The 114,919-nt window shown below is 55.8% G+C and carries 101 protein-coding genes, 3 tRNA genes, 1 CRISPR repeat array and 1 riboswitch (1 of these 106 cut by a window edge); of the genes, 20 read left to right on the top strand and 84 right to left on the bottom strand.

The window, feature by feature from the left end:
* Both ACFSO0_RS12530 and ACFSO0_RS12525 read right to left on the bottom strand, forming a co-directional pair.
* A protein-coding gene (locus tag ACFSO0_RS12530) for an AEC family transporter (protein ID WP_376880692.1) crosses the window boundary here: on the bottom strand, positions 1-779 show its 5' portion. It extends 160 nt beyond the left edge of the window; the window shows 779 of its 939 coding nt (coding positions 1-779); its start codon is at positions 777-779; its stop codon lies off the left edge, out of view.
* Positions 780-791: 12 nt separating this feature from the next.
* A complete protein-coding gene (locus ACFSO0_RS12525; RefSeq protein WP_376880689.1) occupies positions 792-1,193 on the bottom strand; it encodes a hypothetical protein in 402 nt (133 codons plus the stop codon).
* Positions 1,194-1,469: 276 nt separating this feature from the next.
* Between ACFSO0_RS12525 and ACFSO0_RS12520 the strand changes: the two genes are divergently transcribed.
* From ACFSO0_RS12520 to ACFSO0_RS12505, 4 genes are all read left to right on the top strand, one after another.
* Positions 1,470-2,303 carry an amino acid ABC transporter substrate-binding protein gene (locus tag ACFSO0_RS12520; RefSeq protein ID WP_376880686.1) on the top strand — a complete coding sequence of 278 codons (834 nt, stop codon included), beginning with the start codon at positions 1,470-1,472 and terminating at the stop codon, positions 2,301-2,303.
* A 74-nt stretch (positions 2,304-2,377) separates the two neighbouring features.
* Positions 2,378-3,205: an amino acid ABC transporter substrate-binding protein gene (locus ACFSO0_RS12515; RefSeq protein ID WP_376880684.1), complete on the top strand. Its 828-nt coding sequence runs from the start codon at positions 2,378-2,380 to the stop codon at positions 3,203-3,205.
* Positions 3,192-3,887 (top strand): amino acid ABC transporter permease, encoded by a 696-nt coding sequence (locus tag ACFSO0_RS12510; protein ID WP_376880682.1) that lies wholly within the window; start codon positions 3,192-3,194, stop codon positions 3,885-3,887. Before ACFSO0_RS12515 ends, ACFSO0_RS12510 begins: the two co-directional genes overlap by 14 nt.
* Before the next feature lie 18 nt (positions 3,888-3,905).
* The gene (locus ACFSO0_RS12505) at positions 3,906-4,643 is read left to right on the top strand and encodes an amino acid ABC transporter ATP-binding protein (RefSeq protein ID WP_376880680.1); all 738 of its coding nucleotides are present in this window, start codon (positions 3,906-3,908) and stop codon (positions 4,641-4,643) included.
* Between the two features lie 400 nt (positions 4,644-5,043).
* On the opposite strand, the gene ACFSO0_RS12500 is transcribed toward ACFSO0_RS12505, so the two are convergent.
* The 6 genes from ACFSO0_RS12500 to ACFSO0_RS12475 all read right to left on the bottom strand — a co-directional run bounded on the left by ACFSO0_RS12500 (position 5,044) and on the right by ACFSO0_RS12475 (position 11,887).
* Positions 5,044-5,586, bottom strand: coding sequence for a nitroreductase family protein (locus ACFSO0_RS12500; RefSeq protein ID WP_376880678.1), 543 nt, complete (start codon positions 5,584-5,586; stop codon positions 5,044-5,046).
* Between the two features lie 159 nt (positions 5,587-5,745).
* A complete protein-coding gene (locus ACFSO0_RS12495; RefSeq protein WP_376880675.1) occupies positions 5,746-7,128 on the bottom strand; it encodes a peptide MFS transporter in 1,383 nt (460 codons plus the stop codon).
* Between the two features lie 168 nt (positions 7,129-7,296).
* A complete protein-coding gene (locus ACFSO0_RS12490) occupies positions 7,297-8,412 on the bottom strand; it encodes a glycoside hydrolase family 15 protein (protein ID WP_376880673.1) in 1,116 nt (371 codons plus the stop codon).
* A gap of 179 nt (positions 8,413-8,591) precedes the next feature.
* On the bottom strand, positions 8,592-9,434 hold the full coding sequence (locus tag ACFSO0_RS12485; RefSeq protein WP_376880671.1) for an inositol monophosphatase family protein: 843 nt from the start codon (positions 9,432-9,434) through the stop codon (positions 8,592-8,594).
* 153 nt (positions 9,435-9,587) lie between these two features.
* A complete protein-coding gene (locus ACFSO0_RS12480; RefSeq protein ID WP_376880668.1) occupies positions 9,588-9,800 on the bottom strand; it encodes a CstA-like transporter-associated (seleno)protein in 213 nt (70 codons plus the stop codon).
* On the bottom strand, positions 9,797-11,887 hold the full coding sequence (locus ACFSO0_RS12475) for a carbon starvation CstA family protein (protein WP_376880665.1): 2,091 nt from the start codon (positions 11,885-11,887) through the stop codon (positions 9,797-9,799). The genes ACFSO0_RS12480 and ACFSO0_RS12475 overlap by 4 nt, the downstream gene beginning before the upstream one ends.
* A 297-nt stretch (positions 11,888-12,184) precedes the next feature.
* Between ACFSO0_RS12475 and ACFSO0_RS12470 the strand changes: the two genes are divergently transcribed.
* Both ACFSO0_RS12470 and ACFSO0_RS12465 read left to right on the top strand, forming a co-directional pair.
* The gene (locus ACFSO0_RS12470; RefSeq protein WP_376880663.1) at positions 12,185-12,445 is read left to right on the top strand and encodes a DUF2573 family protein; all 261 of its coding nucleotides are present in this window, start codon (positions 12,185-12,187) and stop codon (positions 12,443-12,445) included.
* A gap of 14 nt (positions 12,446-12,459) precedes the next feature.
* A complete protein-coding gene (locus ACFSO0_RS12465) occupies positions 12,460-12,687 on the top strand; it encodes a hypothetical protein (RefSeq protein WP_376880661.1) in 228 nt (75 codons plus the stop codon).
* Here the strand turns inward: ACFSO0_RS12465 and ACFSO0_RS12460 are convergent.
* The 3 genes from ACFSO0_RS12460 to hppD all read right to left on the bottom strand — a co-directional run bounded on the left by ACFSO0_RS12460 (position 12,684) and on the right by hppD (position 16,724).
* Entirely contained in the window at positions 12,684-13,466 is a 783-nt protein-coding gene (locus ACFSO0_RS12460; protein WP_376880659.1) for a LytR/AlgR family response regulator transcription factor, read from the bottom strand. The genes ACFSO0_RS12465 and ACFSO0_RS12460 overlap by 4 nt on opposite strands.
* Positions 13,441-15,168 (bottom strand): LytS/YhcK type 5TM receptor domain-containing protein, encoded by a 1,728-nt coding sequence (locus ACFSO0_RS12455; protein WP_376880657.1) that lies wholly within the window; start codon positions 15,166-15,168, stop codon positions 13,441-13,443. Before ACFSO0_RS12455 ends, ACFSO0_RS12460 begins: the two co-directional genes overlap by 26 nt.
* A 464-nt stretch (positions 15,169-15,632) precedes the next feature.
* Positions 15,633-16,724 (bottom strand): 4-hydroxyphenylpyruvate dioxygenase, encoded by a 1,092-nt coding sequence (gene hppD / locus ACFSO0_RS12450; protein WP_376880655.1) that lies wholly within the window; start codon positions 16,722-16,724, stop codon positions 15,633-15,635.
* Between the two features lie 184 nt (positions 16,725-16,908).
* Here hppD and ACFSO0_RS12445 point away from each other — a divergent pair, with 184 nt between their 5' ends.
* Positions 16,909-17,619 (top strand): class I SAM-dependent methyltransferase, encoded by a 711-nt coding sequence (locus ACFSO0_RS12445; protein ID WP_376880653.1) that lies wholly within the window; start codon positions 16,909-16,911, stop codon positions 17,617-17,619.
* Positions 17,620-17,718: 99 nt separating this feature from the next.
* On the opposite strand, the gene ACFSO0_RS12440 is transcribed toward ACFSO0_RS12445, so the two are convergent.
* The 3 genes from ACFSO0_RS12440 to ACFSO0_RS12430 form a co-directional block, all read right to left on the bottom strand.
* Complete coding sequence (locus ACFSO0_RS12440) at positions 17,719-19,149, bottom strand: hypothetical protein (RefSeq protein WP_376880650.1); 1,431 nt, start codon at positions 19,147-19,149, stop codon at positions 17,719-17,721.
* Between the two features lie 214 nt (positions 19,150-19,363).
* Positions 19,364-20,305, bottom strand: coding sequence for a methyl-accepting chemotaxis protein (locus ACFSO0_RS12435; RefSeq protein ID WP_376880648.1), 942 nt, complete (start codon positions 20,303-20,305; stop codon positions 19,364-19,366).
* A gap of 26 nt (positions 20,306-20,331) precedes the next feature.
* On the bottom strand, positions 20,332-21,084 hold the full coding sequence (locus ACFSO0_RS12430) for a hypothetical protein (RefSeq protein WP_376880646.1): 753 nt from the start codon (positions 21,082-21,084) through the stop codon (positions 20,332-20,334).
* Positions 21,085-21,170: 86 nt separating this feature from the next.
* Between ACFSO0_RS12430 and ACFSO0_RS12425 the strand changes: the two genes are divergently transcribed.
* Positions 21,171-22,583, top strand: a complete 1,413-nt coding sequence (locus tag ACFSO0_RS12425) for an RsmB/NOP family class I SAM-dependent RNA methyltransferase (protein WP_376880643.1) — start codon at positions 21,171-21,173, stop codon at positions 22,581-22,583.
* A 73-nt stretch (positions 22,584-22,656) separates the two neighbouring features.
* Here ACFSO0_RS12425 and ACFSO0_RS12420 read toward each other — a convergent pair whose 3' ends face one another.
* From ACFSO0_RS12420 to ACFSO0_RS12385, 8 genes are all read right to left on the bottom strand, one after another.
* Positions 22,657-22,896, bottom strand: coding sequence for a hypothetical protein (locus tag ACFSO0_RS12420; RefSeq protein WP_376880641.1), 240 nt, complete (start codon positions 22,894-22,896; stop codon positions 22,657-22,659).
* Positions 22,897-22,992: 96 nt separating this feature from the next.
* Positions 22,993-23,688, bottom strand: coding sequence for a LysE family transporter (locus ACFSO0_RS12415; RefSeq protein WP_376880639.1), 696 nt, complete (start codon positions 23,686-23,688; stop codon positions 22,993-22,995).
* 4 nt (positions 23,689-23,692) lie between these two features.
* Complete coding sequence (locus ACFSO0_RS12410; RefSeq protein WP_376880637.1) at positions 23,693-23,854, bottom strand: AsnC family protein; 162 nt, start codon at positions 23,852-23,854, stop codon at positions 23,693-23,695.
* A gap of 260 nt (positions 23,855-24,114) precedes the next feature.
* A complete protein-coding gene (locus tag ACFSO0_RS12405; RefSeq protein WP_376880634.1) occupies positions 24,115-25,605 on the bottom strand; it encodes a DEAD/DEAH box helicase in 1,491 nt (496 codons plus the stop codon).
* Between the two features lie 435 nt (positions 25,606-26,040).
* Complete coding sequence (pepV, locus tag ACFSO0_RS12400; protein WP_376880632.1) at positions 26,041-27,480, bottom strand: dipeptidase PepV; 1,440 nt, start codon at positions 27,478-27,480, stop codon at positions 26,041-26,043.
* On the bottom strand, positions 27,467-28,198 hold the full coding sequence (locus ACFSO0_RS12395; protein WP_376880630.1) for a GTP pyrophosphokinase: 732 nt from the start codon (positions 28,196-28,198) through the stop codon (positions 27,467-27,469). Before ACFSO0_RS12395 ends, pepV begins: the two co-directional genes overlap by 14 nt.
* A gap of 130 nt (positions 28,199-28,328) precedes the next feature.
* Positions 28,329-30,407: a methyl-accepting chemotaxis protein gene (locus ACFSO0_RS12390; protein WP_376880628.1), complete on the bottom strand. Its 2,079-nt coding sequence runs from the start codon at positions 30,405-30,407 to the stop codon at positions 28,329-28,331.
* 108 nt (positions 30,408-30,515) lie between these two features.
* Positions 30,516-30,989 (bottom strand): N-acetyltransferase, encoded by a 474-nt coding sequence (locus ACFSO0_RS12385; RefSeq protein ID WP_376880625.1) that lies wholly within the window; start codon positions 30,987-30,989, stop codon positions 30,516-30,518.
* A gap of 198 nt (positions 30,990-31,187) precedes the next feature.
* On the opposite strand from ACFSO0_RS12385, the gene ACFSO0_RS12380 reads away from it, so the two are divergent.
* The 3 genes from ACFSO0_RS12380 (at position 31,188) to ACFSO0_RS12370 (ending at position 34,829) form a co-directional block, all read left to right on the top strand.
* On the top strand, positions 31,188-31,787 hold the full coding sequence (locus tag ACFSO0_RS12380; protein ID WP_376880623.1) for a TetR/AcrR family transcriptional regulator: 600 nt from the start codon (positions 31,188-31,190) through the stop codon (positions 31,785-31,787).
* A gap of 293 nt (positions 31,788-32,080) precedes the next feature.
* Complete coding sequence (locus ACFSO0_RS12375; protein WP_376880621.1) at positions 32,081-34,573, top strand: U32 family peptidase; 2,493 nt, start codon at positions 32,081-32,083, stop codon at positions 34,571-34,573.
* Positions 34,574-34,598: 25 nt separating this feature from the next.
* Positions 34,599-34,829, top strand: coding sequence for a DUF1128 domain-containing protein (locus ACFSO0_RS12370; RefSeq protein ID WP_376880619.1), 231 nt, complete (start codon positions 34,599-34,601; stop codon positions 34,827-34,829).
* Positions 34,830-35,021: 192 nt separating this feature from the next.
* Here ACFSO0_RS12370 and ACFSO0_RS12365 read toward each other — a convergent pair whose 3' ends face one another.
* The 7 genes from ACFSO0_RS12365 to ACFSO0_RS12335 form a co-directional block, all read right to left on the bottom strand.
* Positions 35,022-36,518, bottom strand: coding sequence for a DHA2 family efflux MFS transporter permease subunit (locus tag ACFSO0_RS12365; protein WP_376880617.1), 1,497 nt, complete (start codon positions 36,516-36,518; stop codon positions 35,022-35,024).
* A 275-nt stretch (positions 36,519-36,793) separates the two neighbouring features.
* Entirely contained in the window at positions 36,794-38,416 is a 1,623-nt protein-coding gene (cimA, locus tag ACFSO0_RS12360; RefSeq protein ID WP_376880614.1) for a citramalate synthase, read from the bottom strand.
* 250 nt (positions 38,417-38,666) lie between these two features.
* Positions 38,667-39,776, bottom strand: coding sequence for a YheC/YheD family endospore coat-associated protein (locus tag ACFSO0_RS12355; RefSeq protein ID WP_376880612.1), 1,110 nt, complete (start codon positions 39,774-39,776; stop codon positions 38,667-38,669).
* A gap of 115 nt (positions 39,777-39,891) precedes the next feature.
* Positions 39,892-41,085: a M20 metallopeptidase family protein gene (locus ACFSO0_RS12350; RefSeq protein ID WP_376880610.1), complete on the bottom strand. Its 1,194-nt coding sequence runs from the start codon at positions 41,083-41,085 to the stop codon at positions 39,892-39,894.
* A gap of 72 nt (positions 41,086-41,157) precedes the next feature.
* Positions 41,158-41,646 carry a dihydrofolate reductase gene (locus ACFSO0_RS12345; RefSeq protein WP_376880607.1) on the bottom strand — a complete coding sequence of 163 codons (489 nt, stop codon included), beginning with the start codon at positions 41,644-41,646 and terminating at the stop codon, positions 41,158-41,160.
* Positions 41,643-42,437 (bottom strand): thymidylate synthase, encoded by a 795-nt coding sequence (locus ACFSO0_RS12340; RefSeq protein ID WP_376880604.1) that lies wholly within the window; start codon positions 42,435-42,437, stop codon positions 41,643-41,645. Before ACFSO0_RS12340 ends, ACFSO0_RS12345 begins: the two co-directional genes overlap by 4 nt.
* A gap of 194 nt (positions 42,438-42,631) precedes the next feature.
* On the bottom strand, positions 42,632-42,838 hold the full coding sequence (locus ACFSO0_RS12335; RefSeq protein WP_376880602.1) for a cold-shock protein: 207 nt from the start codon (positions 42,836-42,838) through the stop codon (positions 42,632-42,634).
* Between the two features lie 129 nt (positions 42,839-42,967).
* On the opposite strand from ACFSO0_RS12335, the gene ACFSO0_RS12330 reads away from it, so the two are divergent.
* On the top strand, positions 42,968-43,426 hold the full coding sequence (locus ACFSO0_RS12330; RefSeq protein ID WP_376880599.1) for a hypothetical protein: 459 nt from the start codon (positions 42,968-42,970) through the stop codon (positions 43,424-43,426).
* 57 nt (positions 43,427-43,483) lie between these two features.
* On the opposite strand, the gene pdxR is transcribed toward ACFSO0_RS12330, so the two are convergent.
* On the bottom strand, positions 43,484-44,911 hold the full coding sequence (gene pdxR / locus ACFSO0_RS12325) for a MocR-like pyridoxine biosynthesis transcription factor PdxR (protein WP_376880597.1): 1,428 nt from the start codon (positions 44,909-44,911) through the stop codon (positions 43,484-43,486).
* Between the two features lie 113 nt (positions 44,912-45,024).
* Here pdxR and ACFSO0_RS12320 point away from each other — a divergent pair, with 113 nt between their 5' ends.
* On the top strand, positions 45,025-45,630 hold the full coding sequence (locus ACFSO0_RS12320; protein WP_376880595.1) for a GNAT family N-acetyltransferase: 606 nt from the start codon (positions 45,025-45,027) through the stop codon (positions 45,628-45,630).
* Positions 45,631-45,803: 173 nt separating this feature from the next.
* On the opposite strand, the gene ACFSO0_RS12315 is transcribed toward ACFSO0_RS12320, so the two are convergent.
* The 7 genes from ACFSO0_RS12315 to ACFSO0_RS12285 all read right to left on the bottom strand — a co-directional run bounded on the left by ACFSO0_RS12315 (position 45,804) and on the right by ACFSO0_RS12285 (position 52,198).
* Positions 45,804-47,204, bottom strand: coding sequence for an S-layer homology domain-containing protein (locus tag ACFSO0_RS12315; RefSeq protein WP_376880593.1), 1,401 nt, complete (start codon positions 47,202-47,204; stop codon positions 45,804-45,806).
* Positions 47,205-47,353: 149 nt separating this feature from the next.
* Positions 47,354-49,321 (bottom strand): dynamin family protein, encoded by a 1,968-nt coding sequence (locus ACFSO0_RS12310; RefSeq protein WP_376880591.1) that lies wholly within the window; start codon positions 49,319-49,321, stop codon positions 47,354-47,356.
* The gene (locus ACFSO0_RS12305; RefSeq protein ID WP_483862239.1) at positions 49,318-50,949 is read right to left on the bottom strand and encodes a dynamin family protein; all 1,632 of its coding nucleotides are present in this window, start codon (positions 50,947-50,949) and stop codon (positions 49,318-49,320) included. The genes ACFSO0_RS12310 and ACFSO0_RS12305 overlap by 4 nt, the downstream gene beginning before the upstream one ends.
* A 256-nt stretch (positions 50,950-51,205) precedes the next feature.
* A tRNA-Leu gene (locus tag ACFSO0_RS12300) sits at positions 51,206-51,285 on the bottom strand.
* Positions 51,286-51,304: 19 nt separating this feature from the next.
* A tRNA-Pro gene (locus tag ACFSO0_RS12295) sits at positions 51,305-51,381 on the bottom strand.
* 61 nt (positions 51,382-51,442) lie between these two features.
* A tRNA-Arg gene (locus ACFSO0_RS12290) sits at positions 51,443-51,519 on the bottom strand.
* A gap of 172 nt (positions 51,520-51,691) precedes the next feature.
* Entirely contained in the window at positions 51,692-52,198 is a 507-nt protein-coding gene (locus tag ACFSO0_RS12285; protein ID WP_376880587.1) for a hypothetical protein, read from the bottom strand.
* A 137-nt stretch (positions 52,199-52,335) separates the two neighbouring features.
* On the opposite strand from ACFSO0_RS12285, the gene ACFSO0_RS12280 reads away from it, so the two are divergent.
* The gene (locus ACFSO0_RS12280) at positions 52,336-52,569 is read left to right on the top strand and encodes a hypothetical protein (RefSeq protein WP_376880584.1); all 234 of its coding nucleotides are present in this window, start codon (positions 52,336-52,338) and stop codon (positions 52,567-52,569) included.
* Between the two features lie 216 nt (positions 52,570-52,785).
* On the opposite strand, the gene ACFSO0_RS12275 is transcribed toward ACFSO0_RS12280, so the two are convergent.
* The 11 genes from ACFSO0_RS12275 to ACFSO0_RS12225 form a co-directional block, all read right to left on the bottom strand.
* Positions 52,786-53,943: a chymotrypsin family serine protease gene (locus ACFSO0_RS12275; RefSeq protein ID WP_376880582.1), complete on the bottom strand. Its 1,158-nt coding sequence runs from the start codon at positions 53,941-53,943 to the stop codon at positions 52,786-52,788.
* A gap of 182 nt (positions 53,944-54,125) precedes the next feature.
* Entirely contained in the window at positions 54,126-55,436 is a 1,311-nt protein-coding gene (locus ACFSO0_RS12270) for a nucleobase:cation symporter-2 family protein (RefSeq protein ID WP_376880579.1), read from the bottom strand.
* A gap of 33 nt (positions 55,437-55,469) precedes the next feature.
* The gene (locus tag ACFSO0_RS12265; RefSeq protein ID WP_376880577.1) at positions 55,470-56,060 is read right to left on the bottom strand and encodes a xanthine phosphoribosyltransferase; all 591 of its coding nucleotides are present in this window, start codon (positions 56,058-56,060) and stop codon (positions 55,470-55,472) included.
* A 205-nt stretch (positions 56,061-56,265) separates the two neighbouring features.
* Positions 56,266-56,367: riboswitch (purine riboswitch) on the bottom strand.
* A gap of 121 nt (positions 56,368-56,488) precedes the next feature.
* Positions 56,489-57,580, bottom strand: a complete 1,092-nt coding sequence (rsgA, locus tag ACFSO0_RS12260; protein WP_376880575.1) for a ribosome small subunit-dependent GTPase A — start codon at positions 57,578-57,580, stop codon at positions 56,489-56,491.
* 250 nt (positions 57,581-57,830) lie between these two features.
* Positions 57,831-58,061 (bottom strand): hypothetical protein, encoded by a 231-nt coding sequence (locus ACFSO0_RS12255; RefSeq protein ID WP_376880573.1) that lies wholly within the window; start codon positions 58,059-58,061, stop codon positions 57,831-57,833.
* A 207-nt stretch (positions 58,062-58,268) separates the two neighbouring features.
* Entirely contained in the window at positions 58,269-58,889 is a 621-nt protein-coding gene (locus ACFSO0_RS12250) for a YcnI family copper-binding membrane protein (protein ID WP_376880571.1), read from the bottom strand.
* Between the two features lie 13 nt (positions 58,890-58,902).
* Positions 58,903-60,174, bottom strand: a complete 1,272-nt coding sequence (locus ACFSO0_RS12245; RefSeq protein ID WP_376880569.1) for a copper resistance CopC/CopD family protein — start codon at positions 60,172-60,174, stop codon at positions 58,903-58,905.
* A 165-nt stretch (positions 60,175-60,339) separates the two neighbouring features.
* Complete coding sequence (locus tag ACFSO0_RS12240) at positions 60,340-61,401, bottom strand: ABC transporter substrate-binding protein (RefSeq protein ID WP_376880566.1); 1,062 nt, start codon at positions 61,399-61,401, stop codon at positions 60,340-60,342.
* Between the two features lie 21 nt (positions 61,402-61,422).
* The gene (locus ACFSO0_RS12235; RefSeq protein WP_376880563.1) at positions 61,423-62,214 is read right to left on the bottom strand and encodes an ABC transporter permease; all 792 of its coding nucleotides are present in this window, start codon (positions 62,212-62,214) and stop codon (positions 61,423-61,425) included.
* Positions 62,211-63,065 (bottom strand): ABC transporter permease, encoded by an 855-nt coding sequence (locus ACFSO0_RS12230; protein WP_376880561.1) that lies wholly within the window; start codon positions 63,063-63,065, stop codon positions 62,211-62,213. Before ACFSO0_RS12230 ends, ACFSO0_RS12235 begins: the two co-directional genes overlap by 4 nt.
* Positions 63,059-64,045: an ABC transporter ATP-binding protein gene (locus ACFSO0_RS12225; RefSeq protein ID WP_376880559.1), complete on the bottom strand. Its 987-nt coding sequence runs from the start codon at positions 64,043-64,045 to the stop codon at positions 63,059-63,061. Before ACFSO0_RS12225 ends, ACFSO0_RS12230 begins: the two co-directional genes overlap by 7 nt.
* Positions 64,046-64,405: 360 nt before the next feature.
* On the opposite strand from ACFSO0_RS12225, the gene ACFSO0_RS12220 reads away from it, so the two are divergent.
* A complete protein-coding gene (locus ACFSO0_RS12220; RefSeq protein ID WP_376880557.1) occupies positions 64,406-64,954 on the top strand; it encodes a PadR family transcriptional regulator in 549 nt (182 codons plus the stop codon).
* Between the two features lie 108 nt (positions 64,955-65,062).
* Here the strand turns inward: ACFSO0_RS12220 and ACFSO0_RS12215 are convergent, their stop codons facing one another.
* The 15 genes from ACFSO0_RS12215 to ACFSO0_RS12145 all read right to left on the bottom strand — a co-directional run bounded on the left by ACFSO0_RS12215 (position 65,063) and on the right by ACFSO0_RS12145 (position 78,463).
* Positions 65,063-65,482: an ArsI/CadI family heavy metal resistance metalloenzyme gene (locus ACFSO0_RS12215; protein WP_376880555.1), complete on the bottom strand. Its 420-nt coding sequence runs from the start codon at positions 65,480-65,482 to the stop codon at positions 65,063-65,065.
* Between the two features lie 73 nt (positions 65,483-65,555).
* Complete coding sequence (locus tag ACFSO0_RS12210) at positions 65,556-65,888, bottom strand: ArsR/SmtB family transcription factor (protein WP_376880553.1); 333 nt, start codon at positions 65,886-65,888, stop codon at positions 65,556-65,558.
* Positions 65,889-66,019: 131 nt separating this feature from the next.
* Positions 66,020-66,445, bottom strand: a complete 426-nt coding sequence (gene arsC / locus ACFSO0_RS12205) for an arsenate reductase (thioredoxin) (RefSeq protein ID WP_376880551.1) — start codon at positions 66,443-66,445, stop codon at positions 66,020-66,022.
* A 274-nt stretch (positions 66,446-66,719) separates the two neighbouring features.
* Entirely contained in the window at positions 66,720-67,676 is a 957-nt protein-coding gene (rbsB, locus tag ACFSO0_RS12200; protein WP_376880548.1) for a ribose ABC transporter substrate-binding protein RbsB, read from the bottom strand.
* A 32-nt stretch (positions 67,677-67,708) separates the two neighbouring features.
* Positions 67,709-68,635: an ABC transporter permease gene (locus ACFSO0_RS12195; protein WP_376880545.1), complete on the bottom strand. Its 927-nt coding sequence runs from the start codon at positions 68,633-68,635 to the stop codon at positions 67,709-67,711.
* Positions 68,625-70,130, bottom strand: a complete 1,506-nt coding sequence (locus ACFSO0_RS12190) for a sugar ABC transporter ATP-binding protein (RefSeq protein ID WP_376880542.1) — start codon at positions 70,128-70,130, stop codon at positions 68,625-68,627. Before ACFSO0_RS12190 ends, ACFSO0_RS12195 begins: the two co-directional genes overlap by 11 nt.
* Positions 70,131-70,162: 32 nt before the next feature.
* Positions 70,163-70,558 carry a D-ribose pyranase gene (gene rbsD / locus ACFSO0_RS12185; protein ID WP_376880539.1) on the bottom strand — a complete coding sequence of 132 codons (396 nt, stop codon included), beginning with the start codon at positions 70,556-70,558 and terminating at the stop codon, positions 70,163-70,165.
* Between the two features lie 10 nt (positions 70,559-70,568).
* Positions 70,569-71,486, bottom strand: coding sequence for a ribokinase (gene rbsK, locus ACFSO0_RS12180; RefSeq protein WP_376880537.1), 918 nt, complete (start codon positions 71,484-71,486; stop codon positions 70,569-70,571).
* Between the two features lie 15 nt (positions 71,487-71,501).
* Entirely contained in the window at positions 71,502-72,494 is a 993-nt protein-coding gene (locus ACFSO0_RS12175; protein ID WP_376880535.1) for a LacI family DNA-binding transcriptional regulator, read from the bottom strand.
* 342 nt (positions 72,495-72,836) lie between these two features.
* Positions 72,837-74,009 carry an N-acetylglucosamine-6-phosphate deacetylase gene (gene nagA, locus ACFSO0_RS12170; protein ID WP_376880533.1) on the bottom strand — a complete coding sequence of 391 codons (1,173 nt, stop codon included), beginning with the start codon at positions 74,007-74,009 and terminating at the stop codon, positions 72,837-72,839.
* Positions 74,006-74,527: a GNAT family N-acetyltransferase gene (locus tag ACFSO0_RS12165; protein WP_376880531.1), complete on the bottom strand. Its 522-nt coding sequence runs from the start codon at positions 74,525-74,527 to the stop codon at positions 74,006-74,008. Before ACFSO0_RS12165 ends, nagA begins: the two co-directional genes overlap by 4 nt.
* A gap of 1 nt (position 74,528) precedes the next feature.
* On the bottom strand, positions 74,529-75,608 hold the full coding sequence (locus ACFSO0_RS12160) for an NAD(P)H-dependent flavin oxidoreductase (protein ID WP_376880528.1): 1,080 nt from the start codon (positions 75,606-75,608) through the stop codon (positions 74,529-74,531).
* 50 nt (positions 75,609-75,658) lie between these two features.
* Entirely contained in the window at positions 75,659-76,690 is a 1,032-nt protein-coding gene (locus ACFSO0_RS12155; protein WP_376880525.1) for a VOC family protein, read from the bottom strand.
* A 208-nt stretch (positions 76,691-76,898) separates the two neighbouring features.
* Complete coding sequence (locus ACFSO0_RS12150; RefSeq protein ID WP_376880523.1) at positions 76,899-77,597, bottom strand: aspartate/glutamate racemase family protein; 699 nt, start codon at positions 77,595-77,597, stop codon at positions 76,899-76,901.
* On the bottom strand, positions 77,594-78,463 hold the full coding sequence (locus tag ACFSO0_RS12145; protein ID WP_376880521.1) for a sugar nucleotide-binding protein: 870 nt from the start codon (positions 78,461-78,463) through the stop codon (positions 77,594-77,596). Before ACFSO0_RS12145 ends, ACFSO0_RS12150 begins: the two co-directional genes overlap by 4 nt.
* A gap of 290 nt (positions 78,464-78,753) precedes the next feature.
* Here ACFSO0_RS12145 and ACFSO0_RS12140 point away from each other — a divergent pair, with 290 nt between their 5' ends.
* The 3 genes from ACFSO0_RS12140 to ACFSO0_RS12130 all read left to right on the top strand — a co-directional run bounded on the left by ACFSO0_RS12140 (position 78,754) and on the right by ACFSO0_RS12130 (position 81,373).
* On the top strand, positions 78,754-78,966 hold the full coding sequence (locus ACFSO0_RS12140; RefSeq protein ID WP_376880519.1) for a DUF1731 domain-containing protein: 213 nt from the start codon (positions 78,754-78,756) through the stop codon (positions 78,964-78,966).
* A 143-nt stretch (positions 78,967-79,109) separates the two neighbouring features.
* Positions 79,110-80,153 (top strand): ArsR/SmtB family transcription factor, encoded by a 1,044-nt coding sequence (locus tag ACFSO0_RS12135; protein ID WP_376880516.1) that lies wholly within the window; start codon positions 79,110-79,112, stop codon positions 80,151-80,153.
* Positions 80,150-81,373: an MFS transporter gene (locus tag ACFSO0_RS12130; protein ID WP_376880514.1), complete on the top strand. Its 1,224-nt coding sequence runs from the start codon at positions 80,150-80,152 to the stop codon at positions 81,371-81,373. The genes ACFSO0_RS12135 and ACFSO0_RS12130 overlap by 4 nt, the downstream gene beginning before the upstream one ends.
* A gap of 83 nt (positions 81,374-81,456) precedes the next feature.
* Here ACFSO0_RS12130 and ACFSO0_RS12125 read toward each other — a convergent pair whose 3' ends face one another.
* The 10 genes from ACFSO0_RS12125 to tynA form a co-directional block, all read right to left on the bottom strand.
* Positions 81,457-82,932, bottom strand: coding sequence for a protein adenylyltransferase SelO (locus tag ACFSO0_RS12125; RefSeq protein ID WP_376880511.1), 1,476 nt, complete (start codon positions 82,930-82,932; stop codon positions 81,457-81,459).
* A gap of 197 nt (positions 82,933-83,129) precedes the next feature.
* Positions 83,130-89,338: direct repeats of the CRISPR family, unit length 32 nt; unit sequence ATTTCAATCCACGCATCCGCGTAGGATGCGAC.
* Positions 89,339-89,527: 189 nt separating this feature from the next.
* Complete coding sequence (cas2, locus tag ACFSO0_RS12120; protein WP_376880509.1) at positions 89,528-89,818, bottom strand: CRISPR-associated endonuclease Cas2; 291 nt, start codon at positions 89,816-89,818, stop codon at positions 89,528-89,530.
* Positions 89,819-89,827: 9 nt separating this feature from the next.
* Positions 89,828-90,859 carry a type I-C CRISPR-associated endonuclease Cas1c gene (gene cas1c / locus ACFSO0_RS12115; protein WP_376880507.1) on the bottom strand — a complete coding sequence of 344 codons (1,032 nt, stop codon included), beginning with the start codon at positions 90,857-90,859 and terminating at the stop codon, positions 89,828-89,830.
* Positions 90,856-91,515, bottom strand: coding sequence for a CRISPR-associated protein Cas4 (gene cas4 / locus ACFSO0_RS12110; protein ID WP_376880505.1), 660 nt, complete (start codon positions 91,513-91,515; stop codon positions 90,856-90,858). The genes cas1c and cas4 overlap by 4 nt, the downstream gene beginning before the upstream one ends.
* Positions 91,505-92,365 (bottom strand): type I-C CRISPR-associated protein Cas7/Csd2, encoded by an 861-nt coding sequence (gene cas7c / locus ACFSO0_RS12105; RefSeq protein ID WP_376880502.1) that lies wholly within the window; start codon positions 92,363-92,365, stop codon positions 91,505-91,507. Before cas7c ends, cas4 begins: the two co-directional genes overlap by 11 nt.
* A gap of 15 nt (positions 92,366-92,380) precedes the next feature.
* A complete protein-coding gene (gene cas8c, locus ACFSO0_RS12100) occupies positions 92,381-94,285 on the bottom strand; it encodes a type I-C CRISPR-associated protein Cas8c/Csd1 (RefSeq protein WP_376880499.1) in 1,905 nt (634 codons plus the stop codon).
* The gene (cas5c, locus tag ACFSO0_RS12095; protein ID WP_376880497.1) at positions 94,282-95,001 is read right to left on the bottom strand and encodes a type I-C CRISPR-associated protein Cas5c; all 720 of its coding nucleotides are present in this window, start codon (positions 94,999-95,001) and stop codon (positions 94,282-94,284) included. Before cas5c ends, cas8c begins: the two co-directional genes overlap by 4 nt.
* 226 nt (positions 95,002-95,227) lie before the next feature.
* Positions 95,228-97,651, bottom strand: coding sequence for a CRISPR-associated helicase Cas3' (gene cas3 / locus ACFSO0_RS12090; RefSeq protein ID WP_376880494.1), 2,424 nt, complete (start codon positions 97,649-97,651; stop codon positions 95,228-95,230).
* Between the two features lie 823 nt (positions 97,652-98,474).
* Positions 98,475-99,947, bottom strand: a complete 1,473-nt coding sequence (gene betB, locus ACFSO0_RS12085; protein WP_376880491.1) for a betaine-aldehyde dehydrogenase — start codon at positions 99,945-99,947, stop codon at positions 98,475-98,477.
* A gap of 72 nt (positions 99,948-100,019) precedes the next feature.
* Entirely contained in the window at positions 100,020-102,326 is a 2,307-nt protein-coding gene (tynA, locus tag ACFSO0_RS12080) for a primary-amine oxidase (protein ID WP_376880489.1), read from the bottom strand.
* A gap of 166 nt (positions 102,327-102,492) precedes the next feature.
* Between tynA and ACFSO0_RS12075 the strand changes: the two genes are divergently transcribed.
* The gene (locus tag ACFSO0_RS12075; protein ID WP_376880486.1) at positions 102,493-103,314 is read left to right on the top strand and encodes a helix-turn-helix domain-containing protein; all 822 of its coding nucleotides are present in this window, start codon (positions 102,493-102,495) and stop codon (positions 103,312-103,314) included.
* 119 nt (positions 103,315-103,433) lie between these two features.
* Here ACFSO0_RS12075 and ACFSO0_RS12070 read toward each other — a convergent pair whose 3' ends face one another.
* The 3 genes from ACFSO0_RS12070 to ACFSO0_RS12060 form a co-directional block, all read right to left on the bottom strand.
* Positions 103,434-104,081 (bottom strand): hypothetical protein, encoded by a 648-nt coding sequence (locus tag ACFSO0_RS12070; RefSeq protein WP_376880483.1) that lies wholly within the window; start codon positions 104,079-104,081, stop codon positions 103,434-103,436.
* A gap of 435 nt (positions 104,082-104,516) precedes the next feature.
* Complete coding sequence (locus ACFSO0_RS12065; RefSeq protein WP_376880481.1) at positions 104,517-105,329, bottom strand: hypothetical protein; 813 nt, start codon at positions 105,327-105,329, stop codon at positions 104,517-104,519.
* Positions 105,330-105,548: 219 nt separating this feature from the next.
* Complete coding sequence (locus tag ACFSO0_RS12060; RefSeq protein ID WP_376880479.1) at positions 105,549-106,163, bottom strand: PH domain-containing protein; 615 nt, start codon at positions 106,161-106,163, stop codon at positions 105,549-105,551.
* Between the two features lie 164 nt (positions 106,164-106,327).
* Between ACFSO0_RS12060 and ACFSO0_RS12055 the strand changes: the two genes are divergently transcribed.
* Complete coding sequence (locus ACFSO0_RS12055; RefSeq protein ID WP_376880476.1) at positions 106,328-107,191, top strand: DNA/RNA non-specific endonuclease; 864 nt, start codon at positions 106,328-106,330, stop codon at positions 107,189-107,191.
* 107 nt (positions 107,192-107,298) lie between these two features.
* Here the strand turns inward: ACFSO0_RS12055 and ACFSO0_RS12050 are convergent, their stop codons facing one another.
* The 8 genes from ACFSO0_RS12050 to ACFSO0_RS12015 all read right to left on the bottom strand — a co-directional run bounded on the left by ACFSO0_RS12050 (position 107,299) and on the right by ACFSO0_RS12015 (position 114,752).
* The gene (locus tag ACFSO0_RS12050; RefSeq protein WP_376880474.1) at positions 107,299-107,982 is read right to left on the bottom strand and encodes a DUF554 domain-containing protein; all 684 of its coding nucleotides are present in this window, start codon (positions 107,980-107,982) and stop codon (positions 107,299-107,301) included.
* An 80-nt stretch (positions 107,983-108,062) separates the two neighbouring features.
* Positions 108,063-108,875, bottom strand: coding sequence for a MerR family transcriptional regulator (locus ACFSO0_RS12045; RefSeq protein ID WP_376880472.1), 813 nt, complete (start codon positions 108,873-108,875; stop codon positions 108,063-108,065).
* 183 nt (positions 108,876-109,058) lie between these two features.
* Positions 109,059-109,415, bottom strand: a complete 357-nt coding sequence (locus ACFSO0_RS12040; protein WP_376880469.1) for a group I truncated hemoglobin — start codon at positions 109,413-109,415, stop codon at positions 109,059-109,061.
* A 144-nt stretch (positions 109,416-109,559) separates the two neighbouring features.
* Positions 109,560-110,087: a GNAT family N-acetyltransferase gene (locus ACFSO0_RS12035; protein WP_376880467.1), complete on the bottom strand. Its 528-nt coding sequence runs from the start codon at positions 110,085-110,087 to the stop codon at positions 109,560-109,562.
* A 46-nt stretch (positions 110,088-110,133) separates the two neighbouring features.
* On the bottom strand, positions 110,134-111,174 hold the full coding sequence (locus tag ACFSO0_RS12030) for an aromatic acid exporter family protein (RefSeq protein ID WP_376880464.1): 1,041 nt from the start codon (positions 111,172-111,174) through the stop codon (positions 110,134-110,136).
* Between the two features lie 118 nt (positions 111,175-111,292).
* On the bottom strand, positions 111,293-111,475 hold the full coding sequence (locus tag ACFSO0_RS12025) for a zinc ribbon domain-containing protein (RefSeq protein ID WP_376880462.1): 183 nt from the start codon (positions 111,473-111,475) through the stop codon (positions 111,293-111,295).
* 161 nt (positions 111,476-111,636) lie between these two features.
* Positions 111,637-112,524 (bottom strand): hypothetical protein, encoded by an 888-nt coding sequence (locus ACFSO0_RS12020; protein WP_376880459.1) that lies wholly within the window; start codon positions 112,522-112,524, stop codon positions 111,637-111,639.
* A complete protein-coding gene (locus ACFSO0_RS12015; protein ID WP_376880457.1) occupies positions 112,521-114,752 on the bottom strand; it encodes an S-layer homology domain-containing protein in 2,232 nt (743 codons plus the stop codon). Before ACFSO0_RS12015 ends, ACFSO0_RS12020 begins: the two co-directional genes overlap by 4 nt.
* Positions 114,753-114,919 lie beyond the last annotated feature (167 nt).

Here is a 114,919-nt window from a genome sequence, read left to right as displayed (position 1 = left end):
AGCGTCACGCTGGAGATGTCCCTGTCGACGGCAAACACGGACAACAGGAAAGCCGTCAAGAGCGGAAAAACAAACAGCTTCATCGCGATCGGCATACTGAGCAGCGGCAAGTTCACCTGCGATTTGCCACGCAAAAACATCGGCAACAGCATCCCGATGTACATCATAGCGAGCGGGGATGCGAGCTTGGACAGCGTCCCGAACAGCTGCTTGACCGGATCGGGAGGCGCGAAGCCGACCAGCGCGGAGCCGAGCCCAAGGATAATGGCGATCATCGGAATGTTGATGATCGTCTTCAAGCTTTTAAGCGAAAACGCCCCTCTGTCCTGCAGCATCATCACCGCGACCGTCCAGAGAACAACGTCCACTCCGGCGTCAAAGATCGCCGCTAGGAGCGCGCCTTTGGGACCAAACAGTGCTGCGCACAGCGGAAGCCCGATGAAGCCGGTGTTGCCCAGGCCAGACAGGATGGCGATCTCCCGGCGCTTTTTGGAAGACAGCGGCAACGTCCGCGCACCTGTCCAGCCAATCAGGATTCCGAAACAGTTCAAAAGAATGGAAATGACGAATATTGAGAAAATTTGCCCCAACGTCCGGCTGTCAATCGGCGTCCGGAAGATCCCGTCCAAAATGATGCACGGCATCGCCACGTTGACGATGATCGTAATGACGAGCTGGCGAGATTCGGCGGTCAGCGGCTGGCGGTACCCGATCAGGCTGCCGATGCCGATGATGGCGGCCATAATCAGGATAGACTGTGTCAACGTCTGAAATTCCATACTGCCCTCCCGCTACATTTGGACTGGCAGCCATTCCAGCCCGGAAGGCTCCCCTTTGTCGCATGTCCGCAATATATCTCCGCACAACGGGACGGCCATCTCCAGCGGTACACACCAGGAGAGGGGGAACGTCACTTCATTGCCTTCTATGACCAACGAAGACATGACGCCGGTATGCTTGTCCGCTGCGAGAACGAAGTGCTGCTCGGCCGGCTCGTGTTCTTTCCACTGAACGAGAACCTTGCCGTTATTTCCGCCAGCTACGACCAGATCGACGTGATCGCCGTATGCGGCGTGAACCAGCGTGCGCGAGGTGCCGTTCAGCTGTGCGATCTCCTTTAATACCTCGTGCCAGGCGACATGCTTTTTCTCAAGGCCGCTTTCATCTGTATAAAGACGCCAGTCATTCAACATATTGTTTTGACTCCTTTTTCATCTGCTCGTACAAGTGGCAAGCTCATGTGATTCGTACTCATTGTACGCTTCTTCGCCGGGAAGCTCAACCCAAAACCTGAAACGCGATCAAACATGACATAGCCTGACGCTGCATGGTGTATCCTAACGAGGAAAGCTGTGCGGAAATCAATTCTTATAATACAAATCGGATTTAATACTTTTGCAATTGACAAACCGTATTTCCGCCACTAATATGAATCAGTGAAATTCAAACACACAAAGGGGAGCATCTACATGAAAAAGCTTCTTTTCTCCGCATTAATCTCAAGCATGTTACTGGGTATTGTAGGCTGCGGCACTTCCGGCTCCGGTTCGGCATCCCAGCCCAATAATGCCACACCTCCAGCTGACCAGACTGCTGCGCAAAGCCTTTTGGACAAAGTCAAGGCAGAGAAAAAGCTGGTGATCGGAACCGAGGGTACATACTCGCCGTTCACGTTCCACGATGCATCCGGCAAGCTGACCGGCTATGACGTCGAAGTCGTGACAGAAGTAGCGAAGCGCCTTGGAGTAGAGCCTGTGTTCCAGGAAACCCAGTGGGACGCGATGTTTGCAGGTCTCGATTCCAAACGCTTTGACGTGATCGCCAACCAGGTGGGCGTTCGTCCGGACCGCCAGGAAAAATACGATTTCTCCAAGCCTTACTCCTTCTCCCACGCGGTTCTGGTGACCAACAAAAGCAATACGACTGTGAAAGACTTCAAAGACATCAAAGGTCTGAAAGCAGCCCAATCGATGACCAGCAACTACGCAGACATGGCGCGGTCGAACGGTGCGGAAATCGTCGGCGTCGAAGGTTTCAACCAGGCAGTCGATTTGATCGCAACGAACCGTGCCGACGTCACGCTGAACGACAATCTCAGCGTCCTCGACTACCTGAAGCAAAAGCCGGACACGCCCATTCAGATCGTAGCCAAAAACGAGGAAGGTCAACCGTCTGCATTCATGTTCCGCAAAGGCAGCACCGATCTGGCAGATGCCATGAGCAAGGCGCTGGATGACATGCGTCAGGACGGAACGCTCAAGAAAATCTCGGAAAAATGGTTTGGCGAAGATATTTCGCAATAACCGATTGACAAAACCACACAACCCGACTACCATTTTCCTTATTTAATTCTCATCGGTTTAGTGGGGGTTGTATGATGAAAAAGCGTCTATTCTCTGTCGTTATTTCTACCCTTGTCTTCGCATTGGCGGGCTGCGGGGTTGCCACGACGAGCCAACCGAACGAAAATCAGGCAGCCGCCGCGCCTGCGCCAAAGGAACAAAACCTGCTGGAAAAGGTCAAAGCAGACGGCAAGCTGCTGATCGGCACGGAAGGCACTTACGCCCCGTTCACCTTTCACGACACAAACGGCAAACTGACCGGCTATGATGTGGAAGTCGTGACCGAGGTCGCCAAGCGGATCGGCGTTGAGCCGGTGTTCCAGGAGACGCAGTGGGATGCCATGTTCGCCGGGCTCGATTCCAAACGCTTTGACGTAATCGCCAATCAGGTGGGAATCCGTCCCGATCGCCAGGAAAAATACGATTTTTCCAAGCCCTACACCGTGTCCACCGCCGTGCTCGTCACGCACAAGGACAACACGACGGTAAAAGGCTTTGAAGACATCAAAGGCCTCAAAGCGGCGCAAACGCTCACGAGCAACCTCACCGACATCGCGAGGAAGCATGGTGCCGAGATCGTCGGGGTGGAAGGCTTCAACCAGGCGATCGACCTGCTCGTCTCCAAGCGTGTCGACATCACGATCAACGACGGTTTGTCGTTTCTCGACTTTCTGAAGCAGAAACCGGAGACGCCGATCAAAATTGTGGCGAAAGATCCAAATGTCGCGGAAAACGGCTTCATGTTCCGCAAAGGCAGCACCGAGCTGGTGGATGCCTTTAACAGCGCGCTGGACGAGATGAGAAAAGACGGCACGCTGAAAAAAATCTCCGAGAAATGGTTTGGTGCAGATGTCTCTCAGTAACTTTTTTGACAACCCGGAACGACTGGACCGTTGGATCACGATCGCGCAAAGCTCCTTTCTCCCTCTGGTGAAAGGAGCCTTGCTCTATTCTTTGACGCTGGCGATCGTCTCCTTTTTCTTCGGTCTGATTATTGCTATTGTAACGGCGCTTGCCCGGATCTCCGGCATCAAGCCGCTGGTCGCCATCGCGCGCGTCTATGTCTCGATCATTCGGGGAACGCCTTTACTCGTGCAGCTGTTCATCATTTTCTTCGGTCTGCCCAGCATCGGCATCATGATCGACCCGATTCCGTCCGCCATCATCGGTTTTTCTCTTAGTGTCGGCGCGTACTCCTCAGAAGTGGTCAGAGCCGCTATCTTGTCCATTCCGAAGGGGCAATGGGAAGCGTCCTACTCGATCGGGATGACGTACCGCCAAGCCTTGCAGCGGGTCATTCTCCCGCAGGCAGCCCGCGTGTCGGTGCCTCCCCTGTCCAACTCGTTCATCAGTCTGGTCAAGGACACATCGCTCGCCGCAGCCATCCTCGTACCCGAGATGTTCCGGAAGGCGCAGGAGATCGTGGCCTCCACCTATGAGCCGCTGCTGCTCTATATCGAGGCCGCGTTCATCTACTGGGTGATCTGCTTGCTCCTCTCGATCATACAGGATCGGCTGGAAAGCAGGCTGGATCGCTATGTATAGTAAAGCAGGTGAATTCAAATGATTGCCATTACGGACTTGCACAAGCAGTTTCACCAGCTGCACGTATTGAAAGGAATATCGCTGACCGTCGCCAAAGGCAAGGTCGTCGTCATCATCGGCCCGTCCGGCTCTGGCAAAACGACGCTTCTCCGCTGCCTGAACGTCCTGGAAACGCCGACGAGCGGCACAATCCGGATCGGAGAGGTCAAGCTGGATTTCTCCAAAAAAGTGGAACGCTCGCAGTTCCCCTTGCTACGCAAACAAACCGGCATGGTGTTTCAAAACTACAATCTGTTCCCGCACATGACGGCACTGGAAAATGTCATGGAGGGACCGGTCACGGTGAAAAAGGAAAGCAAGGAATCTGCCCGGGCAAAGGCTTCGGCACTGCTCGCCAAGGTCGGATTGGGCGACAAGCTGGATCACTACCCCGCCCAGCTCTCGGGCGGCCAGCAGCAACGGGTAGGAATCGCCCGCGCGCTAGCCATGGACCCCAAAGTCATGCTGTTTGACGAGCCGACGTCTGCGCTCGACCCCGAGCTGGTCGGCGAAGTGCTGAAGGTGATGAAGGAACTGGCACAAGAAGGCATGACCATGGTCATCGTCACCCACGAGATGGGCTTTGCCCGGGATGTCGCCGACGAGGTCATCTTCATGGATCAAGGGGTCATTGTAGAGCAAGGCCCTCCGGAGCAGCTGTTTGCCCAGCCTCGGGAAGAGCGCACCCGCCAGTTTTTGCAGCACTTGAAGCAGTAGCTTCCGCTATACAGGCGACAGAAAAAAGACTTTGTGTCGGCGAATCGGCACAAAGTCTTTTTGTCTTTCCCTCTCAGTCATCGCAAAAAGCAGCGATCAGAAGAATAATGAGGATGATCCACAGAAAACCGCCGTGACCAAAGCCGAATCCCACCGTATCTCTCCCCCTCTCCTCCCTATCTGACAGCCGCTGCCTTGCACAGCGAACCTATTTTCACAATATGACAACCCCAGTACTGCCGTATGGTTGCCTGTCTATCGAAAGCCCCATTTCAGAAAATTCGGGTGCTTGCCTGCTGGAAATTCAACACACACTTTATCCAGGCTCTACCGTTCCTTCACATCCGGCGCCTCTATTTGCATAAAAAAACGAGCCCTGCACTTCAGAGCTCGCTTCGGCCTATTCAAACCGGGTAAACTTTTTCTCGGCCGGCGTACGCGGCGCAGCTTTTGGTACGGAGTCCGGCTCAAAATAGCCGAGATGCAAAAAGCCCACGATCTTCTCGCCAGGCTGGACGCCCAGCACCTGATGAGCTTTCGGGTCCCAGTTGTGCGGATTGGTCTTCCAGACGACGCCGAGACCGCGCTCCCATGCCAGCAGCTGAAAGTTTTGGATCAAGGCACAGGTCGAGCTGAAATCTTCTTCCCACTGCTTCTGGCGCGGGTCCTCTTTCATAATGACGATCAGGTAGGCAGCCGGGGCGCTGAACAGCTGCCGGCGGTACTCGTGATGCTCGGGAGGATACACGGTCAGCATCCGTTCGATGAAAGCTCCCTTGTTTTCCGTCGGTACGAACAAAAAGCGCCAAGGCTCCCGCAAGCAGTGGTTCGGCGCGTAGACAGCGTCGTTGAGCAGCTCGAGGACAAGCTCTTCGGAGACAGGGTCCGGCTTGTAATCTTTTTTAATCGAGCGGCGCTCGCGAATGACTTTGGAGATGGACATGGATTCACCTTCTAGCAATCAATGTAACGAGATTTTATGATAATGGTTCTCATTTTCATATGTTATCGTTTCCTTGCGGCAAAATCAAGGGGCAGCGAACAAAAAAGAAGGAAGCCCAGGGCCTGACCAAACCAGGCCGCTGCTTCCTTCCTCTGAACCTTATTCCATCATCCGCACCAGCTTGCCCGACAGCAGCAGGAGGATCAGCCCCATCACGATCGCGAGCAGACCGATCAGGCCAAAAACCTCGAAGTAGCCGAGCGACTGGGTGAACGCCGCCAAATAGCCGCCGACAATATTGGCTACGCCGCTGCTTGCCAGCCATACGCCCATGAGCAGGGATGCGAGCTTGGCCGGCGCCAGTTTACTCACCATGGACAGCCCTACAGGTGACAGGAACAATTCGCCCAAGGTATGCAGAAAGTACGTCACGACGATGAACAGGATGTTCGACTGGACGACCACGTTGTTCTCATCGCTTCCGGTCTGCATCACTGCGATGAGCAGCACCATGTAGCCTATCCCAAGCAAAATCATCCCGAAGGACATCTTCACCGGAATGCTCAAATCTCCCCGCTTCGTCGCGGCGAGCTTGACCCAGAACGAAGAAAGGATCGGGGCCAGAATCACGATGAACAGCGGATTGAGCGACTGGAACCAGGAAGTCGGGACTTCCCAGCCGAACAAGCTCTTGTTCACGAACTTGTCCGCGTACAAAGTCAGCGAACTTCCCGCCTGCTCGAAGCCGGCCCAGAAAAAGATGACGAAGCACGTGATGATGACGATGACTGCCGTCCGCTGCTTTTCTTTCTTCGTCAAGGGAGCACGGGCTGCTTCGCTTCGGCTCGGCGAAGATGTCGGGGAAACCGCACCTGCTGCCGCTTTCCCGATGTCGCCCAGATACCGGTTGCCGAGGCCGTTGTAAATCGCCTGCCCGATCAACATGCCGACCGCCGCAGCCAAAAATCCGTAGCGAAAGCCGAAGTGGTCGACGCCGTCTACGCTCGTCTTGAACAAATCCTCTGCCAAGTAGCCGCACACCAGCGGAGCAAAGAAAGCACCGATGTTGATTCCCATGTAAAAAATGGTAAATGCCGCGTCTTTGCGGCTCGCATTGTTCGGGTACAGTTCCCCTACAAGCGTGGAAATATTCGGTTTGAAAAACCCGTTGCCAATAATGAGCAAGGCGAGTCCAAGGTAAAGCCCCGTCTTATTTGTGATGGCAAACAGCACGAAGTTACCCAAGGCCATCAAGAGACCCCCGATGGTGATTGCGCGTCTTCTGCCAATGAACCGGTCCGACAGATAGCCGCCTGCCAATGGCGTAAAGTAGACCGCTCCCGTGAAAAATCCGTAAATGCTCAACGCCGTGCTTTTCTCAAAGCCGAGACCCCCGCCAATCAGGGCAGTCGTCAGGTACAACGTCAACAGGGCGCGCATTCCGTAATAGCTGAAGCGCTCCCACATCTCCGTAAAAAACAACAGGTACAACCCTGGCGGATGCCGAACTTTGCCGTGCTGTGCTTGTTGAGATGCAGCCACATTTCATCGCTCCCAGCCAACGTGTAGTGAAGGTTGCTCCTGCAACACTCTCCAATACTATTTGTTCCCCCTGTAGTTTTCATTCTTTGCGCTATCGGGTCACGCTGCATGCTCTTGCCTGTTTTTGCGCAAAAAAATGCGTCCCCCCGGCAAATGGGAGACGCGCAGTCAATCCTTGTGCTGTCCTTCGCTTCTGGCTGGTGCAAGCAGGCCCAGTTCTGCTGCCAGCACCACGTACATCGCGTGCGACCAGAGCAGAGGCACTGCCGGAGTCCCTTCCTTTGCAACCCAGTAGCCGTAGGCATCCGGCGCGAGCAAATGCTCCTGGACTTGCTCAGGCAAGCCTGCCGGCAACCACTGTTCCTCGATCCAGCGAAAGATGTCCTCGGCTTCCGCCCTTCGCCCCGTGCGGACGTGGTACCAGCCGAGCCAGGCGGACAGGAGCGGCCACTGTCCACCCCCGTAGTACGTGTCCGTCGCATAGCGGTGAACACCTCGTCCTGCCAGAAGTTCCCGTTCGATCGCTGCCACGGTGCGCGCCATAAGCGGGTCGTCTGCCCCGACCAATCCGAAAGGCACCGCAATCCACAGCAGGCTGGCATCTACAGCGGGATTTCCGAGCGATTTCACAAACTTGCCGTCCGCCGTGCCGCTCTCGATGACGAACCTGCGGATGGAGCTGCCCAAGAACGTCAGCTCCGCAGCCCGCTGCGGCACATGCCCAGCGATCGCCGTCACTCCGCCGAAAATGGCGGCCATCGTAGCCGGATGCTGCCGGTCTCCCACTTCCTCCCAGCAATCATAGTTGGACAATTGCCAGCATGTCCGCAAATAATCGAGGGTCAGATCAATCGACGGACGCAGCTCCTGGACGAGTCCGTAGTCGCTGCTGAGGCGTACATGCTCGGCCAGCCCCCAAAGCCAGGTGCCGTAGCCGTCGAGCTGAAAGCTACCCCACTCACCCGCCACCTCGTCGCCGTCCACCGTATAACGCGTGTGCAAAAACTGCTCGTTCCCGCCCGTACTCCGGCCTGCCTGCACGGCGGCGATGGCCGCGCGCGCCTTGTCGGCATACTTGCGAATGACGCTGTCGCACCAGCGGTAAAAGCGGCGGGCGCTGTCGTGCTGTCCCGCGCGATTCATCGCGTAGGCAGTGAAGGTCCCGTCGCGCAGCCACGCATATTGGTATGGCCGAAAGTGCGGCGAAGCGATATAGGCTCCGCTCGCGGCCTGATGCTTCAGGATGATGCGCAAACTCTCGTCGATCCTGGCAGCCGTTGTCATTCTTGTTCCCCTCCTGCGAGACAAGCCTGCTCCATTCTCCCACGCAAAAGAAACCGTTACCATAGCATATGCAATTTTTCCTCGCTGACCCCAAGTCTTTGCCGTGGTTCTCCCGAATGGCCTGCGCTGTATCACTGGAAAAAAGCACCCCCTGCCGGCGTCGATCCGGCAAGGGGTGGCTAGTTGGTCATCTCGGTGTTGTCGGACAAATTCAGGAAATGCTGCAGCTCTTCGTAAAAAGCGGGGTTGCAGGCCATGACGCTGCTTTTTTGATCGAATGGCAGCGGCGAGCCCATCATGGTAGTGACTTTGCCCCCGGCCTCTTCGACGATGATGCGCCCGGCGCCGAAGTCCCATGGGTTCAGGGACATGCTCACGTAGCCGTCCAGCCGTCCTGCGGCGACGTACGACATTTCCAGGGCAGCGCTGCCGAGCAGGCGCATCCCCCGCACTTTTCCTGCCAGCTTTTTGACGATCTGGTCGATGCCCATCTGCTCGGCGCGCTTGTTCCAAAAGACGCTCGTGCACAGCAGCGCCTCCTCCAGCGTGACCACCTTTTCCAGCCGAAGCCTGCGCTCGTTGAGATACGCGCCCTCGCCTCGCGCGGCGTAAAACAGTTCATCCCGGGAAGGGTCATAAACGGCCCCGACCAGCCCCTCCCCTTTGTGATATACCGCGATGGACACGGAAAAGTTGATCTGCTGGTGGACAAAGTTACTCGTCCCGTCGATCGGATCGATGACCCACAGCGTATCGAAGCTGTGGTAATCCCCTTTGAACGTCCTTTCCTCGCCCAGGATGCCATGATCCGGAAAACGCTCGAGGATCATTTGAATGACGTGCTTTTCCACTTCTTTATCAACAGCCGTGACAAGATCGGAAGCAGACGTCTTGTATTCCACAGTAAACGGCTCTTTCATCCGCTTGAGACTCAGTTCTCCCGCCGAACGGGCGCACTGCAAGGCAAGCTCTTTCAACGCCGCCAGTGATGGTTGTGTCACACGTATCGCCACCCAAAACATGACTTTTCCATTAGTGTACCATACTTTACCTGCGGTTACACCACACCGAAACCATAGGTGCTTTTCATCCGCTTCTTGCGACGAAAGCCGCCACAGGCTCGCCTGTACATGAAAAAGAGGCCCGGCAGATTCGGGGCCTCTTGTTTTGCTTTCCTAGCAGCAGCGGTTCACGCCGCCTTTTTCGTAGCGCTCACGAAGCGCGTACATGTAGTACTCCCGCTCGGTCATGGGGAAAATGCCAGGCGCCGCGTGGGTCGCATACCAATGCTGCACGTAACGATCGTAGTCCGGCATGCCGAAGATCGTCTTGATCGCCGAGCTGGCTTTGCGCAAAGACTTGCGGATCGCCCTCCACTTGCGTCTCATGCCACGTGGTGACCTTTCCCGTCGATGATATTGCCTTTGGATGGCACATACGGCGATTCATACAGCGGGTACTGCTTGCCTCGCAAGATGTTGATCCACAGGCGCGCGCCGTCCAGGATGATGCCGATGGTGATGAGCATGAAGATCGCGCAGACCGCCGCGTCGATCTGGTCGTTCATGATCATCTTTTGCGCGGCCTCGAGCGTTTTTACACCTTTGGGCAGCCCGCCGGCATCGATCGCTTTTTGGAACGCGTCCGCATGCGCCAGGAAGCCGATTTTCGCATCCGGGTGGAACAGCTTTTGCCAGCCAGCCGTCAATGTCGCTGCGCTCAGCCAAGCCATCGGCACGAGCGTGACCCACGAGTAGGCGGCTTTGCCCATTTTGAAGATTATCGTCGTACCGACCGTAAAGGCAATCGCCGCGAGCATCTGGTTGGCGATCCCGAACAGCGGCCACAAGGTGTAAATACCCCCGAGCGGGTCCATAACCCCTTGCAGGAGGAAGTAGCCCCACCCGATGGAGATCAGACCCGAGCCGATCAGGTTGCCGGGCAGCCAGTTGGTCTCTTTCATTTTCGGGAAGACGTTGCCGAGCATGTCTTGCACCATGAACCGGCCTACGCGCGTTCCCGCGTCGATCGTCGTCAAAATGAAAACGGCCTCAAACAAAATCGCAAAGTGGTACCAGAACGCCATGAACGCTTTTCCGCCCAGGATGCCCGAGAAGATCGTCGCCATCCCGATTGCCAGCGACGGAGCGCCGCCTGTGCGGGAGAGCACGGTTTTTTCCTGGATGTCGTTGGCCAGCGCCGTCAACTGGTCCGGCGTGACGGTGAAGCCCCAGCTTGAGATAGTCGTCGCAGCGGCTGCCGCATCCGCGCCGATCACCGCACCCGGCGAGTTGATGGCGAAGTAGACGCCAGGCGTGAGCACACAGGCCGCAATCATCGCCATGATCGCCACAGCGGACTCCATCAGCATACCGCCGTAGCCGATGAGCGGAGCGTGCGATTCCTTGGCGATCATCTTCGGTGTCGTACCCGAGGAGACGAGGGCGTGGAAGCCGGACACTGCTCCGCAGGCGATGGTAATAAACAGGAACGGGAACAGATCCCCCGCAAACACGGGACCGGTGCCGTCGATGAACTTGGTCAAAGCCGGCATGTGCAGCGGCGGCAGCGTCAAAATGATACCGATGGCCAGCACGCCGATCGTCCCTACTTTCAGGAACGAGCTCAGGTAGTCACGCGGCGCCAGCAGGAGCCAGACTGGAAGCACGGAAGCGATGAAGCCGTACACGATAATCATCCAGGCGAGCTGTACTTTGGAGAACGTAAACGCCGGTCCCCATGTCGGCGAATGAGCGACCCCCTGGCCGATCCAGAGCGACAGGAACAGGAGAGCCAGACCGATGATGGAGCCCTCCAGCACCCTGCCCGGACGGATGTAGCGCATGTACAAGCCCATGAAAATCGCAATCGGCAGCGTCATGAAGATCGTGAAGGTCGCCCACGGAGAGTCCGCGAGAGCGTTTACAACAACCATCGCCAAGACCGCAATCAAAATGATCATGATCGCAATAATACCTATGAGAGCGAGGGCCCCGCCAAACGGACCGATTTCTTCCTTGGCGATCTGCCCCAGCGTTTTTCCGTTGCGGCGCATCGAACCGAACAGGATCACAAAGTCCTGCACGGCACCGCCGATGACCACCCCGACGATGATCCAGAGCGTCCCCGGCAAATATCCCATTTGGGCAGCCAGCGTCGGACCGACGAGCGGACCTGCCCCCGCGATCGCAGCGAAGTGATGGCCGAACAGAATCCATTTGTTCGTCGGCACGAAGTCTTTGCCGTCGTTGTTCACTTCCGCCGGAGTCGCGCGGTTGTCGTCCAGGCCCATGATTTTTTTCGCAATGAAGCGGCTGTAAAAACGATAAGCAACGGCATAAGTGCAAAAAGCAGCTGTCAGCAGCCAGAACGAGTTGACGGATTCGCCGCGAGACAGGGCAAGGATGCCGAATCCAACCGCGCCCAGCGCTGCGATCGCGCCCCAAATCAAGACGGAAAGAAGCCATTTCTTCATCTGATTCTCCTCCTTTTTTCATTTTTGAACAGGCTGATCGCCTTCCTAGAACGTATCACAGTGGAAACTTTCCAAAAATGCTTTGTGTCTGAAACGCACAAAATGCAACACGAATCGCACCATTTGCGCATGAATGTAAACGGATACATTTTCTTGAAGGAAACGGCCTGTCTCGCCTTCTTGCAGGCGCCCGGCCCTTCCATTTCCACCTTTCCCATTTCCGCCTTTCCCTGCGCTTTTGTTTTGCGTACAATAGACAGAGCGATCTTCATATGTTCCGGAAAGGATGATACTGGCATGGAAGAAAAAAAGGAAGCGCTCGTCCCTGAACTTGAAGAACTTCTGTACAAGTTTACGGAACTGCTGACAGGCGAGGCAACGCCCGACCGTGTAGAAATGGTGAAGGTATGGGCCCTGTACACCCATATGAGCAAAGTAATGCCCCCGCTCATCCAGCATTGGGCGAGTCAGCCGGAGCATGCAAAAGCACGCGGTCAGATCCGTGAAATCATCGAGACGATCAAGCAGCTGAATCAGGCGAAAAATCAGCAGCATTGAGCGCAGCACCGCGCATGGCACTGCTGCTGGCCGAAAAAGCTGCGGCTTTTGACCGTGAAAAAAGGGGCTGTCTCACAAGTCGATGTTTTGACCTGGAGACGCCCCGTTTTCCGTTCAAAAGCGTTGAAAAAGCAATGGTTTTCAATTTGGTGATCTTCGAGATTTTGGCCTTCCATCATCTTAGCGTGGAGGTGGCGGTGCAAAAAGGGGAAACCATTTCACAGGAAACAGCTGCACGCTAGAACCCGAGCCGCTTTTTCAGCTCCTTCGCGACGTTGCGGCTCACGGGAACCTCCGTCTGGCGGCAGTCCTGCATGACCAGATGGATCGATCCCTTGAACCACGGCACCAGCTCGGCCGTCTTGGTGAGATTGACGATGTAGGCCCGGTGCGTCCGAAAAAACTGCTTCGGGGACAGTCGGCTCTCCAGCTCCTGCAAGGTAAAGGAAGTGGAAAACTGCTCGGTTGCGGTGTAGATGCTGGCGTAGCGTCCTTCCAGCGTCGCATAGACGATTTCGTTCGGGTCGATCAGCATGATTTTGCCATTCTTTTCTACAGGAACCCGGCGCGGCTGCTGGTCAGCCAGGACGTTTTGCAGCAAGGTGTGCAACTGCTCCCCCAGGTTCGGTGCTGCCTGGGCCTGCGTCTCTCTGGTCCGCAGCATTTTCCGCACACGGTTCACCGTCTTTTCCAGCCGCGGCTCGCTGAACGGTTTGACGATGTAGTCGATCGCATCCGTCTCGAAGGCCCGCACTGCGTGAATTTCATAAGCGCTGGCGAAGATGATGACCGGCGGATTGACCATCGATTCGAGCAACTCCTGCCCCACATCCACCCCGTCCCTGTCCTGCAGATGGATGTCCAAAAAGACGGCATCCGGCTCGATCTGCAGGATGGATTCGAGCGCCTCTTCTCCGCTGCTCGCTTCTCCCGCGACCGAGACATCCGGAAACTGCTCCAGCAAATAACGAAGCTCCGCGCGGGCAGGCGCCTCGTCATCCACGATGAACACTTTGAACACTGGCCCTCACCCCCACCGGCATGGTTATGATACAGGTCGTTCCTTCAAAAGGAGCACTCTTGATCTCGATTCCGTACGGGCTGCCGTAGATAGATTGCAGCCTGCTCCTCACGTTGGACAAGCCAATCCCGGACAGACGGCGTCTGCCTTCGCGCTGCTTTTGCGGAGTTGCAAACGGGTCTGCCGGCATGCCGACACCGTCGTCTGCGACCGTCAGTTCCAACGTCCTGCTGTCCGTAAGCCGCGCCTTGATCAGGACCGTGCCCCCTTCTCGCTTGGGCAGCAGGCCGTGCTTGACGGCGTTCTCCACCAAAGGCTGCAAAATCAGCCCGGGAACGATCAAGCCTTCGACACCTTGCTCGATGTCGTACGTGACGTGCAGCTTTTCCCCGAAGCGGGCACGTTCGATCGCCAAATACGCCTCGATGTGCTCCAACTCCTCGGCCAGGCTGACGTATCCCCCGGAATCATGCAAATTGCGGCGGAAGTATTCCCCAAGGTGGATCAGCAGTTCGCGGGCCTGCTCCGGCCGGAAGCGGATGAACGAGACGATCGTGTTGAGCGCATTGAACAAAAAATGCGGGTTGATCTGCGCATGCAAAGCCTTGATTTCCGCATCCGCCAGCAGGCGCGACTGCTTTTCCAGCTCGGCCAGCTCCAACTGGGTGGAAATGAGGTTGCCCAATCCGCGTACCAGCTCCAGATCGACCGCCGACAGCTTGCGGGAGCGGTCCTGGTACAGCTTCAGCACGCCTGCCACCTCGCGCCTGCGCATCAGCGGCACGAGGATGGCGTAGCGCAGGGGACAGTTGGACTCCTTGCACCCGATTTCTTCGCGGTTGCGGGCGATCATCAGTTCCCGGGTGTCCAGGACCGCCTGCGTCGCTTTGGTCGTGATGCCTTCGCCCACTACGTGATGGGACGAACCAGCGCCGACATGTGCCAGCACATTCTTCGTGTCCGTGATCGCCACGGCAGCCACGCGGGTCGTCCGCAAAATTTCTTCTGCTACCATCCGCGCCGACTGAAAGTTCAGCCCTTCCCGCAAATACGACAAGGTCTTGTCTGCGACCTGCATGGTGCGCTGCGCCTGCAGAGCCCCGATCCGGTCCTCTTCTTTTTTCACCAGATCAATAATGATGACGAGAATGGAGATTCCCAGCGAATTGACGACAGACATCGGGATGCTGATCGTCTGGACGAGCGTCAGCGCATCGGCGTACGGCCGGGCGACGAGCAGGATGATCCCCATCTGCATCCACTCCGCAATAAACCCGACGATCAAGGCAGTCGTCCACCCGATCTCCTGATGGCGGTTGCGGCGAAACTGGTAGACTAATCCGGCGATCAAGCCTTCGCTGATGGTGGAAATGGCACAGGCCAGATCGGTAAAGCCCCCGAGCGAGTATCGGTGGATGCCGGCGATCAATCCGGTCAAAAGGCCCACCCACGGCCCGGCCAACAGCCCTGCTACGACCGTTCCGATCACCCGCGAGTTGGCGATGGCATCCTGATACCAGATGCCGTTGTATGTTCCAAAAATAGAGATAGCGGAGAAGATCACGACCATGACCGCCTTTTCCTTCCACGTCGCCTGCTGGTTCAAAATGCTGCGAAAAGCGCGAACACGCGTAAACAGGAGCGCCGTAACGATGAGGACAGCCGTCCGTTCAGCAAGCGGCATCATCAAAGCCATGTTCAAGCAATCATCCCCTCCACTAGAGCGTTACTCTCATTATCCATAGCGCCCGTTCCAATGGTCAAGATCATTGTCTGACAAGACAGAACCGTCTGTCAAAGAAACTATCCAAGATCAATATAAAACTCGACAACTGAAAAACCGAAGCCCGCAGCCATTTCAGGCACCTTGAAGATAAACTCGACACACACCAGGAAGTAATTGGCCTACTGTCAGCAAGGTCTATTGAGAGTGTAGCCCAATTGCGTGAAATGAAGCGTAGACTTGAACAGTAGAAAAGACCTGAAGTAAACCCCCAGGTCTTTTTTGTATGCTAAATATCACCTTTTTGAGGCTTATTTATTCCCTCTTTGACCATTCGCTCCATAGCGCCTTGGCACTTCCCGGCGATTATGGAGCGATCCGATTTAACACTGAACCGGGGGGCAAAAACGGGAAAGACTGCCACTCCCCTCGCTTGCTGCAGGCTACAGATTGCCCCGGCGCGCCTGCTCCCGCTCCAGCGCCTCGAACAGCGCCTTGAAGTTCCCGTTGCCGAAGCCGCGGGCGCCTTTGCGCTGGATGATTTCCACGAACAGCGTCGGGCGGTCGACGATCGGTTTGGAGAACAGTTGCAGCAAATAGCCTTCGTCATCGCGGTCCACCAGGACACCCAGCTTTTTCAGCACCTCGATGTCTTCGTCGATCTCACCGACCCGCTCCTTCAAGTCTTCATAGTACGTGTCCGGCACGGAGAGGAAATCCACGCCGTTGTCCTGCAGCTTGCTGACCGTGTCGATGATGTCGTTCGTCAAGATCGCGATGTGCTGGACGCCCGGCCCATGATAGAAGTCGAGGAATTCCTGGATTTGCGATTTGCGGCGCCCTTCTGCCGGCTCGTTGATCGGGAATTTGATCCGCCCCGTGCCGCTCTGCATCACTTTCGACATGAGGGCGGAATACTCGGTGGAAATGTCGTCATCGCTGAAGTTTTGCACCGCTGTAAAGCCCATCACTTTTTGGTAGTAGGACACCCACTCATCCATCACTTCCACGTTGCCGACGATGTGGTCGATGCCGATCAGCCCCGTTCCCGCGCTTTTCACGGGCGACTCGTAGGCGACAAAGCCAGGCAGGAACGGCCCGTTGTAGTTTTTCCGTTCAATAAAAGAGTGGACGTTATCGCCGTATGTCCCGATGATCGCCTTTTTGACCGTTCCGTGCTCATCGGTATATTCGGTCGGCTCCATGATCGGAATAGCTCCGCGCGACACCGCCTCGCGATACGCCTGCTCACAGTCTTCCACGCGCAGCGCCACGTCCTTGACGCCGTCCCCGTGCTTCTTCACGAAATCTGCGATAGGATGATCCGGCGTAAGTGCGCCGCTGATGACGAACGTCATGTGGTTTTGCTTCAGCACATACGATACCTTGTCGCGGGACCCGGTCTCCAGGCCGGCGTACGCGACAGCCTCGAAACCAAACGCTTTGGTAAAGTAGTGCATCATCTGCTTGGCATTACCCGCATAAAACTCCACATAGTCCCAGTCCTGTACAGGAAAAAAATCGGTGTTGCTCATTGCTACCCCTCCGCTTTGTTTTCGTATTATTCCTTCAATTGGGATTATTTTGCCGTTACTATGAGAGTACATTGGAAGCGCTTACTCGCGCAAGAACACCAAATACCGCGCAAACGCGCAAACGCTTTCATTTATTAAAGTACGCAATAGCGCTCATGCTTGCTACAATAAGGACAGATCAATCATGAAAGGGGTAGTCCTTCCGATGAACCCATGGAACCAAATGGCTGCCGAGCAGTGGGACCAGTTTGCCGCAGACTGGCATGCCAACAGCGACAACATGTGGGAGCGCGGCAGCCGCCGCACGATTCTGCCGCTTTTCCAGCGATACGTCCAGCCGGGCAACGGCCCCGTACTCGACGCAGGCTGCGGCGATGGCTTTGCGAGTTGCAAACTGGCCTCATCCGGTTATGAGGTACAGGGCATCGACATTGCCGGGGAAATGATCCGGCTCGCCCATGACCGGGCCAAAAACGCTGACTTGTCCATTCCGTTCCAGACCGGAGACATCAGCCGTCTCCCTTTTGCCGACGCGACCTTCGCGGGTATTCTCTCCATCAATGTCGTCGAATTCACCCCTTCTCCGCTGAAGGCTCTCCTGGAGCTGCGCCGCGTCCTGATGCCCGGCGGCACCCTCGTGCTCGGCATTTTGGGACCGACAGCAGGTCCGCGCGCGCACAGCTATCGCCGCCTGTACGAGGAAGCGACGATCCAGAACACGATGATGCCGTGGGAAGCGAAAAAGCTGGCTGCTGAAAACGGCTTTCGGCTGCTGGAGGAAGAACCTGTCTACAAGGAAGGGGTCACCCCGGACATCGCTGGCCGTTTGAGCGTAGAGCTGCGCGAGGCCGTCAGCTTTTTGACGCTGTTCGTCCTGCAAAAGGCAGAAGGATAACGGAAAGGCGGCCTCGCCCCGCGCAGATCAGACCGCGTTCGCGCAAGAAAAGGGCAGCTTCGGTGTCTACGCAGCGCAGACAACCGATGCTGCCCTTGTTCATTTGATCGTCAAGTAAGCCACTTTATTTTTCTCCATCCATGCCAGCTTGCTTGCCATCAGCTTCCCGATCGTCGGCTCTTCCATGCCGTGCAGCAGCTTGTAAAGCCGCTGCGTCTCCACCAAATCATTATACGTCAAGTACGGGTAATCCGTACGTCCGAAGGTTCCGTTCGGAAAATAGGCGTAGTGCAGATCGCCGCTGCTCACGATCCACCTGGACCCGAGATTGACGATTCCTCCCAGCATAATATCCGCGAGGTCTTTGTCTGTCGGATCGCCAAACTGCAAGTAACTGCTGTACAAGTAGTTGATCTCCGCCAGTTGGTGGTTGAGCGACACATGGGTGTTGGACTTTTTCCCGACCGTGGCATAATCGGCTACCAGCCAACCAGGGCGGGTACCCTCCACGACGTAATGGTTGCTTACGGCATGCTGCTGGAAAAAGAGCGTGTATCGCTTGGCCGCATCGCAAAACTCCCCTTCCTGGTACAAGGCGCAGCCCTTGAGCATCATGCCCGCCGCCCCTGTATTGAAGCGTGTGTCGTAAAAGCCTTCGGAGATGCCGTAGTCATTCTGCAGCCACTGGGAACGGGGCAGCGATTTCCAGTAGCCTTGCTGCTCCTGCTGCTTTAAGCTCGCCTTCAGCATGACGTACCCCATATCGAGCGCCGCCTTGCTCCCTCCCGTGTACAGGAAGGAGCGCAGCACGTAGTTTTCCGGGATGCGCCAGTAGGACGTCTCGGTGTACGGGACGTAGGTGGAAGGGCTTTTGTAGTAGTAGCCGTCATACAGCCACTTGGCCTGATCTGTCACATCGAGCGTCAGCCAGATCTGTTCCAGCGACTCCTTCCCCCAGATGACGAGCGGCTCAGCAGACTCCAGCGCCCACATTTCGCTGATAAGACCGGCTCGCATCGGCAAGCGCACCTGCAGCACATACCCGCCCGCTGTTTTCTTCACTTCGACGGGAGGCGCCAGTGTCAGCTTTTCGTCGATCGTCCCCTTGCCCAGTGCGGCGTAGACAATCGGCTTGCCCAGCCAGACCGATTTGTTCTCCGTCTCGAGAAATCCGGATGCAGCCGGGAGCACCCGCACGTCACGCAGACTGACCTGTGCCCAGTACGGCTGCTTGTTCGCCGCAACGGCCCGATAGCGAAACGTGGCGCTCTCCCCCTTGACGGGAATCGTTACGACGTACGGCTGCTGATTTTGCCCAGCGGTCACCTGGTGTATCCAGTACAAATCCCCGTCGCCAAACGCGAACTCCTGCTTCTTGTGGGTCCCTCCCTTGATCGCTTGCTTCGTCTCCCGCTCCACCGGCTTTGTCCACGAAATAGCTCCTGCTGCAGCGCTGGTCTGGCTCGACAACAACACGATGGAAGTAAACAGCATAACCAGAAAGAGAACAACCCGTACTTGTTTGATCATGGTATCCCCCTCTTTTTGCAGGCAAACCCCTTTATTGCCTGCAACATCCGATCATTCCACAGGCAAATTGCCCAAAGAAAAACCCCCTTTCCTGTAAGACTTTGGAAAGAGGGTTTTTGTTACATCTTGCCGCGTTTTCAATTAATCGAAAAAATATTTGGATAAAAGTGCCAGTATCAAAACAGCGGCGCTGTCGCCTAACCGATGCCGTTCCTTACTCCGATACGACTTTTTTCAAACCGGCATAGCTCTCCTGCAAAAGACGCTCTACCTGGCCTGCTTCCTTCACATGGCTGGCGAGATACTGATCCCACTCGTCCAGCAAATGAACGGCTTCTTCCACTTGTACCGAGACGGAGTCGGCAAACTGCCTTTGATGCTCGATAATTTGCATCACACCGTTGACTTCTACGCTCACTTCCTTGAAGGCTTGCACGATCCCTTCCATTTTCGCGGAAGCGTCCTTGCTCAAGGTCATTCCGTTCTTGATCGCCACTCCGCTCTTCCCGCTGTTCACCAGGGCTTCTTTCGTTTCTTCCTGGATTTTGCCGATCAGCTCGGCGATCGACTTGGTGGAATTGGCAGTCATTTCGGCCAGCTTGCGCACTTCATCCGCCACTACTGCAAAGCCCCGTCCTTGCTCGCCGGCGCGGGCTGCTTCGATCGCAGCATTGAGTGCCAGCAAGTTAGTCTGATTGGCAATGTCACTGATGACTTTGACGATGCTGGTAATTTGCGACGAGCTCTCTTCCAGGCGGCTCATGGTACGGGACGTATTGACAGATTCTTCTTCCAGAAGGCTCATGACCTGGACTACTTCGGTCATCGCGTCTCTTCCCGCTTCCGCTCGCTCCATAGACTGCTGGCAAATTGCCGTCAAGCGTTCGCCGCGCAAAGCAAGCTGGTTTGCGGACTCCTCATCACTCTCGTTGATGCTGTGGATTTTGCCTACGACTGTCTTCATCCGAGTCGCCAGCTCGGCGATATGCGCGTGCTCGGCGTTGACTTCCCGGTTGTCGGAGAGGATCGCGCCCATTTGCTCGTAGATGGCGCGCAATTCCTCCTTCAGCTCCTTCCGATTGTCCGGCTCCACAGTTGCAATGACCGCTGCTGCTGTCTCTTTTGCTGCTGAATCTTTCCCTTTTTTCCAGAACATGAAAGAGCCCCCTTGACTTGCGTCAGTTAGTCTTGGCGATGGGCAAAGCTGCGGGACTCCATGACTCCCGGATGCTGCTTTGCCAACGTCAGCAGGTTTTCCAAAAAGTAATAATGCCCTTCCAAAAGCTCTACGTCTTTACGCTCGAAGTGCTTCACCTGCAAATATTGCTGCATTTCCAGGGAGTAGCGCTCCAGCCTGTTGTGAAAATCGTTTGCCCGCAGCATTTGTTCTACTTCAGGGTACTCGGCCTTCAATCGGTTGATTTCGCTGTACACCCTGCTGCCTTCCAAAATCGTCTGGTACGCGATCCGCTCCAGGGAAGCGCCAAAAGCAGCTTCCTGCTCGGCACGTTCCTCGCGCAAAGCGGACAAGTACGTGATAAAATGGTAGACAGTCAAGAACAGCGGACCTAAAAAGAAAATGATCCCTGCTTTGTAGACATGCTGATTGGACAAGTTGCTGATGAGCAGGAACAAGTGAAACAATATCGCTCCCAGCCAGACGTAGATAATGACTTGGTGATTGATCTTCCCTGCTTTCTGTCCACGCGAAAAGACGAACGTAAGCCCCAGCAGATAAAAGGCGAGCAAGGTAAAGCTGGCCGAAAACAGCGCCATCTCCATTTCCTGCAGCCATTCTGCATCGGCGGGAATCTCGATCAGGATTTCAAAAGCGAGCACCAGCAGTGAGAAAAGCAACCCCATGATCCAAAACCGGCTGACCTCCGCGTCATTCCTCCGCCGGGAGCGGTATCGCTGTGCACGGGTTCCTTCCATAATGCTCTCACCTCATAATTTTATGATTCGCCACGATTCGCTCTTTTCCTCTCCCAATTGGCCAAATTCTGACAACGGAGGCTATTATGACACCAAAACTGCCAACAGCCTTTTCCGAACGCATGCGTACGCTGCTTGCTGACGAGTACGACGCGTTCACCGCATCTTACAGCCAGCCCGCCCTGTACGGTTTGCGGGTCAATCCGCTCAAAATCGACGTGGAGCGCTTCCTGGCACTCTCGCCCTTTCCCCTGGAGCCGATCGCCTGGTGCAAAAGCGGCTTCCGCTATCCGGATGGCGCCCGTCCAGGGAAGCACCCGTACCATGCGGCCGGCCTGTACTATTTGCAGGAGCCGAGTGCGATGTCGGCTGCGGAATGTCTGGGAGCACAGCCGGGAGAAACGATCCTCGACCTGTGCGCTGCTCCGGGAGGCAAGTCTACGCAGCTGGCCGCCGCCCTGAAGGGAAATGGTCTTCTCGTCGCCAATGAAATTCATCCCGTGCGCGCCCGCGCGCTGTCGGAAAATCTGGAGCGGTGCGGCGTTACCAACGCTATCGTCACCAACGAGACGCCGGAGCGGCTGATGGAGCGCTTCCCGCAATTTTTCGACCGGATTCTCGTAGACGCGCCTTGTTCGGGCGAAGGCATGTTCCGCAAGCTGCCCGAGGCGATCGCAGAATGGACACCGGAAAAAGTGGTCGAGTGCCATCGGATGCAGCTCGACATCCTCGATGCCGCCGCCGCCATGCTGAAGCCGGGCGGGACACTCGTATACTCCACCTGCACGTTCGCGCCGCTGGAAAACGAACAGTCGATGGCAGACTTCCTGGAGCGTCATCCGGAGTTTACCGTCATGGCGCTGCCGCATCCGGAGCATTTTTCTGCCGGACGTCCGGAGTGGGCGTCGTCTGGCGCAGCAGAGCTGGCCCAAACGGCTCGCCTGTGGCCCCACAAGCTGGCAGGCGAAGGACACTACCTTGCAAAGCTGCAAAAGAGCACGGACGAAGCGCCTCTGGCCGCACCGAAAAAGCGCAAGGAAAAGCGCGGGACAAAATCGGCTCCCGCCGGGCGAAAAGAGGCAATCGCGGCCTGGCGTCACTTTGCGAAAGAGGCGATCCCGCATTTGGCTCGGCGCCTGGACGACGACGCTGCCTTCCTCCTGTTTGGCGAGCAGCTCTACTACTCGCCCGCGCCTGAACTGGACATGGACGGGATCAAGGTGCTGCGCGTCGGCCTTCACCTGGGCACCGTCAAGAAGAACCGGCTGGAGCCCGCCCACGCGCTGGCGCTCGCCCTGCAAGCTGATGAGGCGGCCCGCACCGCCCCTTTTTCCGCAGACGCTCCTGACCTGCTGCGGTATTTGAAAGGAGAGGCGCTCAGCCGGGATGGCGAAAACGGCTGGACGCTGGTCACAGTCGACGGTTTTTCCCTTGGCTGGGGCAAGCAGGCTGACGGCCAGCTGAAGAACCACTACCCCAAAGGGTTGCGCTGGCTATAGATATACAGACCAAACCTCGAACAAATGCAAACAAGCCCACTGACCAGGTCGGTGGGCATTCTTTTTTCGCTTGTTATCGGTTGCGGCGCGGTTGGTTGTCGACGATGGTCAGCGAGCCGTTCTTGATATAGCGCAATATTTTCGAGACGGAGATGCCCGTCGCGTTGGCGATCTGCATGGCGTTGGAATTGGGGAAGCTGCGCACATAATTCCGAATCGCCCGGTATTCATCCAGGTCACTTTCCCCGCATACTCTGCACTTGTACTCGCCAGGGCTCATTTCACTGCCGCATTTCAAGCACGTATCGATCATCACTGCTTCTCCTCACACCTTGTCCCAGAGTTTTACGCGCAAAGGGCCTGTCTCTCTCTATTTTACCCATTTTTCTCCAGACGTAAAACTTCGATTTCAAAACCCCCAGCTGTTTTGCGCGAGCAGGCGGATGGCAAAGCCGATGAGGAACAGCCCGACGGCAAAATGGAGCCGCTGCAGCCAGACAGGTCGCAGCAACCGCGCCGCCTGCCTCCCCAGCACTGATACAGCGGTCAAAAACAGCAGCGTAGCCAGTACGCAGCCAGCGGCAAACGACAGCAAAACAGCCTTGTCTGCAAACGAGGGGTTCGACAGCAGCGAGCCGAACACTCCTGCCCAAAAAAGGATGGTCAGCGGGTTGGACATCGTCAGCACGACCCCGTACCCAAAACTGCCCAGCGCCTTGCCCCGCGCGCTATCCGTCACCAGCACCGCCGTATCCTGCGCCGCAGGCTCCTTTTGCAGCTGCATTTCCTGCTGCAGCGCGGGTTCTTTCTGCAACGCCCCCTCGTGCTGCGGCGCTTTTGTGCGCATGCTGCCGATCCCGAACCAGACGAGAGCCGCAGCTCCGCCAATGACAACGATGTTTTTTACTAGCGGAATTTGCAACAGGAGTGCAAGTCCCGTCATAGCCCCTGCCATGTACGCCGCGTCCACCAAGGCAACGCCTGCCGCCATCCACCACGCCTGCCGAAAACCGTGCGTCACGGAGCGCTCCAGGACGGCGAGACAGACCGGACCGACTGACAGCTGCAGCATCATGCCAAAGAGCAAGCCATCCCATAGCGCCATCGGTTCACAACTCCTCTTTCATGGTGGAGAGGACGATCATCGTGTTCGTCTTGACCACCCCTGCTATTTGCTTCACAGACAGATGCACCTGTCGGCTGATCTCGGAGCTGGACATCCTGCCGTTTTCCTTGAGCAGCCGTAATATCGCCTCGTCAATCCGATCCATTCGCACCGCCCCCTTTTTTTCCTTGATTATAGCAATTTATTTATTTGTTAAGAGACTTATCGGTGAAATCATTAAATTTTTAAGTAAATATTGTATTTTTCTAAAAATGTTTTGCAAAGACCGTCTTGTGAGAGGCTCGGTCGAAAAAAAGAAAGGGAGGTTTACGGCGAGCTTTGGCAGGCTGCGCGGGAAAGGGACGTAAAACTATGCGCGAAAAAACTGCCCGGATCTTTCCCAGACCCGGGCAGCTTTTGCACTTACTATCCTCTTGCTTTTCCTTTACCTGCGGTTGGTCGGAACGGCCGGCCTGCCGGACTCTTGCCAGGTTTGCCTGTGCCGCCACGTCCCGGTTTTGCGGCCGCAGCCGATTTGGCGGACTTGCCTGCCTTGCGCGCCGCAATCGCTTCGGCCCGCTTGCGGTTTTTCTCGTATTGCGCCTGGAGCTCTTCCAGTTCGCGCGCCAGCTTTTTCTTGTAGCCTGGCTTGACTTTCGTCTTCTTCTTGATCGCCTCACGGATCGGCGCAAATTCCTTGTCTTTTTCTTTTTGCTGTTCTTTCCTCTGCTGCTCGCGCAGAGCGATGAAGTGCGCCTCCCGCTCTTCTGCCCGCTTGCGGCGGCCCGCATCGAGATGGCGGCCGACCTCCAGAATTCTTTCCTCGATATCCGCCTTGGTCGTCTTGGCGAAACGTCCCATCAGGTTTTTCTGGCGCGGCGAGATGAGCGAGATCGCCTTTCCGGTTTGCCCTGCCCGTCCCGTCCGGCCGACGCGGTGGATGTAGCTCTCCACATCGTTTGGCAGGTCGTAGTTGATGACGTGCGTGACGCCTTCCACGTCCAGACCGCGCGCCGCGATATCGGTGGCGATCAAATACTGAAAGCGCATCTCGCGGAATTGCCGCATCAACTGCTCCCGTTTGTTTTGCGACAGATCACCGTACAGCGCTTGCGCCGCAAAGCCGTTCTCCTGCAGGCGAGCCGTCAGCTGCTGGACGCGCACCTGCGTATTCGCGAAGATGATCGTCAGGAACGGTCGCTCCTGCTCCAGCACATCCACGAGGGCGTCCGTCTTGTCACTCTGGTTGACGACGTAGTAGAACTGCTCGATGCGTTCCACCGTTTTTTGCTTGCCTTCGATCTTGATGTGCGGCGGCTGCTTCATAAAGCGATGCGCCAGCTTTTTCACCAGATCGGGCATCGTCGCCGAGAACAGCAGCACTTGCCGCTGCGACGGCGTATGGACGATGACCTGCTCGACATCTTCGAGGAAGCCCATTTCCATCATTTTGTCTGCTTCATCCAGCACGAGGGTCGAGATGCGTCCGAAGTGCAGAGAGCCGCGCTTCATATGGTCCAACACACGCCCTGGCGTACCGACGACGATGTGAACGGTCTCCTTGAGCTTGCTGAGCTGCCTGTCGATGTCCGTGCCGCCGTGCAGTGACAGAACGTTGACGTTCAAATACTTGCCGAGCTTCTCGGCTTCTTTTGCGATCTGGATGGACAGCTCCCGGGTCGGCGTGAGGATCAGCGCCTGGATGTCGCGCTTTCCTTCCTTCAGACCTTGGAGGATGGGCAGCATGAATGCCGCCGTTTTCCCCGTCCCGGTCTGTGCTTGTCCGATGACGTCCTTGCCCTCCAGAATGAGCGGAATCGCTTCTTCCTGAATGGCGGTTGGTTCTTTATAATACAGGTCTTGAATCCCTTGCATCAGCTCCGGTCGAAACCCAAAAGACGCAAACGATGTTGCCATAATATCCACTTCCTTTCAAAGCGGCCCGATTCGCCACACCAAAGACTGCATGGACAGTGGGGTGCAAAAAAACCGGCTGCCGTCACTCATATTCCTCCGGCGATGTTCCACGACGCCTGAATTCCTATCCTACCTATACTAAATGAGTCGATGCAAAAATACAACCTGGGGTTGGGCGCGAGCTTCGCTGTATAGCAAGAAGCTCTTCCACTACTCCCAGTCCTTTCCTTGCCCGCTTCCCACTCGTTCCTGTTCCTCATACTATGACCCGGCTTCTACATCCTAATCTTTCACCAATGGAATAACCCGCCAGCTCTAAGCCATTAGCAGAGCCTTGGCTGCACGTAAACTGGAAAACATTTCAGTAAACCAATATCTGAAAAAAAGAAGCGGACGCACCTCAAACGTTGGCGCGTTCCCGCTTCGGGGTTCCTTCTATTTTGCCAGTTCGTAAATGGCTTGGGCGTAAATGGCTGTGGCCTTGATGAGGTCCTCGATGTAAATGTACTCGTCCCGCTGGTGGGCGCTGTCGGGGCGGCCCGGGAAGAGGGGGCCAAAAGCGACGCCAACGTCGAGGGAGCGACCGTAGGTAGCTCCGCCGATGGCGATGATGTTCGCTTCTTCCCCGGTCTGTTCCGTATAGACGCGCTGCAAGGTCGTCACCAGCGGATGGTTCGGATCGACGCGGTGCGGGGGCAGGTGCTCGACGACTTCCAGCGCAAACGCTTCTTCGGCGGCGCGGGCTGCCAGGACAGCCGACCATTGTTCAAAAGAGACCGAATGCGGATAGCGAATGTTGAGACGAAAGACCGCTTCCCCTTCTGCCTGATACTCCAGCACACCCGTATTCAGCGTCAGCGGGCCCATTTCCTCGTCGTCGCAGGCGATACCCAGCGACTGGCCGTAATGCTGGCAGTACAGGTACTGATCTGCAAAGCGGACGTAGCTCATCGCGCGGTCATCGAGCGGGAGGGTGCGCAGGAAATGGATCAGCTCCGTGCCCGCATTCACGCCTTTTCCCGGGTCCATGCCGTGTACGGATACGCCTTCCATGCGCAGCACCACCTGTCCCTCCTGCTCTTCCGCACTGCCGATCAGCTGGTTGTCCGCCAAATACTGACGGTAGCTGGCAGCGATCTCCTGCGCACTTGAGCCGTGCAGGGCCAGAACGGCCTCGGCCTTGTCCGGCACCATGTTCATGCGCAGGCCGGACTGCAGCGACCGGAGCTGCAATTGCCCTGCTGCGCCCGCGGACGGCTTCGCCAATGTCCGATACGCCTCCAGTGTCTGGCGCAGCGTCAGATCCGTCAGCCCTTTTTCCGCGTAGATGAGCGGGAAGTCCGCGTCAGGCGTAAAACCCATCGTCGGCATTTCCTCGGAAGCAAAATATGTATTCACGCACTGCCAGCTGGATTCCTCATCGGTGCCAAAGATGAAACGCACGCGCCTGGAGAGAGGCAGTCCCAGCTCCTGTACGATTTTGGCGGCAAAAATGGCGGCCATCGTCGGGCCTTTGTCGTCGATCGCTCCCCGCGCCACGAGCTTGCCGTCGACGATCTCGGCAGCGAACGGCGGCGTGCTCCAGCCGTCTCCCTCCGGCACCACATCGACGTGGCTAAGAATGCCGATCAGCTCCTGCCCCTGTCCAAACTCTGCATGGGCCGCATAGCCGCGCACGTCTTTTACCGTCATGCCTGCCTTGGCGCACACATCGAGCGCGAAGTCCAGAGCGGCGCGAATGCCTTCGCCGAACGGCGCCCCTTCCCTTGCGCTCGCCGGGTCCAGCACGCTTTTGATCCGCAGGAAGGCCTGCGTCGCAGCGATCAGCTCCTCTTGTCGCTTGCGTGCTTCTTCGAGCCAATTAATGGTTGTCATCGTCGCCCTCTTCTCCTTCTTTCGCGCTCGTGTCTTCCATCGCGGCATCGACGTCGAGGTCCAGCTCCACGAGCGACAGCAAGGAATCCATCGGCACTTCTTTTTTCGTAAATTCCGCTTGCGCTTCCTTGATTTCTTCGCGGATGTTGTTCATTTCGCTGTCCAGCTTGTAAGAAGCCTTGGCTGCTTCAAACAGCCGCTGACGGATGTTGGATGGGATGATCCCTTCGTATTTGTAATTCAGTGAATGCTCAATGGTCGCCCAAAAATTCATCCCCAGTGTACGGATTTGAATTTCGACCGGAATCGTCACCTGTCCGCTCGCCATCATAATCGGATACTCCACCGCCAGATGGTAACCGCGGTATCCGCTTTCCTTTGGCGTCGTCACGTAATCCTTTTCCAGATAGACACGCATATCGCCGCGCTTGCGAATCATCTCCACTACGGCAGGAATGTCTTCGATAAACTGGCAAATAATCCGCACGCCGGCAATGTCCCGAATCTCCCAGCAGATGTTCTCGTCAATCGGGAATTGCAGACGGTTCGCCTTATTGTAGATACTCGGAATCGACTTGACCCTTCCCAAGGCAAACTCAATGGGAGAGTACTCCTTGCGCTTGCGCAGCTCGTTGCGGATGTTTTTAATTTTGACTTTGATTTCTTCTACAGCTTGCTCGAACGGCAGCAAATACAGTTCCCAGTCTAGTTTGTGCACGCTACGTCCCTCCGGCCTGAAACTCTCCTTCGTACTTATCATTCAACATTCCAGAGTAGTTATCCTTCCAAAATGGAAAAAGAGACGAGCTTTAGCCAGCCATTCCGCCAGCATTGCCCGTCCCTGCATGTTACTCTTCTGTCAATATAAAACGCGCCAGCGATCCGCGCAATTCCTCTGCCAACACGGCCAGCTGGTTTGCGGAATGAACGATCAGCTCCATAGCTGCGCTCTGTTCCTCGACAGCCGCCGAGATGCTCTGAACGCCTGCCGCAGCCTGCGCCGATGCGGACGAGACTTCCTCCGCGACGGCTACCACCTGTCTGGCATCCGGCGCCATCCGGTTGAACGCCTGCCGGACGCTCTCCATCTCCTGCGTGACGCGGAAAATGTTCTGCTCGATCCGCCGGAACATTTCACCAGACTGCCGGGCTGTCGCAAGTCCGTTGGCGGTCGTCTCGGAGCCTGCAGCCATCCGGGCGACAGCCGCCGCCGTATCCTGCTGCACGTCTCCGATCATCCGGGCAATTTGCAGCGCTGCTTCATTGGTGCCTTCAGACAGCTTGCGGACCTCGCCTGCGACAACCGCGAAGCCTTTGCCATGCTCGCCTGCACGCGCAGCCTCGATCGCGGCGTTGAGAGCGAGCAGGTTTGTCTGCCGGGCGATTTCCGAAATGACAGCGCTGATGCGCGAGATGTCCTGCGATTTTTTCTCCAGCTCATAGATGACTTCCGTAGCAGAAGCGACAGACCTGTTGATCTCCTCCATGCTGTCGATAACGGCCGTCACCGCCATTCTGCCAGCTTCCGTATGCCGCTTCATTTCCTGCGAGGACAGGGAGACTTGCTCCACGTTTTCCGTTACGCCTGCCACATCGTTCGTCAGGTCGACGGCAAGCTGCAATGTATGTCCCATTTTCTCCATCTGACTGTCTGCCGTGGCCGCCACCTGATCGACGACCTGGACGATTTGCTGGCTCGAGGACGCTATCTCGCTCGAGTTGCCGTGAATCTCGCGTACCGACTCCAGGACGGAAGACGACGCTTCCCGCACCTGCAACAAGATCCCCAGAAGCTGATCGCGCATGGACAAAAGCGACCGCGCCAGCTCTCCCAGCTCATCCCGCCGCCTCAGCAGCCACGCCGGAACCGGGGTAGAAAAATCTCCTTCGCCGATGCGTCCCGCCACTTGCAGCATGCCTCGGAACGAACGGCGCAGCCAGTTGGCCGTATACAAGGAAATTCCGACGATGACGACGAGCACCACTCCGTTGAAGATGACGATCGCCTTCATGATCCGGTCAGGTCCTCTGAGGATCTCCGTCATGTCCATTTCGGCGAGAATCGCCCAGGTCATTTTTCCAACCTTGACCTGATCGTATGCGACGAGGACGCGCTCTCCGCGATAGTCCACGCCCTCTTCCGTCCCTTTGAACTGCTGGGTCTGCAGCACCTGATCCACGATCGGCGTGTCCACTTTTTGAGAGAGCAGCGTCTCCTGCTCTTCACCCACCTGGGAGCGCATCAGTTTGTCGGTTCCTACCAGGTAGATCTTTCCGGTCTGACCCAACCCTTCCCGCTGGTTCAGCTGCCGGGAGATGTAATCCATCGACACCTCTACCGCCAGCTGACCGATGATATAGCCGTTCTCGAAGATCGGTGTGGAAATGAACACGTGAGGCACGTTCCCGGACGGTTCATACGGACTTAAATCAGACATCTCCGTGCTCTGGCCTTTGAATGCCTTTTGCACGGTTTGCCCCAACGCGGAATTCGCATACTTGCCGTCCAGCAGGTTCGTGCCAAGGTCTTCCTGCTTCTTCGTCTCATAGATGATTTCGCCCTTGTCATTGATCAGGTAGGAGTTGGAAAAGCCGTAGCGCGCCACCTCCATCATCAGTTCCTTGGTGCGTGAAAATTCAATCTCCTGATAAGCCGAAGAATCCGGCCCCTGCTCCCACACCTGGCGAAATTCGGACAAAGCCGAGATAACCGTACTTGACGCAGCAAGTGTGTCCAGGTTGCGGGAACGCTCGCGAAAGTAATTTTCCACCTGCTCCTTGCGGCTGTTGCGCAATGCCTCCAAAGTCGCCTTGCTGCTGCCGAGCAACTCCTGTTTGGACTCCGTATATGCAAAAACGCCAGCTGAGGTCAACGGCACGATCCCGGCCAACAACAGCAAAATCAGTATGCGTGCCCCAAGCTTCATGTGTAAGCCCCCCAATAACAATCTCTGTCTCTGGTAATACGTCCATTCTATTTATTATAGTTAAGAATATAGTACCAGAAAAGAAAATAGGAAGGCTATACCAAAGTATTATTTTGTCTCAAAAATCATCGCGATTTCGTCGCACATCGGCAACTTGGAACAGTTGATGCAATCCTTCCAGGTCTTTTGCGGCAACGTTTCCTTCGCCACAACCCAAAATCCGCATTTTTCAAAGAACTCTTTCTGGTAGGTCAACGCCAGAACCCGCTTGATCCCCAGGTTGCGGCATTCTTCGACGAGATGGAGGACGAGGTGCTTGCCGACTCCCATTCCTTTTGCCTTTTCGGAGATGGCCAGGGAGCGAATTTCCGCAAGGTCTTCCCACAAAATGTGCAGACCTGCCACCCCGACAACGTTATCCCCGTCATGCGCGACGACAAACGATTGCAGATGCTCCAGAAAAGAAAGTTTCGTTCGCGGCAGCATCAAACCTTGTTGTGCATATTCATTAACGATTTCCAACATGGCATCGACGTCTTTCGTAGTTGCCTGACGTACAGTCAGCGCTTTTGCTACACTCATTTTACACTCCTCCACCCCATGCTCTTCCGGCTTGGTACGGTATAATAAATATTCATTATTGTATATAAATATACAATCGACTTTGGCAGAAGTCTATCCCTTTTTCTCACGTTGCCCCCATGAATTCGCGGATAAATTCTTTTGCCTGTATCGATTGTGCTATAATCAACCTTATTACACGAGGAGGTGTCTTCTTTATTGACGACTCGACGAGAAAGAAAAAAACGGGAAACTCGGGAAAAAATCTTTAACGCTGCCATCAAGCTGTTCAAGCAGCACGGTTTTGAGGGCACCACCATCGACATGATCTCCGAAGAAGCGGACGTTGCCCGCGGAACGATTTTTTTGCATTTCACGTCCAAAGAAGCCATCCTCGCCAACTGGGGCTATGAACGTCTGCACGAAATAGAGGAACGCCGCGAAGAGTGGGATTACGGCGACGACTGCAAGGCGAAAGTTCTGCGGATTTACAAAATCATGAACGAAGTGACAATCACGAACTTCGATTTCATAAAAGTCGTGGTGGAATCCTCGATGAAGCATCGCAGCGTGCTGGAAAATGAAAAAAACGTCTACTTCGAGCTGCGACAGCTGTTTGCCGACCTGATCGAAGAAGCGCAGGAAAAAAAGCAGCTCAAGAGCAAATTCAACCCGCTGGTCGCTGCCAACATGCTCGAAAACATTTATTACAATGCGCTGTATGACTGGGTGCGCAGCGAAGGAGCCTGGGCACTGGAAGAAATCATGGAAGAGAAGGTCTCCATCGTATTTGAAGGGCTGGTCGTGGAATCATCCTAGCGGCCAGCCTTTCTTCACGCATGCTGCATACAATCGCGAACGCGGTCCACGCCTCCAGCCACACCAACACGATACCGCCCCGCAATTTCCATTCCCTCCCGTCCAGACCAGCTCCGTCACTTGCGGCAACTGTCCAATCGCCCCCCGCCGTTCATCGCTTCCCATATCCTGATTGACGCAGAGCTTGCCGGTGCCTATATACTGGCAAAGCCGAGGTTTGCCTTGCGGTGACCTCTGTATTTCCCTATGATGTAGGTAGCTTGTTTGAAGACCTTGGAGGTAATGACATACACATGCGAAATGCTATCTGTCGTGAAGATATTGAGCTCTTGGCTCCTGCAGGCAACTGGGACTGTCTGAAAGCCGCCGTTGCCAACGGAGCCGATGCCATCTATTTCGGAGTCGAAAAGTTCAATGCGCGCGCCCGTGCGGAGAACTTCCATATGGCTGAATTGCCAGAGATCATGGAGTACTTGCACATGTACGGAGTCAAAGGGTTTTTGACCTTTAATATTCTCGTGTTTGAAAACGAGCTGGAGGATGCGCGCGAGCTGATCGACGCCTGTATTCACGCCGGAGTCGATGCCGTCATCGTGCAGGACCTTGGACTCGTGAAGCTGATCCGGGAAATTTCGCCTGACTTCCCGATCCACGGCTCCACCCAGATGACCATTACGTCACCGGAAGCTGTCGAGTTCACCAAGCCGTTTGACCTCGAGCGCGTCGTACTGGGACGGGAAAACTCGCTCAAGGAAATCAGAAAGATCGGAGAAAAAGCGAAGCTCCCGATGGAAGTATTCGTCCACGGCGCACTGTGCGTCTCCTACTCGGGCCAATGCCTGACCTCGGAAATGTGGGGCGGCCGTTCCGCCAACCGCGGCGAATGTGCGCAGGCTTGCCGCTTGCCGTACGACCTGATCGTGGACGGGGTGCAAAAGGAAATGGGCAATATCGCCTACCTGCTCTCTCCGAAAGATTTGGCGGCCATCGACCTGGTGCCGGAGCTGATCGAGGCAGGCGTCACTTCCTTTAAGATCGAAGGCCGTCTCAAATCGCCCGAATACGTAGCCAACGTCGTCAGCAAATACCGCGCCGCGATCGACCGCTACTTCGACGGTGTGGATGCCAAACCGTCAGCAGATGAGATCCGCGAGCTGCAGCAGAGCTTCTCCCGCGGCTTCACGCACGGCTTTTTGGAAGGGACGAACAACAAAAAGCTGGTCGACGGCTCCTTCCCGAAAAGCCGTGGCGTGTTCCTCGGCACCGTCAAGAAAGTGCTGCCTTCTGCCGTGCTCGTCGAGATTTGTTCTCCGGTCAAGCGTGGAGACGGAATCGTGTTTGACGCCGGCGACCCGACGCAAAAGGAAGAGGGCGGGCGCATCTACGATATCCTCTCCCGCAGCAAGAAGGTCGAAGGGGAAGTGTCCAAAGGGCTGTATGAAATCGTCATGGGCCGCAACGACGTGAACTTGAAGCGGCTGAACGCTGGCGACCGCGTCTGGAAGACCAGCGATCCCGAGCTGGACAAACGTCTGCGAAAAACGTTCGAGACCGATAAACCGTACCGTACCTTCCCGCTCTCCGTGCATGTGAGCGGCAAGCTGGGCGAGAAGCTGCAAGTCACCTTCGTCGACAAGCTGGCCTCCCACGCCGTCGCCATCTCTTCGGAAATGAATCTGGAAGCGGCCTTGAAGCGTCCCCTCACGCCCGAGCTGCTCCACGATCAGCTGAGCAGGCTCGGCGGAAGCATTTTCCGCCTCGATGCCGCCGACCTGACCGTCGATCTCGCCGGGGACCTGATCGTACCTGTCAGCGAACTGAACAGAATCCGCCGCGATGCAGTGGAACAGCTCGTGTTCCTGCGCTCCAAGCCGCCTGTATACCGCCACCGGGACGTCAACGTATACGCGGATGTGCCTGTCCGCGAGCAGGTGGAAAAGCCGCTGCTGACAGTCCTTTGCCGCTCCCTGGAGCAACTGGAGGCAGCCGCGCAGACCGATGCAGATTTCCTGTACGCCGACTTTGAATTTGTGAAGCAGTATCCGGAAGGCGTGAAGCTGGCGCACAAATACGGCAAAAAGATCGGGATCGCGACCATGCGCATCCACATGCCTGACGAGAACGGCGTGCTGGCGCTGATCGCCAAAAGCAACCCGGATGCGATCCTCGTCCGCAATACCGGCGCTCTCTACTATTACCTGTCGCGCCGCGATGAAATCAACATTCCGTTGATCGGCGACTTTTCGCTCAACGTGGCGAACCACAAGACCGTGGATTTGTTCCTGGAAGCCGGACTGTCCCGCGTGACGCCGTCCTACGACCTGAACATCCAGCAGATGATCGACTTGCTCAGCCACTCCAACGCCGCCAGCATGGAGCTGGTCATCCATCAGCACATGCCGATGTTCCATACCGAGCACTGCGTCTACTGCACGTTCCTGAGCGAAGGCACGGACCATACGAACTGCGGGACGCCGTGTGAAACGTCGCGCGTCTCCCTGAAGGACCGCGTCGGCTTCTCCCATCCGGTCCGCGTCGATACTGGCTGCCGCAATACGGTGTACAACGCCATCGACCAGTCCGGAGCCGAGTATTTGCAGGAATTCCGCTCGCTGCATGTAGGCAGCTACCGCATCGAATTCCTCGAAGAAGATCCGCAGCGGGTAAAGGAAGTCATCAGCCTGTATCGCCAGGCGCTGCGCGGAGAAGTCAGCGGCACACACGTCTGGCGCACCCTGAAGGCGACCAACCAGCTGGGCGTCACACGCGGCCAGCTGACCAAATAACAACCGACGAGGGGAGAACGATCCAATGGCTGATCTGAACCAACCGACTGCAGAAAATCTGGCTGTCCTGATCGAGGGCATCAAGGCCAGGCTGAATATGGCCAACACCGCGGTCATGCGCCCGGAAGACTTTGACCTTACGCATTACGACGACTTGCTCTACCTGTACAACATGGTCCAGAAGAAAACGGCATTCGGCATCAATGAAATGACGGCCATCGTCGAGGAACTCGGAGCTATGCGCAAGAAAAAATAGCCCGTGGTCCTCTCGCTGCACGTAGGTAACGGAAAACGAAAGCAGGGCTGTCCAAAAAGGGCAAAAATGCGAACAGCACCTTGAACGGCAAAAGGGGCGTCTCCAAGTCGAAAAATCGACTTTTGAGACAGCCCCCTCTTTATTTAGGCTGGCAACGCATGTCTGGACCGTATTGGGCCGTTTGCGGGACGGCTACGAAGGTTGCACCGCTCCTTTTTTCGCCTGCACCTTGTTCTCCCGCTGACGGGGATTGCGCAGGAAAAAGGCGAGCACCAGCGCGATGATCGCAAATACGGTCGCGATCATGAAGGCATCGTTCGTCCCCATCACCATCCCCTGCAAGGATGCCATCCCTACCTGCTCCTGGTCGGCCGGATTGATCTGGTTCTCCCGAATGATAGTGGACGTATGTGCCGCGCTTTTCGTCGTCATGATGGTCACGAACAGGGAAGTTCCGAGCGCGCCGCCAATGGCGTTGATCGTGTTGGACATCGCCGTCCCGTGCGGGTTCAGGCGCAGCGGCAAGGAGTTCAGTCCCGATGTCATCACCGGCATCATGAGCATCGACAGTCCGAACATGCGGACGGTGTAGAGCGAAATCAGATAGCCGTAGCTGGTTTGCAGGCTCAGTTTGGTAAAGCCGAACGTCGTGATGATGGTAATAATCAGCCCGGTGATGGCCAGTCCCCGACCGCCGAACTTGTCGAACAGCCGCCCTGTAATCGGCGACATGATCCCCATGAGGATACTGCCTGGCAGCATCAATAGCCCCGATTGCACCGGCGTAAAGTGCAGAATGTTTTGCACGTAGATCGGCAGCAGGATCATCCCCGAAAAAAGCGTCATGTTGACCATCAGGCTGATCAGGATCGCCAAGGTGTACGTCGGCGTCCGGAAGATGCGGAACTCGAGCATCGCATGATCGATAGTCAACTGCCGCCAGACGAACACAGCCAGGCTGATACAGCCGATCAGCAGCGTCATGATGACTTCGCCGCTCTCCCACCCTTTGGACCCTGCCGTACTGAAGCCATAGAGCAAGCCGCCGAAGCCGACTGTGGAAAATACGACGCCCCACACATCCAGGCGCGGATTCCCGGTTTCCGTCACGTTCTTCAAGACAAAGGAGGAAATGATGAGGACGATGAGCGCAATCGGCAGCACGATGAAAAACAGCACCCGCCATGAATAATGCTCGATGACCCAGCCGGACAAGGTCGGACCGATCGCCGGAGCAAACACCATGGCTATCCCGACCACCCCCATCGCCGATCCCCGCTTTTCCATCGGAAACAGGTTGAAAATAACGTTGGTCATCAGCGGCATGACGATCCCTGCCCCTGCCGCCTGAATGACCCGTCCGATCAGCATTACGGAAAAGACAGGTGCGAGCCCGCAGGTGAGCGTGCCGAGCGAGAACAGCGTCATCGAAGCGATAAACAACTGCCGCGTCGTAAACTTTTCCATCATAAAAGCAGTGGTCGGGATGAGCACGCCGTTGACCAGCATGTAGATGGTAATGAGCCATTGGGCAGTTGATGTATGGATGTGAAATTGGTCCATCAATCTGGGCAGCGCGACATTCAGCAGCGTCTGGTTCAGCAATGCTGCGAAGGCCCCTGCAATGATGACGCCGAGAATCGTCCCTCTGCGCACGTCCTGTTTCACCGGGTGGTTTCCGTTAGCCATTCGACCTAGCTCCTTCGTTCCTTTTGGATGGAATCATGTGTTCCGGATTATTATGTCATCGATCCGTATATGCCATTCCAGCCAAAAGAAAAAGCCCGGAGCGGTCTGGCGCAGCCGGGCGCGTCAGGCTTGTTCGTATTTTTTCACGGCGATGACGGCATTGTGTCCGCCGAAGCCAAACGAATTGGAGATGCCGATGCGTTTGCACAGCACAGCAAAAACAGCCTGACCGCAAATGGCCAGGCTGCTTGCTTTCCATGCTTCTCTTTTTTTCTCTAGTGATTCACGATGCCGACTCGCGCTTCCGCTGTCGCCTGCACACCCGTCTCCTCGCAGCCCTCTTTCCACAAGAGGTAGCGGATACTGTCTGCGAGCGCTTCCCAGCTGGCTTCGATGACGTTGGTGGAGACGCCGACCGTGCTCCATTTTTCTCCGTTGCAGGACGACTCGATCAGCACGCGCACTTTGGCTGCCGTCGCTCCGTTCTCGTCCAGCACGCGCACCTTGTAGTCGGTAAGCTGCATGTTCGCGATACAGGGGTAGTACGTCTCCAGCGCCTTGCGCAGCGCATTGTCCAGCGCATTGACCGGACCGTTGCCATCTGCGGCCGTGTGCACGGTCTCCCCGTTGATCGTCAGCTTGACCATCGCTTCGGAAGTAATGGCCCGCGCTGCTGCCTTTTCCATCCATATTTTGAAGGAATCGAGGGTGAACAGGTTTTTCAGCTTGCCCGCCGCCGACAAGAGCATCAAGGTAAGCGAAGCCTCCGCCCCTTCGTACTGATAGCCCTGAAATTCGCGCTCCTTGATCTGCGCGATAATCTGGCGCGCTTCCTCGCGATCGAGCGACAAATCGATGTCCAGCTCCTCCATCTTCGCCAGCAAATTGCTCTGTCCCGCCAGCTCCGAGACGAGAACGCGGCGAACATTTCCGATGTTCTCCGGCTCGATGTGCTCGTAGGTCTTCGGATCGCGCAAGACGGCACTGACGTGGATGCCGCCTTTGTGCGCAAACGCGCTGTGCCCGACGAACGGCTGGTTATTCGGCAGCGTCATGTTGGCGATCTCCGCGACGAAGCGGGAGAGCTGCGTCAGCTCCTGCAGCTGCTCACTGCTCACACAGCGGTAGCCGAGCTTCAGCTGGAGGTTCGGAATGACAGAGATGAGGTTGACGTTTCCGCAGCGCTCCCCGATCCCGTTGATCGTTCCCTGCACCTGCTTGGCCCCTGCCTGAATCGCGGCAAGCGCATTGGCGACGGCTACACCGCTGTCGTTGTGCGGGTGAATCCCGACTGGCGTCTGCAGGCGCTGCGTGACGCTTTTGACGATGTCGTAAATTTCTGTCGGGAGGCTTCCCCCGTTCGTATCACAGAGGACGATCCAGTCCGCGCCTGCTTCTTCTGCGGCTTCCAGCACGCGCAGCGCATAGCGCGGATTGGCTTTGTAGCCGTCGAAGAAATGCTCGGCCAAAAAGAGGGTCGTCATCCCGTTTTCTTTGAGAAAAGTGACGGAGTCGGCGACCATCCGCAAGTTCTCTTCCAGTGTCGTCTTCAAGGCGTCGGTTACATGCAAGTCCCACGACTTCCCGAAAATGGCCGCTGCCTTCACGCCGCTGGCAACCAGCGCCCGCAGGTTGTCGTCGTCCGAGGCAGCCACATTCGGTCGACAGGTGCTGCCAAAAGCCGTTACTTTCGCATGCTGGAGCGGAATCTCCCGGATTCGCTCAAAAAACGCCATGTCCTTCGGGTTGCTTCCCGGCCACCCGCCTTCGATAAAATCAATACCAAACTGATCCAGCCTCCGCGCGATCTTTATCTTGTCTTCCACCGACAGGCTGATTCCCTCACCCTGCGTACCATCTCGCAGGGTCGTATCGTACAGATACACCTTGCTCTCCATGTCTCCACCCATTTCCTTTATTTATCTGAATAGTCTAACCATTTGAATCTTTCGATGCTAACCAGTATACCATAGCAAAAATGCGATTAGAACTCGGGCTGGTATAGGTTTTTTCTATACACGCATAGGAAGAATGTACGAAACTGTCCGCTCGATCGCTTCCTCCACCTGCGGGGGCCTGCCTATGCCGCTTTCGTCTTGCGTGGGAAAGAAAAGAAGACAGGAGCGGCACACATGGCCTGCTCCTGTCTCATTCCGCCTGCCTGAGCTGACCGCTGTCCTCCTCTTGCTTCAGCAAGTACAAGGCGTACTCCAGCGGCCTGCGCACGGCCAGGCGATAGCGATTGTGCTGCCCCAATTGGCGGAAGATGTCCCGCCCAGGCTTGGGATTGATTTCAATAATCCAGAGCCTTCCTTCCACATCGATGCCGACATCGAAGCCGAACTCCATCATCGGGCCGAAATGCTCCTCGATGCGCTCCACCGTCCGCAGGGCGAGCTCTTTGCATTCGAGAATGATTCGCTCTGCCTCCGCTGCTCCGAACCGCTCCGTCAAAAAACGGGCGGCAGACAGCGCCTTGCCCCCGCCGTGCAAATTGGACGTCGAGGAGTGCAGCGCGCCCATGCGCAGTCCCATCCCGGTCAATCTCCAGTGGCCGCTGCCGTCCTTTTGGGCGAGCAGCCGGGCGTCTACGACTCGTTTCGGCACCAGCTCAAGCGCTAGGCCCTGCTGCAAAAAAAACTGCTCGTTGCCGTGTTTTTCCTGCTCCATCCACTGCTCCAGCCGCCTGCACAACTCTTTCATGGTAGAGAGCTTCTCGCTGCTCTTTGCCTGCAGCTTGGTACGACCGTGCAGCCGGTAACCATTGCGCGTCCGTTCCACCCGCAATATGCTGCGCCCGCCAGATCCGTTGGTCGGCTTCAGATACAAAAGGCGATGGTTCCGCAGCAGGGAGGCCAGATTGTCTCTGGAATACGGCAATGTCTCCGGCAGCCAGCGCGCAAGCAACGGGTCTTGCGACAGCACCTGGTGCACCTGAAATTTATTGGTGAAGCGGCTGTTGGCGTAGCGAAACCAGTTTTGCCTGCGAAAAGGCAGGTACAGGCTGTGCTTCGGCAGCGGATAGTAGCGATACCGGTCGATCACGATGTCGGGCCACCCGTACCACTCGCTCTTCCAGCCCGCCCCGGCAGGTACAAAACCGCGAATCCTGCGCTCCGCAAAGCGGACATCCTGCGGTCCAAACAAAAATACTTCCGCGCCCAGTTCGCGTCCTTCGATGACGAGCCTGCGCAAATAAACAGGCTCGGTAAATCCAGCGTCTCCTCGGTAGGTCAGTATGCCAATCCGTTTTTTCACCGGCGGCAAGCCTCCTTCGTATACGACTGCCTCGTTCCCTCGTCTTAGTTTATGGCCGCAGGCAGCAAAAAGCGCCTTCGTCCCGACTGGGCGAAAGCGCATATCGCGGGCAAGACTAGCCCTGATGAAGCTCCAGGTAGCGCAAGGCCGTTCGCCCCAGCAGCTCGCCGGCGATCAGCATGGCGTCTTCGTCGATATCAAAGCGCGGATGGTGGTGCGGATAGTTGGCGAGCTTGTCCGGATTGCCGGCCCCGACGAACAAATAGGCACCCGGCACCTTTTCCAGGTAGTAGGAAAAGTCTTCTCCGCCCATCAACGGCTTCATCGGCTCCACGCGCTCTGCGCCAAACGCCGCGACCGCCGCCTCGCGGGCAATCGCCGCTTCCTTCTCGCTGTTGATGACGGCCGGATAGCCGCGCTCATAGAGGACGCGCGCGCTGCCTCCGAGCATGGCAGCCGTCCCTTCTGCGATCTCGATGAGCCGCTGCTCCGCGCGATCGCGCACATCCGGCAAAAATGTGCGCACGGTTCCCGTGAGTCGGCAGGTGTCCGCGATGATGTTGTTGTTGTCGCCGCCGTTAAACGTCCCGACGGTCACGACGACGCTCGCCAGCGGACTGATGTTGCGGCTTGCGATCGTCTGCAGGTTTCCGACGATTTGCGAGCCGATCACAATGGAGTCGACCGTCTCTTCCGGAACGGCGCCGTGACCCCCGCGTCCCTTGACCTCGATGACGAAATCATCCGTGTTGGCCATGATCGGTCCGGCACTGATGTACACCTTGCCTACAGGCAGCATCGACCAGAGATGGACGCCGAATACAGCATCGACCCCGTCGACAGCCCCGTCCGCCGCCATCTGGATGGCACCCCCGGGCGACTCCTCCTCCGCATGCTGGAACAAAAAGCGAATTTCCCCGGCAAACTGGTCGCGGCGAGGGGCGAGCACGCTCGCCAGACCCAACAGCTGGGAGGTGTGCGCATCGTGCCCGCAAGCGTGCATCACGCCCGGCACTTTGGACTTGTACGCCACTTCCTTTTGGTCCTGGATAGGCAGGGCGTCGAAGTCGGCGCGCAGGGCGACGGCAGCGCCTGGACGGCTTCCCCGCAGCACGCCCACGACGCCGCGCCCGCCTACTCCCGTACGTACCTCGTCAAAATTCAATCCCCGTAAAATTTCCGCGATGAGCGCAGGCGTCTTTTCTTCCTGAAAGGACAGCTCCGGATACTGGTGCAAATGGCGTCTCCAGCTGATGATCTGCGGCTCCATCTCTTTCAGCAGCTGCTTCAGTTCCTCTTGTAAGCCCATGGTTCTTCTCTCCTTCACGTGCGTTTGCGCCGGACCTTTGTCTTCGCACTTTTTCCTGTCCTGGCTGCTAAGCTAACGCTGGCTTGTCCCAGCGATTCTGTCGTACACGTAAAACGTATGCGGATACCGGTTTTTCTCGTCCACGACGCCTTCCCGCTTGTCCACCAGAGCAAACGCTTCGCGGTCCCACGCCGGGAAGAACGTATCGCCTTCCGTCTCCAGATCGATTTCTGTGACGTACAACCTGTCCGCTACGTCGAGAAACTGCTTGTAAATCTTTGCTCCGCCAAAAATGATGACATCGCCCAGTTCCAGCACCTCTTGCTTCGTGTGGACGACATCGACTCCCTCCGGATGAAAATCGCGGTTGCGCGTCAGCACGACATTGCGCCGGTTCGGCAGCGGTCTGCCCAGCGACTCGAACGTCTTGCGCCCCATCACGATCGTCTTGCCGGTCGTCAAAGCCTTGACATGCGCGAGGTCGGCGGGAAGATGCCACGGCATGGTCCCGTCCTTGCCGATCACCTGATTCCGGGCATAGGCGACGAGCAGGCTGATCATACGGCCACCTCTCCTTTGATGTGAGGATGGGATTCGTAGCCGATGACTTCGATGTCTTCGTACGTGAAGTCAAAGATCGATTTGACTTCCGGATTGAGCCAAAGCTTCGGCAGCAGCTTCGGTTCGCGGCCAAGCTGCAGCTTGACCTGCTCCACGTGGTTCAGATACAGGTGCGCGTCGCCCAGAGTATGCACGAAATCTCCCGGTTCAAGCCCCGTGACGTGCGCGATCATGTGCGTCAGCAAGGCGTAGCTGGCGATGTTAAACGGCACGCCAAGGAACGTATCGCCGCTGCGCTGGTACAGCTGACAGGACAGCTTGCCGTTCGCCACGTAAAACTGGAACAACAGGTGGCACGGGGGCAAGGCCATCTCATCCAGCTCGGCGGGATTCCAGGCACTCACAATCAGGCGGCGGGAATCCGGATTACGCTTGATCTCGTCTATGACCCACTGGATCTGGTCGACCGTTTTCCCGTCCCGTCCGGCAAAGGAACGCCATTGCTTGCCGTACACCGGCCCGAGATCGCCGTTTTCGTCCGCCCACTCGTTCCAGATGCGGACGCCGTTCTCCTGCAGGTAGCGGATATTCGTATCGCCGGACAAAAACCACAGCAGCTCGTGAAAGATCGACTTCGTGTGCAGCTTCTTGGTCGTCACGAGCGGAAAGCCCTCACTTAGGTCAAAGCGCATCTGATGCCCGAACACGCTGATCGTCCCCGTGCCCGTCCGGTCTTCCTTGGTGACGCCTTCCTCGAGAATGCGCCGGCACAAGTCCAAATATTGTTTCATGGTATCATCCTTTCATTCTCATCTATCGTACCTATTCTGGCCGGAATTGAAAAGGTCTGTGCGGAATTGAAAAGGTGGGAAATGCCGCCGCGGGAAGCCGGGGTTCAGCTGCAAGCACAACAAAGACGCCGCCGATTTTTCAAAAGATCGAGCGGCGTCTGGATGATCGCCTGTAAGAACCGTGATGCTTTCGCTTATACTCCTTTGCGCGCTACGTTAGCCGCCTGCAGGCCGCGCTGCCCGTTCACGATTTCAAATGTGACCTGCTCGCCTTCCTCCAGATTGCGATACCCGGTGCCTGTGATCGCGGAATAGTGGACAAAGACGTCTGGTCCCCCGTCCCGCTCGATAAACCCGTAACCTTTTTCTTTACTGAACCATTTTACTTTCCCTTGAATCATTGCATTTCCTCCCTGTAATCAGTGCAGCGCATACGCTTACCCTATCATATGCGGATGCGCAGAAATAGGAGATACGTTACAATAAATAAAGTGTGCAACAAAGGCAAGCAGGAAGGAAGTGAATATCCGATGCGAAAAGCGTGGATTGTGGGGTGCGCGCTGCTGCTCACCGCTTGCTCCGACCTATCCGAAGGCGTACAGACTGCCAAGCAGGCCGTCGAGACGGGCAAGCAGGCAATCGAGGTGGGTAAGCAAGCTGTCGAAACCGGCAAGCAGCTGGCTGAATCGGAGGTCGCCCAGCAATTGAAGGCTTACCTCCAGCAAAAATACGATTCCTCGGAACAACTGCGCAAAGCTATGTTCAGCGGAGATGGACAGCTACTGGCAGAGGAATTGAAAAAGACAGAGTTGGCCAGCTTCAGCTTCTACAAATCTGACCTGTTCGGCGTGGAATACACGGGTCAACTGAGCGCTGACGGTTCGTTGAAGGTACTCAAGCACGACCTGAAAAACTCAGGCACCCAGCCGACTGTTATCAAGGAATTCAGGGTCACGTTGGATAGCAGCGGGCAAATACAGGTTCAATAGAAAATGGCGAAAACAGGCTTGCAGAAATATTCTGCAGGCTTTTTCAAAGGGCATTTTTCATGCCGAAGCAGCCGCGCCGAACCACGCCTCGGCCAAAATTCGCACTCCCTCGTCCAGATCCGCTTCTTCCACGCCGCCGAAGCCGACGATGATGCGCGGCAGCAGATCAACCGGTCGCTCCGCCCAGCTGCGCCCGCTCGCGTATACCCTGACCCCGGCAGCGAGTGCCTGCTCGATCAGCTCGTCCTCGCTCCTTTCCGTCTCTACTTCCAGCAACATGTGCAGGCCAACCGAGTGACTGAGCACGCGGACAGCCTGCGGCATGTGCGTGTGGATCGCTTTCAGCAGCAAGTCGTGCTTGCGATGATACAGCGTCCGCATCTTGCGCACGTGCTTGTCCCAGTGGCCCTTCTGCATGAACAACTGCATCGTCCGCTGCAAATGGCGACAGACAGGCGACGGATACGCCGTATAGGAGGACAAATAGCGCTGCAGCAGCGCGGCGGGCAGCACCGTGTAGTCCATGCGCAAGGCGGGAGAGAAGGCTTTGGAGAAATTGCCGATGTACACGACCGTTCCATCCCGGTCCATTCCTTGCAGCGACGGCGTCGGCTTTACGTTGTAGCGGAATTCACCGTCGTAGTCGTTCTCGATGACGATGCCCCCCACGCGCCTTGCCCATTGCAGGAGCTGATGGCGCTTGGCGACCGGCAAGACCATCCCGTGCGGATATTGATGGGCCGGCGTCGTGTAGACGACCGTCGCCCCGCTTTTCTCCAGGCTTTCGATCGACAGCCCGTCCTCCTGAAGCGGCACCGACACGACCGTAAAGCCGTGGTGCACGAACACTACGCGCGCGTCGGCATATCCCGGCTCTTCCATGGCGACTACGCGATGCCGGTCTGCCAATAGCAGGCACAAAAAGCTAAGTGCCTGCTGCAAACCCGTGCCGATCACAATCTGCTCCGGCGCACATTGAAGCGTGCGCACCCGGCGCAAGTAGCCTGCCAACACTTGCCGCAGCTCCCACTCCCCCTGCCTGTCTCCGTAAAAGGAGAAATCATCCGCGTATTTGTCCATGGCCTCGAGCATGCAGGTACGCCATTCCCGGTACGGAAACGCGCGGGTGTCGATGACAGAGCCGTGAAAGTTGTAGCGTACGTCCTCCCGGTTATCCCTGCCGTCTGGCAGAGCCGGGAGCAGAGATGCTGCCGACAAATCCTCCGGCTCGACCCACACCTCGATCTCTGCGGCGAAAAATCCGCTTCGCTCCCGACTCGTGATGTAGCCCTCGGTGAGCAGCTGCTGATAGGCCGCCTCTACCGTGATCTTGCCCACCCCGCTCAACTTGGCCAGCTGCCGGATCGACGGCAATCGCTGTCCCGCCGCGATCGTCCCTCCCTGGATCGCCAAACTGATCTGCCGGTACAGCTGCTGATAGAGCGGCTCTTTTCCTGAAAAGTCCAGAACTGGAGTAAAATCCATCTGCAATCTCTCCTTCTGTACCTATGCAAACAAATCATTTTGTATCTATGAACAGGAACAGTTTTTTCATAGAGTAATCATAGCAAATGGTTATACAGGAAGGGAGATACAATATGCACATTTATTTGCAAGGCAAGAAAGTCGTGCTGCGCGACCTCCGCCCCGAAGATATCGACGCCATCTACATGTGGAAGTACGAAGCAGAAGACAGGGAGCATCTGAACTGGAACGGGCCTTACAAGCCGCTCGATCCCCTCACCCGCGAAGAGCATCAGGCGCTGCCGCGATATCAGGAAGCGCTGTCCCTCGTGGGCACCGACCTCCCCCGAACTGAGCTGGTCATCGAAATCGACGGCGAGCTTCGCGGAGTCGTCGGACGTTACTGGGTAGACCAGGTGACGAACTGGTTCGAGATCGGCATCGCCATATTCGACTCCCGGTACTGGTCCAACGGCTACGGCAGCGAAGCCTTCCAGATGTGGATCGACTATCTGTTTACCCACATGGACACTGTGCGCCTGGGCATCGCCACGTGGTCCGGAAACGAGCGGATGATCAAACTGGCGGCTCGCTGCGGGATGCAGGTAGAAGCGCGTGTGCGAAAAGCGCGGATCGTGCGCGGAGAATACTACGACTCCATCAAGATGGGAATGCTCAGGGAAGAATGGGAGGCTTTGCGCGAGGGACGTCCGGAGCCTTTGCAGAAGCTGAATTTCTAGCGCTGTGCCTGTCCTCGGCGGAAGGAAGCGGGCAGCCACACAAAAAGGGGCTGCCTCAAAAGTCGGTTTTTGACTTGGAGACGCCCCTTATGCCGTTCACAATCGTTCATAAATCAATGCTTTCAATTTGGTGATTTTCGCAGTTCTGCCCAGCAGCAACTGCTCATGTGCCTTCAGCTTTTGCGAATGGAAATCTTCAGATCCACATCTTCTCCGCTGTCTTTGGCGGTCAGGATCACTGCTTCGTCGTCCACGTCAATGTCGTAGGCGGAGCCGATCTCGTCATTGTCTGCGAGCGCATCCGCCAGCTTGTCGGCGATGTCCTCTGCCGAATCGTCTTCATCGACGCTGATTTTCACCGTTTCGTCGATGTGATCATCTTTCACGGAAACGGTGTACGTCCCGTCGGAGGAGGCGTCTGACGTGACGGCAATTTTCCATGATTCTGCTGCAGCGCTGCCGTCTTTGGAGCCTTTGGCAACGAGCGTATCTATGCCCAGCTCGTTCAGAGCGCTCCCCGTAAATTTGAGAGAAGGAACTTCATCTGTCGGACTGTTGACTGTTTCAAACACAAAGCGTTTGTGGTCGTCGTCATAGGAGACCTCCACGCGATCTTCATCGAGGGCGCTGGCAATTGCATTCTCCAACTCGTCGGCGACTTCCCCGCCATCGTCCTGGGTGCCGTCGATTTCATCGAGCTCGACAGAGACTGCAGCTTCCCCGTTCACCGATACGTACAGCGTCAGACCGGACAGATCCGGCGTGCTGTCGCTGACGCGGCTGCCCGTTTTCACCGCCTCGGCAAACTCATCCCCGTCCTCGCCGTCCGAGAGCTTTTCGATCTTGAAGGAAACGTCCTTGTCATTGTCTACCTGTCCGATCTTGCCGAGCAAGCGGTTGACGAACACGGCCATCTCCGCGCGCGTGACCGGCTTATTCGGCTTGAACGTCTTGTCTTCGTAGCCTGCTACCAGCGATTGCAGCAGCGCATACGACAGATACTCCCGCTCGGCAGAAGACAGGGACGCAATATCGCCGAAGTACAGGTTGTCCTCGTCGACCGCGCCGATTTCGCCGCCCAGCGCGTTCACCAGCAGTTTGACGACGAACAGCCGCGTCGCCGGTTTGTTCGGCTGGAACTCCCTGGAGTCCACGATGTGATTGACCATCGCCAGCTTGACGGTCGTTTGCGCCCAATCAGGGACGTCCTTCCAGTCATAGCGGTCGTTGCTCGTCAGCAGATCGCGATTTTGACTCAGCAGATTGATGACCATCGTCAACGCTTCGAGCTGGGTGACTGGCTTGTTCGGGCGGAAGGTATGGTCGGGATAGCCTTTGATGATCGCTTTGTCCACCATGCGCTTCACGGTCTGTTCCGCCCAGTGCTTCTGCAGATCGGTAAAGCCGAAATAGCGCGGCGCCGTCTTCCATTGCTGGAAGCTGCCCTTCCCGCCCGGTTTATGATCATTTCCATTCCCATTGTTGTACCCTTTGGCGCTTGCTGCTGACCCAAACGACACCGTCAGCGCCCCTGCCAGAACGGTCGGCAAAATCTTCTGTCTCCAGTTGTTCATGCTAGTTCCTCCTCAACCGTAATAGGTGCTCAGAAATAGCAGACGGACGTTGGAGAAAAGAAGTTGCAAATATTCCGAGATTTTTTCAGGCAGCGAAAAAAAGACGCCCGGGATTTTTCCCCGAGCGTCTTGCCATATCCGAATCATGCTTATTGCAGCTCTGTCGCTACGCGATCCAGCTTGCCCTGCAGCTCGTCCAGATCGACTTTCATATCGAGCGCCGCGAACAGACCGGTGAAGTAGGCATTTACCTGCTCCGCCACGCGGGCGCGTTCGGTGCTGACCAGCTCTGCAAACAGGCTGGAGAATTGGCCGGCCAGTTGATCGTTGCCTGCCGCCACGTAGCTTGCGACCGGCTCCTGCATCCGTTTTTCCAGCTCTTCGCGGACTTTCAGCTTGCCGTCCTGCTCAAAAAAGTCTTTGGTGTTTTTAAACAGAGCCAATGCCGGTTGGAATGCCGACGGCACGACTGGCAGCTCCTCTGCAAAGTTCAAAGTCTCCACCTGGCGCTGCTGGTACGGCGCCAGCGTCAAGCCGCTCGCAAAGGCTTGCACGTCGCGCTGCCATTGGGAGACCAGCGTATCTCCCTGCTTGTTGACGAATTTCTCCAGGCGGAGCGTCGTCGCCCGCAGCTCCTGTGCCAGGTCGTAGCTGATCGAGCGCAGCAGATCCGTCAGGCACCCTTGGAGAGCCTGCTTCATGTTGCGGCCGTCGTCCTTGAGCACAGACGAGTTGAAGGCGACGTTGAACAGCTCGTTAAATCGGAAGAACAGGCGCTGCTTGACGTAGTGGAGCAGCTCCTCCCGCTCCTTGGCCAGATCCCGCTCGTAGGAAGCCGTCGCGAGCGATTCTACCGCGGCCAGCGCAGCTGCCTGTGCCTCGCTCGCCGCCTGTCTGCGCGCCAGGCGCTCGCTCTCGCCGGACTGCGCCATGCGCATGAATTCGCCCAGCGTCTGGTGAGCGCGGCGAATTTCGCCAAGGGCGGCATTGACGGCGATCTGCGTCAGCTCCTCGATGGTAAACTTCAGGAACTCTGCCTCGAAGTTCGCCATGCCGGACAGCTTGAACGCTTCTTCTGCCGGCATCAGCTCGGCGCCCTCCGGCGTTTGCGTCCGCTGGCGGTACACCTTTTCAGCCGAAGATGCGAGCTTGCCTTTTTCATGCATGCGCGCCAGCAAGGCGGTCTGGCTGGATACCGGATAAATGCGCGGCAGACGGATGCCGCACGTCAGCAGGTTTTTCTCCACGTGCGCGATGACGCCCTTCAGCTCGTCCTCGGTAGCGGCCAAATCCGCCGCGTTGACAATGAAGAACATTTTGTCCATCTCGAACGTATCCTTCACGCGGCCCATCTGCAGCAAAAACTCGCGGTCAGCCTGGGAGAAGGCGTGGTTGTAATACGTGACGAACAGGACAGCATCCGCATTTTTCATGTATTCAAAGGCGACGCCGGTATGGCGGGCGTTGATGGAGTCCGCTCCGGGGGTGTCTACCAGCACGATGCCCTGATCGGTCAGCGGACAAGCGTAAAACAGCTCGATGTACTCCGCGAAGCAGGCCTTTTCTTCCTTGGCGACAAAGCCTTTGAAAGCCTGCATGTCGACGAGCAGCTCGCCGCCGAGATGCGCCTCCATCTCCCCGAGACCTTTCGTGACCGCTTTCAGGAAGGTGTAGTGCGGTTTGGCGGTCGGCGGAATTTGCGCCACGTCGATTTTGCCAAGCTCGGCCAACGCCGCTTCCAAGCCGGACGCAGACAAGCCGAAAACCGCCAGGGAGCGCAGGACGTCCTGCTCGATTGCCTCTCTCGTCTTGAGCACGACGCGGACCGTTCCGTGCGGGTACTCCTGTGTCGGCGGCATGATTTTGTTGATCGCAGCCGTAGTCGGGTTGGGGGAGACCGGCAGTACCATATCTCCCATCAGCGCGTTCGCAAAGGACGATTTCCCCGCGCTGAACGCCCCGAACAGGGCAACGGTAAAGCGATTGGCCTCGAGGCGGTCGGCCCGCTCGAGCATTGCTTGTGCCTGCGCCTGCATCCCGGGCACGGCGGCGATTTCTTCACTTGTGCGGCGCAGACGCCCTGCAGCCGCAAACAGTTTTTCTTTCAGTTGATTCATGAGGCCTGTTCTCCTTTTTGCATGATCGCCTGCAGCTGTTCCCGTGCAGCCTGTTCACCTGCTGCCAGTTCAGCCAGCTTCGCGTGCACCGCTGCCAATTCGCGCAGGACGGCCAGACGCGCCTGCAGCTCTCCGCTCTCCGCCTGTACCTGCTGCCCCAGGCGCGAGACGATTTGTTCGATAAAGCCGAGCCCTGCGCGGCGATACTCCAGCTTGATGCCGTTGGCGAGGTCGTTGCAGTAGTTCATCACGTATTCCCGCGATTGGGCGCCATCCTTGATGTGCGAAGCCAAAAACTCCGGTGTGATCTTGATCTCTGTCGCATGGACGGCCGCGTGGTACTCCTCGTCGCGGATATTGTACGCCTGCAGCTGCTTGCCCATCAGTTCCTTGAAGTGGAAGTCCAGATTGCCTGCCACTTTTTCGCGCAGGTCGGCCAGCAAGGCTTCTTCCCTGCGCGCGCGCTCTTCCTCCGTCTTTTTGCCGGCGAACAGGAAGCCGAGCTTGAATCCGGGCTTTTTGCTTTCCAGGTAGCTCTGTGCCGCTTCGTTCGTGCTGAAATAGGTCAGCCGCGCGTTGTCCAGCAGCACGCCGAGTTCCTTCTCCATATTCCGGCGCGCTTCTTCCGCCCGGTTCTCCAGAGCGGCAGCCTCCGCTTCCACCTCCTTCAGCGCTTCCTGGACCGCCGCCGCGTCGCGCTGATCCAGATCGGCAACCTCGATCCCGTCGAGCCGGCTTTCCCATTCCTGACGCAATCTCTCATTCGCGCGCTTCAGCACCTGGACGTGCTCGTCGATCAAATGCTCGGCGGCGCTGCGCACGCTCTGTCCGACCAGCTCTTCCCGTCCCTCGATCAGACGAGAAAGCATGGCTTTGAACTCGTCGTACTGGTTTTCCGGATGATCCGGCTCGGCCAGGGACGTGTAGAAAATGCCGTCCGGACGGATGTTCCAGTTCGCGAACGCTTCCTCTACGCTTTCCTTGTAGCTGTCGAAATCCAGTTCAAAGTCGAGGTGCTTGTCGATCATGTTCACGACAAGATAGACCGGCTTTCCACGGTCTTTCAACGTTTTTGTGAAGTTGAAATTTTCTTCTGCCTGGACGTGATTGTAGTCCATCATGTAGATGATGACGTCCGCGAGATGCAAGGCGGATTCCGTCGCGATCTTGTGGGCGGCGTCCGTCGAGTCGATTCCCGGCGTATCGAGCAGGCTGGAGTATTCGTCGAGGAACGTCCCCGGGTAGGAGACCTCTACAGACTCCACCGTATCGCCGTCTACCGCGAACTGCTTGAGCTTTTCCATCTCCGTGTCGGGATCGAAAGTAAGCACGCCGCTGTTCATCGTGTACACGCGCGCCGCTTTCTCGCCGCCGCGAATCTTGACCACATTGGCACTGGTCGGAATCGGATTGGAGGGAAGCAGGTTCACCCCCAGCAGCGTGTTGATCATCGTCGATTTCCCTGCGGAAAAATGGCCGCAGAACGCAATGTTCAATTCTGCGTGTTTGGTTTTGTTCGCCAATTGCAGCAATTTGGACGGGGTCGTCGCATCCCCGTGTTCTTTCATCCGTTCAGCTAGTTCTTCCCATGTATGAGCAAGCCGGGCGAAATCTGTCTCCCGAACCATTACCTGACTCTGAAGCACTTGCCTACCACCCTCTCCATGTTGTTGCTTCTTCTCTCTAGTACCACTCTATTCTACCATGCCGAATGTACCACACCTGCTCTGCCAGTTCAATTCTTTGCGCGAAAGTTTCCCGGTGGAACTTTCATCCGGATGTTTTTTATTCTTGCTGAAATGTAGTTGAAATGAAAAAAGTGAGAAACAGGTTTTTCACGCTGTTTCCCACCTTAAAACAAAAACCATATGTATAGATTGCAGGTGCCGGTAGAGGGACTTGAACCCCCACGGTTTCCCTCACGATTTTGAGTCGCGCGCGTCTGCCAATTCCGCCATACCGGCACGATTGCAAATATGTTTCTGGTCGGGAAGACAGGATTTGAACCTGCGACCTCTTGGTCCCGAACCAAGCGCTCTACCAAGCTGAGCCACTTCCCGATTGTTTACGCTGGACACTTCAAAACCAGTATGCATCGCTGCCATCTCTGTTGGAGCATAATGGCGTGCCCTGAGAGATTCGAACTCCCGACCTTTTGATTCGTAGTCAAACGCTCTATCCAGCTGAGCTAAGGGCACATATTCGACAAAATCTGCGGCACTTACCAACACAAAGATAATATACACGGAATTGCCGGCAAAATCAAGAGCAAATTTTAATTTTCCAGGTCACTCTCTGAATCGTGCGCACACCTCCGGGAAGATACGTTTCCCCCGGCGCGCGCTTTTCATTCAAAAAAATGATCGATGCTTATTTCCTTTTCAAAAACGTTTTGCGAATACTCCCCTTACACGGCGCACAGCAACCAGCCAGAGGGGTTCTCTCCTGTCCCGGCAGGCTGAACGGGTAGTCCAGCGGGTGACGGCCGACCACAATCCAGCTTCCGTTTGGTCTTTGGCGCAGCTGGTAGACGCGGAAAAACTGGTCGCTCGTATCAAATCCAAACCAGACGGCCAGTGTGACATTCGGGCCGCAGCGGTAGAGCACTTGTGATTTGACGACGGGGGCCGCCCCGATCGTATCTCCGATCGGCACAGCCAGTTTCCCGTTGATGCGGCGCAAGTCCAGATTCCCGATCACCCGATTCGCCAGGCAGGGTGTCATGCTTGCCTGCAGAAAGCGGCGAATTTTTGCGATGGACCGAAAGCGTTCCGGCAAAATTCGTCCGCGGTTGCGTACCCGCTTTTTGGCAGAGAGCACGATGGTAAAAAAGGCACGCTCTGCGCTTTGCACCGTCTGCACCCATGTCTTTTTCATCCGGCATTCCTCCCTCCTACATGGGTATGCAGCCAGACGCTCATGCGGTTGGGCTTTTGCCAGCCGTACATATTCCGCGCCGTCAGCGGATACATTATTGTAGGCTCGTCCAACCAAATCACCAAGGAGGTCTCGACATGCCGACTCAAATCAACACGGATTCCCTGAAAAAAGCCGAAGTAGCCACAGACCTTGCCAAGACGATGATCAGCCAAGCCATCCAGCAATCCGCAGCCAATCCGCAGTTGGCGGAAGAGGCACTCAAGCAGGCCTCCCAGGAAATCGCCCAGGCGCAAACGATGGTCTCGCAGGTACAATCCACCATCCAGACGCAGCAGCAACAACAACAGCAACAGCAGTCATCGAAGTAGCGTTCAGGCAAAAAAGGAGCAGGCAAGCCTTCTTGGTTTGCCTGCTTTGCTTCGTCGTTTGCTCGTCCGAAGCTCTCCCGGCACCTTGCAGGACCGGCTCGACTACTATCGCCAGGAAAAACATCACATGCAATTTTTTGAGTAACAAATTTCCGCTCTCCAAGGCGAGGCTGCTGGCGTAAAGCTCGCTCTGTTTAGCTGGGTGTTGCGATGCTTTCAGTCCTTTTTCCTTGACCGGAGCTTTGATGGCTTTCGCTCCTTCGTTTTCCTGCGCGTGGCCGGAATCGCGCTCCTGGCATCCGCCGCACTTTTCAACTCAATGCGCCGCAGCTCTGCGGCAGACAGCGGCCGCGTATACCCTGCGTGATTCCGCCTTCCTGCGCGCACGATTCGGCCGAGACGGCCATTGGTTCTCGCCACGCGCAGACCAAAGACTTGCAGCGCCCAATGGACAGGGAACGCGATCGACAGTCTGCCGTCCGCAGAGCCGGCAAAGTTCACAGCCGCAGCGTAGTTGCCGGAAGTCAGCCAGACAGAGCCGGAGTCACCGGGCAGCGAGATGGGGCCGTTCCCACGGATCACTGTCTGATTGCGAAAGCGAATCGTGCCCAAGCCGCCCAGGCTGCCGTAATCGACGTCGATGTCCGTATGAATCGACTCCACCACGCCGCTCACCCGTCCCGTCGTCCTGCCTACCTTTTTCAAGCGCGCCCCCAATGCATAGCCTTGCACATGTCCGCGTACGGCGCCGACAGTCGCATAGCGGGGGGCAAGCAGACGGTTCGATGTCGGGATCGACAAGGCTACATCCATGTAGTTGTCCGCATTCTTTCGCAGCCGGACAAAACGATACAGCCGTCCGATCCGGCTCCTTCCTGACCGCCCGCCGTCCGCTCCGCCGGGCTGGATCGTTTCGGTGTAGCTGCTTGAATTGTTATGGTTGAGCACATGGTTGTTGCTTAGCAAATAACGCTGCGCACGGCGGGCAGCCTGTGCGACGATGAGGCCAGCCGTCCCGGAGATGCCCGGGTAGCCTACGCTGTAGCCCGCCACGACCGGGCGTATTCTGCGGCGAAACCTCCCGCTCGCGGCTCCCGGACGGGTGACCGGGTGACAGCTGCAGCGCCCCGACGCGACGATCCGCACCGGGACGGTGGCATGCCCTTTCGCCCGATGACTTTTGACAGCCACACAGGTCGGGCACCTCCCTGTAGCTGTGGCTCCCGCATCCAGCGTATACATGACGACACATGCGCCGTCTTTGCGATTCCGTCCATTGACGTATCCCACTCCGATGCCGACGACTCCGGGCATTTTCTTCCACCTTTTCACCAGTGCCTGTTTGGCGCGCAACGCTTCCCGATAGGTTGCCATGGGAACCCCTTCCTTTCCCTGCAATTCGATGAATTAGCATCGTAAGCATCGTATGCCAGACTTGGCCGCGCTTTTTGGACACCTGACACAAGCTCTCCCGCCTTTTTTCGCCTCCGCGTCCACACAAAAAAACCGCCCGGCTCCCTTTTGCGAGAGTCGAACGGTTAGTGACAATGCTTCTGCTATGCGGAAGCCTCCTGCACCGCCTGATCCGGAACGGCTTGCTTCACGTTTTTCTTCGTATGCACGAGGACGATGTTCAGGATAACGGCTGTCAAGGAACCAGTCACGATCCCGTTTTGCAAAAGCATTTTCGCCATGTCAGGCAACTGGTCGAACATGCTTGGTACAGCCGCAGAGCCGAGGCCTACCGCGATGCTGCAAGCGGCGATCAGCAGGTTTTCGTTTTGGCGCAGGTCGACCTGGGACAAAATATTGATACCGGAAGCGACGACCATCCCGAACATGGCGATCATCGCCCCGCCAAGGACTGCGTTCGGCACAACGGTCGTCAGCGCAGCCAGTTTCGGGAGCAGGCCGAGCAAGACGAGAATGCCGCCCGCCCCGATCATCACATCGCGGGATTTGATGCCGGTCAAGCTCACCAGACCGACGTTTTGGGAGAAAGCCGTATACGGGAAGGCGTTGAAAATACCGCCCAGCATGATGGCGATCCCTTCGCCGCGCAAGCCTTTGACGACATCCTCTTTGCTGACGTCCTTGCCCGTCACCTTCCCGAGAGCGAAGTAAACGCCTGTAGACTCCGCCATGCTGATGATGTTGACGAGAATCATGGTCATGATGGCGACGATGCTAAACTGCGGAGTGCCAAAGTAAAATGGCTTCACGACGCTGAACCACGATGCCGTCGCTACGCTCGCAAAGCTGACCATCCCCATGAAATAGGCGACGACCGTCCCTACGATCAGGCCGAGCAATACCGAAATCGCACGAATAAATCCAGTAAACAGACGATTGATCAGGAGAATGATAACGAGAGTGCCCAAAGCCAGAAAAAGATTGCGCGGTGCGCCGAAATCCGGCATACCCTGCCCGCCTGCCGCGTTGTTCATAGCAACAGGAATCAGGGAAAGACCGATGACCGTCACGACAGAGCCTTGCACGACCGTCGGGAAGAAGCGCAGCAGCTTGCCGAACAAGGGAGCCGCCAGGACGACGAATATACCGGATATAATAATGGCGCCATAAGCAGTGGCAAGATTGCTCGTCGAAGCGACAGCGATGATCGGCCCTACTGCCGTGAACGTACAGCCGAGCACAACGGGAAGGCGAATGCCTGTGAACCGGGTGCCTATGACTTGCAAAAGTGTGGCAATCCCGCACGTAAACAGGTCAGCGGCGATCAGATACGCGATTTGCGCCGGTGTCAGATGCAGCGCTCCTCCGATAATGAGCGGCACAACGACCGCTCCCGCATACATGGCCAGTACGTGCTGCAAACCGAGTGTTAGCACTTTTTGTTTCGATAGCATACGTATTTCGTTCTCTCCCTTTCCTGATTTGAATTACGCGTGTGTCGCAGCCGACTCGATAAAGTGAATCTGGCCGGAAGACATGGACTGGATGCGAGCCAGCGACTCGATGCGGATGCCCTGTTTCTCCAGCAGCCCCCGGCCTTCCTGGAAGCTCTTTTCAATGACAGCGCCGATGCCCACGAGGTGTGCCCCCGCATCCTTGACGATCTGGGCAAGGCCGATCAGAGCCGCTCCGGTAGCGAGGAAATCATCGACGATCAGCACGCGGTCGCCTGCCTGCAAATACTGTTTGGACACGCTGATCTGATACGTCTCCTGCCGCGTAAAGGAGTGGACCTTCGCCGAGTACACTTCCTCCGTCAAGGTGACGGCCTTTTTCTTTTTGGCGTAAACAAACGGGACACCCAGCGCATATGACGTCGCGAGGGCGAAGTGGATGCCGCTCGCTTCAATCGTCACTACTTTGGTCACGTTCTCTTCGCGGAACAGTTCGGCGAATCGGGCACCGATCTTCATCGTCAGCTGCGGGTCCACCTGATGATTCAAAAAGGCGTCAACCTTCAATACCGATTCGGACAAAACTTTTCCATCCCGGACGATTCGCTCCTGCAATTCTTTCATCTATTTCCCCCTCCAAGGTTGCAGCAGAGTAAAAAACAAGAAAGCCCAGAGGAACAGATCACGGGGTGGCATAAACGAAAACACCGACTCCAAGTGAAATCTGTCCCTCTGGGCTTGTATTCCCACAGGTCAGCACGCTTTCTTGATTGCGCAAGCGTCTCCGGAACTGTTCCCTCGTAAAACCATCATAAAAGGGAAAAGCAGCCGCGGACGCTCTCTCACTCGTAGTCAGGCGATTTACGGTCACCTGGTAGAAACTGTTGGGCCTTATTCCCAAAATTATACGAGCCTGCAGTATGCTTTTTGGACATTGATCAATCTATCATATTTGGCTTCTGTGGAGCAAGCGTTATTTTTTGATTGCCGACTCCGCCAAATTCTTATGGAAAACAGAGGAAAAAGCCCCCGATCATCCGAGGGCTCTCCTGTTATCGCTTCGGCTTGCGCTGCCGCATTTGCATGTGGACTTTCTTCCATTTTTCCTTTTCTGCGGCCTGCAGTCTCGCGTCTTCCTTGCGCGCCAGATGGGCCAGCTCCCGCTGCAGCTTGAGATAGCTGTCGAACCTGGCCTTTTCCAGCGTGCCGTCCGCGATGGCCTCCTGCACGGCGCAGCCCGGCTCCCGCATGTGACTGCAATCGTTGAAGCGGCACGACTCCGCGATCGACTCAATGTCATCGAACGCCCCGCGGAAGCCTTCGTCCGCTTCCCACAACTGCAGCTCGCGCATTCCCGGCGTGTCGATCATCAAGCCTCCGCCCGGCAACTGAAACAGCTCCCGGTGCGTCGTAGTGTGCCTGCCGCGGTCATCGCCTTCGCGCACTCCGCTTACCCGCTGCATCTCACTCCCGCTCAATTTGTTAATCAGCGTCGATTTGCCGACCCCGGAAGACCCCATGAGGGCGACCGTCTGTCCGGCCCCAAGGTACGGAGCCAGTTGCTCCAGCCCTTCGCCGCGCTCGGCGCTGACGACGTGAACAGGCACGCCGATCGCCACCGACTCTACTTCCCGCAGGCACGCTTCCAGATCATCGCACAGGTCTGCCTTGCTAAGCACAATGACGGGCATGGCGCCGCTCTCCCACGCGAGGATCAAATAGCGCTCCATCCGGCGTATATTGAAGTCATTGTTCAAGGCATTGACCAAAAAAACGGTATCGACGTTGGCCGCCACGATCTGCTCCTCGACCGTCTCGCCTGCCGCCTTGCGGGAAAACTTGCTCTTGCGCGGCAAGAGCGCGTGAATCGTCGCTTTCTTTTCCTCCGCTCGCGGACGGATCACGACCCAATCCCCTACGGCCGGATAATCCTCGCGGCCTGTCGCTTCGTACCGCATCTTGCCTGTCACTTCCCCCAGCAGCTCGCCATGCTCGCTCTGGAGTCGGTACATGCGTTTATGTTCCAGCGTCACTCGTCCCACGCTGTAGCCTTGTTCGGCAAAAGGGGCAAAATGACGCGCGAATGTGTCATCCCAGCCCCATGTTTGCAAAGTAGATACTGCTTTCTTGATTTGGTGATTCACGATTGGATTCCCCCTGCGAATGGTTGTATGTCCCAGGCTTGTCGCCAAAACCAGTCACAGTCGAATCCTCACATCAGGAACGGACTTCGTGTTCGGTTGAAAGGAGGATTCCTGTGACCCTGCTCGCTGCAATCTGTGTCCATTTGTTGTTTGCCATAAAACATCTCTCCTTTTCAAACCGTCGCATCGCGTCCGGTTTCATTGTATTTGCCCACCGATTGTACCATGAAATGGCAGCAAAGCAAAAGGGTCAGTCGTCCCCGCCGCAGTGGCTGTGGCTGTGGCTGTCGCTATGGCTGTGGCTGTCGTGCCCCCAGCTCCATCCTCCATCCGAATCGTCACTGTTGTAGTGGTCGTCCACGTAGTACACATCATTGTTCGAGGACGACAGATGGGAGCGTCTGCGTTTGCCTTTTTTCTTATTTGCAAAAAGAACGTATAACAAGACCGCAAGAATCACAATGCCGATGAATGTGTCCATATACTTCTTTCCCTTCTGCGCCCGGCTATGAGTGTGAGCTGCTTGTCTCACCAGTATACCATGTTTTTCCCGTTGACATGGGACAGAACGTCACGAAAACGGACGATTGACAGCCTCCGCCCGGCAACCTGCCGTCAGGCTACGCACAGTTCGCGCGCGCAAAAAAGCCGCACAGACAAACTCTCTGTGCGGCTCGCTGCCAAGTCTTTATGCTTTTTTGCGGAACAGGCTGACAATAGAGAGGAGCAGTGCCAATCCGGAGAGGACGAGTGGCAGCGTGTTGCTTCCGCCTGCCGGAGCTGCCGTATCCGCAGCCGGAGCCGCCGTTGCAGCTTGCCCGTGATCGTGTCCCGCCTCTCCTGCACCTGCTTTGACCGTCGTGACGGATGCAGGTGTCTTGGAGTCAGGAGCGCCTGTCCACTCGACTACTTCTCCGTTCGCATACGTCTGGTACGCCTTCCAGGACAGCGTGCCCGCCTCTTTCGGATTGGCGCCGACAAACGCGAACTCCATAAACTCGTGCGGCCTGATACCGCCGTCCGTCGCAGTCCACACCAGCGCGGTGTTCTTTCCGTCCTTGTCTTTTTCAAACTCGTAGCTCCAGCCCGGAATCGGCTGTACGGTGCTGACCTTCACGTCTGCCGGAAACTCCAGTCTGACCTTTGTCGTATTCACATCTTTCTCTACCGGCACGCGCACGGTGTATTTCTCGTACGCTCCTGTCGTCGTCTCTTTCGGATAGACGTTGACGTGCGCCTGTGCTGCAGATGCCAGGGTCAGTACCGCTCCTGCGATCAGTACGCTGCTCATCCATTTTTTCGCTTTCATACCGAAAACCCTCCTAATGACGATCGTGAATCGCAACATGCGTATCGGTGGTTCCAGCCGTCGGATAACTGGTCTGGCTCATCCATATCCCGGCCAGCAGCGCCAGCAAGCCTAGAATGATTTCCCAGCGCAGCAGCCTCACACGGAGCGCTTCTCCCTTGCGCCAGCGCTTCCTCTGCAGATAGGCGAGCAACAGCATCGCGCACACCAGCAGCACCTTGCCAAAGAGCAGCTTGCTCCAGAGCAGGGAACTTTGCCAGATGCTCTGTGCGTCCGTCTGCACGAACAGCATGACGAGACCTGTCAGCACCGCCAAGAGGGATGCGCCAGTCACCGCCTTGAGAAAAAACGCCCGAAAGGCAGCCTTGTCCTGTTCCATATGCCGGTACGCCAACAATAAATAAACAAGTGCCCCCATCCAGAGCGAAACCGTCATGACGTGCAGCAGCCTGAGCAGCAGAGACAGCCAGACGGGGGATATTCCCCAGGCATGCCCGCCAAACGCCTGCGTGCCAACCAGCGCCCCCCAGCAAAACAGGTACCAGCCTGTCACCATGTTCGGAATCGCCAGCAAGAGCAGCAGGCCGAGCGAGACGAGCAGCATGACGGCAAAAGAAGACTGCTTCAAGATGTCCCCGTTCCCTTGCCAAAGCGCATCCGTCAAAGACACTGCGGGGAGCGATTCATCATAGAGAAACCAGAGGAACACCAGGCCAACCAGCATCAGGCCCCAACCGATCTGCCTGCCAATTCCCAGCAGCCGGGAAAAATCCGGCAAGCCGCTGCGCGCTCCCTGCCTTGCCAGCAGGTACAAGCCTCCGCCGAGCAAGATCAACCCTTGCGTGAGGTAACGGTATACAAGCAAATAACGGTTGTCCGTCTTGGGCTGTGTCGGATCTGCCACCGAGGCGCTTTTTTGCCCGATGGAAAACGTGACACGCTCTTCCACGGGATGCCCGTCCTCGGAAACGACAGAGACGATCGCGACGTATGTGCCTTCCTGCAAATCCGGCAGTTCTGCCCTCACCACAGAAGCGTCGCCCGGCTGCAGGGCGGGGCGGTTCAGCCTGACTTCCTCTCCGTTCCAGTCGTACAGACGAATGTCCACCAGATCTGGCTCCAGCGTTTCTGTAAAGTGCAGCGAGATCTGTCCCGGATTGTCCTTCAGCAGTTCGCCGTCTTTCGGGCTGCTGCCGATCAGCCCAGCGTGCGCCAGAGCTGTCGTCGCGGGCGAGCCCAGCACGAGGAACAGCGCGAGCCAGAGCAAGGCCATGTATCGTTTCATGCTTACCACCATCCACTTTGCTTCCATCGCCTTCTCACAGCCTTATCCTAACAAACATGGGGGAGGGTCAACATGGCTCAAACGGGCTATCTGCTGTGACGAATTGTTGACACGCCGCGCAAAAACAAAAAACGAGACCGGCACATCGCCTGGTCTCGGTATGGTTTATCGTCCGCTCTTCAGCTCGGTCCAGTAGCGGTCGTATTGCTGCAGGGCGTCTCCCACATCGACCAGCCACTCGGCGCGATCGATGTCTGCCTTGTCGAGGAAGATCATTTTGTTGGAACGGTATTCTTCGCTGTGCAGGGAGTACGCCTGCTCGTTCGGGTTGCTGTAGCCGATGGATTCGTAGTTTTTCACGCTGACTTGCGGCTCCAGCAGGTAGTTGATGAACTTCTCGGCCAGCTCCTTGTGCCCTGCGCCTTTCGGAATGGCGAGGGTGTCTGCCCAGATGGTCGCGCCTTCCTTTGGAATCACGTATTCCACGTCAGGGTTTTGCGCGTGGATGAAGGCGGCATCGCCGGACCAGACCGTGCCGATCCACGCTTCTTCGGCGATCATTTTTTGCTTGATGTTGTCGGTGTCGAATGCGACGACTCCCGGTACGAGCTTCTTCAGGTCGGCGAACGCTTTTTCCAGCTCGGCCTTGTCCCTGGTGCTGTTGGAGAAGCCGTTTTTGATGAGAGACATGCCCATGACTTCGCGCGGGTCGTTCAAGAGGATCACGCGGTCTTTGTACTCTTCCTTCCACAGATCGGCCCAGCTCGTCGGTACTTCCTTCACGTACTTCTTGTTGTAGGCGATCCCTGTAATGCCCCAGGTGTAGACGAGGGAGTGCTTGTTGTCCGGGTCAAACGGCGGCGTCTTGAACGTGGACACGATGTTCCTGGCGTTCGGGATGGCGTTCTTGTCCAGTTCCTCCAGCAGGCCCAACTGAATCATGGTGGCGACCATGTAGTCGGACGGCTGGATCAGGTCGTAGCCGGATGCACCTGCCTGGATCTTCGCCAGCATTTCTTCGTTGCTGCCGTAGACGTCGTAGTTGACCTTGACGTTGTACTTTTGCTCAAAATCCTTGATGACGTCCGGGTCGAAGTTGTCAGCCCAGCTGTAAATGTTGAGTACCTGCTCCTCCTGCCCCTCCGGCGAGGACGACGAACAACCTGCGGCAGTCAATGCGAGTGCGGCCGCCAAAGCGCCGATCATGATAGACTTGAATCGTTTCATTTTCTCCTCTCAACCTCCCAATCAAAATGTGATCGATTTTGAATCTTTGCGTCTGAACAGTTCCGCGATGATGACGAGCAGCACCGTACACAAAATCAGCAAGGTGGACAGGGCATTGACCTCCGGGGATACCCCGCGCTTTACCAGACCGTAGATGTATAAAGGCAACGTGGTCGAATTCGGCCCCGCCACAAAAAACGAGATGATAAAGTCGTCGAGCGACAAGGTAAAAGACATGAGAAAGCCTGCCACAATCCCTGGCATGATGAGAGGCAAGGTCACGTGGCGGAGTGTCCCCCACGGCGTCGCCCCCAAATCCTGGGACGCTTCCTCCAGCTCTTTGCCCATCTCCGCGAGCCGGGCCGATATGATGACCATGACGTATGGCATGCTGAAGGTGACATGCGCCATGATCAGGGTAGCTTTGCCCAGCTCCATGTGCATCTGGCTGAACAATACGAGCAGCGCCAGCCCCATCATGATCTCGGGAATGACGATCGGCAAGTAGACCAGCCCGTTCACAATCGACCGCCAGCGCAGGGAATAATGCTTGATCGCCAGCGAAGCAGCCGTGCCCAGGATCGTCGCCAGCACGCTGCTGATGATCCCGATGGACAGACTGTTTGCCAGCGCCTGCATCACCTGCCTGTTGTCAAACAGGGACACGTACCATTTCCAGGTAAAGCCGCTCCACACCGCATTGATCCGCGAATCGTTAAACGAGTAGAGCATCAGGATGGCAATCGGCAGGTACAGGAAGACGAGCATCAGCCAGGAGTAGCTGGACAACGCGTTTCTGCGCCATGTTTTCATGCGGCACCCTCCTTTGCTTCCCCGGCTTTTACCGCGCGGAAGTAGAGCAGGATCAGCAGCATGGACAAGAGCATCAGCACAATCGACAAGGCCGATCCGAACGGCCAGTCACGCGCCGAGAGGAACTGGTTCTGGATGACGTTGCCCATCAAGGCAGACTTCGCTCCCCCCATCACATCCGGCACCACGAACATGCCGATGGACGAGACGAAGACGAGAATCGAGCCGGTCACGACGCCGGATCTGGTCATCGGCAGCGTTACATGCCAAAGCGCTTTCCACGGCGTCGCTCCCAGATCGTATGCCGCTTCGAGCTTGCGCCGGTCCATCTGCTCCAGCGACACGTAAATCGGCAGCACCATGAACGGAACGAGCGTGTAGACCATCCCCAACAGAACTGCCCCGGAATTGTACAAAAGCGGCAGCGGCTCGGAGATGAGCCCGAGCGATTCCAGCACCGTGTTGACCACGCCCTGCGAACGCAGGATAATCACCCACGCGTAAGAGCGGACGAGAAAGTTGATCCAGAACGGAATCATGACCAAAAGCAGCCAGATTTGCTGCCGGGAGCGCTCCAGGCGCGAGATGTAGTACGAGAGCGGGTAGCCAAGCAGCAGCGACAGCACCGTCGTCAGGACAGCTACCGCAAATGTGTCCCCAAAGATCTGCCCGTACAGCGGATCGAAAATGCGGATGTAGTTGTTCGCAGTGAACTCGTAGACAACTTGACCGTACGTTCCTCTATTCAGGAACGAGAGCACGACGATCAGGAGCATCGGCACGACGAACAGCACAAAGAGCCACAGCAGTGCCGGAACCGCGAGCAGTTTGACCGGTTTTTTGTTTAACAAGGCAGGATCACCTCGTCTTGCCGGGACCAGCCAATTGCCACGCGATCATCCACCTGCCAGTCGAGGCCGTCACCCGCATACTGATGGGCCATCACGGTCATGTCCTGGCCATCCAGGCGGATAAAGACCTTGCGCAGATTGCCCAGGAATACCGCGTCCGTGATCTTGCCTTTCAAGCGATGCTCCTCTGGCGAAGCGTCTGTCCGGTACAGCTTGATCTTCTCCGGCCTAACAGCCGTACAAGTGCTGCCCTGACGGAAAATGTTGTTCTCCCCGATGAAGGTGGCGACGAACAGCGTCTGCGGCTTGTTGTAAATCTGCGCCGGTGCGGCAATCTGCTCGATTTGCCCCTTGTTCATGACGGCGATCCGGTCGGACATCGCCATCGCTTCCTCCTGGTCGTGCGTAACGTAAATAAAGGTAATGCCCAGATTTTTCTGCAAGTTTTTCAGTTCCAGCTGCAAGCTTTTCCGCAGTTGGTAGTCCAGTGCGCCCAAAGGCTCGTCCAGTAAGAGCACGCGCGGATTGTTGATGATCGCCCGCGCGATGGCTACCCGTTGCTGCTGGCCGCCAGACAGCTGCTTCGGCGTGCGCTTGCGCAGCTCCGTCAGCTGGACGTACTGCAGCACTTCTTCCAGCCTGCGTTTCTGCTCGCTGGCAGGGACTTTCTTCATTTTCAAGCCGAACAGAATGTTTTGCTCCACATTCATATGCGGAAACAGCGCGTACTGCTGAAACACCATGTTCATGTCGCGGTGGTACGGAGGCACGTGCCCCAGCGGCTTGCCATCGAGGAAAATCTCACCCGCTGTCGGCTCCTCGAAGCCGGCAATCATCCGCAAGAGGGTCGTCTTTCCGCAGCCGCTCGGTCCGAGCAACGTCAAAAATTCCCCTTCTTCAATCGCAAGCGACAGAGGGGGAACGACGAGTGCTTCGGCAAAGCGTTTTTCGATGTTGTCCAGATGTATGATTGTTTTCATTCGGCCATCTCACCATATGTCATCATTCTCATAGCAATCTAGGTTACTATATCGAATAAGCTGCGTTTTGTAAACAGTTTCAAACCTTTCTGGTGCATTTTTCCTCCATCTGGAAGAAGGAGGTACGGCATGAAAAAACCGGGGCCTCGCATGATGAGCGGCCTGCTATATTTATGCACATTCTCCTATGTATAATCAGTAGTCTGCCGTTCTCCCGGCTCTGCCGCCCCATCGTCCCGGCTCGGAAATAAACAAGGAATGAACCAGAGGGAATCGACAGGAAAAAACGGGGCTTATTGATTCGGTTCGCCGCCCTACCTATAATAGCTATAAAAATGTAAAGTCAGGGGGCATTATCGATTGAACACACTCGCGTACGGACTTCTTGGACTGGTGGCCCGCACCCCCAGCTCCGGCTATGATCTAATGCTCCAGCTTCAGCCTTACTGGCAAGCCAAACACAGCCAGATTTACCCGCTCCTCGCCAAACTGGAACATAATGGTTACATGCAGTTCACTCGCGTCCATCAGACCGATCGGCCGGATAAAAAAGTGTATTCCATTACAGAGAAAGGCAAGACTGCCTTGAAATTGTGGCTCGCAGAACCGACAGCCGAGCCTGTCGCCCGCGATGAGCTCGTCCTGAAGGCATGCTGCTTGTCATTCGCGGATGCCAGGACTTCCCGCGCGTTGTTCCACGAGCGAATCGATCATTGCCGGGAGCAGCTGCAAATGTATCAGCACATCATGCAGGAAATCGAGCAGCAATCAGAGGGGAGCCCAAATGATCCGTCCCATCCATCCTTCGGCGACTATATCCTGCTCTCCTGGGGCTGCCGTCGCATGCAGGAAGACATCAAATGGTGCGAATGGGTATTGGAATTGCTGGAAAAGAAAAACCAGGAGTAATCCGATTCATACGGCTCTCCCCTTCGCGTGCTGTGGAAGACGGAGGGCCCTTTTTGCGAAAGGACCCTCTTCCCGCTTCGAGCATCAGCAGCAGCTCTCCCGATTTTCCTAACTTGCTGGTGCCGCACAACAGCCGCCCGCATCCTCACGCAGAACATCCGCTTCTGCTTTGGTGTAAAAAAACTCCCACTCGTTTCCGTCCGGGTCATGTACCCAAAATTTGTCCTGGGTCGCATAGCAGCAGGTGGTGTCCATTTCCTCTTTTTCCGCGTAGATACCGAGTTTCTCCAGCCGGTTTTTGTTGGCGAGAACCTCCTGTGTCGAGGCAACCTGAAAACCAAAGTGACTCACCTGATTCCCGCTAACCTCGGGGCTTGTGTTCAACGTGAAGTTCAACCCCGGTGAAGGCAAAAGAAACTTGGCGTAATCCGGCTTCACTTTGACAGGCTCTGCACCAAACAGCTTGGAGTAAAACGCGATCGACTTCTGCAAATTGGTAACGTTAATCCCGACATGTGCATACAGCATGACAATCCCTCCTTAAATATCAAAAAAACTTGATGTTAATATCGAAAAAAATTGATGTTTTGAGAAAAAGAACTTAGCAGCAAGAGTTGCCGGACCGAAACAAGCAGCAAAGTTCTTCGGACAGAAGGTGATTGATCTGTGTATGGTTCAGCTCGTAGTAGTTCCACGTACCATCCGATTCTTTTTGAATGAGATTGGCGTCGAGCAGGATTTTGAGATGGTAGGACAATTTGGACTGCGCCATATCCATTACGTCTGCCAGATCACATACGCAAACCTTGCCGCGCATAGTCAGCACGTACATGATTTGCAGCCGCCTCTGATCCGCAAGGGCCTTGAATTTGGCTTCATACTGTTCAAACGTCGCTCCCCGATCTTCTAGGTTAAGTATGGGTAGCTGCTTCATCGTTACTCACCTGCATCAACTTTTTTTGATGTATCCACTATACCACCACGGATTTGCAAATGCAATGGCATTTATCAATTTTTTTTGATATAAAATAGCCCCCTGCTGCGAACACCGGGGGCACTTCGCGTTTATTTTCCTTCTGCGACGAACTGGACAACGCGGCTCTTGATGGCATCACGAACGGCTCGGAACTGCTCCCTTACTTCCTCCTCCGTCCCTGTTGCCTTTGCTGGATCAGCAAATCCCCAGTGCATTTTGATCACATTCGGATTCGGGATCACAGGGCAGTTTTCATCCGCGTGGCCACATAACGTAATGACGTATTCGGCTTTGCCCAAAATGACAGGGTCAATGACATCCGAGGTGTGATGGCGAATATCCACTCCTGCTTCTTTCATCGCTTCGACAGCGCGTGGATTCAGCCCGTGTGCTTCCAGCCCTGCACTCATCACTTCGTATTTCTCCCCGCCAAGTGCTTGTAAAAATCCGTGCGCCATTTGACTTCTGCAAGAGTTGCCCGTGCAAAGAAAATAGACCAAAGACTTGTCAGTCATGTTTCATTCTCCCTTGATTGTGTCTTGGTTGAAAATACTTTTTCTGTAAGCAAAGTGCCAGGTTCACGAAGGCAATCGTCCATTGTTCTCATCCCCCCATTCCTCAACCAAAGTATAATATAGCGATGAGGGTATTTACGGGCGATGCGGCTATGTTTTACAAAACCTTTACGAAACATTCTCCCTATGAAATCTGCAGTACCCGGTAAAAAAAGGCCTCCTCTTGTAGAGCTACAGGAGGAGGCTGCATGCTTCTGCGCTATGTTTACGCGCCTTACTTCTTCGTAACCAGTTCCAGGTCAACCGGGATGTTCGCTTCTACGGTTTCCCCTTTGGCTACTTTCAATGCCGTTTGTACAGCGGTTTCGCCGATTGCCGCCGGTTTTTGCGCTACGGTAGCAGCCATTTTGCCGTCGTTTACGGCTTTCACTGCGTCGTCCGTCGCATCGAAGCCGACGACGATTATGTTTTTGCCGGCCGCTTCGATTGCTTGCAGAGCGCCCAGAGCCATTTCGTCGTTGTGCGCGAATACAGCTTGTACGTCTTTGTTGGCTTGCAAAATGTTTTCCATAACGGAAAGGCCTTTGGCACGGTCAAAGTCTGCCGGCTGGGACGCCACCACTTTCACGCCTTCTTTGCTGTCTACTGCATCGTGGAAGCCTTTGCCGCGGTCGCGCGCTGCGGAAGTGCCCGCAATCCCTTGCAGTTCGACGATGTTGCCTTTGCCGCCCAGTTTTTCCAGGATGAAGTCGCCTGCCATTTTACCGCCTTTGACGTTGTCGGAGGCGATATGGGATACCACTTTGCCGCCTTCTGCCGCGCGGTCGACCGTGATGACCGGAATGTTTGCCTGATTTGCCGCTTCGACCGCTGTGACGATCGCTGCGCTGTCTGTCGGGTTGATCATGATGACGCTTACTTTTTTCTGGATCAGGTCTTCGACGCCGCTGATTTGCTTCGCCGTGTCATCTTGCGCGTCTACGACCAAAAGCTCTGCTCCTGCTTCTTTTGCCGCTTTTTCTGCCCCTTCCTTCAAGGAGACGAAGAACGGGTTGTTCAGGGTGGATACAGCCAGACCAATGGTCACTTTGCCGCCAGCCGCGCCGCCTGCGCCTGCATTGCCTGCCGATTGCTCCGGCGCCTTGTTTTCCAGATTGGAAGAAGTCGAGCAGCCTGCCAGCACCCCCAGCACCAGCGTCGAAGCCAAAGCCATTTTCCAAAATTTCTTCATAACGATTCCATCCTCCTTAATTGTCTGCTTACTTATTTATTTGCTTTAGATCGGTCGAGCAATACTGCAATCAGAATGACCGCCCCTTTGACTACCGACTGGTAGAAGGAAGAGACATTCAGCAGATTGAGACCGTTATCTAACACACCGATGATCATCGCACCAATCAAGGTGCCGACGATCCAGCCGCGCCCGCCGGACAAGCTCGTGCCCCCGAGGACTACCGCTGCGATCGCATCCAGCTCGTACGATGTTCCTGCCGTCGGTTGCGCCGAGTTGAGGCGGGAGGTGAGGATGATTCCGCTCAAGGCTGCCAGCAGGCCGCTGACCGCGTACACCAGCACCTTTACTTTTCCGGTGTTGATCCCGGACAGCTTGGTCGCTTCCTCGTTGCTGCCGAGCGCGTATACATGTCTGCCAAAAGTCGTATGACGAAGAAGGAAGTACAGGATGGCAAAAGAAATCAGCATCCAGATGACAGGCATCGGAATCTCCAGGAAAAATCCTTTCCCCAGCATGGCGAAGTCTGCGTTCAGACCCGTAATCGGTTTGCCTTCGGTGTAGACGAGCGTCAGCCCGCGAAAAACCGTCATCGTCGCCAGCGTCCCGATAAACGGCGCCACTTTCCCCTTTGTGATAATCAAGCCGTTGATCGCCCCCATGACGACACCTGCCAAAAGGCCGATCAGGACAGCCAGCCAGGTATCCATGCCGCCAGCCATCAAGCCTGCCGTGATAGCGCTTGCAAGAGCCAACATGGAGCCTACGGACAAGTCGATGCCGCCCGTCAAGATGACGAAGGTCATCCCGAAAGCAATCAGCGCGTTAATGGAAATTTGGCGAAGAACGTTGAAAATATTGCTGACCGTCAAAAAGTCGCTGTTGATGACCGACAGGACGATGACGATCAAGGCGAGCCCGAGCAGCGGGCCCATTCTCTGCAAAACATTAAACCGCATGGCTAGTTCCTCCCGTCGCCGCATGCATAATCGCTTCCTGTGTCGCCTCGCTGCGGCCAAACTCGCCGGTGATGCGCCCCTCGTGCATGACCAGCACGCGGTCGCTCATCCCCAGCACCTCCGGAAGCTCCGAGGAGATCATCAGGATGGCCACACCTTCCTGTGCAAGCCGGTTCATGATGTCGTAGATTTCTTTTTTCGCCCCGATGTCGACCCCGCGCGTCGGCTCGTCGAGGATCAAAATTTTCGGTTTGGTCGCCAGCCATTTGCCGATGACGACCTTCTGCTGGTTGCCGCCCGACAGCGAACCGACGATCTGCTCGCCGCCCGCCGTCTTGATGAACAGCCGCTGGATCGTATCATTGCTGAGCTGCTGCTCCTGGCTCGGCTTCAGAACGCCCATGGACGAGACTTTCTCCAGATTCGGCAGGGAGATGTTTTCGCGGACGGAAAGCGACAAAACCAGCCCTTCTTCTTTGCGGTCTTCTGTCACGAGCGCAATGCCAGCCGAGATCGCATCGATGGGACGCCCCATGCGGACCGGACGGCCGTCCACGAAAATTTGCCCTTCCCGCACTTTCTCCATGCCGAACAGCGCCTTGGCCAATTCCGTGCGACCCGCGCCCATGAGTCCGGCCACTCCGACAATTTCGCCGCTTTTGACGGAGAACGAGATGTTCGACAGCTTGCCTTTGACGCTCAAATTTTCGACGCGCAGCCGCTCCCCGCCCATCTGCACTTCCGCTTTCGGGAAGCGGTCGGTAATCTCGCGGCCGACCATCATCCGCACCAGCTCGTCGAGGTTGGTCCTGGCTGTCTCGACTGTTCCGACGTACTGGCCGTCGCGCAGTACGGTGATCCTGTCACTCACCTGGAAGATTTCTTCCATCCGGTGGGAAATGTAGATCATCCCGACGCCTTTTTGCTTGAGCGACGCGATCATTTCAAACAGGGCGTCGATCTCGCGGCTGGTCAGCGCGGCCGTAGGTTCGTCCAGCACGAGTATGTCTGCCTGCATGGAAAGCGCCTTGGCGATCTCGATCATCTGCTGCTGTCCGACTGACAGATCGCCGACCAGCGTGTCCGGGTCGAGCTTGATCGCCAGCTGGTCGAGCCAGCGCCTGGCTTCCTGCCGCATCTTGCGCCAATTGACGAATCCCGATTTGCCGTACGTAAATTCGCGGCCGAGAAAAATATTTTCCATGATCGACAGATGGGGAATCAGGTTCATCTCCTGGTGGATGATCGCGATGCCTTTGCTCGCGGCGACATCCGGCGTCATCTTGTCCACCGTCTCCCCTTTGACGATGATCGTCCCCGCGTCCCGCTCGTAGATGCCGCCGAGAATTTTCATCAGCGTGGACTTGCCCGCGCCGTTTTCCCCCATCAATGCTACCAGTTCGCCGTTTCTCAGGTTCAACTGGACTTCATTTAACACTTTCACACCCGGGAACGATTTGCTGATTCCTTTCATCTCCAACAAATAAGCGGACATGTGCTCTCCTCCTCCCTTCGCCGTGTGTATCGTTAAAACGTCACGCCTGCCTGCAGGATGACATTTGCATAAGGTGTGCACTCACCTGTGCGAATGATGGCCTTGGCGTTTTTCGTCTGCTCTTTGAACGCTTCGTGCGAGACAGCAACCATAGCTGTCCCTGGCAAGGCAGCCTGCAGCTTTGCGAGCGTGTCCTGCTGGGCTGTGGCCAGTTCCTTTGCATAGATCGCCTTCTCCACCTGCATTTCCAGCAGGACGGCATTCAGCACGTCAAAAAAGGATGGCAAGCCCGGAACGATCGCCAGGTCAATCCGGGTCACGTAGTCTGGAATCGGCAAACCGGCGTCGCAAATGACGATCTGATCGGTGTGACCGAGCCGGCTGATCACGGCTGAAATTTCGCCGTTCAAAATGCCTGTTTTTTTCATAAAGTCCCCCTTACTCTGCGCTGAATTCCTCTACTTGTGCGAGGGTGGGCATGCCTGCCTGTGCGCCCAGCCTGGTCACCGCGAGCGCAGCTACTTTGGTGGCGAAAGCGACTGCCTCGCGGACAGCGGCTCCGCCGGCGATGGCGCAGGAGAATCCGGCGTTGAACGAATCGCCGGCTCCCGTCGTATCGACCACCTGCACACGGTAGCTGGCTACATGGCCGCTTTCGCCTGCGGCGGTCATGTACGCGGCTCCTTTGGCGCCCAGTGTCGTCACGACGGTCGTTACCCCTTTTTGGAGCATCGCCTGCATCGCTTTCTCCAGTCCGGCATCAGCATCCGTCTGCGCCAGCAGGAACAGCTCCGATTCGTTCGGGATCAGCACATCTACCTGTCGCAGCAGTTCATCCGGAAGAGCGCGGGCGGGTGCGGGATTGAGCACGACCATTTTGCCCAGCTCCTTCGCCTTGGAAGCAGCGTGCATCACCGTTTCCAGCGGGATTTCCAGCTGCAGCAAAACGACGTCTGCCTGCGCGATCCAGTCCCTGTGACGGTCGATGTCCTCAGCCGTGACCTTGCCGTTCGCTCCCGCCACGACGATGATCTGGTTGTCTCCCTGGGACAGCACGATGGAGGCGACCCCCGTGTGCATATCCGGCACCGTCTTTACCCCATCCACATCAATGCCTTCCTGCTTCAACGCCTGCAGCAGCTCTTTGCCGAAAGCATCTGCACCGACCGCCCCGATCATCGCGGTCTTCGCCCCAAGCCTGGCTGACGCGACTGCCTGGTTGGCTCCTTTGCCGCCAGGGATGAAGTGCACGTTGTTGCCATGCACCGTCTCGCCCATTTGCGGCGGGCGATCCGCTTCGACGACGAGATCCATGTTCAAACTGCCGATGACGACAACCTGCGGCTGTTTTCTCATCGTTTCCCTCTCCTTTTATCTTTTCGTGGAATCGCGCACAATCAGCTCTACGTCCAGCTCGTACAGCCTGGCTTCCATAACTCCCGACTCAATCGTCTCGATCAGCACCTTCGCCGCCAGCGCGCCCATGTCGTAGTTCGGCTGGGCGATGGTGGACAGCTCCGGCTGTGTAATTTCCGTCAGGCTGATCCCGTCGAAGCCGATCAGGGCGACGTCGTCTGGCACGCGCACGCCCAGCTGGTAAAGCCCTTTCAACGCGCCAATCGCCATCAGGTCGTTGCCGCAGAAGATTCCATCCACATCCGGGTGTTTGGCAAACAGCTCCTTGACCGCAGTCAGCCCTCCGTCCATCCGGAAATGCCCCGGCACCATCAGGCTGGGCGTATACCACGGGAAATGGAGGACAGACTCTTCGTATCCGAGCATCCGCTTCTTCGCGGTAATCAGCTCCTGCGGTCCGTATAGATGGGCGATTTTTTTGCAGCCGATGTCGAGCAGATGCTGGACGGCCATCCTGGCTCCGTCGTAGTTCCGCGAGCGGATCACGCTGCACGACTGACTGGTCGGGGCCCGGTCGAGCACGACCAGCGGGATGTTGTTTTTGTTCATCTGCTCGACGTCTTCCTGCCCCAGCGTATTGGAGGCGAAAATGATGCCGTCGACGTATTTTTTGCGCAGCATTTCGATATACGATTTTTCCTTTTGGCCCTGATCGTCCGAATTGCACAAAATGACGGTAAAGCCTTGCTTTTGGGCGACGTCTTCCACGCCCCGCGCAATCTCCGGAAAAAACGGGTTGGCAATATCGGGCAATATCAGCGCTATTGTGCCTGTCTGCTTTCCGGCCAATCCGCGCGCGACGGCATTCGGTTCATAATTCAGTTGTTCGATCGCCTTGGCCACCTTTTGTTCCGTATCTTTGTTGACGTATCCGTTCTTGTTGAGGACTCTGGACACTGTTGCTACAGAGACCCCCGCCAGTTTGGCCACGTCGCGTATCGTTGCCATGCCTTCGCTTCACCGTCGCTTCTGATGTGTAACCGGTTACACACTATCCGAAAAAAGAGAATGATCGCAAACGTCATTCGTGTGTAACCGGTTTCATGTTTGCTATCAATATACTCCCGGACAAAAAACGCTGTCAAGAGGTTCTCGCGCTTTTCCGTAAAAAAGAGCTGTGCGCAGACGGATGCCGGGGGCAAGCTGCGTTTTGCCGCATGCGTTTTGCCTCAGTGGAAATCGCGGCTGCGCCCGGCCACGATTGAGGCGTTCCCGTACGGAACAGAAAAAGGGCAGCCCAAACATCTCCGTTTAGACTGCCCCTGTACGGTCCGTATTGTATTATTCGGCTTATCCGCGTTCGCTGCGATACACTTCTTTCCCCGCCACGTAAGTCGCCTGCACGTCAAAAGCGCTGTCCAGCACGACGATGTCCGCATCGAAGCCTGCTGCCAGACGGCCTTTGCGCCCCGCTATGCCCAGGATGTGCGCCGGGGTGCCTGCTGCCATTTCGACCGCTTCCGGCAGCGGTACGCCGCTTAGCGTCACCATGTTGCCTACTGCCCGGTTCAGGGTCAAAATGCTGCCGGCCAAGGTGCCGTCCGCCAGCTTGGCCTCTGCCCCGCGGACGTGCACCTCCTGTCCGCCCAGATCGTAGGTGCCTTCGCCCAAGGCTGCCGCGCGCATCGAGTCGCTGACCAGCGCCAGGCGTCCCGCCGATTTCACCCGGTACAAAATGCGCATGACGGCCGGATGGACATGAATACCATCGGCGATCAACTCGGTGCTCAACTGCTCGTGGTACATCGCGGCGCCGACCACCCCCGGCTCGCGGTGGTGCAAGCCGGTCATGGCGTTGAAGCAGTGTGTAAAGTGGCGCACACCCGCTTCCACCGCCTTGGACGCTTGCGCGAACGTCGCTCCGGTGTGTCCCGCCGAGACGATGACTCCGCGTTCTTTGAGCCAGGCGATCGCCTCCAGCGCTTCCGGCTGCTCCGGCGCAATCGTCACGACCTTGATCAGCCCGTCTGCCAGCTCGTACAGCCGGCGCACCGCGTCCATGTACGGCAAGGCGATGTTTTCTTCCTTTTGCGCGCCCTTGTAGCGCGGGTTGATCCACGGTCCTTCCAGGTGGATGCCTGCTACCTGCGCACCCGGCATTCCTTCACGGCTGTGCCGGGCGATCATTTGCAGCACCGCCTCCAGCTGCGCGTACGGCGCCGTCATTGTGGTCGCCAAAAACGTTGTCACGCCAAAGCGTGTCAGGGCGCGGGAGATCGCTTGCAGCGATTCCGGCGTGCCGTCCATCGTGTCGTGACCGTCGATCCCGTGCATGTGCATGTCGATGAAGCCAGGCACGATCCAACCGTCGGTCACGTCCCGCACCTCTGCGGGCAAGCTGCCTGTATAGCCGCCTGCCCTGCCGGCGTAAACGATGGTGCCGCCAGCTGCGACGACCAGCCCGTCAGTAATTTCTTGCCCGTCTGCAATGACGGTTCCTTTCAGGGCGATGGTCTGATTCATGTCAATCCCTCCGTCATGCTGCCTGTCTCGACCAGCAGCTTTTCCAGCTCCAACTCGTCCCGCAGCGGGATTCCGTCATTCCCTACAGCGGGGATGGACGGCTTGATGCTTCGCGCAATGGCAACGGCATGGCGGTGAACTGCCGCCAGTTCGTATCCGCGCTTCTGATAAAAGCGCAGCGCGTGCAGGTTGTCGTTGGTCGTCAGCAGCCAGATGCGCCGTTTTCCGCCCTGGCGCGCCGCCTCCTGCGCAGCTGCCATCAGCGCGCTGCCGACGCCACTCCTCTCCTGCAGGCTGTCGAGAGAGACGATCTGCAGGTCGTCTTCTCCTTCAGCAAACGTGAGAACTCCGACGACCCGACCGTCCTGCCAGGCGGCAAAGCCCGGCAGCTTCGCGCAGTCGAACTGCTGGCGGCGCGCGCCGTACACCATGACGGCGCCGCCCCAGTGTTCCTCGAAAAAGTCGCCCAGCCACGTAGTGTCCGCTGCGCCCAGACGCCTGATTTCGAGCTCGCGCATGTCATTCCCCCCACCGCAGACTGCGGCATACCCGTTCCGTTTCCACAACCAGTCTGCTGACCAGCTCGCCTGCGCTCACGTCCCGGCTAAGCGCTGCTGCCTGTCCCGCCCACAGGCACAAATACTCCGGCCGATTCTGTTTGGCGGCAGCGCTGCGGATGTCGCGCGTCAAGGCATTCTGTACCGGATACGGCGGCAGTTCGTTCTCATGCGGCGCCAGATGTATCATGAAGTCGTTCTCGATGCCTCTGGCGGCTTTGCCGGAAAAGGCCCGTGTCAGCACGGTCGCCTCGTCGCTCGCCTCGCGCAGAGCCTGCTTGTGCAGCGGATGGGCGCCGCTCTCCACGCACGCCAGAAAGGCAGTCCCCAGCTGTACACCTTGCGCCCCCAGCGCGAAGGCAGCGGCAATCCCCCGCCCGTCCATGATTCCTCCCGCAGCGATCACCGGGATGCGCACACGGTCGACAATCTGCGGGACCAACGCCATCGTCCCGACGAGGTTGCTCGGAGAATCGGGCAAGAAGGAGCCGCGATGACCGCCCGCCTCGCTCCCTTGCGCCGTGATCATGTCGACGCCGCTCGCTTCCAGCGCCACGGCTTCGCGGACTGTCGTCGCCGTCCCGATGACGGTCGTGCCCTGCTGCTTCAACACAGACAGCCAACGCTGCTCAAGCAGCCCGAACGTAAAGCTGAACACGGGCACACGTTCCTCCACCACTGCTGCCATTTGCTCCTCGAACGGCTCCGCAAAGCGCGTCACCTTCCAATCCGCCGGAATCCCCAGCTTCTCCCGCATCTCGTTCATGGCTGCAGAGACAGGGGCGGATACCTGACTTTCCCCATCGAATTTCTCCGGGATGAACAGATTGACCCCAAATGGCTGGTCCGTACGCTGGCGAATCTCCCGGATCGCGAGGCGAATTCTCTCTGCGCTCAAATAGCCCGCGCCCAGCGTGCCCAGCCCACCCGCAGACGATACGGCAGCGACGAGTTCGGGAGTCGTGGTGCCCCCCGCCATTCCTGCCTGAATAATGGGCCATTTTACACGCAATCGAGACGTGATCGGATTTGCCTTCCACATTGCTATCCTGCTCCCTCATTTTCATTTTTGTTTCCGTACCTTTGCTGCCTCTACTGCTGCCGTTGCCGAACCAGATCGAGGAAATGCGCCAGCACCCGTGCCGTCATGCCCCAGATCACGCGCCCTTCCACCTCGTAAAACAGGTGCTCGACCGTCCCTGACCTCCACGGGTAGCGCTTCCCGCCGGGAATCAGGTGAAAGGGAAAGTCGTCTGCCGGCTGCATATAGGTAGAAGTCGTGTGCACGGCCGGCTGCATGGCCAGCAGCGTGTCCAGCGCGAGCACGAACACCTCCCCGACTTCTGCCGGATTGGGCTTCATGTCCGAGATGTCATGCAAATAGCCGACGAACGGATAAATGCTCCCTCTGCCCGGCCCGAGCAAGATGTCCAGATCGCCGATGTACTGAATCCGCTCCAGCGGCAGCCCCAGCTCTTCGCTCGTCTCCCGCCTGGCTGCCGCCCAGCGCGACTCGTCGCCTTCCTCCACACGCCCGCCGGGAAAACAGACTTCATTCGCCTGCCGCCGCATCGTGCTGGCCCGCTTTTCAAACAAAATGCCCAGCCGTCCGTCATCCAGATGAACGAGCGGCAACAGAACGCTGAACTCGCCGTACTTCTCGCCGCCCATGATGCCTGCCTCCCGCTCGCGGAGCACGGTGCTGATGCCAGCTACGGCAGGGTCCGCAGGCTCGTCTGGCTGGGGCGAATGTGCATTCGCGACTTCGATCAGATTGCCGTCCGGGTCGCGCAGGTAGACGGACATAATCGGCCCCGTCGCCCCTGTGCGCTGGATGGGTCCTTCGATAATAGCCGCGCCGCTGGCCTTGATGCGCCGCACGACCTGCTCCAGCGGCACCGAGGTGAGAAAGCAAAGATCGGCCGAGCCGGGGACAGGCCGCTGCGCTTTCGGTTCAAATTCGCGCCCAGCCTGATGCAGGTTGATTTTTTGCTGCCCGAACTGCAATGCCCGCCTGCCGTCGCCAAAGGTGATCGCCTGCATGTCCAGGACTTGCTCGTAAAACCGGCAAGTTTCCCCGATGTCCCGTACGGTCAAGACCAAGTGATCCAGTCTGTCTATCATGCGCATCTCTCCTACGTGAATCCCTTACTTCCTGCTGAAGCTATTATAGCATTGTCCGCCCATGCGCGCCCTCTTTTGTCCACGCCAAAAAGACCGGCTGATCCTTTTTGGGAAACCGGTCTGGCATGCTGATTCGCTGCGCCATGCGCGGGGCTGGGGAAGGACGCTGCTGAATTATATCGTTTTGTCAGGATCGCGCCCCCTGCCGCTATATGCCGCCAAGCGCTGCCTCCACCGCAGCAATCGCGTGAATTTCCGTCGTGTCGTACACCGGCACCGGACAGTCCGCCTGGGCGATGAGCAGCCCGATTTCCGTGCAGCCGAGGATGATCGCCTGCGCCCCAGCCTCGACCAGGCCGGAAATGATGCGCCGGTACGCCTGCTTCGACTCCTCGCGCACGATCCCCCGGCACAGTTCTTCGTAAATGATGGCATGGACGGTCTGCCTTCCCTGTTCATCCGGGAGCAGCACCTCCAGCCCGTGCACATCCCGCAGCCTGCCCGTGTAGAAGTCTTGCTCCATCGTGAAGCGTGTGGCGAGCAGGCCGACTCGCTGATACCCGTCCGCTTTGATCTTCGCGGCGGTCGCATCGGCGATGTGCAGAAACGGCAGCCTCGTCGCGCCTGTAATCGCGGGCGCCAGCTTGTGCATCGTATTGGTGCACAGCACGATCAGCTCGGCCCCTGCCGCCTCCAGACGCCGCGCCGCATCTGCCATGTGCTCGCCAGCCTCCGCCCATTTCCCGGCATGCTGCAGTTCCTCGATCTCGGCGAAATCGACGGAGTACAGGAGACATTTCGCCGAGTGCAAGCCGCCCAGCCTGTCCCGCACTCCTTCGTTCACCAACTGGTAATACACGCGGGACGATTCCCAGCTCATCCCGCCAATCAGTCCAATCGTCTTCATCTCGATTCCTCCTCATTCAAGCTGCGAAAGGTCGTTTGCAAAAAAGAACGCGCTTTGCCCGTATCCAGGGACGTGTCCAAGGGGATTCCCAGTTCGCCCGCCCTCTCTGCGGACAGCTCATCCGCCTTGACCAGCCCAGAATCGAAGCCGAGCTCCTCCGCCATTTTGACGGCAAACGTGTAGTAGCTTGCCTTTTGGGCCGGTCCCACATGCAGCGTACCCGTATACGGCCCAAGGGCCAGCTCGACCACCGCCCGGGCCAAGTCTTGTACATGGACAAAGCTTTTGTACAAATTTTGCGTGAGCACCACCACGCCCCCGCGCGTCAAGGCTTCCGCCAGGTCCTGCGTTCGCTTGTCCCATCTGCCCTGCGCGTTCTTTCCGTAAATCGGCCCGAAGCGCACGACCAGATGGCGGGCATGGCCTTCGCGGACAAACTCTTCGCCCCGTATTTTGGCGTTGCAATAGCCGGCGAGCGGATTGCGTTCGTCCAGTTGCACAATCTCTGCGTCCTCCCGATGGGGCCCCGCCTTTTGCCCGAAAACGCCGTCCGTGGACAGGTAGACCAGCTTCGCCTGCTCCGGCAAATGCGCCAGCAGCGTCGGCATGCCCTGCTCGACCAGCTCCTGCGCATCAGCGCTGTCATTGCCCCGCAGCGACCAGATGACCACATCCGGCAAAAGCTCGCGCAAAAATGCGGAAAAAGCCGGCGAATCTTTGACATCCATGCGCAGCAACCCGGATTGCGGCGGAGATGAAAAGCAGGTAGCGGTCACCTCGCCCTCCTGCCTGACCTGAAGCTCGTGAAGTATTTGCCCGCCGAGATACCCGCTCGCACCGAGCAAAAGGATTTTCCGCTTGCTCATTTGCCTTCTTCGCCCCCTCCCTGCCCGTTTTTTGTGAATAACGTCTCTTTGCTTTTTCACCAACGTGGGTGTGGCCGCCTCTGCACAGTGGATGTGAACGGCTCCGCAACGTGGATGTAGCTGGTTTCCCCACAGCGGATGCAACCGTTTTCATTCCAATGGATGCAACCGCCTCTGCTCCACCGTCCAGCCGCGACCGATCAGCATGTCCCCTTCCTGATTGTACCAGTACAATATACCCCAACGATACCAGATGAATCTAGCAGAAAAAAGCAAGATTTCGAGAGGGGATGAAATCGTGGGCAAAAAGGTTGTGCTGGCAGGCGGCGCCCGCTCCTCTCGTCTGGCTCGGGACCTGCCTCGTGATGCGCGCCGATCCGGGCCTCGCCCTGACTGGCCGCAACTGCATTCCCGCGAAGTGGCTGGAACACGGCTTTTCGTTCGCCTACACCGATCTTGAGCCTGCGCTGCGGGATTTGCTCGTGTCTGCGGAAAAAGCATAGGCGGGAACGCTGGATGGAATCTGCACCTCCCTGTATATGGAATAGCAGATGGTGAAAACCAGAGTTCAGCGAAATTCGATAATTATTGAATACAACTTTCTTATATATTAGAATAATTTCACATCCATCTCCAGGAGGTTCAGATGAATCATTTTTACTCTCCACAGCCGAGCGAAACGATTTCCGTAGTAGTCGAGTCTTCGCCAGTCTGGGAAGTCATCCTCGGCATCGCAGGATACACGCATGCACAGCTCCGGCACACGTTTGATCAACATGAGCAATGGACGGCAGCGAGAGGCTCTATGCCTTCCTCATTCGTTTCGCAATTGCAAGAGGTCGAGCAGAACAACCTTTGGTATGGGCTGATTATGGTTCAAAACAAACTCTCCGCCTATTCCGTTCGAGATTTTTCGCATCGGCTCAACAATCTGTCAGCGGATGGCTTGTACGAAACTCTTCTCCCATACAAAGATCGCGATTCGGAGCCGATCCGGAAAGCCATTGCCAGTCAATCAGACAGAAAGGAATCCATCGAGAAGTATGCTGCGCTTTTTGAAGGGCACGACTACCTTAGCGGATACGTTCGCTGTCTGGCCCGCTATTCACCCCCAAAAATCTGCGAATTGTTCCACCAGATCGTGACCGAGTGGCACGATTGGGTGAGCCGGCAGAAAGATTGGGAAAAATGGACTCAAGCGCTCGCCTTTGAGCAGAAGCTGCACAGCTCATTGGATCAGAATCGTCCCATCGAGGAAATCGAGCGAATCACGGGCGGCGTCAAGTATCTTCCCGAGCCTTCGATCTGGGAGATTAAGCTGGTTCCGCACGTGTCCTACCGTCCATGGACACTGGCCAAGCGGACCGCTGATACCAAGCTGTTCTTTTACCCTTTGAGGGAAGACTATTGGCTGGAGCCAGGCGTCCCGTCAACAGAATTGGTGCGCGGACATAAAGCCTTGGGGGATGAGCTCCGCCTGAAATTGCTGTATCAGCTCCAAAAGGGGCCGTTGTCGCTGCAAGAACTGAGCGTAATGTTCCAAATCTCCAAAACGACTTTGCATCATCAACTCTCCCTATTAAAAGCAGCCAAGTTTATTCATGTGGAAAAAGGAATTTACTCGGCAAATCTTGCGCAGATTCACTCCTTTTCCGACCGGTTAGCCCACTATTTAGGGGATATCCAATGAAGACATATTCCGCTTCATTTCGAGCGCTGTGGGCAGGCGAAGTCATCTCCGAGTTTGGCGGTGCCGCTGGCGGAATCATGAATGGATTGATGCTGTACCAATTGACAGGCTCCAAGGAATGGATGGGGACGCTTTGGCTTGTGTATTTTATCCCTTCTCTCGTGTTGCAAGGAGTAAGCGCTCCATTTCTTAATCATGTCGCAAAGGAAAAGCTGCTGCGAACCATCCAGTTGTTACGGGCTGGCGGTTATCTGCTTCCACTGCTCGGGCAATCCAGCGGCTCCGAAGCTGCGGGCATATGGACTCTCGTCGTTTTGCAATGCTTGCTCGGCTTGTTGCAGCCTCTTTACACTAGTCTGGTGTTCGCCCTTTTGCCTGAAGTCTGCACGGAGGCAGAGCTGACGGAAGCAAACGGACTGCTGGATGGAACCGTGCGGCTGACGAGTCTGGTCGCACCCGGAGCCATCTCGATGCTTTTGCTGCTTTGCCCCCTGTCCCTCCTGTACGGGCTTTCCTCTGTTTTGTTTTTCGTCAGCTCCTTCTCGCTTTCGCGCATCCCCTCATCTGCCACAGCTGCGAGAGTGCCCATTTGGACGAGGAAATACTGGTGGACAGAACTAAAGGAAGGGATGCAAGCCTTCTGGAGACAACCACAGCTGGTCCGTCTGACTCTGCTCTCGTCCGTCGTACAATTTGCAGTCGGAGCAACACTCGTGGTAAATGTCCCGTTCATTCTCGGAGAGCTGCACGGTCAATCATGGGAGTATGCGATCTTTTCCGGGGCATTTCCTGCCGGTTATGCTATCGGCGTCGCCTTGCTTGCGAAGCTGCCTAAAACAAGCCTGGCCATGTACCTTGGTTTTATTGGCGGAGGATTTTCCTTTGTCTTGCTCTGTTTTGCAGGCTCTATTCCCCTTGCATGGATGTGCGAGTTGTTTGGCGGGATGCTCTTTCCTCTCTTTCATGCCCGAAGTGTAGCGATTTTTCAGCAAAGTGCTCCTCGGGAACGATTGCCCCAGCTGAGTGCCGTGCGCTTGCTTTTCCTCCGGGTCACCATGCCGCTCGGAATCTTGTTTGCTTCTTCCCTTTCTGTCAGCTCGCGGCACACTTATTTGCTTGTCGGCACAATGATTGTTCTAGCTGGCTTCTATACCTTGTTCTCCTCCGCTTCGCCGTCCAAAGACGATTTTCTTTCACGAGATAAGCCAAATACACGGTAAAAAAGCGTATGCCCCCAAAAGTAAGGCATACGCTTTTTCGGCTACCATGGAACGAAAAGCGGCTGGACGATGATCTGCCCGCTTTACGTCCCGCAATACGTCTGGTACGGACGATTGGACGGCGCAGGCGGGGCGGCGTACTCCTCCTGCTCGGCCGCATACGCGTACGGCCGCTCCAGCGCAGCCAGCAGGCGCTTCATCACGCTGTAGTCGTCCCTGTCCACTGCGGCTTCCAACGCTTCCTCCACCCGGTGGTTGCGCGGGATCACTGCCGGATTACTCGTACGCATCAGTTCGTTTACATCCGCCTCTGTTTCCGGCTGCCTGCCCAGTCTCTCCCGCCACTGCCTCTGCCACTCGGCAAATTCCGGCTTGTCTGCCAGTGCGGTCTCCTCCGGCCTGCCCAGCGTCAACGCGCGGAACGTGTTCGTATAGTCCGCCCGATACCGCTGCATGATGCCAAGCAAGTCGTCCACGAGCGTATCGTCCCCCGGCTCTGCACGGAACAGACCCAGTTTGCCCCGCATGCCTTCCAGCCACTCCCGGTAAAACAGCTTGGAAAAATCCCCAAGTGCTTCTTCAGCCATTTGGATAGCCTGTTCCGGTTCGTCGTGCAGCAGCGGAAGCAGCGTCTCCGCAAAGCGCGAGAGGTTCCAGACGGCGATGTACGGCTGGTTGCCGTACGCATAGCGGCCCTGGGTATCGATGGAGCTGAATACCGTCGCGGGATCGTACGCATCCATGAAGGCACACGGGCCGTAGTCGATGGTCTCCCCGCCAATAGCCATGTTGTCGGTGTTCATGACCCCGTGGATGAAGCCGACGAGCTGCCACTTCGCGATCAGCGCGGCCTGGCGCCGGATCACTTGCTGCAGCAGGAACAGGTAGCGGTTGTCTGCGTAGTCCGCACCGGGAAAATGCCGCCGCAGAGCGTAATCCGCCAGCGCGCGCACAAGCTCCGCCCCGCCCCATCTGGCAGCGTACTGGAACGTGCCGACACGCAGATGACTGGCAGCCACGCGGGTCAAAACGGCTCCGGGCAGATCGGTCTCGCGAATAATCGTCTCCCCGGTCGTCACGACCGCCAGGCTGCGGGTCGTCGGAATCCCCAGCGCGTGCATCGCTTCGCTGATGATGTACTCGCGCAGCATCGGACCGAGTGCCGCCCGCCCATCGCCCCGGCGAGAGTACGGCGTTCGTCCGGAGCCTTTCAGCTGGATGTCGAAGCGCTCGCCCGCAGGCGTGATCTGCTCGCCCAGGAGGATCGCCCGGCCGTCCCCCAGCATGGTGAAATGCCCGAACTGGTGACCCGCATAAGCCTGCGCCAGTGGCAGAGCCCCGTCGGGAATGCGGTTGCCGGCGAACGCGGCGATCCCGTCTTCTCCCTCCAGCGCCTGGGCGTTCAGCCCGAGGGCAGCCGCCAGCGGACGGTTCAGCACCGCCAGCCTAGGCGCGCGCACAGGTGTCGGATTTTGCCTAGAAAAAAAGGCTTCCGGCAGGCGAGCGTAGCTGTTGTCAAAGTTCCACGCGGCATCGTTGATTGTGTTTTTCTCCGTCATTCGATCTCCTTCTGACCGTGATCGCGGTGTATTTTCGTTAGTGTTTGCTTTTGCCCTCTTATTATAACCTTTTCGCAGGGGGACAGGGGGTGTTGCACGCGGTGAAGTGCAGCGGGCAGCTTTCTTTTTGCAACGGCAAAAACCCTCACGTACTGCAGGGTGCACTGCTTTCGGGAGGGCTTCTGGAGATACGCTTTATTTCAATCCACGCATCCGCGTAGGATGCGACTGAGTTTGGGCGAGGCGTAGATACGCAAGCCAAGATTTCAATCCACGCATCCGCGTAGGATGCGACTGCACCGCACGAGCTACTGAAGTCGTTCCAACATTCATTTCAATCCACGCATCCGCGTAGGATGCGACTGCCTCTTTCCGCTTCCTAAACCACGACATGGATAAGATTTCAATCCACGCATCCGCGTAGGATGCGACACCTTTATATTTTATATTCAAATCCACTTTCTTAATTTCAATCCACGCATCCGCGTAGGATGCGACTTTGGTTATTAATTATAATTGAATAGTCATTTGAGGGATTTCAATCCACGCATCCGCGTAGGATGCGACACGGCCTGAAAAAAGGTGACCGGGTGCGGCACGTATTTCAATCCACGCATCCGCGTAGGATGCGACGGATTTGAGCAATACGCTACCAGATCAACAGCAAAATTTCAATCCACGCATCCGCGTAGGATGCGACGTGGGCTATGAGAGTAGGTTATGAGAGTAACTAGTATTTCAATCCACGCATCCGCGTAGGATGCGACTGGGCGGTTATGAAAACATCATTGGCGCGGTGTTATTTCAATCCACGCATCCGCGTAGGATGCGACATCCTTATGATCGTGGATAAAAATGTCATGAGACAATTTCAATCCACGCATCCGCGTAGGATGCGACCGGCTTCGGGTGCTTTTGCTGGGTTTTGAGTTGGCTATTTCAATCCACGCATCCGCGTAGGATGCGACGGAGTGGAGAGAGCCGTCCAAAACTTCCCTGTCGATTTCAATCCACGCATCCGCGTAGGATGCGACGTATCGTTTTCCCTTGTTGATTATATTATAACTATTTCAATCCACGCATCCGCGTAGGATGCGACTGTTTTGCTGACTGATGGAGATACGGCATTAGACGATTTCAATCCACGCATCCGCGTAGGATGCGACCCTTTTTCGATGTAAAATATCCCCCCCATATAGCTATTTCAATCCACGCATCCGCGTAGGATGCGACCGCATAGAAGTTTGTGCTGTGTTTTTCGTTCCCTTATTTCAATCCACGCATCCGCGTAGGATGCGACAAGTTTAAAAAAATTTGGTTCACTAAACAATCAGATTTCAATCCACGCATCCGCGTAGGATGCGACAGTGTGTAGATCCAGTAAGGCAGCTCCTTGACAACTATTTCAATCCACGCATCCGCGTAGGATGCGACGGTATGTATGAAATTGAAGTTACGGGCAGCGATTTATTTCAATCCACGCATCCGCGTAGGATGCGACAATCCCAACAGGAGTCATTTACACTATTTCCGCTTGTATTTCAATCCACGCATCCGCGTAGGATGCGACGAAAATGATGCACTTAAAAAACTGACCGAGCAAATATTTCAATCCACGCATCCGCGTAGGATGCGACGACAAGAGACAGCTTATAACAACATAACAGGGAAGGATTTCAATCCACGCATCCGCGTAGGATGCGACGGTGGCTATGGCACACATTATTCTGTATGGGATACTATTTCAATCCACGCATCCGCGTAGGATGCGACGCGCCAGCGGTACTGTGAGAAGCATGCGGGTAAGATTTCAATCCACGCATCCGCGTAGGATGCGACTATCTCAGGGGTCATCATCTGGTGGTAGAGCAAGGTAATTTCAATCCACGCATCCGCGTAGGATGCGACTGACTCAGGCAACCTAACCCTTTTAGTTGTCAAAATTTCAATCCACGCATCCGCGTAGGATGCGACATACCTTGTCAACAGTAAGGGATAAACTAACTGTGATTTCAATCCACGCATCCGCGTAGGATGCGACTATAACATGTGTGATTGTTTGTGTAATGGATAGTGTATTTCAATCCACGCATCCGCGTAGGATGCGACGCTAAATTCTTCATACATTCCCCAAAATGCTGCACATTTCAATCCACGCATCCGCGTAGGATGCGACCGTGAAGAGGAAGTCTCTGCAATCTCTCGTTCGTATTTCAATCCACGCATCCGCGTAGGATGCGACTTATTGGTTTAGCTGCTATTTGTTCAGGTGCACTAGATTTCAATCCACGCATCCGCGTAGGATGCGACATGTTTTTCCTGTTTCACTCCCTATTAAATGATCAGATTTCAATCCACGCATCCGCGTAGGATGCGACTAATTGACGATGACGGAGACGAATATGCTATAGTATTTCAATCCACGCATCCGCGTAGGATGCGACTAGTTATTATTTGATGATTTTTTGATCCAAGGCAAAAATTTCAATCCACGCATCCGCGTAGGATGCGACTGTTATTATAGATTTATAAAGTTAAACAAAAGGAGCATTTCAATCCACGCATCCGCGTAGGATGCGACAATTGTAATCAAGTAGGAAATACATAGGAGGTCATTTCAATCCACGCATCCGCGTAGGATGCGACCCCAGACATCGACGATCAGGGAAGAGGTTTGATCACCATTTCAATCCACGCATCCGCGTAGGATGCGACGATCGATCATTTGACTCACCTCCGCATTACTGTGATTTCAATCCACGCATCCGCGTAGGATGCGACGGGTCAGGATTTTCCTCTGCCGGTATCTTGGCCAATTTCAATCCACGCATCCGCGTAGGATGCGACTAATGAGTTACTATGACAATCAAGAAAGCAAAGTATTTCAATCCACGCATCCGCGTAGGATGCGACGTAAAAATGGTGTGATGATCTCAGGGCTGAAAAGAAAATTTCAATCCACGCATCCGCGTAGGATGCGACCTAAAACATTTTCCATTCTCAATATGATTAAAAAATTTCAATCCACGCATCCGCGTAGGATGCGACATATACAACTAGCGAAATTGTCAAAGGGATTGAGATTTCAATCCACGCATCCGCGTAGGATGCGACCTTTCTTGACGTTGGATAAAGCCATCGAGGCTAGAAATTTCAATCCACGCATCCGCGTAGGATGCGACCCGGGCAACGTTACGGACGGTTGACTGTACTCGAAATTTCAATCCACGCATCCGCGTAGGATGCGACTGCGAGTGGTCTCGCCACAACCCAGACCGCGAAGACATTTCAATCCACGCATCCGCGTAGGATGCGACTACCGAGACGGACGGCGTAGGAGGGGCAGACATGGATTTCAATCCACGCATCCGCGTAGGATGCGACTCGCCATCGTTATTGCCCTCGTATTCGCCCTTGTATTTCAATCCACGCATCCGCGTAGGATGCGACCCGGTTGGATGGGTTGAGTGGGATAAGTTCGCAAGATTTCAATCCACGCATCCGCGTAGGATGCGACATGACCTCTTTGACTGATTTGGTTCGAGCCACATGATTTCAATCCACGCATCCGCGTAGGATGCGACTGACGAACACGGAGAGACTTGGAAGCAACCTATTTGGATTTCAATCCACGCATCCGCGTAGGATGCGACGCGTATGGCGCGGTGGTTGTCGCAGATCCTGACATTTCAATCCACGCATCCGCGTAGGATGCGACCTTCTTTGATGTTCAAGTTGACTATCTATTTGGCAATTTCAATCCACGCATCCGCGTAGGATGCGACGGTAAACCTGTCGTCGTCGACGGCACAGGCAAGGTATTTCAATCCACGCATCCGCGTAGGATGCGACGGCAATGTGTATCAAAGCAGCGATACGCGCTTTTTTATTTCAATCCACGCATCCGCGTAGGATGCGACCAAGGATTCACACATGAGTATATCGCTGAGCTTCTATTTCAATCCACGCATCCGCGTAGGATGCGACTACCTCGGGAATTGTGTGAAGAGGTTTTTCAAATATTATTTCAATCCACGCATCCGCGTAGGATGCGACGGGGGTGAATTGCTCTTGACATTTCATGTGTTTTATATTTCAATCCACGCATCCGCGTAGGATGCGACTCCCTACAAGCGCAGCAGGCGCAGCGAGCGCAAAAAATTTCAATCCACGCATCCGCGTAGGATGCGACTCCCCAGTTGCTTTGGTTGTACGTGATGCGATCGGCGATTTCAATCCACGCATCCGCGTAGGATGCGACCACACCGGAATTAAAGACAACCCCCAATATGCCAATTTCAATCCACGCATCCGCGTAGGATGCGACGTATGTGCCGGGAGAGAGCGACGATACAGCGAAGGCTATTTCAATCCACGCATCCGCGTAGGATGCGACACCTTGCATTGCGATTCATGTAGATAAGGGATATTGATTTCAATCCACGCATCCGCGTAGGATGCGACCCTCGATGAGCCGGATGCTACAAAACAAGTCATCACAATTTCAATCCACGCATCCGCGTAGGATGCGACACCAGGCAATATCATCAAGTGTAACGAGGCCAAGATTTCAATCCACGCATCCGCGTAGGATGCGACTGCGTTGTTCGTACTAAAAACACAAAACAGATATCATATTTCAATCCACGCATCCGCGTAGGATGCGACTGTGCTCTTCACTGCAGCATACGTCACCAAATTCGACATTTCAATCCACGCATCCGCGTAGGATGCGACAATAGCGATGAGGTTGACGGCACAATCATCAGCATTTCAATCCACGCATCCGCGTAGGATGCGACAAATGATGTAAAGCAGTTGGTAAATGAGATGTATATTTCAATCCACGCATCCGCGTAGGATGCGACTGTATTACACGTAACTGACCCTCATAATATCGAATTTCAATCCACGCATCCGCGTAGGATGCGACAAAAGTTTTCAGGTAATAAATACCACACATGTAACGATTTCAATCCACGCATCCGCGTAGGATGCGACGCAAACACAGCGTGTTCGCGGGCAGAACGCGGAAATTTCAATCCACGCATCCGCGTAGGATGCGACGCTGGCTTGCAGAGCCTTTTTCGATGCGGAATCGATTTCAATCCACGCATCCGCGTAGGATGCGACAAGTCACCAGCCATGCCCATGCTATCTTCCCGCCATTTCAATCCACGCATCCGCGTAGGATGCGACGTCAACCAGCCCAATGATAACTGCCTCTTTATGTGATTTCAATCCACGCATCCGCGTAGGATGCGACGTCGATTGAGGCTCTGAAAGGGGCGAAGGGAAAATTTCAATCCACGCATCCGCGTAGGATGCGACGGACACCGTACTGTTTTCCATTCAGAGTAATGTTATTTCAATCCACGCATCCGCGTAGGATGCGACGCCGTTACTGTGCCAACAGGCTTCTCAAGGTCGAATTTCAATCCACGCATCCGCGTAGGATGCGACGGGAAGAGCGTCCCGTGAAATGCAAACTCATCATTTATTTCAATCCACGCATCCGCGTAGGATGCGACGACCAAGCCGAACATTACGCCCGCCAAGACAAAGATTTCAATCCACGCATCCGCGTAGGATGCGACTTCTGGTGATAGATGGTGTAGAAAAAACGCTAGATTTCAATCCACGCATCCGCGTAGGATGCGACACGGCGGGTGACTACTGATGGAGGTCTTGGAGATCGTATTTCAATCCACGCATCCGCGTAGGATGCGACCAGTTTAGCCATGGCTGCACTGTTGGCAGCCGAGCAATTTCAATCCACGCATCCGCGTAGGATGCGACTTAAAAACGGACAGCTGCCGTTGCACATCCCAAGATTTCAATCCACGCATCCGCGTAGGATGCGACCCCCCGGCGAGTGCTACGTGAAAGGCAACATCTACGAATTTCAATCCACGCATCCGCGTAGGATGCGACCTCGAAAGGAAGCTAATCAAGCAGCGGCAAGCTATTTCAATCCACGCATCCGCGTAGGATGCGACGGACAACCTGTTTGAGATGTTCAAAACGTACTATGAATTTCAATCCACGCATCCGCGTAGGATGCGACTTGGATGGCGACGTACTCATTTGGGCAGATCCGGAGATTTCAATCCACGCATCCGCGTAGGATGCGACGGGCCGCCGAGTTCCCGCCGACAGAAAGAGTGGGAATTTCAATCCACGCATCCGCGTAGGATGCGACCCAGCAGTTCCAGCAGGAGTACCCCTCATTCCCAGAGATTTCAATCCACGCATCCGCGTAGGATGCGACTACCGTGGCGGAGAAAAAGCACTACAGCACACGTTGATTTCAATCCACGCATCCGCGTAGGATGCGACGCATCGACATCCAATTGCCTGATGGAATAACTCCAATTTCAATCCACGCATCCGCGTAGGATGCGACAGCGAAAAATGTAAAAAAACACAGCAAAAATTCCTGATTCGTGAACAAGATATGCCAAAATCCGTTCAATGACAAGTTGACTGGGGGAAATTCCCTGTAACTATCGCAAGTTTTCGCCCGTCTTTTGGTGCGAATGTCCCCAGAAACTCGTGGGAGCTATACATTCGCACCAGACGTTCGCACTTGCCGTTACAAAATCAGTGGACCTTCCAAATCAATTGGCTCTTTCACGCCAAAATGCTCAACCTTGTTTTTGTGTTGATTACCCAGTTGATAAATGCGCAGGCTGTCCTGCTCCGGATTGATTGCATCGAGGAGCTTGAGCCGCAATACAGCCAGTTGGGCTGCGTCGACCACGCATTCAAACACGGAATTTTGTACGCGTTGGCCGTAATTCTGGCAAATTTTTGAGACCCGGCGCAGCCTTTTTTGCCCTGCGCTGCTAACCGTACTCACATCATAGGTGATCAATACCAGCAATCCCTTCCCCTACTTCCACAAAAAAGGTGGGTACTCGTCCAGATCATTGCGTAAATAACGGGCTAACAATAGAGCTTGCGCATGCGGAACCAATCCCCAGGAAATCTTCTCCCCCAGATAAGGATGAGTGATTTTGTCCTGTTTCCTGTTTTGCCAGGCTGCGAGAAACTTCTTTCTGGCCTCATCTCGCATGATGACAGCACCGTTCTCTTTCTTGAGAAAATCGTCTTTGCCTACAATCTTCTTGTTAATGAGCGACAGCACAAACTTGTCCGCAAAGACTCCCCGCAACTCCTCCATCACGTCCAGCGCTAGCGAAGCGCGTCCGGGCCTGTCCCGGTGCAAGAAGCCAACATAAGCATCCAGCCCGACACCTTCCAGTGCGGCAGCCACATCGTTCGCCAACAAAGAGTAGGCGAACGACAGCATCGCATTCACAGGATCAAGCGGCGGTCTGCGGGAACGGGACTGGAAGGAAAAGTCCTCCTTCTGCTGCAGGATCATGTCATCCAGCAACTGATAGTAGCCGACAGCCGCCAGGCCTTCCAGACCTCGCAGCCGGTCCAGATCATCACACGCCCTTACTTCCAAAAGCAAAGCGGACAACTGCTGCGAGACGGCTTTGAACCGGGAGACATCAATCCGCAGCGGATAGTCTCTGGTCATTCTTTCCAACATCCATTTATGGTTGTAAATCTTGCCCAGAATAAAATTGCGCGCAATTTTTGCCGACAGAACCTCATCCTCTGACACCGCATACTGTTTCTTCCTCAGGACGACATTTCCCTTGCTTTCCCCGATGACTCTGGCGAGAAATCTGCCGCTTGCGGTGAAAAAGGCGAGTGAAATATTTCGCTCTGCACAATATCCCATGAGTGCCGGGCTCGCGCCTGTATAGCCAAAGGAGATGATGGAATCCAGGTTGTGCAGCGGCACCCTGCCCAGCTTTTCCTGATCCCTGAGCACCACAACATTGTCGCCGTCCAGTGATAAATACGCATCGGGCTGTGTGATAAAGAGTGTATTCAACAGCTTTTTCATTCGTTGATTTTCCCTTCCACGTAGCTTTTCACCGTTTGTTTATTCATCAGCACCGGCAAACAAATATTTTGCAGGGAACAGCTCTGGCAAAATGGCCCTGTCTTCACTTTGGGGGTATGTCTTCGCCGGTAGTAGTCCTGCATTTCAGCGACGATCTGCCTCACTTTGCCCTTCAAGGCAGGAGTTAGCGGAACTTCCACCCTGTGCTTGATTTCGTCGTAAAACAGATACCCATGGTCGATGTCGCACAGCAGCATTTCCTCCAGGCAGAGAGCCTGTGCCGCCAACTGCAGCACATCCTCATCGCCCTTTTTTGGCTTTCCGCGTTTATATTCAACGGGACAGGCGATGTATTTCCCTTCGGCGCCATTGATCGTCACACCGTTCTCATTTCGGATAAACTCTACCACGTCGCATACGCCGGTGATCTGCAGACTGGTCGACTTCACAGGCATAGCGCGAACGACCAGCTTGTCCCCGCGCTTTTCTCTCGTAAACGGCTGGTCGGCTTTCCGATGCAAGTGACTTCCCTCAATGGTTTTGACGTTTTCCTCCCATTGCTGCTCTATGTGAATCAACGCCCACTGCCGCTTGCAAAACTGAAAGTGCTGGATGCCGGACAATAGCAAATAATCGTCGTCAGCATTAACGCCCATCCATGATCTCTACTTTCAACCCTTCCAGTGGCTGCAGGGCAAACTCGTAGTCCTCGTACGCTTTCGGCTCTTCCACAAGCCTTTCGACCAGGAGCGAGCGATGCACCTTCGCCGACGAATATTGACCCAGCTTGGAGTTGTGCTCCCACCAATACACTTTGTGGACTTCCATGCTTCCTTCCGGCCTTGCGGATGAGGCGTCGTTTTCAAACAAGGTAACCAAGGCTTGCTTGATTTTCTCGGCATCGTCATTCGTAAACCCGGTTTTCTCGGCGAGCTGCGTATTGATGCTTCCGTAAAAGACGTACACGCCGGAATCTACCCGGTGCTTCATTCCCATCGTATCGGAGCCTCTTGACGCGCCCGGCTCGGAATTGACGCTTTTCGTAATCTGGATGCTGGAAATGTCGATCGGGTCCAGGCTTGTCGCAGGATGAATGGATACGGGACCCCTGATTCCGACGGACACGCCCCCGCTCTTGTCTCCCTTGAAAGCAAAAACTTGTCCAAAGCTTCTGACATCCAGCCATTCCCGACAAGCCACCAGGGCAAACTCGTCGCCGGAAACCGACTTGGCCTTCAAGATTTTTTCCAGCTCTGGATTGGCGTCTGCACGCTCTCGCAAACTCCCGAAAGAATCGGATTTACGGTCGTTGGATTGAACGAAGATCGATTCGCCCATATCCTGCAGCCGGTTTCGGATCTTCCGCTTCAGCGCCACATCCGAAATCTCGCCGTAGCCGTCGTAGTTTTGCCGCGGACGGTTGCCATTTAGCGGATCGCCGTTCGGGTTCGCCTTGGTCACGGACAGTACAACGGCAAAATCGATTTTATGATCCAGCGTCGTCATCTCGAATCTCTCCTTTTAATTGGATGCTTCTTCTGCATCGCTAGTTTTATCGTTGTTATACAGTGCATGTCTCTGACTGTAAAAACCGAGCAAATACTTGCCGGATAACGGTTTGTTGTTGAACTGATCGAGCGGCATGCGCGAGCCGATCTCGTCGATGAGCTTGTTTAGATCCAGCGCTTTTTTTCCAAGTCTGGCCTGATACGGCTGCAGGCTCGCCTGGATCGTCTTCCAGGTTCTTTCCGGATGCCTGGAAAACTCATTCATGTAGCGAATGGCGTTGGTAGCCCGGTCCTCTCCGCCTAACGCCCGCCTTTCCAAAACATCCGCGACAGCCAGCAGGCGGCCGAACAAATAGTCGCGGTCGTCGTTTGTTTTATCCAATGCCACTTGGAATCCCTCCTGTTCCCTCTGTTTCCTGATCAGGGCGCACGCGATGCTCAAGGTCTTCTCCCACTCCCACCGCTCCATCGAGACAGGATTCGATGCGCGATAGAATACGCTGGACACAATATCCAACGGGAGGTTCCGGCCGTCGAGGATGCATGGCAGCATACGCTCCATCACTCCTTTGACCACCTTGTCGCTCGCCCTGGGGCCGTATGCGGCATACGCGATGTCCTTCGTGGCGGGCGCGCCGTAGAACTGCACAAACTCGCCGTTTTCATCCTTGCGGTAGCGATGCAGCCACATGCAGGTCGAATGCCAATTCACCAGCTTGTCCAAATAGTCGTCCTTTTTCAGATTGCGGTAGTACAGCACCGCCATACGCCCGGTCGTCGCCGAATCCAGGACGAGAATGTTGACATCTTCGTCTTCTGTGACAGAGGCCGTCAACTGATTGCGGTATCCGTCCAACGCCTTCGCTACCTCACGCGCGACCTCCTTGTTGGTGAACGGGTTTCCCCCTTTGGCAACAGGTGGCGTCGGAACGATTGAGAAAAGGTCCTCCGTCAATCCGGGAATGTCCGGATCGCCATTGCTCCAGACAAGAAACACCCGCTGATCAATGATTTTCCCCTGGCGGTTGATGAGCCACTTCAAGGCATTGTGCGCCTTCTGGGACACCTCGTAACTGATGCTTGCCGCGTCCCGGCTCTCTTGAAAGCGTCCGCGAAACGTAAAACCGCTTTTGTCATTGGCGGAAATCAGCTTGGCCTTGTCAGCCGCATTTCTGATTTTATTCGCGTGCTTGTCCGTGGCTGGAAGCCTTTCACCCTTGACGTAGCAAATGTCCTCGTCACCCAGCTGACCGCTGTAAAAACGAATGAAGGAGTCGTACATCTCCTGGTCTTTCCACACTTCAGTCAGTTTTTGGGTCAGGGACCGGACGTTGAACCGGACGAATGCGCTCGCGATCTCTCCGGTCAGGACAGAAAAGATTTGCGGCCTTGCACCGTGCAGTTCCTCCGCTTTTTTGTCCCATTTGTTCAGGAGCCGACCGTCGGCATCTGTGTACAATACTTTTTCATTCACCAGGTCTTGAATCAGCCGCCCCTTGCGCAAATAGCGGTAGATGCTCTTTACCTTTGGCACAGCATGTTCGGAATTTGCCCACGCCTCCAGTTGCTTGATGTAATAGGCAAAGGGCTCCTCCTTTTTGATCTCCCCGCCGTAGGCCACAAAGTCCCCTGCCACGTAGCTAAGTTTGTCGTGCAAAGGATACGGAGCGATTTTGGAACCGGACCGGCTTGCAGAGTCTTCGGTGCATGGAATCAGCGTGCTCGCATCGCTTTTGTCCACGACCTGCGCGCTATGAAACTCTCCGTCTTCGGTGATCTGCACCTCGATGTGCGCATTTTGCGTGGTGTGGGAGACGGGCAGCAGCGTGAATTTCTGATCGTTGTGCTTTTTTTCCAGACTGCCAACATGCTTTATATTGGCTTGATACGTCTGATACAGATTCAACAGCCAACTCATTGACTCCCCCCCTCTGACAGTTGTGCGAACAGCTCGTCCACAGATTCGACGTTTGTCTCATCGAAGCGCTTCGGCTCCATGCTGGCAATCGTCCGAACCCGCGTGCACTGCTCGGGTCTGATAAAGTCGATATAGCCATCCTGCATGACCACATCCCACAGGCGTACTTCCAGCTGGTTTCTGCCCGTCTCGTCCGGATAATTGATGCCATGGACCATGTTGCCGAGATGAATGTCGCCATATCCGTCGTAAAAACCTTTTCCTTCGCCAAACACGCACGGCTCCACATAACCCTGACATTCCCTTACGCCGAGATAAATGTCCCGGCGGCCGCCAGCCTGGAGCGAGCGCTTCATGATGTTAAAATGCTTGCCTTCGTTGCGGTCGTATGCCAGATCCGGACGGTTCTCATTGAATTCAAAGTGAGCCCGCACCTGGTAGCACACATCGCGCAGGTACGTATAGTTGGCAAGGGTATTCCCCCCGCCATACTCCAGAGGACGGATACCTTTGGATTCCATGCGGATCGGTTTCATGACGCGGACGTTGTCGACAATCATCGTAAGAGTCGGTTTCCAATAGATAGATTCCACGATTCCTTTTAGCGCCTGGTAGGTCGGGACCTGGTATGACAGCTTTTCTCCCCCGAGCTTTGTCAGGGGGTCGGTGAACAGTGCATAGTTGCCGTAGACGACAAATTCAATTGCGTTACGCAAAAGTGTCACCTCCATTTCAATTCATGTTTTTTGATAATTCCATCATACACATTATTTGGGAATGGGTCAATAACCTTATCATAATAAAATATATGAACTAGAATTATCTTCGCTCTGTTATGGTATACTAAACTGTCGCCCAAGGCGTGGATTGAAATATATAGTTTATGATGTGGGGTATGGAACCTATCTTCCGTGAAGATAGGTTCTACCCATTTACAGCGCTTCAAATCATACGCATTTCAAACGGACTGTCATTTTCGAGATTCAGTCCGTACTTCTTGTCGTATGCCGAATCCATAAGCGCCAGCACTTTCCCGTCCAGCAGATAGACCAATCCCCCTTGCTTCTCCAATTGCTTTCGTTCAAGCGAAAACAGGTTGATCGTATACTGCTGGGCTTTGCGCAACAGCCGCGACAGGTTTTCGATCGTTTCATCGCCGTTCAGCTGCGCAATGATGTCCTGGCCTTCCTCGCCGTAAGGAACGATAACCGCAGTGGTGTGGTCTTCAATCACCCGAAAGTGCTCTGCCGCCGTCCTGTAGCTGTTCACGATCCAGAGCGGCAGTTCTTCCTTCTTTCTGTGCCAATAGGCTTGATGGTACGAGCTGTCCCTTTTGCTGGACATTAGCAAATCGGTCATGTTCTCTTGCAGCGGCCGAATAAAGTAATCCAGGCTCGTCGCAAATTTCCCGTAAAATTCCTGGAAGTACCTCTCCATTGCCAGCGCGGATAAAATCTGCCCGCCATGCACCTGCTCCTTGTGCTTGAAATCCTTGAGAATCCGCTTCGACCGCTCTTTCCCGACCCGGATTTCCGGCAAATGCTGCAAATTTTCCTCCGCATGATCGATCACGTAAACCTGTTGCACATCCCACTCTCCATGGCGGTTGCATCTGCCGGCGGCTTGGGCGATGGAATCCAGTCCTGCCAGCGAACGAATCACACACTCAAAGCTGACGTCTACCCCGGCCTCGATCAGCTGGGTGCTGATGCAGATGACTTTTTCACGGCGGCTTAGATGCTCTCTCACTTGATCCAGAATCCACTTCCGGTGCGCCGCACACATCGCCGTGCTCAAGTGGTAGACGGGCACCTCGCCATCTTCCAGCAGACGATACAATCTCTTCACGACCGTCTTCGTATTCAGAATCACCAGGACACTCTGAACCTCGTCCATTTTCTCCCGAATAAAGGCGGCAAGCCTGTCATTGTCAAACAGCTCGTCCGACGCCTTGTCCACGATTTCTACCCGTTTGAACGCCTTGGCTACCTGATCCAGGTCAGGGATGATTTCAGCGTCTTTGGGCAGGTCCAGCCTGCGCTCGACAACATCCAGCGCGGGCTGCGTCGCCGTGCACAGAATGAGGCTGGAGCGGCCATAGTCTTTCAGGAAATTGAGCGCGTGATTGAACAGCGAAACGCAGGAGACAGGGACTTTTTGCACCTCGTCAAAAATAATCACCGACTCGCAAAGGTTGTGCAGCCGCCGTATATTCCTGCTTCCTTTGGCGTAAAACACGTTCAAAAACTGCACCATCGTCGTGAAAATAACCGGCGAATCCCAGTTGTCTTTCGCCAGCTTTGCCTTTTGCCGCGAATGGGGAATGCCGTCCAGGTGCTCGTCGTCGTCGTTATCATCCTCGATGACGTTCGAGTGATGCTCCAGAATGTGCTCGTCATCCTGTAAAATCTTGCGGACTTCCTCGGCGTTTTGCTCAATGATCGTCGTATACGGCACTACGTAAATGATGTGCTTCTTTCCATACCGGAGCGCATGCTTGAGCGCGTAGCGCAGGCTCGCCAACGTCTTGCCGCCGCCCGTCGGAATCGACAGCGTGTAGATTCCAGGCTCCTTCTCCGCGAACCGTTCGCATTGGTCCGACAATTCTCTGCGCAGTACATTGATCGGCGTCCTGGCTTCGGCTTGCTCACGGTAGCTGTCGATCTTGTTCATCAGTTTCTGATAGTAGTCCGCAAACAGCTCCTGGGGGCTTCTCTGCGGTTCGTCACCGCGATTTTCCTCGAACAGCCGGGTATTCGTCCGATCTGCATCGATCAAGGCGCTAAAAACAAATTTGCTTAAAAACATCAGCTTGCTCTCCAGGCTCTCTGCAGAAGGCTTGCGCAAATAGGCTTCCAGTTCAGCGGTCGCCGCTTCCACGTATTGCTGAAATGCGGTTTCGCTGATGACACGGGCAAAAAAACACTGCCGGGCCGTGTCAAATTCTTTTATTGTATCCTTATCCCTGACCCGTTTCAGATAGCCAGACTCCTGCTTCCCATCCAAAAAGTCGTGAAGATAGGAGTGATGCGAGATGATTGCATTCCCCACGACCTCTGCCAAAACCCAGTGCAACCTGGGCGACGAATCCATATGGTACAGCTCGTACAGCAGCTTTCCGCCTGCTGTCGAATGGTCGACGCTCCCGCGTTTCACCGAGCCTGGGTCTTGCACTGCCTGCAGGATGTACGTCCGAAATTGCTCCGTGAACTTGCCCATGTCGTGAAGCATGCCGGCAAGACCCGCTATATGCCTGACGCCAAGCTTGTCCCCGATGGATTCCGCCAGCGCCTTTACTCCGAGCAGATGTTCTTCGACGCTTTGAATCTGTTGATCCTCCTCGCGAATATGTGCAATGTAATCCATGGTACCCTCCCTGTCATTTGCAAGGTCCGAATTGCTCATTTCCTGTCGTCTGTTGTCAAAATAAGCATACAATATTTTGAAAAACAGCTGGATATGATTTCAAAAATACCCCAAAAACAATGGTCAAGACCCCATTTAGTGGACACTGAAAAAAGCTCTAGGCTGCAAGCCGTCGTACCATTCTGACGCCTTCTCCATTGCCTCGTATTTTCTCCGTACACCTCCCGCATCCAGATTTTCAAACACTTTTTTAGCATCTGGTTCTCCCGTTTCAGCTTTTTCGTTTCTCAATACGGAACTTATGTAATTAACGAAACATTCACCCTGCCATCTGGAAGTGCGAATGCTGGTGTATGGGCTACGAATAGCAGTTGTGATGTTCTGGTCTATGCGGAATTACTGGATCAGTACGGAAACGTAAGGAAAAGCGTTAATCTGGGAAGAGTTGCTGTTGGAAAAGGCCAAACTGGTTATACAAGTCCCAATGTTGCTGTAGAATCTGGAACCTATAGAATCAAGGTACACGGACACATTCCATCAGATGGAAAAGTTTCCATATACAGTCATTAATGAACTGGAGACCTTCGGTAAACCGAAGGTCTCCAGTTCATTAAGAGCAACTCGGCTGGATGCCGGACAATAGCAAATAATCGTCGTCTGCACTAACGCCCATCCACGATCTCTGCTTTCAATCCTTCCAGTGGCTGCAGGGTCCTTCACCCCACACCCGTTCAATAAACCAGCTCGAGGCGCGGGTCCATTTCGCCCTCGATCCCTGGCTGACGACTTGGCGGGGCCTCCTCTTGCTGTACTTTCTCGTCTGCTACACCCCGTACCAGTTCAGCCCTTGCTTGCCCAGGTCGACCCAGACGCTCTTCGTATGCGTGTACAGCTCCATCGCCTGCATGCCCAGTTCGCGGCCGAAGCCGCTTTGTTTCGTGCCGCCAAACGGGGTCGTGCTGTCGAGCATGCTGTACGTGTTGATGTAGACCGTTCCTGCCTGCAGGCCGCGAGCCATGCGGTGGGCGCGCTTCAGGTCGTTCGTCCAGACGCCGGATGCGAGGCCGTACGTCGTGTCGTTGGCCAGGCGGATCGCGTCCTCCTCGTCCCGGAAGCGGATGATGGAGATAACTGGCCCGAAAATTTCCTCGCGGGCGATCGTCATGTCATTGGTCACGTCGGTAAAGATGGTCGGGGAGAAGAAATAGCCGGTCCCTGCCTGCGGGTTGCGCTTGCCGCCGAGGACGAGGCTGGCACCTTCCTCCACGCCCTTTGCCACGTAATGCTCGATCCGCTCCAACTGCGCCAGCGAGACTTGCGGCCCCATTTGCGTTGCCGGATCGAGGGGATTGCCGACGCGGATGGACTGCGCTTTTTTATGAAAGGCGTCCAGGAATTTGTCATACACACTGTCCTGCACGAACAGGCGGGAACCGGCGGCACACACCTGGCCCTGTGCAAAGTAGATGCCGAAAAGCGCTCCATTTACCGCATCTTCCAGCTCTGCGTCGGCGAAGACGATGTTCGGGGATTTGCCGCCGAGCTCGAGCGTGACTGGCTTGAGATGCTTGCTCGCTGCCTGCATGATCAGGCGGCCTGTGTTCGTCGAGCCGGTAAAGGCGATCTTGTCTACGTCCGGATGTGACGCCAGGGCGTTCCCGGCGACAGCGCCGTAGCCTGGGACGACATTGATGACACCGTCCGGAATGCCTGCCTCCTGAAAAATTTTCGCCAGCTCCAAAATGCTGATAGGGGTCTGCTCCGCCGGTTTGATGACGATTGTGTTGCCTGCTGCCAGGGCGGGAGCCAGCTTCCACATCGCCAGCATGAGCGGGAAGTTCCACGGCACGATGGCCCCGATGACGCCGAGCGGCTCGCGCAAGGTGTAGTTGAAGCGGCTGCCGGGAGAGGCCAGCGTCTCGCCCTGCACCTTGTTCGCCAGCCCCGCGTAAAATTCCAGCACGTCGATGGTCGCCGGCATCGCGATATACTTCGTCTCGTTGATCGGCAAGCCGTTGTCGGCGGACTCCACCTCAGCCAAGTAGTCCAGCTTTTCCCACATGTTTTGCGCGGCGCGATACAGCAGCCTGCCGCGGTCTGACGGCGCCATCTCGGCCCACGGACCCGATTGGAACGCCTGGCGCGCCGCCTTGACCGCCAAATCGACGTCTTCCTCCCCGGCTTCCGCTACGATTCCGTTCACTTCCCCTGTCGCGGGATTGAGCGACTCGAACGTCTTGCCCGACAGTGCGTTTACCCACTTTCCTCCGATGAACAGCTGGTAGTTTTGTGCCATTTTGTTCTCCTCCGCTTCGTTCTTCTATTTGCTCGTTCAGGCGACTGCCCGCTTTTTCCGGCGTTTTTCCCCTTACTTGTTTTCCGGCAAATCCAGCGTCGGCGTCTGATCGAAAAAGTTCCACGGCTTCAGCATCGCGTGCACCCACTCCGTCGGCATGATCGGCCATTCCTCTGCGCGGGCGACGTGTGTCGTGCCTGTCGTCATCCAGACGACGTTGTCCGTGTTGTCGATCGAGTCGTTGTTGGCAGTGAACGCTTTCAGCCCCGTATCGGTCTTGGCCCGGTTCGGATATTTGCCTTCCGGGAAGCGCTCGTCTGGATTGTATTTCGTCACCCAGATTTGTTTGTCCATGAAGTTCACCCGGTTGTACAGCCATTCGTCCTTTGCAAACATGGCCCCTTTGGCGATCGGGTGTGTGCCGCCTGCGTACGGAATGATCTGATAAGACACGGGGTTGCCGACCTTGTTTTCCTTGTTCGGATTGGTGAGCAGGCGAACCGTCGACGGGTCGAAGTTCTGGATCGCCTCCTGCTCGGTGGTGACTGTCTTTTGCTCCGTGACGATGGCGCTTGTTCGCGGGCCGCCTGCCGTATTTTTGGCGATCTGCGGATTGATTTCGGTCAGCACGTTTTTCTCGCCGTCCACGTCCAGATCGAGGCGGAAGTTGTAGATGTGCTGATGTGTCGTCCCGACGATGTTGTGGTCGATCAGGGTGCCGTAGCGCGTGTCTTCTTTGGCAGTGGGGTCATGCATGGTCGACGATTTGACCGCCTTCACGGCTTCGATGCCGGTTGCGCCGACGTCGATCTTGATCGTCCCGTTCGGCGAGAAGACCCAGTCGAAAATGTAGTCGTAGTTGCCCACCGTGCTGATCCAGCGGACGACCAGCTCCCGGCGCTCGCGGCTTACGTTCTCCTGCCCCATCTCCTGATGCTTGAACTCCGGTCCTGCGTATTGCTCGAAGATCGCCATCGCGTTTGGAATCGTGTACGGGTTGCCATCGTTATCCGAGATGGTGGCATCGAGCAGCTGCGCGTTTTCCGGCACGTCGGTTCCTTTTTGCAGCGGAGAAGTCAGTACGCCCATCCCGTAATCGCCGGAGTCGAGGTACGCCTTGAAATACCATCCCACATCGGGATCGCCGTACGGAACGATCATGCCGCCGAGCGAGCCTTCGTACATGATTTTGCGTTTCGTGCCGTTGTCGTTGTACGTCACCGTGGAGAGCACTGGCCCTACGCGGGAGTCGAGGTGCAGATGGAAGTCCCAGTTGCCCCAATGGATGGTGTTGCCTTCGAGCGAGTAGTTTTTGCCCTCGGGTTCTGAGATGGTCAGCGGCTTCACCTTTTGCTTGACCGCCTGATTGCGGCCGTCGTACGGAGTCGGCTTTAGCGGCACCGGGATCACGCCCGTATCTTCGATCTTGATAACTTTCTTTTGCTCCAGATCGACGATTGCGACCAGATTTTCGATCGGGTGCGCCCAGTAGTTGCCGTCGCCCACATCCAGATACGAGACGACCTTGAGCAGGCGCAAATCTTGTTTCAAGCCGTCCGCCTCGTTGAAGTAGCCTACGGTGAGCGGCGTCGCGACCACTTTTTTCACATCGTCGATCCCCCGCTTGCGCAGCGCGGCGGCGTATTCGCTGCTTTGTTCAATGGCGGTCTGCACGGTCTGGAAGTCGTCGAGAATGACCATCCCGTGCGCTCCCTCGACGACCTGCCAGGAGACGAGCTTCTTCGCGGCCAGATCTACCTCGGCCTCGATTACTGTCTTTCCGTCCAGCATGACGACGTTCGCGGACCGCTCGAACGGCTGCTTCTGCCCGTATACCCAGTTCCACACCTTGGTTTTGTCCGGCTCCTTGAGCGAGACTTGCGTGAAGCGGATGTTGTCTTTATAGGAGGCGGACTGCTTGATGACGCTCACTGCGGCGCTGATCTCGTCTGCCGTCAGCGGATTGAGCGGATGCTCCTCCTTTTGCACCAAGACCGTCTGTGCCAGCTGGGACTGGAATACTTCGTTCAGGAAATGATGCGTCACGTAAAGGGTTCCGTTTTTGTTGACGACCGGCGCTTCCAGTTTGACAGCGCTTCCATTTACGATCGCCAGAGACTGGTTGGGCTTCACCGTGACTACTGTGCCGTCCCGTTTGACTATCGCGCTTTGGGTGGCGCTGTCCCAGGCGACGGTGCCGCCGAATTCCTCGACCATCGCTTTGAGCGGCAGGTATTCCGCCTCTCCCCCATGCGCGTGTGCTTTTTCCGCCAACGGCACTGCGGGCGACAGCGCAAAGGTGAGCGCCGTTCCCAATGCCGCCGTGGACATGGCGAACTGTTTCGGTAGCTTTCTTCTTTTGGCTTGCTGATGCTGCATGAAAGATCCCCCCGCGTTTTCAAACTCTGTGCAAGTCCATTGTATGAGCCCATCGCGGGGGATGTATTGTAAATTTCGGAACTATCTGTTTCTTTCACTTTCGTACATACTAGTAGAAAGGGATATAACTGGAACCGAAGATTTTGGAAAAGGTGGTTATGGTAAAATGAGCCGCGTAGAAATTGCCGCCCACTTGCCTCCTGTTCAGTACGGCTTTCGCCTGGAGACCAGAAGCTATCAGGAAAAGCTCGTCCCCTACCACGGGCAGACCGTCCTCTACTACCAGTACGTCATGGACACGAGGGTTCACTCGATCCGCGTCGTGCCGGACGGCTGTATGGACGTGATCATCTGCTGCGATCCCTGGCGTCCGCACTCGCTCATCTGCGGCACCATCCTGCAAGGGGAGACCATTCCCTTTCACGCAGGCGCAACGTATTTCGGGATTCGCCTGACGCCTTTGCACAGCCTGCACCTGGCACCTGCTCCGTTTCGCGAGCTAATCGAGCGCCAGCCTCTTTTGCAGGACGTCGTGAAGGGCGTCGATCACCTCTGTGATGACATCGCGGAGCTGGAGACGTTCTCCGAGCGGATCGCCCATTTTGAACAATATTTGCTGCCGAAGCTGCTGTCTCCCGAACAGCCGTCCGGATGGATGCCATATTGCCTGCAGAAAATCTATCAGTCCAAAGGCAGCGTCACCGTCGACGAACTGGCGGATGACGTCGGCTTTTCCTCTCGCTACATCCGCAAAAAATTCGTCGAGACGCTCGGCCTGTCACCGAAGCAGTACAGCCGGATTACCCGCTTTCAAAATACGCTCTCGTCCATGATGAGCCGCCCCGCCGCTACCGGTGCGATCGCCAGCGAACTCGGCTACTACGATCAGGCGCATTTCATCAAGGACTTCAAGCATTTCAGCCTGTTCACCCCGATGCAAATCCTCATGCTGATGCAGGCCAACGCTCACACGCTCCCGCCTTTTTGAAGCTACTTCATGGACAATAGACTCGCTTTGTTGCACGAATGCCGGATCAGTATCGTATCCACTTTTTTGCCTGCACAAAAAGCCATCTCGCTGGAAAGAGATGGCTTTTCCCATGGAATCTATTTGCTCCGTCTCAATTTTTTGGCTGCCCGAGCTTTGCCGATGCTGCGCGCCTTTCGGATTCCCGCCGCTTTTACTCCATTTCGTTTCCCTGCGGACTTTTTCTTCAACCGTGCAAGCTGTCTGCTCCGGGAGCTTTTGTTGATCGCGACGGAACCGCTTCCCCCGCCGACAGCATGCTGCTGCTTGGTATTGGCACTCTCGATGGCCGCATTGGTGCCGCCCGCGCTGTCTCGTCCTCCGCCGCCTGCTACCTGCGTCGCTGATGATTCAGACATACGTTTGCGCAGCTTGACGACCTGATCGTTCACGACGATGACGGCTTGATTTGGATCGTTGCACCCTCTGCGCTGTCCGTTTCGGCATCTGGCTGCCGCCTGTTTTCCTTTCATGCCGCGATTAATCGCCTTTCCCCCGGCCCCTACCGATTGCTGCTGCTGCGTGTTCGTCGAGTCGATGCTGGCATTGTTTCCGGCAGCGCTGCTCCGTCCGGCTCCGCTGGCGATCTGGGTCGTATTCGGTGCGTTGGTGAACTGGCTGTTCAACACCACGACCACTCGACGGTTTCCGTTCAGCGGAGATTTCACAACCATCCGCTTTTTTCCCCTCTGATAAATGACCGTTAACATGTCATTGGCTCTTGCCATCTCTTGCTCACCCTGTTCGCATTCAGACTTACCCTATATGCAATGCGGCTGGCGGACAAAGCGTGCGGAACGCTTATCCCGTCTGTGCGCAAAATGTACGAGTGTCCAAACGGCGGGACGCTGCGTATAAAACCGGCTTGATGGACCATAATAAAATCATCGAGCTCAGTGGTGTGTGTTCAAACAGGCATCAGTCTTTCTGGAGGCGATGTGCCTTGAATGATTTACACTTCACCCAAGCGAGTAAGGGAAACAACCGTTCACAGGTGTAGGCTTCTCACTTCAATCCGGAGGTAGATGCGTCGCACGTGAATATCGGTAGTACCCCATAACCTGCGAGCTCGATGAATACCGTCTCCTTTGTGGAGGCGGTTATTTCTTTTTTGAGGCGGACAACGGAGAAAGGCAGCGGTTCACCGGGGCACCTGCCCGCGGTCATCCCTGCCTGGCTTCATGAAACGTATACGACTCGATGAAATTCACACCTTGCTCCGCAGCATAGTCGACTTCGAGCAAAATATAGTCGTTGATCAGCGCGGGATCAGAAGTTTGGCTGTAATCAAACGTCTGGTACATCACGGACATTTCCCCTGCTCCAAAGCCTACGTCCTCCAGCTCCACAGCATCTGTTGGGCTGCCAGAGGTTTTCAGCAGGACGTATGTTTTTTCTCCTGTCTGCAGCCATTCTTTTTTCCACTCCGGAGAGGACATCCGCTTGTTTGCCCATTCCTGGACCTGGGCTGGAGCTTCCTCGATCCGGATCGCCCGATAGCGTTCCGCGGAGGCCGGATAGCTGGTTGGATAAAGCTCGTTATAGCCCGTGATTGTCCACATTTGCCCAAGGTTGTTCAGCTTTTTCATCTGAATCTCGATAGCGGCGCCGTCTGTTGTCGTCACCAGAACGACCCGTGGATTGACAGAACGACTGACCGTTTGAAAACTGCGAATTTCCTTTTTCAGCTCCTTTTCCACGAATGCCCTCACTACGGCTTTGTAATCCGTTTTCCCGGACGGATCGCTCCATTGAAACGCGATACCGTCGACGCCTTTATCGTCTGTCGAACGGAACATTTTCACCAGGTAATCGTGATCTTGCAGGGCAAGCGAGTCTCGCTGGTTGTCGGTAGTTTGCGTCGTTTGCAAGTCCTTGATTTCCACCGCTTGGCTGACGGCTCCAAGACGATAACCACCGTAGCCGGCTATTGCGATCAGCAAGGCGACAGCAAGCGAAAAGAGCCATTCCCTCAAACCGGTTCCCCCCTACCATCAAACAGACTGCCGTGGCAGCCTGCTCTTTTGGCATCCTTTGTCTGAGACATCGTTACACGTTCGTGTTTTACAAATTTTTACATACCCCTGCAAGCAAGCAGCCAAAAAAGCCCCTCCGGCAGCGAGCGATCCTGGCCATGCAAATACGTGCGGATGCTTTGACACTGGAGAGGCTTTCCCTTTTCTTCTGTAAGCCTGCTAGTTGTGGATATAGGTTTCAAAGACTTTGCCGAAGTCTTTCACGACGTATTTCTCATGCGCTTCGGTCAGCCAGTCAAAGGCGTACTGGTTCAGCGTCCGGAACTGGGCAGCGACGTCCGCCTGCAGATTCGCCACGCTGCTGATCGTGCTCTGCGCCACACCCAGACTCTCCCGGGCATGCTGCAGCGCGATTTCATTGTCGTGCGTCAGGGAAGAGATTTTTATGAGCGCCTTGTACAAATCCTTCAGTTCTCCCAAATGCTTTTTGTTCACGTCAATCGAGAAGTGTTCGGCTCCCATCGTGAACTTGATTTCCACGTCCAGATCGACCGTCCCTGCCGTTTCCAGGGAGACATTCGTGATTTTGTGCGTATGGTAGGAAAAGCGGCGCAGCGTGCGCTTCTTGCTCGTGGCACTCTTCCCGTCCAGGTGGATGAGCGCCAGGTTGGTAAAGCAGTATTCGTCCGATTTGGACTTGATGAGGAAGTAAATCTTTTCGTTGTCCTCGTGCATGACGTAATCGTCGGCGTCGACCTTGTCGTAGTCTTTCGGCTTGACGACCACCCCGACATCGCTCAATCCGAGTACATCCGCCGCCAGTTTTCCAAACATCGTGCCTCTCCCCTTTGCATCTGAGCTTTTTGACCTCGCTCTCTATAGTACGTCCGACTGTGTGCCCGGTTGCACCTATCTAGTATAATGCGGGTATATCACCAAAATATTCCAGTTGCAAATCGCGCGTGAAGACAGGCTGTTTCCTAAGGAGGAGAGGACTCATGCAGACAGGTTACGATCCTTTTTTTCTCGGCGAAAGGCATCCGGTTCCACTGCCGCTGCCGCAGGGACGCGTCGCCCGGGACGCGCTGAACCACGGGCAAGTATTTGACTTCACGCATTTTTCCATCGCCATGAACCGGCGCACGCGATTTGCCATTTACTCCGCCGCCTGCGTGGACGCCAGCCGGGCCGTCAACGTCGGGCGCGGCAACACGTCCTGGCATTTCGACGAGCGGATCGGGGCGGAAAATCAGGTCGGGCCGGAGTATTACGCCGAAAACGATTTCGACCGCGGCCACCTCACCCGCAGAAAGGACGTCTGCTGGGGCGAGCGGCGGGAAGCGGAGCAGGCGAACTTCGACTCGTTCTGCTACGCCAATATCGCCCTGCAACACCACGAGTTCAACACCGGCATCTGGAACTGCCTGGAGGACTGGGTCATCGAACGGCTGCACGCGGCACAGCGGCTGATTATTTTCACCGGTCCGATTCACAAGGACGACGACGAAGAGTATTGCGGCAAGCGAGCAGAGCCGGGCTGCGGCGTCCGGGTCCCCTTTGGCTTTTGGAAAAGCGCCCTGTACGTAAGCGAGCAAGGACGGGTGGCGTGCCTGTCCTTCCTCATCCGGCAAAGCCCGGAGCGCACCCGGGATCAGTGCGAGTATCGGCGGCTGGTGACGTATCAGGTGCCGCTCGAGACGATCTCGCGGGAAGCTGGTCTTGCCTTCGCTCCTTCCCTCTATTCGCGCGATCCGCTCATGCAAAAGCCCCGCCTCCTCTCTGCCGGACAGAAGCGCGAGACGGCGGCGGGGCGGCCCCTCCCTGTATGGCGGGCGGCGGATATTGTCTGGGAACTGCCTTGATGGCGGTTGCGCCAAGCGGGAGACGTCACGATATCTTCTCCGAACTGAAAAGGAGCCTGCGCACATGTCACAGACTCCCACCAGCCTCTCCAAAGGCTACCTCAATGCTAGATTCCAAGCAAGCTCCTTATCCCCAGGTAAACAGCCGGAATGAACAGCGCCGGGATCAGGTTGATCGTCCGGAACTTTTTCAGGCCAAGAATGCCGAGACCCGAGCTCATAATCAAGACCCCTCCGATGATGGAGATTTCCGTCAACAGCTCTGGGGTAATCGCGCCTGCGACCGCTCCCGCCGCGACGTAGAAGAAGCCTTGCCAGCAAAACAGGACGATTGCGGACAGCGCGATCCCGATGCCGTAACTGGTCGCCAGTACCATCGAGGTCACCAGGTCCAAAATGGCGTTCGTGAACAAATACGTCTGGTTGCCGTTTAGCGCGCTCTCGATCGGTCCGACAATCGACAGCGTGCCGATGCAGAACAGGAGGACGGCAGTCGACAGCCCCTCCGCCAGATTTCCTTTGGAAAACCGGGAGACAAACTGCTTGAACCGATGCTCCATGTTCAGCTTCTCCCCGATCAATCCCCCGATGGCCAGGCTCGCGATAAACAGCACGGGATACTGGCTGTCCGGCATGTGCTTTGCGACCGAGCAGAGGCCGAGCGCCGTGACGGCCAGTCCCATCGCCTGCATCAGAATGTCCTGGTAATCATCCTTGATCCCCCTCTTGAATACGCTGCCAATCACGCTTCCCACGAGAATCAGTAGTGCATTTACGATTGTTCCAGTCACAACTTTCTTCCTCCCCAAACGATTCTGGGCAAAAGAATAAACCCTCCAGCTGCTGGAGGGTCAACGGGATTTTGGGATACCTATTTGACCAAAAGCTGAATCTCCGTCACGAATTTGGATCGGTCGTTCGTGAGCCCGTAGTCGATTAACGTAATTTCCAAGGCGTCCAGGGCGACCTCATACCCGCGCTCCTCGACGTAATCGAGCAGTTTTTCGTAGTACGGCGCGGCCTCGGCATGCGTGCCCGCGAACCGGATCGTGACGTATTTGTCCTGCGGAAGGATCATCTCCTGCGCCTTGGTTATGTGGCAGCTTTCGTTTTCGACAATGACGAAGATCGAGTCATACTCGTCGAACTTCCTCTGTTTGACGTTATCGCGCGAGATGGACAAGCCGACTTTGCCCAAAAAAATGGTCGATTTCATATTCGTGCTGTTCTCCAATAGCCGGATGGACATTTCGAGATTGTCGGTCTTGTGTATCTTTTGCTTTAGCCGCACAATCCTCCGCTCGGGCAGCTCGACTTCCCGAATCTTGTCCAGCTCTTGCCTGTTGGCCGCATCCACAATCTGGTGGATACGGCTCGCGATCTTTTGCTGGATTTGCTGAAATTCCCGGATGCGCTTTTCCGTCTCCCGCTGCTGCTCTTCCAACAGCTGCAAGATCCGGTCGATGTCCCGGTTCTCCAGAAACAGCTTCACATTTTTCAGCGGGATGTTCAGCGCCTTCAGGTACAGAATCGTGTTGAGCTGCTCGAACTGCTCGATCGAATAGTACCGGTAGCCTGTTCGCTCCTCAATGTGGGCAGGCTTGAACAGCCCGATCTCATCGTAATAGCGCAGCGTGCGAACATCGATTTGAAACAGCCTGGATATTTCACCGATCAAAAACATGGGGGCATGCCACTTTCCTTTCGTTCCTCTCCCTGAAATTCTCGCCTGTCCCCCATCTTATCAATTCTCCTTCGCCTTTTCTACGAGCAGGCGGCAGCTTTTGCCAGAAATAAAAAAGCCAACAGTCCGGCATGCGGGCTATTGGCTTGCATACATAGGATAGAAAGCTCTCCAAAAGGACCTTCACTTGTACAAAATATCGCCGCGCAGTGCCTCCACCTTTTGCAATGCCTCATCGATGTCTTCCTTGCTCACTCCGAAATGGCTCAAGGCGTCATGCAAATGCTTCACGATGGCATCGAAATGCCCCGGCTGCAAATTCATCCCCTGATGCGCCTTGGCCATCGACTGGCCGGTGTACTGGTTGGGGCCTCCGAGCGCGTAGCTGATGAACTTCGTCTGATGCCTGCGCTGCTTCTCCATGTCGGTGTTGGCAAAAAAGTGGTTGACTGTATCATCCGCCAACACCAGATCGTAAAAGTAGTCTACCACCTTGGCGATCGTTTCTTCGCCGCCGTACTTGTCGTATAAAGTGCCCATAAAGACCTCCCGAGGTTCAGGTTCAGGTTCAGCTTGCAGGCTTTACTATTCCACGCAAGCCGGGCCTTTATGAGAAAATCGGCACAATCCTGATCTCATCCGCAAGCTGGCCATGCTCCAGGTTGATTGATTCTTTTTCTCCGGTTACGCCTTCCTTTCGCTTGCCTCTTTTGGCAAACGCAGCTCCATATATTTCGTTCCCGCGATCGGATTAAATACGTACGGTTCGATCTCGTAAAATCCGAAACAACGATACAAATCCTGGGCCTTGTGCATTGTGGGAAGAGTATCCAGCCGGATGAATTCGTAATGAAGCTGCGTCGCACGTTCAACCAACTCCTGAATCAGCCTTTTTCCGATCCGCAAACCTCTGAACGCATCGCGGACATACAGCCGCTTCATTTCGCAGACGCCTTCCGCGAGCTTGCGCAGTGCGATGCAGCCCGCCGTTTGCCCATCTACCGTCGCAAGCAGCAATACACCGTCCGGCGCCCCGTATTTTCCAGGCAACGTCTTGTACTCTGCTGCAAAGTCCTGAAAGGAAAGATCGATGTCGAGCGACTGGGCGTATTCCTCGAACAGCTCCTTTACCGCTTCCAACTCAACCGTGTCTTGCGCCGTCACGGTCAACAGCTCTACCGTGTGTCCCAAGCCGCTTTGGATTGCTTTCATCCCGCGTGTGCTCCTCTCTGCAAAAAGGGGTACATATGCCAACTTCTTACTTCGCGGCGGCCGCCGCTTTTTCCGGGTGCTCGTCGCTCGCTTTGCCCAGCTCGTGCTTGATGAACAAGTACCGCTCGATCTCGCGCAGCAGGACGAACAGCGCGGCCCGCGTCTCGAACTCCTGACGAGTGATCGGCAAGCCCGTTTCCCTGATTTCATGACGCATGACGCGCAGCTGGTCCAGAAAGCGGTAGGCCGTATTGCCCGGATGCACGGAATCGCTGAGCCGCTCCAGGAAATCCGCAATCTGATGGCCTTGGGGGACTTGCGTATCGAGCGTGGAGACCATCGGCATCATCCGCTCCAGCAGTTCGAACTGTTTGTCCCGCATGACGAAATATTGATAGTACGGATCTTCCTCGCGTTTCCCCAGCCGGTTGTCGGCCGAGCGCGACGCGAGCTGGATCGCCTTGCTTAGCAGACCCGGCGTCTCGATCATCTCCCGCCCGTCCCAGTCGCTCTCCCCACGGCGCAGGTAATACGAGAACTCCTTCAAAATTTTGCTGAAATTTCTCTCCACCTGTGCCTGCATCTCTTTCAGCTCTTTGTCCAGGCTCGGCATGTACAAATTGACCACCAGCGCTACCCCCACGCCGATCAGCAGCAGGGCCAGCTCGTTTGCGATCAGGGCAAGATCCATCCGCTGCGTCGAGTACAGGTGCATGATGACCACCATGCTGCTGATAAAGCCTTCCTGGATGCGAAACCGCACCGCCAGCGGCAAAAAGATCAGGATCGCCAGCATGATCGCGAGCGGTGTATATCCGAGCAGCGCAAACAGCCCCATGCCGATGGCCAGCCCGAGAAGACTCGCCAGAACACGGTTCCCTGCCGTGCGAAACGATTGTTTGACCGTCACCTGAATGCACAGGATGGTAATGATCCCGGCCGAAGCGGAAAACATCAGATCAAACTGTTGAGCGAGCAAGATCGAGACCGCCGTCCCGATCGCCGTCTTGAGCGTGCGATGGCCGATTTTTAACGATAATGAACGCAGTCTTGCTCCCCTCCGTGTCCGTACATAAGATAGCCGCAATATTCCTGCTCTCCACTCAATGTACCAAAAAGTGCGGAGGAACCAAAGTTAAGACTTTGTTACGTGCTAAAAAGCGGCCGCCCGGATACGGGACAACCGCTCTTGTTCGCCCGAGCGGCTACTGTTTTTTGCCGCATTTCGGACAGTACTGAAATTCCTGTTTGATTCCTTGCCCACAGTACGGACAAAACGCCTTGGGGAACGCTTCTGAAGCAGGCTCGTCGGAACTCGCTGCTTCTCCGAATCTCAGGTCGAGCAGGTCCGGCTCCTCCCCCGAATCGGTGATGGCGAACAAGGACATCCGCTGCTTGGAGGTCGCGTTTTTGTAATGATAGACGGCCTGGAAGATCCCGATGGTGACAAAAAGAATCCCGAAGGCGGGAAAGCCCCTTCTTTCATGCAGTACGAACTCGCATGCTGCTCACTGTCGATCAGAAGGGGATATGCGTGGGCGCGCGACCTTCAATTTCCATCCCCCGATTTCTGAGCGGCATCCTTGACCGTGTTTCTCCAGATCTCCTCATAGCTGACCCATTGCCCTGTATAGGTGTCGACCGCACCTCTCTCCCCGATAAGCCGGTACACGAGCATCACCTGATCGTTTTCGGGGGCGAACCGCGGTTCGGTATACGTCAACAAAAAGCGTTTCTTTTCCAGCTCCACTTTCCGCGCCAGAGCCGGGTCAACGATTCCTTTTCCTGCCTGATTGTTGACGGGTGGGTTGGCGTTGTGACTGCTGCTGGCATACTCGGCTTCGCCCGTCCGGGGATTGACGAATACTTCCAGCGTCGCGTCGATCGGTTTTCCATTTTTCAACCACCCGAAGGTCACGGTATAATAATCGCCCAATGCGAGCAGTTTTTTCGTATCGGTATGATAGGGTTGTGGCTCCATCTGATAGATTTCGCCCAAGCGTTCGGGAAACAGCGTCTTCACCAGCTTGACCGCCTTAAACTCAGCCAGTGCGTACGGGATGCCCTCTTCCTTGACAGGAACGTCGACAGGTCCGTCCGATCTGTATTCGAGAAGCTCGCCAGTTTTCCCGATCCGAAGCGCGATCGGTTTCTGCCGCTTGTCAGCCTTGTCCAGCGGTGCAAAGGTAAACAGCCAACTGTCCGGTCCGTCCTCTGTACGCTCCAGCTGATGGGAGACAGCAGATTCCACCCACTGATGGGCGAAGCGAACTGCTTCCTGTTGGGAAATGGTAATCTGCGAATGTTGCTCAGCAGGATGGGCGCTAGCCGAGCCGACTCCTACCCCAGAGAGGACAGCCGACGTGGAAAGCATCCAGATTGTCGACAGCTTTACAACCGTATGCGCAGACGTCGGTGTCCGTTTCACTTGGTTCATTCCTTCTCCTGTTTCAGTGTGAGCAGCCCTTGCAGCAGCTGCGCCGCCTCGGCTCTCGTCAACGGGGAGTCAGGGCTGAACGCTGCGTTTTGGCCTGGCAGCAGCCCGAGAGAATGAATAATCGCCACAGCGGGAACGTCCGCTTGCCGCACGTCGGAGAAGGCAGAGACGAAGAGAGCAGGCTGCTTCAGCAGGTCGCCGTAACCGAGCAACCGGGCTGTCATGTCTGCCGCCTGCGCGCGCGTAATGGCCTTGTCCGGCTCAAAGCGCGTTCCTTTCTTTTCGATCAGCCCGTATTGCAGCGCTCTCTGGATGGCGCCGTACTGCGGGTGTTTGCTCCCCACATCGGCAAACGTAAACGGGATCTCGTCCTCGTCCGTATGGAAATGCAGGGAATGAAACTCGATGCGATTCGTCATCTGCAACATCAGCTGCGCCATCTCGCCCCGCGTCACTGGCTTGTCTGGCTCGAACTTGCCGTCCTTGGCCACCATCAACCCCATTCGCAGCGCGTCTTCTACTGCCGCTTGCAGCGGGTGGCCTGCTATATCTTGCGGGCGCTGCTTTTTCCGTTCCTGCGCGAAGCTGATCCATTCCCCCGTCTGTGCATCTACGACGCCTTCCTCTCCTACGTAGCGGTACACGAGCAGCGGAGCGGCATTCGGATCAGGCAGCGCAAACTCGACTGCTTGCGGCTGGAAATAGGTCAGCGCCAACGTTTTTTGCTCCTGCTCGACTTTTTTGGCAGTGGAAGCGTCAATTACCCTCTCGCCGTCAGCCTCTACCTGTTCCGGCAAATCGCCCGCTCTCACCCACATCGTCTCGGCTTCCCCTGTCTGCGGATTCACCTCCACGGTAAAGTCCGCATCTTCCAGCGGCACGCCGTCTTTCAACCATCCGAATCTGATCGCGTACGGGCCGCCGTGCTCCAGCACCTCTTTGATGTACCTATCCGACGGCTCCTGATCGAGGAGATAGATTTCCCCCAGCCGATCGGCATAGAAGGTTTTGACCAGCTGGACGGCACTTTCTTCCGCTGTTTTCCACGGTACGGCCTTTTCGATTTTCGTGCCTTTTTCCCGGAAGCGGACGCGATCATTGCGAGTGAATTCCTCCAGCTGGCCGCGGTCGTTGATGCTCACATGCACAGGTTCGGCTGCTTTGTCCTTGGCCTGCAAGGGCGTGAATGTAAAGCTCCAGCTGCGAATCTCGATTCCGTTCGCGCCGGTGCTGACTCCCCCGCCGTGGCTGCCGTCCGAGCGGTACTGGCCTGGCAGCTTTTTGATGAGCTGTTCCGCGATTTGCTGCGCCTGCTCTTTCGTTACGCGCTTCTCGGCGTCCACCCTCCCAGCGCGACTCGTCCCCAGCGGCTGCACAGGCTTGCTCGCTGCCGGTTTTCCCTGCGCATTTACGACCGTGCCGGCAACCGCATCCACGTACCGGGGATCAGAAGAGCTGTACCCGTACACAAGCATGTACCGCCCGCTGTCCGTCTGGTAATTGCCGGTGATGCCCGCCATATCCTTGTAGCGGAGAGACGGGGCTGTCTTTTCGGCCAGCAGCTTTTCTGCCTGCTCGCGGGACACGACGTGATCGGGGGCAGGCAACGGGGCTTTGCTCCATTGCCGAGTGAAGGAGTTGATTTCACCCGCCCCATTGACGACTACGATAAAACCGTTTTCCAGAAACGGGAGGTTGTTTTCCATTCTTGTATAGGCAAAGACATGCTCTGCCGGATTGGCCAGATAGGTCCGGAAGCTGCCATACTGGTTGGGTTTGGACAATTTTTTTCGTTCGTCCTCGCTCGTGACAAGCTGCAAAAACTGCGTCGCTTTCGTCTCTGCCTGCTCCGCGCTGACCGCCTGCACAGACGGCTTTGTCCGGGAGTCGTAGCGCGAAAATTGCAGCAATTGTCCCGTGTCTGCATCGATCGTCATGTACATGCCGCCGTCATTCTTGGCGTTGCGCCACGAAAGGTTCCACGTCGACTGACCCGCATACCTGTCGCGCTGCGCATCCTGGAAGGTAACGGACTCCTGCTTGTAGCCGTCCGGAACGGTAATCCATTTTCCTGCCAGTTGTACAGCCTGCTCTTTCGTTATTTGGGGAGTAGACAACTCTGCGGCATATGCGACAGGCACTGCAGGCAGCACGCTGAAAGAAGGAGCGAATACTAGCGCCGCTGACACGCCCAAGGCCCATTTTGGGGCTATTTTTGCCTTTTTCATCTTTACCACTTCCTCTCCTTTTTTGGACACATCATCCATTTTACCATTTATTTGATTCATCACCATAACCCGTGCTAGACATTGAAAAAACGCAGATGTTCCTCTATCGTGGGAGTTGTCGAGACAACCACTGAAAAGGAGGAAATCTGCGTTGTGCCTTGATTTTA

This window comes from Brevibacillus sp. GCM10020057 (genome assembly GCF_042683565.1).
Lineage (GTDB): Bacteria > Bacillota > Bacilli > Brevibacillales > Brevibacillaceae > Brevibacillus.
The sequence above is the reverse complement of the archived record's forward strand: the minus strand, read 5'-3'. Positions and strand labels throughout refer to the sequence as shown.

Excerpts from the sequence above, each read along its gene's own strand:
- ACFSO0_RS12195 (WP_376880545.1), bottom strand. The coding sequence starts at position 68,635 with ATGCGGTTTAATGTTTTGCAGAGAATGGGCCCGCTGCTCGGGCTCGCC.
- ACFSO0_RS12160 (WP_376880528.1), bottom strand. The coding sequence starts at position 75,608 with ATGTGGAAGGCAAATCCGATCACGTCTCGATTGCGTGTAAAATGGCCC.
- ACFSO0_RS12505 (WP_376880680.1), top strand. The coding sequence starts at position 3,906 with ATGATTGCCATTACGGACTTGCACAAGCAGTTTCACCAGCTGCACGTA.
- betB (WP_376880491.1), bottom strand. The coding sequence starts at position 99,947 with ATGGCACAAAACTACCAGCTGTTCATCGGAGGAAAGTGGGTAAACGCA.
- ACFSO0_RS12035 (WP_376880467.1), bottom strand. The coding sequence starts at position 110,087 with ATGAAAGCAATCCAAAGCGGCTTGGGACACACGGTAGAGCTGTTGACC.
- ACFSO0_RS12320 (WP_376880595.1), top strand. The coding sequence starts at position 45,025 with ATGCACATTTATTTGCAAGGCAAGAAAGTCGTGCTGCGCGACCTCCGC.
- ACFSO0_RS12280 (WP_376880584.1), top strand. The coding sequence starts at position 52,336 with ATGCCGACTCAAATCAACACGGATTCCCTGAAAAAAGCCGAAGTAGCC.
- ACFSO0_RS12480 (WP_376880668.1), bottom strand. The coding sequence starts at position 9,800 with ATGAGACGCAAGTGGAGGGCGATCCGCAAGTCTTTGCGCAAAGCCAGC.
- ACFSO0_RS12210 (WP_376880553.1), bottom strand. The coding sequence starts at position 65,888 with ATGAAGCAGCTACCCATACTTAACCTAGAAGATCGGGGAGCGACGTTT.
- tynA (WP_376880489.1), bottom strand. The coding sequence starts at position 102,326 with ATGCAGCATCAGCAAGCCAAAAGAAGAAAGCTACCGAAACAGTTCGCC.
- ACFSO0_RS12215 (WP_376880555.1), bottom strand. The coding sequence starts at position 65,482 with ATGCTGTATGCACATGTCGGGATTAACGTTACCAATTTGCAGAAGTCG.
- ACFSO0_RS12150 (WP_376880523.1), bottom strand. The coding sequence starts at position 77,597 with ATGAAGACGATTGGACTGATTGGCGGGATGAGCTGGGAATCGTCCCGC.
- rbsB (WP_376880548.1), bottom strand. The coding sequence starts at position 67,676 with ATGAAGAAATTTTGGAAAATGGCTTTGGCTTCGACGCTGGTGCTGGGG.
- ACFSO0_RS12015 (WP_376880457.1), bottom strand. The coding sequence starts at position 114,752 with ATGAAAAAGGCAAAAATAGCCCCAAAATGGGCCTTGGGCGTGTCAGCG.
- ACFSO0_RS12485 (WP_376880671.1), bottom strand. The coding sequence starts at position 9,434 with ATGTTTTGGGTGGCGATACGTGTGACACAACCATCACTGGCGGCGTTG.
- ACFSO0_RS12390 (WP_376880628.1), bottom strand. The coding sequence starts at position 30,407 with ATGAAGCTTGGGGCACGCATACTGATTTTGCTGTTGTTGGCCGGGATC.
- rbsK (WP_376880537.1), bottom strand. The coding sequence starts at position 71,486 with ATGAGAAAACAGCCGCAGGTTGTCGTCATCGGCAGTTTGAACATGGAT.
- ACFSO0_RS12130 (WP_376880514.1), top strand. The coding sequence starts at position 80,150 with ATGAAGACATATTCCGCTTCATTTCGAGCGCTGTGGGCAGGCGAAGTC.
- ACFSO0_RS12250 (WP_376880571.1), bottom strand. The coding sequence starts at position 58,889 with ATGAAAGCGAAAAAATGGATGAGCAGCGTACTGATCGCAGGAGCGGTA.
- ACFSO0_RS12255 (WP_376880573.1), bottom strand. The coding sequence starts at position 58,061 with ATGGACACATTCATCGGCATTGTGATTCTTGCGGTCTTGTTATACGTT.
- ACFSO0_RS12310 (WP_376880591.1), bottom strand. The coding sequence starts at position 49,321 with ATGAATCAACTGAAAGAAAAACTGTTTGCGGCTGCAGGGCGTCTGCGC.
- ACFSO0_RS12470 (WP_376880663.1), top strand. The coding sequence starts at position 12,185 with ATGGAAGAAAAAAAGGAAGCGCTCGTCCCTGAACTTGAAGAACTTCTG.
- ACFSO0_RS12135 (WP_376880516.1), top strand. The coding sequence starts at position 79,110 with ATGAATCATTTTTACTCTCCACAGCCGAGCGAAACGATTTCCGTAGTA.
- ACFSO0_RS12315 (WP_376880593.1), bottom strand. The coding sequence starts at position 47,204 with ATGAACAACTGGAGACAGAAGATTTTGCCGACCGTTCTGGCAGGGGCG.
- ACFSO0_RS12270 (WP_376880579.1), bottom strand. The coding sequence starts at position 55,436 with ATGCTATCGAAACAAAAAGTGCTAACACTCGGTTTGCAGCACGTACTG.
- ACFSO0_RS12175 (WP_376880535.1), bottom strand. The coding sequence starts at position 72,494 with ATGGCAACGATACGCGACGTGGCCAAACTGGCGGGGGTCTCTGTAGCA.
- ACFSO0_RS12140 (WP_376880519.1), top strand. The coding sequence starts at position 78,754 with ATGAAATCGTGGGCAAAAAGGTTGTGCTGGCAGGCGGCGCCCGCTCCT.
- ACFSO0_RS12225 (WP_376880559.1), bottom strand. The coding sequence starts at position 64,045 with ATGAAAACAATCATACATCTGGACAACATCGAAAAACGCTTTGCCGAA.
- ACFSO0_RS12245 (WP_376880569.1), bottom strand. The coding sequence starts at position 60,174 with ATGAAACGATACATGGCCTTGCTCTGGCTCGCGCTGTTCCTCGTGCTG.
- ACFSO0_RS12305 (WP_483862239.1), bottom strand. The coding sequence starts at position 50,949 with ATGGTTCGGGAGACAGATTTCGCCCGGCTTGCTCATACATGGGAAGAA.
- cas4 (WP_376880505.1), bottom strand. The coding sequence starts at position 91,515 with ATGGGCGTTAATGCTGACGACGATTATTTGCTATTGTCCGGCATCCAG.
- ACFSO0_RS12070 (WP_376880483.1), bottom strand. The coding sequence starts at position 104,081 with ATGGCAAGAGCCAATGACATGTTAACGGTCATTTATCAGAGGGGAAAA.
- pdxR (WP_376880597.1), bottom strand. The coding sequence starts at position 44,911 with ATGGATTTTACTCCAGTTCTGGACTTTTCAGGAAAAGAGCCGCTCTAT.
- ACFSO0_RS12465 (WP_376880661.1), top strand. The coding sequence starts at position 12,460 with ATGGCACTGCTGCTGGCCGAAAAAGCTGCGGCTTTTGACCGTGAAAAA.
- ACFSO0_RS12020 (WP_376880459.1), bottom strand. The coding sequence starts at position 112,524 with ATGAACCAAGTGAAACGGACACCGACGTCTGCGCATACGGTTGTAAAG.
- hppD (WP_376880655.1), bottom strand. The coding sequence starts at position 16,724 with ATGAGCAACACCGATTTTTTTCCTGTACAGGACTGGGACTATGTGGAG.
- ACFSO0_RS12415 (WP_376880639.1), bottom strand. The coding sequence starts at position 23,688 with ATGGCGCTATGGGATGGCTTGCTCTTTGGCATGATGCTGCAGCTGTCA.
- ACFSO0_RS12075 (WP_376880486.1), top strand. The coding sequence starts at position 102,493 with ATGAGCCGCGTAGAAATTGCCGCCCACTTGCCTCCTGTTCAGTACGGC.
- ACFSO0_RS12350 (WP_376880610.1), bottom strand. The coding sequence starts at position 41,085 with ATGGGCTTACAAGAGGAACTGAAGCAGCTGCTGAAAGAGATGGAGCCG.
- ACFSO0_RS12335 (WP_376880602.1), bottom strand. The coding sequence starts at position 42,838 with ATGATTCAAGGGAAAGTAAAATGGTTCAGTAAAGAAAAAGGTTACGGG.
- ACFSO0_RS12370 (WP_376880619.1), top strand. The coding sequence starts at position 34,599 with ATGGCTGATCTGAACCAACCGACTGCAGAAAATCTGGCTGTCCTGATC.
- ACFSO0_RS12190 (WP_376880542.1), bottom strand. The coding sequence starts at position 70,130 with ATGTCCGCTTATTTGTTGGAGATGAAAGGAATCAGCAAATCGTTCCCG.
- ACFSO0_RS12165 (WP_376880531.1), bottom strand. The coding sequence starts at position 74,527 with ATGCGCGAGCTCGAAATCAGGCGTCTGGGCGCAGCGGACACTACGTGG.
- cas8c (WP_376880499.1), bottom strand. The coding sequence starts at position 94,285 with ATGAGTTGGCTGTTGAATCTGTATCAGACGTATCAAGCCAATATAAAG.
- ACFSO0_RS12515 (WP_376880684.1), top strand. The coding sequence starts at position 2,378 with ATGAAAAAGCGTCTATTCTCTGTCGTTATTTCTACCCTTGTCTTCGCA.
- cimA (WP_376880614.1), bottom strand. The coding sequence starts at position 38,416 with ATGGAGAGCAAGGTGTATCTGTACGATACGACCCTGCGAGATGGTACG.
- ACFSO0_RS12045 (WP_376880472.1), bottom strand. The coding sequence starts at position 108,875 with ATGTTTTTGATCGGTGAAATATCCAGGCTGTTTCAAATCGATGTTCGC.
- ACFSO0_RS12410 (WP_376880637.1), bottom strand. The coding sequence starts at position 23,854 with ATGGATCGGATTGACGAGGCGATATTACGGCTGCTCAAGGAAAACGGC.
- ACFSO0_RS12375 (WP_376880621.1), top strand. The coding sequence starts at position 32,081 with ATGCGAAATGCTATCTGTCGTGAAGATATTGAGCTCTTGGCTCCTGCA.
- ACFSO0_RS12340 (WP_376880604.1), bottom strand. The coding sequence starts at position 42,437 with ATGAAACAATATTTGGACTTGTGCCGGCGCATTCTCGAGGAAGGCGTC.
- ACFSO0_RS12510 (WP_376880682.1), top strand. The coding sequence starts at position 3,192 with ATGTCTCTCAGTAACTTTTTTGACAACCCGGAACGACTGGACCGTTGG.
- ACFSO0_RS12435 (WP_376880648.1), bottom strand. The coding sequence starts at position 20,305 with ATGTTCTGGAAAAAAGGGAAAGATTCAGCAGCAAAAGAGACAGCAGCA.
- ACFSO0_RS12275 (WP_376880582.1), bottom strand. The coding sequence starts at position 53,943 with ATGGCAACCTATCGGGAAGCGTTGCGCGCCAAACAGGCACTGGTGAAA.
- arsC (WP_376880551.1), bottom strand. The coding sequence starts at position 66,445 with ATGACTGACAAGTCTTTGGTCTATTTTCTTTGCACGGGCAACTCTTGC.
- ACFSO0_RS12060 (WP_376880479.1), bottom strand. The coding sequence starts at position 106,163 with ATGTTTGGAAAACTGGCGGCGGATGTACTCGGATTGAGCGATGTCGGG.
- ACFSO0_RS12345 (WP_376880607.1), bottom strand. The coding sequence starts at position 41,646 with ATGATCAGCCTGCTCGTCGCCTATGCCCGGAATCAGGTGATCGGCAAG.
- ACFSO0_RS12430 (WP_376880646.1), bottom strand. The coding sequence starts at position 21,084 with ATGGAAGGAACCCGTGCACAGCGATACCGCTCCCGGCGGAGGAATGAC.
- nagA (WP_376880533.1), bottom strand. The coding sequence starts at position 74,009 with ATGAATCAGACCATCGCCCTGAAAGGAACCGTCATTGCAGACGGGCAA.
- ACFSO0_RS12285 (WP_376880587.1), bottom strand. The coding sequence starts at position 52,198 with ATGAAAAAGACATGGGTGCAGACGGTGCAAAGCGCAGAGCGTGCCTTT.
- cas1c (WP_376880507.1), bottom strand. The coding sequence starts at position 90,859 with ATGAAAAAGCTGTTGAATACACTCTTTATCACACAGCCCGATGCGTAT.
- ACFSO0_RS12385 (WP_376880625.1), bottom strand. The coding sequence starts at position 30,989 with ATGAGTGTAGCAAAAGCGCTGACTGTACGTCAGGCAACTACGAAAGAC.
- ACFSO0_RS12125 (WP_376880511.1), bottom strand. The coding sequence starts at position 82,932 with ATGACGGAGAAAAACACAATCAACGATGCCGCGTGGAACTTTGACAAC.
- ACFSO0_RS12240 (WP_376880566.1), bottom strand. The coding sequence starts at position 61,401 with ATGAAACGATTCAAGTCTATCATGATCGGCGCTTTGGCGGCCGCACTC.
- ACFSO0_RS12365 (WP_376880617.1), bottom strand. The coding sequence starts at position 36,518 with ATGGCTAACGGAAACCACCCGGTGAAACAGGACGTGCGCAGAGGGACG.
- ACFSO0_RS12145 (WP_376880521.1), bottom strand. The coding sequence starts at position 78,463 with ATGAGCAAGCGGAAAATCCTTTTGCTCGGTGCGAGCGGGTATCTCGGC.
- ACFSO0_RS12235 (WP_376880563.1), bottom strand. The coding sequence starts at position 62,214 with ATGAAAACATGGCGCAGAAACGCGTTGTCCAGCTACTCCTGGCTGATG.
- ACFSO0_RS12475 (WP_376880665.1), bottom strand. The coding sequence starts at position 11,887 with ATGAAGAAATGGCTTCTTTCCGTCTTGATTTGGGGCGCGATCGCAGCG.
- ACFSO0_RS12500 (WP_376880678.1), bottom strand. The coding sequence starts at position 5,586 with ATGTCCATCTCCAAAGTCATTCGCGAGCGCCGCTCGATTAAAAAAGAT.
- ACFSO0_RS12525 (WP_376880689.1), bottom strand. The coding sequence starts at position 1,193 with ATGTTGAATGACTGGCGTCTTTATACAGATGAAAGCGGCCTTGAGAAA.
- rbsD (WP_376880539.1), bottom strand. The coding sequence starts at position 70,558 with ATGAAAAAAACAGGCATTTTGAACGGCGAAATTTCAGCCGTGATCAGC.
- ACFSO0_RS12490 (WP_376880673.1), bottom strand. The coding sequence starts at position 8,412 with ATGACAACGGCTGCCAGGATCGACGAGAGTTTGCGCATCATCCTGAAG.
- ACFSO0_RS12520 (WP_376880686.1), top strand. The coding sequence starts at position 1,470 with ATGAAAAAGCTTCTTTTCTCCGCATTAATCTCAAGCATGTTACTGGGT.
- ACFSO0_RS12440 (WP_376880650.1), bottom strand. The coding sequence starts at position 19,149 with ATGATCAAACAAGTACGGGTTGTTCTCTTTCTGGTTATGCTGTTTACT.
- ACFSO0_RS12040 (WP_376880469.1), bottom strand. The coding sequence starts at position 109,415 with ATGGGCACTTTATACGACAAGTACGGCGGCGAAGAAACGATCGCCAAG.
- ACFSO0_RS12055 (WP_376880476.1), top strand. The coding sequence starts at position 106,328 with ATGCAGACAGGTTACGATCCTTTTTTTCTCGGCGAAAGGCATCCGGTT.
- ACFSO0_RS12405 (WP_376880634.1), bottom strand. The coding sequence starts at position 25,605 with ATGGCAACATCGTTTGCGTCTTTTGGGTTTCGACCGGAGCTGATGCAA.
- pepV (WP_376880632.1), bottom strand. The coding sequence starts at position 27,480 with ATGACAACCATTAATTGGCTCGAAGAAGCACGCAAGCGACAAGAGGAG.
- ACFSO0_RS12155 (WP_376880525.1), bottom strand. The coding sequence starts at position 76,690 with ATGATAGACAGACTGGATCACTTGGTCTTGACCGTACGGGACATCGGG.
- ACFSO0_RS12445 (WP_376880653.1), top strand. The coding sequence starts at position 16,909 with ATGAAAGGGGTAGTCCTTCCGATGAACCCATGGAACCAAATGGCTGCC.
- ACFSO0_RS12330 (WP_376880599.1), top strand. The coding sequence starts at position 42,968 with ATGCGAAAAGCGTGGATTGTGGGGTGCGCGCTGCTGCTCACCGCTTGC.
- cas7c (WP_376880502.1), bottom strand. The coding sequence starts at position 92,365 with ATGACGACGCTGGATCATAAAATCGATTTTGCCGTTGTACTGTCCGTG.
- cas3 (WP_376880494.1), bottom strand. The coding sequence starts at position 97,651 with ATGGATTACATTGCACATATTCGCGAGGAGGATCAACAGATTCAAAGC.
- ACFSO0_RS12425 (WP_376880643.1), top strand. The coding sequence starts at position 21,171 with ATGACACCAAAACTGCCAACAGCCTTTTCCGAACGCATGCGTACGCTG.
- ACFSO0_RS12025 (WP_376880462.1), bottom strand. The coding sequence starts at position 111,475 with ATGTCCTTGTTCGCCATCACCGATTCGGGGGAGGAGCCGGACCTGCTC.
- ACFSO0_RS12265 (WP_376880577.1), bottom strand. The coding sequence starts at position 56,060 with ATGAAAGAATTGCAGGAGCGAATCGTCCGGGATGGAAAAGTTTTGTCC.
- ACFSO0_RS12420 (WP_376880641.1), bottom strand. The coding sequence starts at position 22,896 with ATGATCGATACGTGCTTGAAATGCGGCAGTGAAATGAGCCCTGGCGAG.